Below are 115,343 nucleotides of genomic sequence, written 5' to 3'. Positions count from 1 at the left end.
GGAGGCCGAGCGCGACGAGGACGTCGAGCCGTGGCCGACGTACCCCAAGATCTACCGGCTCTCGGCCGCGCACGAGGAGGCCCGCGACCTGGAGACGGCGCCCGCCGCGGACGCGGACGCGCGCCTCTTCGCGGCGTCCACGCTCCACTTCACCGGGGACGCGGACGGGCATGTGCGCTCCCTGCACCTGGTCGAGGTCGACGAGCGGCGCCGCCCGGTCCCCGGCTCCGGGCGGAGCCTCCCCGCCGACCTCGTGCTGCTCGCCCTCGGCTTCTCGGGGCCCGACCGGCACGACGGGCTGATCGACCAGCTCGGCCTGGTCCTCGACGCGCGCGGCACGATCACCCGCGACACCGACTTCGCGACCAACGTGCCCAAGGTGTACGTCGCCGGGGACGCGGCCCGCGGGCAGTCGCTCATCGTGTGGGCCATCGCCGAGGGGCGGTCGGTGGCGGCCGCCGTGGACCGCGCGCTGGCCGGGACATCGCAGTTGCCGGCGCCGATCGGACCGTACGACCGCCCCATGACCGCGTAGGGCTCCGCCGGTCGGTGCGGGAGCCCCCCGGGCCCGCGAAGCCGTGCGGGTCAGCGGCGTTCGTCCGTGCCCGCCACCTTCGCCGTGGACAGCGCGACCCGGTTCCAGGTGTTGATCGTGAGGATGAGAGCCAGGACGTGAGCCAGTTCCTGGTCGTCGAAGTGGGCGGCGGCCTCCGCGTAGACGTCGTCGGGCACACCCGCGTCGGCGACGCGCGTGACCGCCTCCGTCAGGGCCAGGGCCGCGCGCTCCCTCTCGGTGAAGAAGTGCCGGGCCTCGCGCCACACCGCGACCATGTGCAGCCGGTCCTCGCTCTCGCCGGCCTTGCGGGCGTCGTTGGTGTGCATGTGGAGGCAGTACGCGCAGTGGTTGAGGTGGGAGGCGCGGATCTGGATCAGTTCGACGAGGGCCGGGTCGAGCCCGTCGCGGGCCGCCGCGTCGAAGCCGACGAGGGCGCGGAAGACCTTCGGGGCGGACTTCGCGAAGTCGAGGCGAGCGGGAACGGGGGTCGTCGTGTTCATCGTGTTCGTCGTCATGACCATGAATCTACGGACCGGAAAGACCGGCTGTAGGGTGCATTTCCATGGCGGAATCATGGGTCAATTCTGCGGAGCGGATCGGCGCCGACCTGCATCTGGAGCTGTCCGGGCCGGGCGGACGGCGGGCCGCGCTGATCCGGGCGCTGCGCGAGGCCGTACGCGGTGGCAGGCTCGCCCCGGGCACCCGGCTGCCGCCGTACCGCTCGCTCGCCGCCGACCTGGGCGTGGCCCGCAACACGGTCGCCGACGCGTACGCCGAACTCGTCGCCGAGGGCTGGCTGACCGCCCGGCAGGGGTCGGGCACCCGCGTCGCCGAGCGCGCCGAACCCCTGGGGGCCCCGGAGCGCGTACCGAAAAAGGCGCCTTCACGCGCGCGTGGGCCCCGACACGATCTGCGGCAGGGGACACCTGACGCCTCGTCGTTCCCGCGCGCCGCCTGGCTCGCCTCGTACCGGCGGGCGCTCCAGCAGGCGCCCAACTCGGCCTTCGGGCCCGGCGATCCCGCGGGCCGCGTCGAACTGCGCGAGGCCCTCGCCGAGTACCTGGCACGCGCGCGTGGCGTGCGCACCGAGCCGGGTCGGATCGTGATCTGCTCGGGCTTCGCGCACGCCCTGCGGCTGCTCTTCCCGGGCGTGTTGCGCGGGCCGCTGGCGGTCGAGTCGTACGGCCTCGGCTTCCACCGCGAGCTGCTGGCCGCCGCGTCGGTTCGGACCGTGCCGCTGCCGCTGGACGAGGACGGCGCCCGGGTGGGCGAGTTGGGACGGGAGCGGGCGGTCCTGCTCACGCCCGCGCACCAGTTCCCGACCGGTGGCCCGTTGCACCCGGAGCGCCGGGCCGCCGTCGTGGACTGGGCACGCGCGCGTGGCGGCCTGATTCTGGAGGACGACTACGACGGCGAGTTCCGCTACGACCGCAAGCCCGTCGGCGCCGTGCAGGGACTGGACCCCGAGCGGGTCGTCCACATCGGCTCGGTGAGCAAGAGTCTGTCGCCCGCGCTGCGGCTCGGCTGGATGGTCCTGCCGCGGCGGTACGTCGACGCCGTCCTCGCCGTCAAGGGCGAGCGGGAGGCGTGGGCGAGCGTCCTGGAGCAGCTGACGCTCGCGGACTTCCTCGCCTCCGGGTCGTACGACCGTCATGTCCGCCGGATGCGGCAGCGGTACCGCGGGCGGCGTGACCGGCTCGTCGCGGCCCTCGCGGAGCGGGCGCCGCACATCGAGGTGACGGGGATCGCGGCCGGGCTGCACGCGGTGCTGCGGCTGCCGCCCGGGACCGAGAGGTCGGCCGTCAAGGCCGCGACCTGGCAGGGTGTCGCGCTCGACGGGCTCGCCGAGTTCCGGCATCCGGAGGCGACGATGTCCGCGCCGGACGGGCTGGTGGTGGGGTACGCGACGCCCTCGGAGCATGCGTACGGGGCGGCGTTGGAGGCGTTGTGCGGGGCGCTGCCGCCGGGTCCTTAGAAACCCTCTTGGCCGACGCCCCGCCAGGTAAAGCGCGTGTTGCCTAAAGTGTGTCTTACCTAAAGCGCGTATTGCGTAAAGCGTTTGCTGTCGTGGCCCTAAGGTCTCGGTCTTCTACCGCTGCAAGTAATCAATTCAGCACCAATTTTAAGAGAGTTCAGGAAAGAAGGAAGTCCGCCACCCCTTCCTTGGCACCTTGGATGAACGCGGTCATCTCGCCGGGTGTGTAGATCAGCGCGGGCCCGTCCGGGTCCGCCGACTGGCGGACGGCGATACGCCCGTCCGCGAGCTTCATCGCCTCCAGGCAGTTGCCGCCGTTGCCGCCGCTCCACGGCTTGTGCCAGCCCTCGCTGCCCAGTTCACGGGCGGGCATCCCGTTGTAGATCCGCTCATCGCAGATCCGCTCATTGCGTATCCGCTGTTTGATGTTGTCCATTCACAGCTCCTTGCGGAAATCCCGGAGGATCTCCTTCGTGCGATGTGCCGTGGCGGCCTGAGCCGCCATGCGGTCCATGACCTCGAGATGGGTCGCCACCTCGGAACGCTCGTCCAGATAGACGGCGCCGGTCAGGTACTCGCTGTAGACCATGTCCGGGAGTTCCGGCATGGCAAAGCGAAACAGCACGAAGGGCCCGTACGTACCGGGGTGCGGCCCCGTGGAGAACGGGACGACCTGGAGCGTCACGTTGGGCAGCTTCGTGGCCTCGATCAGCTTGTCGATCTGGGCGCGCATCACCTCGGGACCGCCGACGGGCCGGCGCAGGGCCGTCTCGTCCATCACGGCCCAGATCCGGGGTGCGCCTTCACGAGTGAGCAGACTCTGGCGTTGCATGCGCAGCGCCACATGGCGCTCGATGTCCTCGGGTCTGGTCTGGCCGACGGCGCCCGACTTCAGGACACCACGGGCGTACTCCTCGGTCTGCAGGATTCCGGGCACGAAGTGGGGTTCGTACGAACGGATGAGGGTGGCCGCACCCTCCAGGCTGACGTACATCGAGAACCAGCCCGGCAGGATGTCGTGGAAGCGCTGCCACCAGCCGGGCCGGTTGGCCTCCTCGGCCAGTTGGACGAAGGCCTCGGCCTCCTCGTCCGACACCCCGTACGACTTCAGCAGGAGCTGGAGGTAGGGGATTTTGAGGGCGACTTCGGCCATCTCCATCCGGCGGACCGTGGCGGGCGCGACACGCAGGATGCGCGCCGCCTCCTCACGCTTGAGACCCGCGCGTTCCCGTAGGTCCAGCAGGCGCCGGCCGAGGACGACCTGGCCGACCGTCGGCGCGGACCGCGGTTCGCTCACGTCCCACCTCCACTGAGTCCCGAACTGAGTCCCGAACAGACGCCGTTCCGACGGTCGGATGCCGTTGTGAACGGTCGGACGCCGTTCTGAACGCCTCTGAACAGGTACTGCGTCCTGACAGACCGGACGGCGCCGTTCGGGGTCCGCTTCGTCTTCTTCGACTTCTTCGACGATCCCAACTGGCGCCGCTCGGCGTGCTGTTGCCAGCAGTGTGCCACGGCCCTTCTCAGAGTCACACGGCACTCTGCAATTTTCAGAGTGACACTTGCCAAGTGTTCACGGCGGGGAGATAGTGGCAAGCGTGATTCCGTCCGCGCCCTTAGGAACAGACGCCGCCGAGGACCGCTCCGGTCTGCGTGCCGCCGCAGGGGTGCGCCCTGGCGCCGCCGCCGCGCGCCGGTTCCGCTTCGAGCTGGCCGCACACCCGGGTTCCGTGGCTCAGGCCCGGCACCTGACGCGCGCCCGGCTCTCCGGCTGGGCCGTGTCCGACGACACCTGTGACACGGCGGTCCTCGTCGTCTCCGAGCTGGTCACCAACGCCATCGTGCACAGCGCGAGCGCGCGTGTGGTGTGCGAGCTGCACGACGGGGACGACCTGGTGCGGATAGCCGTACGTGACGAGGGATGCGCTCCTGATGAGCCGCACCCCTCGCCGCAGCGTCCCGAGGAGGAGCAGGGCAGGGGGCTGCTGCTCGTCGCGGCCGTGTGCCGGTCCTGGGGCGCCCAGGACACCGCGCCGGGACTGCTGGTCTGGGCGGATCTCCCGCGCTCCCCGGCGGCCGACGCCACGGGGGCCGCAGCGGCCCGCTCCGACCTCGGATGGGGCGCGAGGAAGCCCCCGGCCGACGGCCGGGGCACCGGGACGGAAGCATCCCGGGGAACGGAAGCCTCCTGGAGGACAGAAGGGTCCTGGCGGAGGGAGACGTCCTGGCGGAGGGAAACCTCCTGGGGGACGCGGACCACGGGGATCCCCCCGATCGGGCGAGGCCGGGATCGGGGAAAGCTGTGAGGGGTACGTCGGCGACAGGACCCGGTGCTCAGGTCCTGAGCCTGGACACGCTGGTCCGCCTGAGGCGCGAGCAGACGGCGTCCAGGGTGCTGCGACGTCTCCCCGTGCCCGAGGGCATGACGGTACCGCTGGGCTGCGACGCGGTCGCGGTGCCCGCCCGGTTCGGACCCCTGCTGCTGACCCGGCTGCCCCGGGTGGGCTGTGTGTACGCCGACGGGGCGCACTGGTGGTGGCTCGTGCCCTCCGAGTCCGATGTGGCCCTGGACTGGCCCGCGCCCGCCCACTACGCCGCCGGGGCGGTCGTAGCGGACACCCCGCACGCCCCCGGCCTCATCCACAAGCCGGCCGGCACCCTGCCCTACACCCCGCCGATCCCCCTCTATCTGGCCCTGTGCCGGGTCACCGGTACGACACCCGTCTGGTCGCGTCCGATCAGCGCGTGACCCCCCGATCGGCGCGCGGCGCGTGACCCCCCGGTCGGCGCGCGGCGCGTAGTCCTCCGGTTCGGGGGCTGGCGGGCGTGTCCGAAGTGCGCCGGTCGCCACCCGTACTCCGCCATCACCACGAGTGGAGTGCCGTGTTCCTGGGGAAGGCACCGTTCATCCGTTCCCGGGGAGGCCGATGGTGGGGAAATCCACAGGGAAAGCGCGCGACAAGAACCGCGACGACGACAAACCGGCGCCGTCCGCCTCCGAACACCTGCTCTTCGGCGGTCCCCTGCGCTACGACATGGGCTGGTCGCAGCACTCCGAAGCGTTCCTCGAGTTGAACTTCCGCGCGATGGTGACGCGGCTGCCGTCCCTGCTCGCGTCCAGTTTCCGGCTCGCCTGGACCGCGGACCGCCGCGCCGCCCGGATCGTGGTCTCCGCCGAACTGGCCCGGGGCGCGGCGCAGGCGGTGAGCCTGCTGGCCGTCAACATCGTGCTGGGCCGGCTGATGACGAGCGGCTCGGTCGGGGACCGGCTGCACGGCGCGGTCCCGGCGCTGGTCACGGTCGCCGCCGTCATGCTGCTCGGCGCGCTGCTGCGGGCGGCCTCGACGTATGCCACCGGGCGCCTGGAACCCAAGGTGGAGCGCGTCGCCACCGAGCTGTACCTGGAGCGCGCGGCGGCCGTCGAACTGTCCGCCATCGAGGACGACGCCTTCCACAAGCTGCTGGACACCGCGCAGTACGGTGCTTCCTCGGCCCGCCGCATGATCGCGATCGCCACCCGTGTGGTGAACGCGATGATCTCGCTCATCGCGGCCGCGGGCGTGCTGACCGTCCTGCACCCCGCCCTGCTGCCGCTGCTCGTGACGATGACCCTGCCGAGTGCCTGGAGTTCCCTGACGATCGCCCGGCGCCGCTACGAGTCCTTCCACACCTGGGTGCAGCACGCCCGTGCCGGGCATCTGATCAGCAGTCTGCTCACCGAGCCCGCCGCGGCCCCGGAGATCCGCGTGCACGGCGTCGGCCCGTTCCTGCTGCGTCACTTCCGCTCGATGTCGGAGACCGCCGAGGCGGAACAGGCCCGCCTGGCCCGTCTCTCCGCCCGCACCGGCCTGGTCGCGGCGGGCTGGACGGGCATCGCCACCGTGGCGACATACGCGACGCTCGGCGGACTGCTGCTCGCCGGTGCGATGGCACTCTCCGTCGCCGGTACGGCCGTGATCGCGATCCGCACCGGCTCCGCGAGCCTCGACACGCTCGTCCTGGAGGTCAACTCCCTCCATGAGGAGGCCCTGTTCGTGGGCGATCTGCAGCGCCTGTACGTGGAGGCGGCCGAGCGCGCGATCCCGGTGGGCGGCGAGCCGCTCCCCGACGATCCGAGCGAGATCCGCTTCGAGAACGTCACGTTCACCTATCCGGGTGCCTCGACCCGGCCGGCGCTCGCGGACGTCACCCTCCATCTGCCGCTCGGCAAGATCGTGGCGCTCGTCGGTGAGAACGGCTCGGGCAAGACGACCCTGGTGAAGCTGCTCGCGGGCCTGTACGCGCCCGAGCGGGGCCGGATCCTGTGGGACGGCGTCGACGCGGCGACCGCGGACCGGCAGCAACTCGCCGAACGCATCGCGATGGTGGCGCAGGACTTCAAACGCTGGCCGTTCACGGCCCGCGTCAACGTGGCGGTCGGCCGCTCCTCGGCGCCGCTGACGGACGAGCGCGTCACCTCGTCGGTGATGGAGGCGGGGGCCGAGGACGTGGTCGCCGATCTGCCCCGCGGCCTGGACACGCTGCTGGCCCGCGGGTTCAGCGGCGGGCACGAGCTGTCGGGCGGGCAGTGGCAGCGGCTGGGCATCGCACGGGCCGCGTACCGCCGTGGTCGCATCCTGATCGTGGACGAGCCGACCGCGGCGCTGGACGCCCGGGCCGAGCTGGAGGTCTTCGACAAGATCAGGGCCCTGGCGGGCAGCGGCCAGACGGTCGTCCTCATCACCCACCGGCTGGCCTCGGTCCGCCACGCCGATCTGGTGCATGTCCTCGAACAGGGGCGTCTGGTGGAGTCCGGCAGTCCGGACGAACTGCTGGCGAAGGGCGGTGTCTACGCCGAGTTGTACGCCTTGCAGGCCGAACAGTTCACGACGAAGGTGCCCGCGAAGATTCCCACGAAAGTGCCCACGAAAGCGCCCGCTCCGAAAGCGCCGGCTCCGAAAGTTCCGGCTCCGAAGGTGGGCTGACCTCGGGCGGCCTCACTCGACGAGTTCCCCGGCACGCACGATCACCAGGAACGCGTCCGAGGCGAGGTCCATGACGACCTCGGCGGCCTGCCCCTGAAGGCGGCACGCCTGCGCGAACTCCTCGGCGGGCCACGAACCGCGCGGCCCACCCGCGGGAAAGCGCTCCAGCACCATTCGCCCGTTCACCCTGCACCTCCATGTAGCGCCGTACTCATGACGCGTACTCATAGAGTTAAACGCCAAAGGCGGGGTGAACGGCTCGGTCAGTGACGGTACTGAGACATAGTCAACACTCGTTCACTACTGTGCTGTGAGGGAACTCTCTGCCTGTGCGCGTTTCATTTCGCGAGTTTTCCCTTCTCGTACTTTCTTGTCATTCCTCGTACTCGTCGTGGTACCGGATCCGCTCGCTGCCCGCCGGTGCCCCGAGTGCCGAGGCGCGTCCCCTGGGCACCTCCCACTCCTCCTGCCTGCCGAGTGCCGTGAGATCCAGCAGGGTGGTCGTCGAGCCGAGCCCGTCGAGGCCGCGCTCGTACGTCGAGTAGGTGTGGAAGACCCGGTCACGGTCCCGCAGGAAGCAGCTCACGCCCGGCCGCTCGTAGGGATCGTCGTCGACCTCGACGGACACCCGGAAGTCGTCGTTGAAGTCGCTGTCGTACGACGAGTACCAGGGCACCGTCCAGCCCATACGGGCCTTGAAGGGCAGGATCTTCGTGTACGGCGCCCGGGACACGGCGGCGAACTCCGTACCCCGGGCCCGCAGATGGGCGAGGTGGCCGATCTGGTCGAGGAAGGCCGAGCAGCTGCGGCAGCCCGCGTCCCACTCCGGCGCGAACATGAAGTGGTAGACGACGAGTTGGTGGCGCCCCTGGAAGAGGTCGAGCAGGGCCGCTTTGCCGTCGCCGCCCTCGAACACGTACTCCTTGTCGATCTCGACCATCGGCAGCCCGCGCCGCTCCGCGTTGAGCGCGTCCCGTGCGCGGGTCGCCGCCTTCTCCTTGACCAGCAGTTTCTCGCGCGCGGCGCGCCACTCATCGCTCGAGACGATCTGCGGAAGCGTCATGTGTCCCTCCTAGGGAACGGTGCCTTCGCAGTGGTGACCGGGCATGGGAGCGGAACTCATCGGCGCCGGCGGAGAATTTCTGGATTCAGTACGTCACCGGGAGTGCGAGCGGGCCGCGGGCACGGTGTCGCGCAGGCGGTCGTGGACGGCGTACGGGTGGTCGATGAGGCCTTCTGCGGGGTCCCTGCCCTCCAGCCGGGGGAGAGTGGATCAGGTGTCGTACTCCTGAATCCGCCTCCCGTGGCCCCGCTCGACGAGCGCGGGCAGCCGCTCCACCAACTCCCCGACCGTGGCGGGCAGATCGAGTGTCAGCAGCACACGGTCGCGCATCAGGACACGTCCGTCGACGATCGTCGTCGTCACGTCCCCGGAGCGGGCGCTGTGGACGAGGGTGGCGGCGAGATCGTGCACGGGCTGGGTGTGCGGGCCGCTGAGGTCGACGAGGACGATGTCGGCCCGCCGCCCCGGTGCGAGGCTGCCGATCCGCTCGCCCAGGCCGACGGCCCGCGCGCTCTGAAGTGTCGCGTGGTGCAGGGCTTGACGGGACGTCAGCCATCGTGGGTCGCCTTCGGCGGACTTCTGCACGAGTGAGGTGAGCGCCATCGACTCCCACACGTCCAGGGAGTTGTTCGACGCGGCTCCGTCCGTGGCGAGTCCGACGGGGACGCCGATCTCGCGCAGGGCCCGTACCGGGGTCGGCCCCCAGGCGAACTTGAGATAGCCGCGGGGTGCGGTCGCGACGGCCACGGGTCCGCTCGCGCCCGCCAGCACCGGCAGGTCGCGCTCGACGATGCCGGTGCCGTGCGCGATGAGCAGACCGGGTTCGTTGTCGAGGAGCCCGGCGCGCTGGAGGATCTCGATGGGCGTCCGGCCGTACCGGGCCAGGCTGGTGTCGGTCTGGCCGCGGCTCTCGGCCGCGTGCAGGTGCACGGGAAGGCCGTGCTCGCGGGCGAGGGCCGCGGTCGCGGCGAGATCGGCGTCGTCCACGGTGTACGGGGCGTGCGGGGCGAGGGCGGTGGTGATGCGCCCGCCCGCGGCTCCGCGCTGTCGCAGCGCGAACTCCAGCGACTTCTCGCGGCCTTCGGCTCCCTGTGAGGAGAAGAAGGCCTCGCCGAGGTGCGCGCGCAGCCCGCTCTCGGTCACCACGGCGGCGACCGCGTCCATCGAGAAGTAGTGGTCGGCGAAGCAGGTTACGCCCCCGCGGATCATCTCGGCGCAGGCGAGCCTCGCCCCCAACTCCACGTCCTGGTCCGTGAGGTTGGACTCGATGGGCCAGATGAAGTCGTTGAACCACTCCTCGGCGGGCAGGTCCTCGGCGATCCCGCGCAGGGCGACCATCGGGGTGTGCGTATGGCAGTTGATCAGGCCGGGCATCGCCACCTGGCCGCGCGCGTCGATACGCAGGGCGGCGTCCGGAAGACGCGCCTCGCGCGTGACCGCCTCGATGACCCCGGCCCGTACGACGATCGAGGCGTCCTCGACGAACGCGACCTCCTCGTGCTCGTCGTGCACGAGCGCGGTGCACCCGGTGATGAGGAGGTCGGCGGGGCCCGCGGCGGACGGGGTGGTGGTGGACGGAGTCGGGACGGACGGCGTCATGGCGTCACCGTACGACGGGCCGGGCTCCCGGTGCTCAGCCCGCGAGTGAAGCAGGGGGCGCCTGCCCCTCCTTCACCGCCAGCCCCGCGCGTTCCCGTCCCTCGGCCAGTTCGTCGAGGAGTTCGGCGATGCGTTCGGTGTGCTGGGGGGTGAGCCGTCCGGTGTCGTCGAGCTGAACGGCGCACGCGGTCGTGGTGTCGACGAGGCGTTCGAGGGTGGCCGCGACCTCGTCCGTTCCCTCCGCGTGCCGGGCCAGGGCGGGGAGTTCGGCGGCGGCGAGGTCGATCGAGACGCGGGCCTCGGCGAGCGCGCGGTAGGCCTCGCGGCGCAGGGCCCACCGGCCGGCCCGGTCTTCGGTCATGCCGTGGTCCAGTACGTGGGCGAGGTACATGTGCGCGGCCTCGGCGGCGCGGGTGAGCCGTGCCCGTACCCCTCCCCCGCGCTGCCCGAGCGCGGGCAGATGACCGACGAGCAGCACGATCGCGCAGGCCAGCAGCGTCTCGCCGAGCCGGCTCCAGGAGGCCCCCGGCTCCCCGCCCACCATGACGAGGGAGAGCACGAGCACGGTGACGACGGCGGTCTGCGCCGCGAAGTGCCGGGTGGCGACGGGGATCAGGGCGCCGCACAGCGCCACCAGGGCGACCAGCCCGGCGGGGCGCGGGAGCAGCGCCGCGAACCCGGCGAAGAGGACGGCGCCGAGCACGGTCCCCGCCGCCCGGCAGATCACGCGTGAGGCGAGCGGTCCGAGGTCGGGCTTGACCAGGAAGACGGCGGTCGCGGGGAGCCAGTACCAGTGGGAGTGGCTGCCGTACCAGCGGGCGTGGTGCAGGGCCTGCGCCACGGCCACGCTGGCGCCGAAGCAGAGGGCGACCCGGAGTCCGTACTCGCGTCCTCCGGAACCGAGGGCCGTGCGGGCGAGGGACGTGGCGGTACGGCGCCGCGTGTGCAGCGCGTTGTCGTCGCCACCCCTGTCGAAGGCGTCGGCGGCGTGCAGGAGTGCGTCGTCGAGGGCGCGCAGGGCGGGCGCGGAGCGGGCGGGCGCGGGCAGCGGTCCGGTGTGCGTACTGGTCCGTACGGCGACGGCGAGCCGCCGCGGCCCGTCGACGGCCCTCGCGGGCACCGCCTCGCCCGCCCAGGCGAGCGCGGTGGCGGCCTCGGCGAGCGGGAGCGCGGCGGCGTACTGCGCGTGCAGCCGCCGCTCGGCCGCGGAACTGGCGTACCGCCGCAGCCGGGGGCCGCCGAGCGCGTCCTGGGCGTGGTCGAGCGCGGCGGTGAGGGCGACCCTGCGACCGGGCGCGTCCGGTCCCCCGACCGCTTCGAGCAGCGCGGCGACGGCGTCGTACACACCCCCGACGGCGTCCCGCTCCCCGTCGAACCGATAGTCGCCGGCGGTGGCCCCGGGCGTGGGCAGCGCGAGCCGCAGGACGAGCAGCCACCCGGCCCCGCCGACGAAGAGGAGCGCACGCTGCCAGCCGGGCTCGGGCAGCGGCATCCCGGCCCCGATGGCGGCGGCGACGAGCAGCTGCGTACCCGCTCCGCTGGCGACGGGTCCGACGGCGCTGACGGCTCCGGCGAGCAGCCCTAGCACGGTGAGAAGAAGGGTGAGCGTCACCGCGCCGACGTGCGCTCCCGCGTACGACCCCACGAGGAGCCCACCGGCACCCGCGAGCGCCGGCATCCCGAGCCGCCTGACCGCGGCCCTACGACTGCCCGGCCGGTCGTTGATCCCGGCGAGCATGGCGCCCAGAGCGGCGACGACACCGATGGACGTACGCCCGCTCAGCACGGCCACGAGCAGCAGCGGTCCGGCGGCCAGAGCGCCCCGCACGACCGCGCTCCAGGGCACGGGGCCGCGCTGTGCGCGCAGGGCATGGGCGAGCCAGAGCGGTACGGCGGCACTGAGGCGGGACACGGGACTCCTGTCGGGCGAGGGCGGGGGCGCCTTCGGGCGACGTCGGCCGGGCGGTGTGCTGCCTACGGTAGAGCGCGTTGCTGGAGGAAATGGAACGTAGGTATTTCCGGAAGGTGACGCATCGCGGGGATGCCGCGTTCTTTATGAACGCAATCGGGGGCGGGCCCGGTTTGTCACTGAACGGGGAGCGGGTCCGAGGGCGTAGCCGGCCCCCGGACCCTTGTGATGCCGCCCATGTCGCACGCCGGCACGCTTGAGAACCCAGGTCAGTCGTTATGTCGCCGCGTCCTGCCTTTGGACCACCACGCATCGAGCTGCGCGGACCGGACTTGAACCGGCATTTCGGCGTCCCGGGGCCTGGGCCCGGTTGATCCGGCGATCGGCGGCGAATGCTGAGTCTGGAGCAAGAGTCTGAGATTGATCACGGTCTGCCTCTGCCGAGTTGGGCTACCGCGGCGCGTGGGCACTCCGTGGAGTGCCGTTTGGTGCCGCGGGGAGGATTCGAACCTCCACTGGAACCGTGCATTCACGACAAGCTTCAGGTTCAGCTTGCGCTCCTCGCGCACCCCGGCCGTGGTGCGTTGTGGCCGGGGAGTTCCAGAGGCTACCCGAACAGGTAGCCGAACACGGAGTCCCCGACGCGCTGGTCGAGGACGTCCACGCCGTTCGCCTCTTCCCGGGCGAACTTGACGGCCTGCTGCAACTTCTCGACCCGGTCGAGGAGTTCGTTCACGCGCCGCGCGGGCAGGGCGCCGGAGAACTTCACGGTCGTCCAGTACCCGACGGGAATGTCCTCGTAGTACACCTCGACCTGGGCGGGATGCTTCTCGGTGGCCTCGGCCTTGACGTGGTTGCGCGGCACCTTCTTGGTCCGCAGCGTCCTGACGGGCTCGGTCTTCCACGCGTCCGTCGACGGGTCCTGCACCCACGACTCGGAAGCGTCGAGAACGGGCAGCTTCCGCACAAAGGTGTTGAGATCGGTGAGCTGCTTCTCAAGGAAAAGCAGATACGACACGGGCACGTCGGCGACGAGGACCCGCCCGTCCACCTTCACATCCGCCCGGGCGGTGCAGTTCGCCCAGTCCTTGGTGGCGGTCACGTCGAACAGCCGGGTGAGCGTCCCCGCGGTCTCCCGCAACACGTCCTCGGCCTGCACCTGCACCCGCGTCGACTCGGGCGGCAGCTGCTCACCCTCCTCGTCCTTCGGCTGATAGGTCCGCGAGATGCCGGCCAGCAATGCGGGCTTCTGCAGCCCGTGATGAGCGGCCGTCAGGTCCTGATGGGACTTGGACTTGATGCCCTTCTCCACTGCGATGATCTGATTGAGTTTCGCCACGTCGGTGACGGTAGCAGGGGCGGCGGGGCCTTTTCGAAGGGTTATTCGACGCCGGATTCCCGGGCCCGGACGACCATCGCGTCCAGGACCTCCTCGGCCCGGGCGACCTCGGCGTCCAGGACCTCCTCGGCCCGGAAGACCGCCGCGTCCAGGACCGCCTCCGCCCGCCCGAGCATGTGCACCAGCCCTTCGGGCTCGTTCACCCCGCCGCGCACGATCTCGTCGATCCCTCTCAACCCGGCCCGCTCCAGCAGCCGCTTCTCGTTCGTCACCCACTCCCCACGCGCACCGGTGCTCGGACTGGCGGCCGCCCACCTCATGAACTCCACCTCGCTCGCCGTCAGCCTCCCCTCGGCCCCGTCCTGGGACGCCTCCTGGCTCAAGGTGGACTACGAACTCGTCGACGAGGACCACTACGCCGAGGGCAGCGCGGATGTCAGGCATGCCTCGTCCCACGCCCACGTCACCGAACACGAGCAGTGGATCCGCGACACCGGCGCGGCATCCGCAACGACGGGCACGGACCTCTGGGACAAGCGGGCAGAGCTCTTCCCCTACCTCCAGTTCGTGCCAGGAGTGGAGCAGAACCTCAAGGATCTGGCCGATGTGGCCGCGCCTTCCGTACGTGACGAACTGCTACGCCTCAACACCGCGGCGGAGACATGGCGCCCCGGCGAGTCGGAGCCGGCCTGGGCCGTCAAGGTCGTACCCGAGAGCGAGTCCCGCATCAAGCTGGGACTCGTCAACTTCACCGATCTCGACGGAGTCAAGTGGCCCTTCAGCCTCCACGTACGCTTCCAGCCCAGCCCTGGACGCATCCACTTCCGCCTGATCGGCGAAGAAGGCAGGATCCGTGTCGGCTACATCGGCCGCAAGCGCCTGACGGACGACGTACCACGCAGGGCTCGCTGAGCGACACGGTTGTCCCTTCCACGTAGGGACTCCATGTGGCCGTCGGCGTCGGCTACACGGCCCCCGCCGTCACCAGGTGGCTGCGCAGTACGGCCTCCACCTCGGCCGCACCGCCGACGGCAGGCAGCGGTTCCGGGGTCTCGTCGCCGTTCTCCATCGCCGCGCTGCTGATGAAGCGCACGCTGGTCGGCGAGGGGACGTATGAGTCGCGCAGCCACACGGCGAAGAGAGCCGCCTCGTCGGCGGTCACGCTACCGAGGGTGATGTAGGCGTAGTCGGGGGAAGGCATCGCCGCGCTGCCCGTGACCCAGACCTCCGGTGCTACCTCGATGTCGAAGTCCACCACGCTCATTCCGCGCAGGGGATCAACACGAGTCTCCAGGACCGCGTCGGGGAAGCCGCGCTCAAGCGCTGCCATGAAGGTGTCCAGGCTGGACTGCCAGGCGGCTTCGTTGTTCTCCGGCGGGTAGAAGCCGAAGGTGGTCCTGACGTTGCGCTGCGCTGTCACTGGATTCCTCGATCTCAAGGTACGTACCGTGCGGAGCCGGTGACGCCGTTCATGGCGATCATCGACTCCCAGTAGACCGCGTTGTCCTTGCCGTTGGTCACGATCTCAAGCCCGCGGATCTCGGAGTTCGCCGGGTTGGACATGGCCTTCTGATAGCGGGCGAGCTCGCGGCTGTCGTCGCCGTACATGGAATCGATGACCGGGTCCCACTTGGGGTTGCCGTTGGCGTCGACCTTCACCGGCTTGGCGAGCGTCTCGTTGACCCGTTCGATGCTGCGGAAGCTCCGCTTCTTGCAGTCCGGGTCGCGTACGTGCTTGGCCTCGACCAGATAGCCGTCCGCGGGGCGTATGCCGTCGACCATCAGACCGCGCTTGCGGCCTTCGAGGGGCACTTCACGCTCCGGGTAGCCGGCCACGCGCAGCTGGTAGGCGTTGTCCGGGTTGGTGGGGCCGCCGCCGCCCGCGAAGCCGCCGGTGTTGAGGGAGTTGAGCCAGGTCCGGAACTGCGGCTGTTCGGCCGGCCCGAGGAGGTGGGTGGTGCCCGGCTGGGGCGGGATGGGGTCCTGAGCGGGGATCGACGGGTCGACCTTGTTGCCCATCGGCAGGATGCCGGGGGCCTGGCCGCGGTACGAGGCGAGCACGATCGGTACAGGTATGGGAACGGGTATCGGGAGCAGCGGCAGCCCGGGAAGGCCCGGCGGGCTGTCCGACCCGTTCGGAAGCTTGACGCGCTTCTCGGCCTCGTCCAGGGCGTGGGCAACGTCCCCGAGGCGGTGTATCCAGGGATCGTTCAGCACCGCGTTCTTGAGCCCGCCGTCGTCCCCGTTCCCGCCGAACATGGGCGAGTCCCACGGCGCGTCGATGTGGAACGGGTCCATGTCATGCTGCTGGATCTGCCGCTTCGCCGCCTCGACGTGATCGGCGTACTGGTCGCACGCCTTGGCCAGCTGGTTGCAGGCCGCCACGAGGTTCGCCACGAGGGTCTCGTCCTGCTGGGCCTGGTCCGGTGGGGCCGCGAAGCCGACGAACCCGGCGAAGTAGCGGCGGAACGCGTCGGCGGCCTCACCGGAGTGGGCCTTGTCGGCCGTGTGCGCGTAGGCCTGGGCGTCCTCCAGGAAACGCAGCATCATCTTCCCGCCGGCACGCCAGGAGCCGGCGACATCGCGCAGCTTCTCGGGGGAGCCTCGGAAGCGGTCGCTCATGCCTCCGGGCGCGTACCGGTCGTACCAGGCGGTGTCGCCGACCACCTCGGGAAGCTCCTGTCCCAGGCCGAGGAAGCTCTCCGTACAGTCCGTCCCCGGGTCGCCCATTCCCGGTGTGAGGTCGACCTGCTTCTTGAGGATCTCGGAGGCGATGTGACTCTCGCGCGCCATGAACTCACGCGCGTTGCGCATCAGGCCCTTGCCGGTCTCGCCCATGACGTAGGCGCTGAAGCCCATCTTGTCGAGGGTCGTGGCCGCGGCCGACTTGTACACCTTCGCGAACGCGTGACCCGCGTCGTCGTCCCCGGCCATGCCGTGCTGCCGGTCCAGCTCGTGAAAGAGCGCGATGGCGGTGTCCCGGGCACCGGGCATCACCGTGGTGACCATTCCCATGGACGCCTTGACCATGCCCTCGGCTATGACCCTGAGGTCCGGCGCCCACACCACACGCATCCACTCCCCGTGAACAGGCCCCGCGGCCCGGGGCGTTGAGTATCCGTTCTACCGCATCGAGATCCTGCGTCACAGGCGGCGCCTCGCGCGCCTCCGTCCCGTCCCGGGACTCGCGCCGGCTCAGGAAACAGGCGCCCCGGCCTCCCACCTCCGGGCCGGAAACCCACAGGTCGCGCGGCCGTCCCGCGCGGGGAGCAGCCGTACCTGTCCGGCGGGCAGCTTGAGGGGATCGTCGGTGACGGCATTCCACAGGAGGACCGTGTCTCCAGTCAGCCCGAAAAAGAGATAGGGATGCGCTGGGTGGACTTCACCGCCCTGCACATTCAATGTTGCTCTGCTCACCGTCGGTTCCACGCAGGTCCACTCGGGTTGGACCCCGAAATAGGGTGGTGGCTCCTTCCTCTCGCGTGCCGCGTGCTTCACGGCATCCACCGCGTCCTGAGCGGAGTTGATTGCCAGGACGGCGACCAGACCGATCACAGATACCTGCATCACCACGTACAACGGGACATTGAGAAGTTCGCCGGGGCGAAGGAACGCGACATGGATGTGTTTGGCGATGCCCCAACCGGCCGGCACGAACAGCGCCGGACTCAGGAAGCTCAACAGCTTCGCGGCAGCCAGCACTTGCCACATACCTGGTACGTCCAACTCGTCCGGAGTGAATCCGAGCGCGTCCGCGTACAAGGCATGGAGCACTGATCCGGACGCCACGACGAGGGACACCACAACCGTGAACACCAGTGGGGCCACCCAGGCCAGCCACTCCCCCAGGCTCCACTGTCGTATCAGAAGCCAAACTCCGATCACGGTGAACACCGTCGCGGCCACCACCGCCATCTGAGTCGGGGTCCACGGCTCGGCTTCGGAGGACGCCAGGCCGAGGGCTCCAGCGAGAAGCAAGGCTGCGGCTACGGACGCCACGAAGACACTGAGCCCTCGCCCCCCGGACAAGAACAATCTGCTGCCCACCCGCATGGCACCGAGGAAGAAGAGCGCCGCGAGCACGCCCCACACCCAGCCCCTGTAACCGCCGCCCTGGCGATGTGCCACAACCGCGCAGAAGGTCATGCCCAACAGCCAGGCGAGCAGCCGGTACACGTGACGGTTCCGGTCGTCCTCACGGCGGGGGACGATATGCCTGCGCTCCTTCCCCTGGTGGGCGCGCACATCGATGTCGGTGTTGTTCGGCGCCGTCCCCGCCGGCAGGCTCATCCGAGCCAGTCGGTTATCGCTCCGTGCTGAGCGGCCCACTCCCTGAGCTCCACCCGAGCACGGACTGGGAGACCGAGCGCGGGGCCATCGCCGAGCTGGTCTCCGAATGGAACGACATCCCCTTGGAACAGATCGCGATCTGCGTCCCCACCAACGCCATGGCGCAGGAGGTAGCGGTCGCCCTGGCCCAATCCGGCATCAGGGCCGTGGAGATCGGCCCCGACGGGCCTCGCGGTGATGAGGGCGCGCATCGGAACAATGTTCCGCTTCAAAGGTCTCGAGTATCAGCGCATGATCATCGCAGGCGTGAGCGAAGGATTGGTGCCTCGCAGCGCAGTGATCCAGATGCGGCACACCGACGTGTTGCGTTACCGACGCGAACTCCAGCGCGCCCGCTCCCTTCTGTTCGTCGCCGCCACGCGTTCGCGCGACTCACTCGCGATCTTCTGGCACGGGACCCACAGCCGTTTCCTCAATCCCTTGATCTCCCAGTGACGATCCCACTCTCAACCAACCCGCCGACCGGAGTTCCCGTGCCCGCTCGCGTCACCGTCCCCAGTCTCTTCCCGCCTCCCGGCTACGCTCACGCGTCGGTCGTCGAGGCGGGTGCGCGGCTCGCCTTTCTCGCCGGGGCCGTGCCGCTGGACGCGGCGGGGAAGATCGTCGGTGTGGGGGATCCCGTGCGGCAGGCCGAGCAGGTGATCGCCAATCTCGGCGAGCAACTCCGCGCGGTGGGCAGTGACTTCGCGCATGTGGTGGCGACCGATGTGTATGTCGTCAGCAGTGAGCCGAGGGTGCTGTCCGACGTGTGGAGTGTCGTCGAGGCGTCCGGACTCAGTACGGGACCCCACTCGTCGACGCTGCTCGGCGTGGCCTGCCTCGGGTACACGGGGCAGTTGGTGGAGATCACGGCAACGGCGGTCGTGCCCGAGTCCGAGTCCTAGGCCATATTCACCCTCAGCCGGCACCCCACACCCTCCGCTTCGGGAGCGGTCGCGCGTAGCCGCCCACTCGGCTCGTCGTGAGGCGCAGGGAGACCAGGGACTCCGCGAGTTTGACCGCGGCGGCGACGCCGTCGACGACCGGGAGGTCCAGCTTCTCCCCGATCGCCCGTTGCAGGCCGGTCATGCCGGCGCAGCCGAGGACGAGGACCTCGGCGCCGGCCTCCCGGGCCCGCTCCGCGGCGGTCACGAACGCCTCCTGCGTGCGCTGGACGTCGCCGAGGTCGAGGACGCCGAGGCCGGTGCCGACGACCGCGGCGCAGTTCTGGGCGACTCCGGCGGCGTACAGGCTGTCCTCGATCTGGCCGCGTGAGCGCTCCAGGGTGGTGACGACCCCGTAGCGGCGGCCGAGCAGGCAGGCGAGGTGGGCGGCGGCCTCGGTGATGTCGACGACGGGCACGTCGACGAGTTCGCGCGCGCCCTCGCGTCCGTGTTCGCCGAAGCCCGCCATGACCACGGCGTCGCAGGGGCCCTCGTATGTGCGCAGGGTGTCGAGGACGGCCGCGGCGGAGAGGTAGGTGTCGAGCCAGCCCTCGGCGGACTCGGGTCCCCAGGCGGGGGTGAGGCCGGTCACGGTGGTGCCCGGGCCTGCGGCGGCCCGGGCACCTCGCACGATCTCCTCGGTCATCCCCTGCGTGGTGTTGCAGTTGGTGACGACGATGTGCACGCCGCTCAGACCTCCACGGGCTCGGGGACGGCTGTCTCCTCGGCAGCGCGTTCGGTGCGGCAGAGGGTCATGTACAGGCCCGCGGCCAGCGCGGTTCCGATGAACCAGGAGTACGGGGCCACGTCGCTGAACGCCTTCACCAGGGCCAGTACCGCGGCGACCGCCGCCGAGGGCAGGAACGCCCACAGGGCCTTGGGGTTGACGCCCTTGCGGTAGTAGTACGGCGATCCGGGCCGGGCGTCGAAGAGCTGGTCGACGTCGATCCTGCCGCGCTTCACCCAGTAGTAGTCGATCATGATGACGCCGAACAGCGGCCCCAGGAAGGCGCCGAGGCCGCCGAGGAAGTAGTTGACGACCGTGGGGTTGGAGAAGAGGTTCCAGGGGGTCACGACCAGTGCGGCGACCGTGCTGATCATGCCGCCGATCCTGAAGGTGATCTTCTGCGGCCAGACGTTCGCCAGGTCGTACGCCGGGGAGACGAAGTTGGCGACGATGTTGACGCCCATGGTGGCGATGGCGAAGGTCAGGGCGCCGAGGACCAGGACCCAGGTGTTGCCGACCTTGGCGACCAGCAGCGCGGGGTCGGTGATGGCCTCGCCGAACGCCTCGATGGAACCGGCCGTGACGATGACCGACACGATGACGAAGGCCGTGGAGTTGATCGGCAGGCCCCAGAAGTTGCCGCGCCTGACCGTCTTGTAGCTGGGCGCGAAGCGCGAGAAGTCGCAGAAGTTGAGCATCAGCGTGCCGTAGGTCGCGAGGATCAGCCCGACCGCGCCGAACCACTGCCGCCACTGTTCGCCGACCGACACCGGGTGCGGGGTCGAGGTGAGCGAGATGCTCCAGCCGGCCTTCGCCAGGACCCATATCGCGAGCGCGATCATCACGAGCCAGATCGCGGGGCCGCAGAAGTCCTGGAACTTGCGGACCGACTCCATGCCCTGGCTGATGATCATCGCCTGGATCAGCCAGAGGGAGACGAAGGACGTCCAGCCGAGCGCGTCCAGGCCGAGGAAGGAGTGGTGGGTCCACGACTCCAGGCCGGGCCAGGCGGCGAGCAGCATGACGTTCACGGCGACGGAGGCCAGGTAGGTCTGGATCCCGTACCACATGATGGCGATGACGGCCCTGATCAGCGCCGGGATGTTGGCGCCCCAGACGCCGAAGCTGATGCGGCTGACGACGGGGAACGGCACGCCGGTGCGCTGGCCGATGCGGCCCATCAGGTTCATGCCGGCGTAGATGATCACGAAGCCGACGAGCAGCGAGGTGAAGATCTGCCAGACGTTCATACCGAGGACCAGCAGGCCCGCGGCGAAGGTGTAGTTGCCGAGGTTGTGGACGTCGGACATCCACATGGCGAAGAGGTCGAAGACCTTCCAGTTGCGCTTCTGCGCGGGTACGAGGTCTTCGTTGGTGAGCCGGGGGTCGGGGACGAACGCTGGGGCGCCGGTGGCTTCGGCACTGTCGGCGAGGGACACGGGGCCTCCATGGGCGAGGGGACGGAGCAGCGGTTCGCATGGGGGGCGGCGGCTGTGGCGCGTGCGGGGCGACCTTGCGGAGCGTGTTTGGTATACCAAACTGCCGCCATGGTCTCGCCGTCAAGCGTTCTGACCGATGTCCGAGCGGTTACGGCTCCGTAAAACACCCCCGGAGTCGGCGAAGATGGCCCCATGACGAAGATCGAACCCCTGGGCGCGCAGCGGGAACCCCTGGGCGCGGTCCGCGAACGCGTCCTGGCCGCGCTGCGGCAGGAGATCATCGCGGGGCGGCTGCGCCCCGGGGACCGTCTCGTCGAGCGCGAGCTGGCGGAGCGGTTCGGGGTCTCTCGGGTTCCCGTGCGCGAGGCGATCCGCGCGCTCGTGGCGGAGGGGTTCGTGCACTTCGAGACACCGCGCCGCACGGTCGTACGCCGGCTCACCCCGACGGACGTGGCTGAACTCTTCGAGCTGCGCGAGGCGCTGGAGGTCTACGCGGCCGGGCTCGCGGCGGCACGGGCGACACCGCGGGACCTGGCCGAGCTGGCGGACCTGCTGGACCGTGCGGCGACGGCGACCCGGGCGGACGACGCGGAGGCGATCACCGACATCAACACCCGCTTCCACGACCGCATCCTCGCCATGGCGGGCAACAGTCTGCTGATCTCCGTCATGGAGCCGGTCGACGGCCGACTGCGCTGGCTCACCCGTCAGAACGAGGAGTGGCCCCAACTCCTCACCGAACACCACGAGTTGTACGAATCCATCGCCTCCGGCGACCCGGAGCGCGCCCGCGCGCACGCCCTCGCCCACGTCCAGGCCAACTACCGCTCGACGGTGCGGCACCTCTTCGGAGAAGCCTGAGACCCCTGACGCGGGGCGTACTTGTCCGTCGCCGCCACCAACGCGTCCACCACACCCCTCGCCCCCATGGTGTGCCCCACGTCGTCCACGACGATCAACTCGCTGTCGGGCCAGGCGTGATGGAGGCGCCACACCGTGCCCAGCAGGTTCCCGAAGTCGAGGCTGCCCTGGACGAGCGTGCCGGGGATGCCCTTCAGCAGGGGCGCGTCGCGGATCACGACGCCTTCGTCGTTGCCTTCCCCCAGGAAGTGGTCGTTGCCGAAGTAGTGGGTGACGGTCCGCGCGAAAGCCATGCGGAACTCCGGGTCCTCATAGCGCCTCTCGGACCGCGGCGGCGCGGGAACGATCGCCGTCTCCCAGTCGGTCCAGGCCCGCGCCGCCCGCGCCCGCACCCCGGGGTCGGGCGATTCGAGCAGCCGGCTGTACGCGGCGGCGAGGTTACCGTCCCGCTCCCCCTCGGGCAGTTCAGCGAGGAACCGCTCGAAGGCCTCGGGGAAGAACCGCCCAAGTCCCCTGGTCAGCAGGGCCACTTCGGCGTTCGCGCCGGTGCCCACCGCGGTCAGCACCAGCTCGGAGACGACGTCCGGATGCGTCTGCGCGTACCGCAGCCCCAGCACCGACCCCCACGACACACCCCACACCAGCCACCGCCGGATGCCCAAGTGCCCTCGCAGCAGCTCCAGGTCGCCGATCACATGCGCCGTCGTGTTGACGGCCATGTCCGTCCCGTACGCGGCGGCGTGCGGCGTGGAGCGTCCGCAGCCGCGCTGGTCGAGCAGCACGATCCGGTACTTGGCGGGGTCGCAGTAGCGCCGGAACCAAGGACCGCAGCCGGACCCCGGACCACCGTGCAGCATGACGACGGGCTTGCCGTCGGGGTTCCCGCAGACCTCCCAGTACACGCGGTTGCCGTCGCCGACGTCGAGCATGCCGTGGTCGTACGGTTCGATCTCCGGATACAGGCCCATCGGGCGAGGTTAACCGTCGTACGGTCGCGTCGTCAGCCCCGCCGCCCCGGCCGCCGTACGCAGCACGTCACGCAGCATGGCGGGCGTCAGCCGTCCGGTGAACGTGTTCCGCTGGCTGACGTGGAAGCACCCGAAGAACTCGACGGACCCCGCCGCCGGACCGTCCCGCGCTTCCAGGGAAACCCTCGCCCCGTGCGCGAACACCGGCCTGGGCCGGGGCACCGTCCAGCCCGCCGCGGCGAAGGCGGGCAGCGCGGCCTGCCAGCCGAAGGCTCCCAGCACGAGCACCGACCGGAGCGTGGGCCGCAGCAGCTCCAACTCCCGTACGAGCCAGGGGCGGCAGGTGTCCCGTTCGCCCGGTGTCGGCTTGTTGGCGGGCGGCGCGCAGTGCACGGGCGAGGTGACGCGTACGCCGTACAGCTCCAGTCCGTCGTCCGCGCTCACCGAGGTCCCTCGCGAGGCGAGCCCCACGTCGTGCAGCGCCGCGTAGAGCACGTCCCCGGAGCGGTCCCCCGTGAACATCCGTCCGGTCCGGTTCCCGCCGTGGGCGGCGGGTGCGAGCCCGACGATGAGCAGCGAGGCGTCGGCCGGTCCGTAGCCGGGGACCGGGCGGCCCCAGTACGTCTGGTCGGCGAAGGCGGCACGTCTGGTGCGGGCGACCTCCTCGCGCCACGCGACCAGCCGCGGACACGCCCGACACCCGGTGATCCGGGCGTCCAGGTCGGTCAGTGCGTCCAGGTCGTCCAGGTCGGTCAGTGCGTCCAGGTCGCTCAAGGTGCCCCGGTCGCCCAGATCGCCCACGTCGTCCAGGTCGCCGACGATGCCGGTATCGCTCCTGTCGGCCGGGCTGCTGTCCATGCCCCCACCGTACGACCGGGCGCCCCGCCCCTCCCCCACCCGGCCCCGGTGGGCCGGTCGGTGGGCCGGTCGGTGGGTCAGTCGGTGGGCTGTTCGGCGGGGCGCAGCCCGGCGGTCCACTTCTCCTCGATCCGGCCGAACTTCCACACCGCCATGGCGACGATCCAGGTCACGAAGAACAGTCCGACGATGACGAAGCCGAGGACGTTCAGGTCCAGACCCGCGACCCAGTCCCAGAAGACTCCGTGCAGAGCGAGCTTCTCGGCGAGCAGCCCCAGCAGTTCCACAGTACCGATGATCAGGGCGACGGCGACGGACAGACCCGTGATGGTGAGGTTGTAGAAGACCTTGCGGACCGGCTTGGAGAACGCCCAGCCGTAGGCGAAGTTCATGAAGGACCCGTCGATGGTGTCCAGCAGCGACATACCCGCGGCGAACAGCACCGGCAGACACAGGATCGCGTACCAGGGCAGGCCGGAGGCGGCGCCGGAACCGGCGAGGACCAGCAGGGCGATCTCCGTGGCGGTGTCGAACCCCAGGCCGAAGAGCATGCCGAGCGGGTACATCTGCCACGGCTTGCTGATCGACTTCATCAGCCGGCCCAGGAGGCGGTTCATCAGCCCTCGGTTGTCGAGCTGCTCCTCCAGCGCCGCCTCGTCGAAATGCCCGGTGCGCATCTGGCGGAACACCTTCCAGATCCCGACGAGGATGAGGAGGTTGATCCCGGCGATGAGATAGAGGAAGACCCCGGACACGGTCGTACCGATCATGCCGGTGACGCTGTGCAGCTGGGAGTTGTCGTCCTGGACGGGTCCGGCCAGCGCCTTGACGCCCAGCGACAGCAGGAGGGCCAGCGCGAAGACGATGCTGGAGTGCCCGAGCGAGAACCAGAAGCCGACGGAGAGCGGGCGCTTGCCCTCGCCCATCAGCTTGCGGGTGGTGTTGTCGATGGCGGCGATGTGGTCGGCGTCGAAGGCGTGCCGCATACCGAGGGTGTAGGCGGTGACGCCGATCCCGATGCCGAAGCTCTTGGTGCCGAGGCTGTAGTGCTCCGGCGCCACGATCACCACCAGGATGAACCAGCCGATGACGTGCAGCGCGAGGACGAAGGCCGCCATGCCGCCGAGCCGGGCCCACTCCCTGCGCGTCATCGAGGTACGGATCCGCTGCCGGCGCGAACCCGCCGAGGCGGCGGGCTGCGGGGAGGCGGGAGCGGGGACGGTGACCATGCGTGCCTGTCCTTACTTCCTGCTGCGACACTTCCGGCCGCGAGACTTCCGGCCGCGAGCTTCCTGCTAACGGCGCAAGCGCCTGAGCCACTCTCTGGCACAGTTGTCGCAGCTGCAACCATCTCGCAGTAAAGCCATCGGGACATGCCGGGCCAGGACTCTTCTAGAGTCGAGGCATGGCTTCTGAGGGTGCGGACGTCGAGCGGAACGACGAGAAGGTCGACGAGAAGGTCGACGAGGAGAAGGCGGTGGCCGCCGCCGAGGCCGCCCGTCCGGCGACCGGCGAGAGCGTGCGGGTCGACAGCTGGATCTGGTCCGTACGTCTGGTCAAGACCCGCTCGGCGGGTGCGACCGCGTGCCGGGGCGGACATGTCCGGGTGAACGGCGACCGCGTCAAGCCCGCGTACGCCCTGCGGGTTGGTGACGAGGTCCGCCTGCGGCAGGGAATCCGGGAACGGGTCGTCGTCGTGAAGCGGGTGATCCGCAAGCGGGTCGGCGCGCCCGTCGCCGTCGAGTGCTACGTCGACAACAGCCCGCCGCCCCCGCCGCGCGAGGCGGTCGCCCCGGCCGGCGTCCGCGACCGCGGAGCGGGCCGCCCGACCAAGCGGGACCGCCGCGAGATGGAACGCCTCCGGGGCCTCGGCGGCCCCGAGTCGCCCTGACCCGAGGGCGTCGCCGGGTCATACCCGTCGCCGCACCCACCGGACCAGCTCGGTGGTGTGGCCCCTCCTGGCCCACGCGATCAGTGCGAGCGGCAGGATCAGGATGAGCGGAGTCGCCACGTACGGCCCGTGGATGACGGTGACGTTCACGACGAAGGCGCCCACCATCAGCGCGCCGAGCGCCACGGCCGCCACCGAGGACAGGAGCGGGACCAGCAGGGCGAGGCCTCCGGCGAGTTCGAGCGCGCCGATGAGGTACATCCCCGTGCTGCCCCAGCCGAGCTTGTCGAACGCCTCGGCGGCCGACGGGTGCGCGATCAGCTTGGGCAGCGCGCTGGCGAGCGCGTAGAAGAGACCGAGCACGATCTGCAGCGCGCCCAGGGAGATCCGGGCAGCGCCTCGGGCCTTCGGCGAAGAGGCGGAAGAGGACACGGAGGCGGAAGAGGACGCGGGGGTGGAGGTGGAGGCGAGCGTGGCGACGGGAACGGTGGTCTCGGGCATGAGGGTCTCCTGTGCGAAGCGGTACGCGTTGCTGTCGCAGGAGTAGACCGGGAGCGCGTCCGGAACTCATCGCCGTGGAGCGGAAACGGGCTACAGCGTGAACCAGCCGTGCCCGACGTACCAGTGCCCGCCCGCGCGCAGATGGTCCCCCACCGCACGCTCCACCGTGCTCCGGCGTGGCAACGCGCGCGTGGGCAGCTCCGGATCGCCGAAGACGAAGCCGACCGGCACCCCGTCGTCCGGGGTCGTCTCCTGGTACGTGATCCGGAAGCGCTCCTGGAAGCGGATGATGTTCGAGTCCGCCGGGAGATACCGCCCGAGCTGTGGATCGAGCAGCCAGGAGTGGCACACGGCGACTTCATGGCGCTCGTCGGGATAGTGCCGGGCGAAGAACTCCCGTGCCAGCGCGAGCGACCGCTCGCAGGCGGCGGGGGACAGCGGCCCGTGGAAGTCGGGTATGTGCAGGCTCAGACACGCGTCGCCGGGGCCGGCGTCGAGCCCCGCCGCCGCGACGGCCCGCCCCGTGCGCCGGCCGAGCCGCGACCGCTGGAACTGGAGCCGGCCCAGCTGGAACAGCTCACCGTGGAAGTGCAGGGCGAGCCACCAGGGGAACAGCAGCCCCGGCGTCCCGAGCCGTCTGTGGTGCACGGACACATGCCGGCCGAGGTCGGCCAGGGTGCGCCGGGACACGTCGTCGGGGATGCCGAGCCCGCGGTGGTAGGCCCGGACGTACGGGAGCGCCGCGACGAAGACGTACAGGTGGAAGCAGCGCCCGAGCGGCCCCGCCGACTCGGGGAACGCGGGCGGCTCCCACCCCTTGCCGATCTCCCCCATGTCCCGTACGAAGCGGCCGACGCACCGGGCGAGAAGCGTCATCGCCTCCGGGTCGGCCGCCAGCCGGCCGCGCAGCGCGACGAGTTCGTTGATGTGCTCGTGGGCCACGGCCAGGTCGAGCAGGAGGTCCGGCAGCTCGTCCGCGTCCGGGAGCACCGCCTCCCGCCGGGGAGCGCCCTCGCTCTCCAGGTCCCTCAGCCACTCGGCGAGCCTCGCGTCCGCCCGCAGCGCCTCCAGCAGCACCCGCGCCTCCCGTCGGTCCGGCCGCCGCTCGCTCTCCGCGGCCCCTTGGTCAACGTGCACGACGAAGAGTACGTTTCCAGTAGGAGCGATGGTCACGGATCAGCGTCACGGAGTAGTGATCCGTATGCGTACAGGCAGTGAACCGACGAAAGCGCGCAGCGCGCTGCGCATGCGCTTCTGGCTGAGTGTCTGGGGTCTGGTCTGGACGATCTTCGGTACGGCCGCGTTCGCGCTGGTCGGACGCCCTGGGTGGGCGGCCGCGTGCGGGGTGCTGTGGCTGATCGTCACCGTCGACATGGCCAGGATCCTGCGCCATATCCGACAGGGGCCGCACTACCAGCCGGGCCGCGACGTCCCGCCGTACCGGCCTCCGGAGCACCGTCACCCGTAGCGGATCGGCAACGGCTACGTCTACTTACGGCTACGGCGAGTCACGAATCATGAATCGAAGCGCGCCGCTTCCAGGTACTGGGGCTTCGGGTCGAGCGCCGCCGCCAGCCGGAAGTGCCGCTTCGCCTGGTCGGGGCGGAGCTGGCGCTCATAGGTGCGGGCGAGCGCGAAGTGCGCGAACGCGTTGTCCGGCTCGCGCTCCAGGACGATCGTGAACTCCAGCTCGGCGGGCCGCAGTTGCGCGGCGGCGAAGAAGGCACGCGCGCGCAGCAGTCGGGCGGCGGTGTTCTCCGGGTGCGCGGCGATCACTGGGTCGAGCAGCTTCACCGCGCCCCGCGGGTCCCGCGCGGCGAGCAGTTGCTCGGCGGCACGGAAGTCGATGACATGCGTCTCCGGAGTACGTCCGGTCGATCCGCTGGTCTCGGGCACGGCAGAGTCCTTCCCTCGCTGAACGGGTTCAACGCCCCCGTCGAGGACGGCTATTCCCTGCGGGCGTTCGCCCGGCGGACGAGATCCGCCCAAACCTCCCGTACACGCCCCTCCAGCTCGTCCAGCGGGACGTCGTTGTCGATGACGACGTCCGCGATCCCCAGCCGCTTCTCACGGGTGGCCTGGGCGGCCATGCGGGCGCGGGCGTCCGCCTCGGTCATACCCCGCAGCCGCACGAGTCGGTCGAGCTGGGTCTCGGGGCTGGCGTCGACGACGACCACGAGGTCGTACAGCGGTCCGAGGGCGTTCTCGGCGAGCAGCGGGACGTCGTGGATCACGACGGCGTCCTCGGCCGCGGCGCTCTCCAACTCGCGGGAGCGGGCGCCCACCAGGGGGTGCACGATCGAGTTCAGGACGGCGAGCTTCTCGGGGTCGGCGAAGACGACCGCGCCCAGCTTGGGGCGGTCCAGACCGCCGTCGGGTGCGAGCACGTCCTGCCCGAAGGCGTCGACGACGGCCGCGAGCCCGGGAGTTCCGGGCGCGACGACCTCCCGCGCGATCAGGTCCGCGTCGATCAGCACCGCGCCGAGCCGCACGAGCAGCCTCGACACCTCGCTCTTGCCGGCGCCGATACCGCCGGTCAGGCCAACCTTCAGCATGACCGAGAGCTTAGGGCCTGCCGGTGACGAGCCCTCCACAGCCCCCAAAGGGGCCTATACGCAGGCACGAAGGGGCTTACGCGCGCCCCGGCAAAGGGGCTTTCATGCGCCCCGCACGAAGCGGTCTACGTGCGCCCCCGTCCTACGCATCGCCCCCGCCCCTACGCGTCACCCTCGCGCTCCGCCAGGAAGCGCTCGAACTCCAACCCGATCTCGTCCGCCGAGGGGATGTCCACCGGCTCCGCGAGCATGTTGCCCCGCGTCTCGGCGCCCGCGGCGGCGTCGTACTGGTGCTCGAGGCCCTGGACGAGGGCCACGAGCTCCTCGTCGCCCTCCTGGATCTGCCGGTCGATCTCCGTCTGGGTGCGGTGCGCCTCCGTGCGCAGGGAGTGCGCCGTGGCGGGGAGCACCAGGCCCGTGGCGCCCGTGATGGACTCCAGGACGGTCAGCGCCGCGTCCGGGTACGGGGAGCGGGCGATGTAGTGCGGGACGTGCGCGGCGACGCCCAGCACGTCGTGTCCTGCCTCCATGAGGCGGTACTCGACGAGGGACTCGGCGCTGCCGGGGACCTGCGCCTCGTCGAAGGGGCTGCGGTGGCCCGGCACCAGGTCCGTGCGGTTGCCGTGCGGGGTGAGACCCACGGGGCGGGTGTGGGGCACGCCCATGGGGATGCCGTGGAAGTTCACGGACAGCCGGACGCCGAGCCGCTCCACGATCTGCTGGACGGCGGCGGCGAAGCGCTCCCACTCGACGTCCGGCTCGGGCCCCGACAGCAGCAGGAAGGGCGCGCCCGTGGCGTCCTGGACGAGCCGCACGTCGAGCGTGGGCTCCTCGTAGTCCGACCAGCGGTCGCGCTTGAACGTCAGCAACGGGCGGCGTGCCCGGTAGTCCACGAGCCGGTCGTGGTCGAAACGGGCCACGACCTGGTGGGGCAGCGAGTCGAGCAGACGGTCGACGATCTGGTCGCCCGTTTCGCCCGCGTCGATGTATCCGTCGAAGTGGTAGAGCATGACCAGACCGGCCGACTCCTGGGCAAGTGCCATGTCCACCACGGCCAGGCCCTTCGGCTCCCATGCGTACAAACCCTGCGGATCAAGCACTGTGACCGCTCCTCCTCGTGTTCGTACTTCACAACGTGGTGAGGATCGCGAGCATTCCCCGGACCGCTCTTTTTAGGGCCCGGTTCGCCTCCGGGGCGCGGAAGCGCGCCCCTTCGGCTCACTTGCCGGTTCGTCGCCCCAAGTACCTACGCCGACAGCACGCGTGTGTGGAGCGCGGTGACCGCCTTGCGGGCGGAGGTGAACGCGCCGTGCTGCCAGGCGTCGGTGTGACTGAGCCAGTCGCCCGCGAAGTAGACGCGCCCCGTGGGCTCGTTCAGCGGTTTGTAGCGGACGTCGTCGGGGCCGCCCGGGGTGCTGTGCCAGGCGGCCTCCAGATGCGGTGTCTGGCGCCAGTGGTGCGAGAAGGAGGACGCGAGTTCGGTGCGGTACTTCTCGCCGTAGATCTTCACTCCGGCCGCGACGGCGCGCTTCTCGCGCTCCTTGGGGGTGAGCTCGGCGTACGAGTCGGCGTCGCCGTCGTAGTTGTAGTAGCCGATCATCACGCCGCGCGCACCGTGGAAGCCGTACGAGGGGTGCCAGATGTGTGTGACGTCCTGGTCGGTCTCGGTGATACCGCCGTAGATGCGGTGATCGAGCTCCCACCAGCGGGAACGGTATTCGAGCCCGATCTTCGCCGCCGACGAGGGAGCGATCGCCTCCAGGGCGCTCTGCACTCCGGAGCCGAGGTTGTGCGGGATCTTGGCGAGGATGTTGGGCGGGAGGGCGCCGACGCAGTAGTCGGCGTCGATCACCTTCGTACGGCCTCCCTGGGTGTAGGTGACCGAAACGCCGTTCCCCTTGTCGGTGATTTTGGAGACCACGGCCCCTGTACGGATGCGGTTGGCGCCTATCGCTCCGGTGAGCGCGCGCGGTATCCGGTCCATGCCGCCCACCGGCTGGAACATCAGCATCGCCTGGTCGAAGCCGAACTCGAAGGAGAAGTAGCGGCCGACACCGGACGCGAGGACGTCGGAGGCCGACGGGACGTCACCGAGGAGCACTCCGGGGGTGCCCGCGGCGGCCGGAACGGTCGTGTATCCGCGGCGCTCGCCGCCCTCGTACGTCAGCTTGTCGCCCAGTTCCCCCCAGTCCTTGAGGAACTCGACGAGCTTCTCCTGGTCGGTGGCGGTCATCTCCTTGTCCAGGGCTCCCTTGCCGGTGGCCTTGGCGAGCAACTCGGAGACATAGCCGTACACGTCGGCCTTCGCGGTGCGGTACCGGACGGGCTTCTTCATCCCGGCGGACTCGTTGAAGAGGTAGGCGTCCGCGTTGACGTTGGTGAACACCTCGATGGGGACGCCGAGTTCGCGGCAGTAGTCGAGGGTGATCATCCACTGGGGGATGCGGGCGGGGCCGCAGTTCATGTACTGGCCGTCGCTGAAGCGGGCCGTCTGCGTGTTGCCGAAGAGGTCGGTGGTGGTATCGCCGCCGCGGACCGTGAAGTTGCGGCCGCCGGTGCGGCCTCTGGCCTCCAGGACCGTACAGTCGTAGCCCGCCTTGCCGAGTTCGTACGCGGAGGCCAGGCCGGCGATGCCGCCGCCGACGACGACCACCTTGGCGGCGCCGCGGCCGGTGAGGGTGAAGTCGCCGGGCTGCGGGGCGCGGAAGGGCTGTTCGCGCTGGGCGGCTTCGGCCGTGGGCGCGAGGCCGAGGGCACCCATGGTGGCGAGCATGGTGCCCGCGCCGCCCGTGAGACCCACGTTGCGCAGGAAGGAACGCCGGCTCGTGCCAGGACCGCTCTGAGGTTGTGCCATGACGGGGGCTCCCCTTTCGATCTTGAACGACCGGGGAAGCCTCCCAACGACTGGTTACGGCCCATCAGTTACTCGTGTATCCCGCACGTTTCTGCAACCGCACACGTGCGGCCCGCTGGACGGCCGGGGGACGAGTGGGGAGCAAACGCACTGCGGGCCCACACCCCGAAGGGTGCGGGCCCGCAGTCACGTGCTACTGGCTAGCGGTGAGCTTTCAGCTCTGGCCGCCGGCGAGCTTCTCGCGGAGGGCAGCCAGGGCCTCGTCCGACGCCAGGGCGCCGGAGGTGTCGTCCGACTCCGAGGAGTACGAACCACCCGAGACACCCGCGCCGGAACCGGCGGCGGGGGCGGCAGCGCCCTCGGCCTCGGCCTGGGCGTCGGCCTCGCGGGACTTGATGACCTGAGCCTGGTGCTGCTCGAAGCGCGACTGCGCCTCGGCGTACTGGTGCTCCCACGCCTCGCGCTGGGTCTCGTAGCCCTCGAGCCAGTCGTTGGTCTCGGGGTCGAAGCCCTCGGGGTAGATGTAGTTGCCCTGGTCGTCGTAGGACGCGGCCATGCCGTACAGGGTCGGGTCGAACTCGACCGAGGCCGGGTCGGCACCGAAGGACTCGTTGGCCTGCTTCAGCGAGAGGCTGATGCGGCGGCGCTCGAGGTCGATGTCGATGACCTTGACGAAGATCTCGTCGTTGACCTGGACGACCTGCTCCGGGATCTCCACGTGGCGCTCGGCCAGCTCGGAGATGTGGACCAGACCCTCGATGCCCTCGTCCACGCGGACGAACGCACCGAACGGAACGAGCTTGGTGACCTTACCCGGGACGACCTGACCGATCTGGTGCGTACGGGCGAACTGCTGCCACGGGTCTTCCTGCGTCGCCTTGAGCGACAGGGAGACGCGCTCGCGGTCCATGTCGACGTCGAGGACCTCGACGGTGACTTCCTGGCCGACCTCGACAACCTCGGAGGGGTGGTCGATGTGCTTCCAGGAGAGCTCGGAGACGTGCACGAGACCGTCGACGCCACCCAGGTCCACGAAGGCACCGAAGTTGACGATCGAGGAGACGACGCCGGAGCGGACCTGACCCTTCTGGAGGGTGGTGAGGAACGTCTGGCGAACCTCGGACTGGGTCTGCTCCAGCCAGGCACGGCGGGACAGGACCACGTTGTTGCGGTTCTTGTCCAGCTCGATGATCTTGGCCTCGAGCTCCTTGCCCACGTAGGGCTGGAGGTCGCGGACACGGCGCATCTCGACGAGCGAAGCCGGCAGGAAGCCACGGAGGCCGATGTCGAGGATGAGACCACCCTTGACGACCTCGATGACGGTACCGGTGACGATGCCGTCCTCTTCCTTGATCTTCTCGATGGTGCCCCAGGCGCGCTCGTACTGGGCGCGCTTCTTCGAGAGGATCAGGCGGCCTTCCTTGTCCTCCTTCTGGAGAACAAGGGCTTCGATCTCGTCACCGACGGCGACGACCTCGTTCGGGTCGACGTCGTGCTTGATCGAGAGCTCGCGGCTCGGGATGACACCTTCGGTCTTGTAACCGATGTCGAGCAGGACCTCGTCCCGGTCGACCTTCACGATGACGCCGTCGACGATGTCGCCGTCGTTGAAGTACTTGATCGTCTCGTCGATCGCGGCGAGGAAGGCTTCCTCGTTACCGATGTCGTTGACCGCAACCTGCGGAGTGGTGGCGGTGGTCTCGGTGCTGCTCGTCATGTGGGAAAGGGCTCCGGTACGGACAGTGAGTCGTAGGTACTGCTTACGCCGGGAGCCCGTTTCGCCCTGTAGAAGCCGGACAGCCAAGGAAGCGCCAACCCGGTTGCCCGGTGGCGCCTCGAAAACCGAGGGGACATACATACAGATGCGAGCGCAGCCTGCTACGTCTGAGGAGCGCAGGCCCGCAGCGCAACTTGTAGCATACGGGGGCAGCCGGGCAGGGTCAATGCGCGAAGGCGCACACCCGGGGCGGATCGCCGCATACCCGGCACAAAACCTGTCCCACGAGGCCACGCGGGCCGTAGGCAGCCCCTGCCGTGACACGCCCGAGACCGGTTGGACGAGCCCGCAGACTAATACGAGGGAGCCGATCATCCAAGAGCCCCACATCCAAGAACCGGAACACTCCGAGGTCCGGGAGCCCGAACCCGCCGAGCCGGAGGCGACCCGGCGCGACGCGGGCGTCACGGAGAGCTCCCGCGCCAACCGCGGCTGGTGGGACCGGAACGCGGACGACTACCAGACAGAACACGGCACGTTCCTCGGGGACGACCGTTTCGTATGGGGCCCCGAGGGCCTCGACGAGGTGGAGGCCGAGCTGCTCGGCCCGCCGGAGGACCTCAAGGGCAAGGACATCCTGGAGATCGGCGCCGGCGCGGCCCAGTGCTCGCGCTGGCTGGCCGCCCAGGGGGCCCGTCCGGTCGCCCTGGACCTCTCCCACCGCCAGCTCCAGCACGCGCTGCGCATAGGCGGCCGGGTGCCGCTCGTGGAAGCCGACGCGGGCGCGCTGCCCTTCGCGGACGGCTCCTTCGACCTCGCGTGCTCGGCGTACGGCGCGTTGCCGTTCGTCGCCGACCCGGTGCGCGTCCTGAAGGAGGTCCACCGGGTGCTGCGCCCCGGCGGCCGCTTCGTCTTCTCCGTGACGCACCCGATCCGCTGGGCCTTCCCGGACGAGCCCGGCCCCGAGGGCCTGTCCGTCTCCTCCTCCTATTTCGACCGCACTCCCTATGTCGAGCAGGACGACGAGGGCCGCGCGGTGTACGTCGAGCACCACAGGACGGTCGGCGACCGGGTGCGGGACGTGGTGGCCGGGGGCTTCCGGCTGCTCGACCTGGTCGAGCCGCAGTGGCCCGCCTGGAACACCCAGGAGTGGGGCGGCTGGTCCCCGCTGCGCGGGAACCTCATCCCCGGTACCGCGATCTTCGTGTGCGTACGAGACTGAACGGGTGATCCGTTACGACGCCCTGGACGCGCTGCCCGTACGCGGCGCCCTGCCCGCCCTGGACGACGCCCTGGAGGGCGGCGGCAGCGCCGTGCTCGTGGCGCCGCCCGGGACAGGCAAGACGACCCTCGTGCCGCTGGCGCTCGCCGGACTCCTCGGCCGCCCGGGTGACGGGCGGCCGGCGCGCCGGGTCGTGGTCGCCGAGCCGCGGCGGATCGCCGCCCGGGCCGCCGCACGGCGGATGGCGTGGCTGCTCGGCGAGAAGGTCGGCGAGAGTGTCGGGTTCACCGTGCGCGGGGAGCGGGTCGTGGGGCCACGCGCGCGTGTGGAGGTCGTCACGACGGGCGTCCTCCTCCAACGGCTCCAGCGGGACCAGGAGCTCGCGGGCGTCGACGTGGTGGTGCTCGACGAGTGCCACGAACGCCATCTGGACGCCGACACGGTCGCCGCGTTCCTCCTGGACGTACGGGCCGCGCTCCGTCCCGAGCTACGGCTCGTGGCCGCGTCGGCGACCACGGACGCGGCGGGGTGGGCGCGGCTGCTCGGCGACGCGCCCGTCGTCGCGGCGGAGGGCGTCTCGTATCCGGTGGAGGTGGAGTGGGCGCCTCCGGTACGTCCGGTACGGCCGCCGCACGGGATGCGTGTCGACCCGGCGCTGCTGACGCATGTCGCGTCGGTGGTGCGGCGGGCACTGGCGGAGTGCGAGGGGGACGTCCTCTGCTTCCTCCCCGGGGTCGGGGAGATCGCGCGGGTGGCGGGTGGGCTGGGAGATCTGGGCGGCCGGGTCGACGTGCTCCAGGTGCACGGGCGGGCGCCCGCCGCCGTGCAGGACGCGGTGCTGTCACCGGGGACCGGGGACCGGCGCCGGGTGGTCCTGGCGACCTCCGTGGCGGAGTCGTCGCTGACGGTTCCGGGGGTACGGGTGGTCGTCGACTCCGGGCTGGCGCGGGAGCCGCGGGTGGACCACGCGCGCGGGCTGAGCGCGCTGACGACGGTACGGGCCTCGCGAGCGGCCGGGCGGCAGCGGGCGGGGCGGGCCGGGCGTGAGGCGCCGGGGCGGGTGTACCGCTGCTGGACGGAGGCCGAGGACGCCCGTCTGCCGCGTTTCCCCGCCCCCGAGATCAAGGTGGCCGACCTGACGGCGTTCGCCCTGCAGACGGCCTGCTGGGGCGATCCCGGCGCGACGGGGCTGGCGCTGCTGGACCCGCCGCCGGGCGGGGCGATGGCGGCGGCGCGATCCGTCCTGTCGGCGGTGGGTGCCGTGGACGCGGCCGGCCGGGCCACGGAACGGGGTGTCCGCATGTCCCGGCTGGGCCTGCACCCCCGGCTCGCCCGGGCGCTGCTGGACGCGGCCCCCCTGGTGGGCGCCGACCGCGCCGCCGAAGTGGTCGCCCTCCTGAGCGAGGAGCCGCCCCGCGAGTACGGCGACGATCTGGCCGGGGCCTGGAGACTGGCCCGACGCGGCGGCGACCCCTACGCGTCCCGCTGGCGCACCGAATCCCGACGCCTGCGCTCCGGGTCGACGGGCCTCTCCCGTCCACCCGCCCGGGACGGCGCCGGCGGTGGCGGGCTCGAAGGTGGTCCGTGGCCGGCCGGCGGCGGCGACGATCGCGTCGTCGGGCTTGTGGCCGCCCTGGCGTTCCCCGAGCGGCTCGCGCAGGCCCAGGGCGGCTCCTACCTCATGCTGAACGGCACCCGTGCCGACATCGGTGGCGGCTCGGCCCTGCGCGGCGCGCCCTGGCTGGCGGTAGCCGTGGCCGATCGGCCCGTCGGAGCCGGGCACGCGCGTGTGCGGCTCGCCGCGGTGGTCGACGAGGAATCGGCACGGCGGGCCGCGGCGCCCCTGCACAGTGAGGGGGACGAGGTCCACTGGGCCGACGGCGACGTCGTCGCGCGGCGGGTCGAGCGGCTCGGCGCCGTGGAGCTGGCGGTGCGTCCGCTGAAGAACGCCGACCCCGGGTTCGTACGGGAGGCGTTGCTCGAAGGTCTGCGGGAGGACGGGTTCGGGCTGCTGCGGTGGTCCCCGGATGCCGAGGGGCTGCGGCGGCGGCTCGGGTTCCTGCGGCTGCACCTGGGCGACCCCTGGCCCGACGTGTCCGAGGACGCGCTGCACGCGCGCGTGGACGAGTGGCTGGAGCCGGAGCTCGGCCGTGCCCGGCGGCGGGCCGATCTGGCGCGGATCGACGCCGGGCAGGCGCTGAACCGGCTGCTGCCCTGGGCCACGGGGGACGCGGCCCGGCTGGACGAACTCGCGCCCGAGCGGATCGAGGTGCCCAGCGGGTCCAGGATCCGGATCGACTACGCCAACCCCGAGCAGCCGGTGCTCGCCGTCAAGCTGCAGGAGATGTTCGGGCTGCACGAGTCACCGGCCGTCGCCGGGGTGCCCGTGCTCGTCCATCTGCTCTCGCCCGCCGGGCGCCCCGCCGCCGTCACCGCCGACCTCGCCTCCTTCTGGAAGGACGGCTACAAGGCGGTGCGGGCGGAGCTGCGGGGCCGCTACCCCAAGCATCCGTGGCCCGAGGACCCTCCCCCAGCCTCCGGCCGGGGGGACCCCCATCTCGCTTCGCCCGCCGCCGAGCCGACCCGGCACACGAACGCGCGGCTCAGGCGTTGACCGGTTCCGGCTCCACCGCCTCCGTGGGGGCCGGATCGCCCGGGCGGCGGCTGCGCGCCTCCAGGTAGAGGGAGAGGGACAGCAGAGCCGCCCCCAGGAACAGGAAGCCCCACGGCAGGTACGACGTCAGCAGCAGGATCAGGGTGCGGTTGGACTTGACCAGGGCGACCGTGTGCCTGATGTAGTCCTCGCGCATCTTCACGTGTCCGGCGAAGGCGGTCACCTTGTCGCGGTCCCCGAGGAGCGTGCCGCCCCGCAGCTCCTCCTTGTGGATCTCCTCGCCGTAGACCGGCGCCCCGGTGACCGGTTCCACCCAGAACTTGCGGACGGTCGTGTACCAGCGTGTCGTGCCCGTCTTGGCGACCGACTCCGCGGTGACGCCCTGGACCGGCATGACCTTGGGGAACTTGACCTTCGTCCAGGGGATGGTCTGCTCGAAGTAGTAGACCTTGACCCCGCGGAAGCTCTGGGTGCCCTTGTAGTGGATGGGGGCGGAGGTACGGGTCTGCGCGTCGAAGTACTCGTAGTCCCGTTTCTCCGTGTGGAAGGGCCACTTGAACTCGATGCCCTCGCGCGTGACCGGGTCGCCGTCCACGGACTCCCCGGTGGCATGGACGGGGTCCTGGCTGTGCGCGTCGAAGATGTAGCGCTCGGGGAGCTTGGAGACCATCTTCCCGTCGGGGCCCTGCACATAGGAGAGGCTGTCCCAGACGACGACATCGCGGCCCGCCGTCCTCTCGATGCGGTCGGAGGCCTCGACGTTGCCCTTCAGGGTCTGCACGATGGTGACCTTGGGGACCTTCTTGGCCTGCATGGTGCCGTAGTCGAGCAGGGTCGCGTCCTTCGCCTCCAGGACCATGTCCTGGTACTGGTCGGCGGGGATCTTCGCCAGCCGCGGGAAGGCGTACCAGCGCAGCAGCGGGGACAGCGCCGCGAAGAACACGGCGAAGGCGAGCAGGATCAGGCTGGCCTTACGACGCATCTCGGCGCCCCTCCCTGAGAGTTGCGGATGCCCTGGGCGCTACGGGTGCGCGGGCACGGTCGTCAGCAGCGGCTTGGGCGAGGTCCTGCCCGCCGGTGAGCCCATGGCCGTGATCGTGAGCACCAGGGCGAACGCCACGGCGAGACCGGTCGCGGCGGCGATGAGGGCGCGCATGCGGGGCCTCCCGGGGGACGGCGGAACGAGAACTGATACCTCGTCAGATCCGGCACCGTAGCAACGGCGGGGCGAGATGAGAACACCTTGCGCACACGAACGAGGGCGCCCCTCCGCCGACAAGCGGAGGGGCGCCCTGGACGCGCGTACGGCCTACGAGGCGGCCGCGGCGACCTTCAGCTCGACCGTCAGCACCGCGCCGCCCGTGGTGTTGACGCGGAGCAGGAACGTGCCGGTCGCGTCGTCCGCGTACAGCTTGGGGAGCTTGAGCACGCCGTCGGCGTCCGTCGTGAGGTCCGTGAGGGTGCGGATCGTCTTGCCGTCCGCGTCCTTGAAGTACGGGCCCTTGTCGTTCTCGGTCGCGTCGTCCGCCGACTTGATGAGCGTCGCGGTGGCCGCGACCTTGCCCGCGACGGCACCCTTGTAGGTGGCCTTCACCTCGACCTGGTCGGCGAACTCGCCGCCCGGCACGCAGGTCAGCTCGGTGTCGCTGGTGCGGGTGAGGGTGTCGGCCTGGCGCGGGGTGACGGTGGCCGTGTAGTCGAGGCCGCCAAGGACGCGGCCCACGACGGTGGCGCGGACGGTGAAGTCGCCGGTCTTCTCCCCCGCCACGAGTGCGGGCGCGGTGGCCGTGCCCGTGCTGCCGGTGACGACCGTGGCGACGCTCTCGCCGCCGGTGAAGGCGGCGTCCGTGTCGCCGATGATCGTGAACCGCACCCGGACCTTCGCCACGCCCTTGCTCGCCTTGGACTCGGCCCGCACGGCGACCTTGGCATCGAAGGCGCTGCCCGCCGTCGCCGTGAGCTTCCCGGTGTTCGCGTCCTGCAGATGGTCCACCGTCTGGGTGGGCGTGGGAGGCGTCGGGCTCGGCGGGGGCGAACTGGGCGCGGGCGGCTTCGGGGTGGGGCTTGTCGAGCCGCCGCTGCCCGGCTTGGGGGTGCCCGGCTTGGAGGTACCCGGTGCACTCGGCGTGCTCGGCGTGCTCGGCGTCGAGGTCGCGGGCGTGGACGGGCTGGGGCTCGCCCCGGGGTCGCTGTTGCTGCTGTGCGAGGGCAGGGTGCCCGTGCCGTCCGGGACCTGGTAGGTGCCCTTGCGGTAGTACTCCAGCCACGACAGAACCGTGTTGAGGTACGCCGTCGAGTTGTTGTAGTTCAGGATCGCGGCGTTCATCTGCGACTGCACCGACAGGTCCCGGTCGAACCGGCACAGGTAGTGGCCGGCCGCGAGCGCCGCGTCGTAGACGTTGTTGGGGTCCTTCTTGCCGTCGCCGTTGCCGTCGCGGCCCGCCCACTCCCAGGTGGAGGGGATGAACTGCATGGGGCCCACGGCCCGGTCGTAGGCGGGGTCGCCGTCGTACGCGCCGTTGTCGGTGTCGGCGATCAGCGCGAAGCCGTTGCCGTCGAGCTTGGGGCCGAGGATCGGCGAGTACGTCGTGCCGCTCGCGTCGACCCGGCCGCCGCGGGCCTGGCCGGACTCGACCTTGCCGATGGCGGCGAGGAGTTGCCAGGGCAGGTTGCAGCCCGGCTTGGAGGCGCGCAGCTCGGCCTCGGCCTTCTTGTAGGCGTCGAGGACGGTCGCGGGTATGCCGGCCTCGGCCTCGCCGACGGAGACGGGCGTGCCTGTGGTCGGGCTCGCCGACGGGCTCGGGTTGGGGCTCTTCAGCGGCGGAAGGTCGGTGTAGTACGGCGAGTCGCCGGTCGCGCCGCCGCCTTCGCCGCCGGTGTTCGCGTTCGCCGAGGGCTGGGCGCCGGTGGCCTGTCTGCCGAGGTCGTCGGTGGTCACTCCGGGTGCCTGGGAAGCGGACAGGGCCGCGACCGCGACCGCGGCCACGGCGGTGGTCGTCGCTCCCTTGCGCAGTCTGCCGAAATGCGCCGCCATTGAGTGAACCCCTCCCGTGGACGACCGCCCGCGCACCGCGCGTTCGCTGGCTCAGTGACCCAGGCGACCCTACGACAACTTCCGTCGCCCGGGCACCCGTTCGTGCCCGGTTTTCACCGGTTGGCCATATGGGATTGTCCGGGAGAAGACGCGCCCAGGGGTGGAGCCCGCGGTCATTTTCCTACGTCCCTCATACTGGGCGTCGGAGATCACCGGGGCCGACATATCAGACCAACGTCTGCCACAGGGGGACGCTTTGCCCTTCACCCTCAGCCACGCGGCGGCCGTACTGCCCGCCGTGCGCGGCGACGGAAGCGGCCGCGGCCGCCTCGCGCCCGCGGCACTCGTGGCCGGTTCCTTCGCCCCCGACATGACCTACTACGCGGCGAGCGTGGTCCCCGGAGCGATGGAGTTCGGCGACTTCACGCACTCCTTCACGGGTGTTCTCACCTTCGACGTGCTCGTCGCCTGGGCGTTGGTGGGTGCCTGGCTGGTACTGCGCGAACCGTTGGTGGCGCTGCTGCCACGGGCCCGTCAGGGACGCCCCGCGGCTCTGCTGCGCTGCGGGGCACCGCACGGGCAGGTGCGCTCCTCGGCGGCACTGTGGTGGTACGCCTCCGCGGTGCTCGGCGCGCTGACACACGTCGTGTGGGACGCCTTCACGCACCACGACCGGTGGGGGGTACGGCTGGTCCCCGTCCTGTCGCAGAACGTCGACGGCACGCCGGTGTTCACCTACGCGCAGTACGGCAGTTCGCTGGTGGGGGCCGTCGTGATCGTGGCCTTCGTGACCGTCGCGCTGCGCCGGGCGCCCTCGGCCGAACCGGTGGGGGTGCCGGTGCTGTCGCGTTCCGACCGGTGGCTGGCGGCCGCCGTCATCGGCGGCTGCGGGCTGGTGGGCGCCGTGCAGCGGGCTTCACGCTGGTGGGCCTACTGGGGCACCCGCGCGAAGCCCTGGGAGTTGATCCCCGCGCTCTGTTTCGGCGCGGGCGCGGGTCTTGTGCTCGGTCTCGCGCTGTACGCCGTCGGGGTCAGGGTGTGGCGTCCCGCTCCGGCTCGTCCCAGCCCGGCACCGGCCCCTGCGGCGCCGAACCGTCCGGCACCTCGCTGATCCTGTACTCCGGCGTGGAGCCCTGGACGGCGCCGCGCCGGCGGTTGAAGCCGCGGTGGACGGCCTGGGCGATCCGCTCGATGGTGCGGACCCCGTACGCCATCGTCGGGTTGTCGTGCGACAGGACGACGATGCGGTACATGCGGCCGGAGCCGGTGAACACGCCGACGCTGTGGACGCGCCAGCCGTGGGTGGACCGGGGCAGCCAGCCGTTCTTGATGTGCGCCCGCAGGCCGCGCGGCATGCCGGCGGGGACGCCCCAGCGCTGGTCCCCGCGGACCTGGCTGAGCAGTTTCAGCCCGTAGGCGCGGCTCTTCAGGAAGGAACGGGGGCCTGTGAGCACGCCCAGCAGCCGCATCTGGTCGGAGGCCGTGGTGCGGGTCAGGCCCCAGTAGCCGGCCGGGCCGAGCTCGGTGCGGTGCGTTCCGACACGGCCCAGGAAACGTCCTAGGTAGGTGTGGCCCAGGTCGTTCCACAGATGCTGGGCCGCGGTGTTGTCCGAGATGGTGATCATGGGGCGTACGTTGGCGAACTCCCAGTTCGTGAGGGTGCGCCGCAGCTCGTCCGCGCGGCGCAGGGTGGCCTCCATGATCGTGAGCTTGGCGACGCTCGCCGAGTCGTACTGACGCTCGCTCGCGAGGGCGCAGGTCAGGTCGCTGTTGTCGTCGCGCACCGCCACGGCGACGGTGCCCCGGCGTGACGACAGCGCCGCCCCGATGTCGCGGGACATCCGGGCGGCGAGCTCGGGGTTGCGGGTGGAACGGCAGGCCGCGGGCACCTGGGCGGTGCTCGCGCTCGCGGCCACCGCGGGTACCGGCGCGAGCAGCGCCGAGACGACGGCTGTGGCCATGGCCGTGCGACGGTTGCGCATGCTTGTACCCATGCCCGCATCCTTACGGTCCCCTTGGACGGGGGGCGTCTTTGCGGGGGCCACGCGAGTGACGGTTCCCTCCGGGGGCTGACCGGAGCTCACGTCCCCCCGGACCTCCGGCCCACCGGAGAGAACCCATGCCCTACGGGCACCCAACGCAACAGCTCCGCCCTACGGGCACCCACGAGGCAAGGCGGCTTTCCCCCAAGCGACACGCAAGGTTGAGCCGACCTTCCCTGCGGGCGGCACGCGAGGCGGCGCCGACCTTCCCTGCGGGCGGCATGCGAGGTGGGGCGGGGGCGGGGGGTGACTTTCCCGCGGGCGCCACGCACGGCCGAGCGCGGCGGGCTTCCCGTGCGGACGGCGCAGGGCGGGTTTCCCCTGCGGGCGGCACGCGAGATGGGGCCCTCCTTCCTTGCGGCGGCACGCAACGCGGGGCGAGGCCGGGGGGTGACTTTCCCCGCGGGCGCCACGCACGGCCGAGCGGGGCGGGCTCTCCCTGCGGACGGCGCGCACAGCAGGGCGGCTTTGCCCGCGGGCAGCGCGCGAGGGCGGGGCCGACCTTCCCTGCGGGCGGCATGCAAGGCGGGGCGAGGCCGGGAGGTGGCTTTCCTGCGGGCGCCACGCACGGTCGAGCACGGCGGGCCTCCCCTGCGGGCAGCGCGCAAGGCGGGGCCCGCCTTCCCTGCGGTCGGCACGCAACGCGGGGCGGGGCCGGGGGGTGACTTTCCCCGCAGGCGGCACGCTCGGCCGAGCGGGGGCGACTCTCCCGGGCAGCGCGTGAGGCGGAGCAGGGGACGGCTCTCCCCGCGGGCGGCTGCGAGGCGGGTGCCCTGCGGGCGGGCTTCCCCGAGCGGGGTAAGACGTCTGTCCACGCCGTGGCACCGCCGCACGAGCGGCCCGCAGGGCACCCGGCGCCGGGCAGAGCCGGCGGCAGCTCTGCCCGCGGCCGAACCAGCCTGGGGGCCAGGGCCAGGGCCAGGGCCAGGGCCAGGGCCCGAGCCCGAGGCCCGAACCCGAGACTGGAGCCCGGGGCCGAGGCCAGAGCCGAGGCCCGAGGTCAGAGCCGGAGCCCGAGGCCAGAGCCGGAGCCCGAGGCCAGAGCCGGAGCCCGAGGCCAGAGCCGGAGCCCGAGGTCAGAGCCGGAGCCCGAGGCCAGAGCCGGAGCCCGCGACCGGGGCCGGGGGCCGAGGCCAGAGCCGGAGCCCGCGACCGGGGCCGGGGGCCGAAGCCCGCGACCGGAGACCGAGGCCAGAGGCCGGGGCCGAGACCGCAAGGCCAAGCCCGGGGCCGAGGCCAGAGGCCGGGGCCGAGACCGCAAGGCCAAGCCCGGGGCCGAGACCGGGGCCCGAAACCGGGGCCTGAGACCGAGGCCGAGGCCGGGGCCGAGGCCAGAGGCCGCAAGGCCAAGCCCGGGACCCGAAACCGGGGCCGGGGCCCGAAACCGGGCCCGGGGTCCGGGACGCTCGTTTGCCGGAGGCTAGTGCGCTGCTGATTCCCAGTCGGGGCCCGCGCCGACGGAGACGTCGAGGGGCGCACGCAGATCAACGGCGGACGCCATCTCACGGCGGACGAGTTCCTCGGTCTTCGCGCGCTCTCCGGGGGCGATCTCCAGGACGATTTCGTCGTGGACCTGGAGGAGCATGCGGGACTTGAGCCCGGCCTCGCGCAGCGCCCGGTCCACGTTCAGCATCGCGATCTTGACGATGTCCGCGGCCGTGCCCTGGATGGGGGCGTTGAGCGCCATGCGCTCGGCGGCCTCACGACGCTGCCGGTTGTCGCTGTTGAGGTCGGGCAGATAGCGGCGGCGCCCGAAGAGCGTCGCCGTGTAGCCCGTGGCGCGAGCCTCGTCGACCGCCCGGCGCAGATAGTCCCGTACGCCTCCGAAACGCTCGAAGTACGTGTCCATCAACGCACGCGCCTCACCCGCGTCGATGTTCAGCTGCTGGGAGAGACCGAACGCCGACAACCCGTAGGCAAGGCCGTACGACATCGCCTTGATCTTGCGGCGCATCTCCGCGTCGACCGCCGAACGCTCGACCGAGAACACCTGCGACGCCACCGTCGTATGCAGGTCCTCGCCCGACGTGAACGCCTCCAACAGACCCTCGTCCTCGGACAGATGAGCCATCACGCGCAGTTCGATCTGGCTGTAGTCGGCCGTCATGAGGGACTCGAAGCCCTCGCCGACCACGAAGCCGCGGCGGATCGCGCGGCCCTCCTCCGTACGCACCGGGATGTTCTGGAGGTTCGGATCCACCGACGAGAGCCGGCCCGTCGCGGCCACCGTCTGGTTGAACGTGGTGTGGATGCGGCCGTCCGCGGCGATCGTCTTGATCAGGCCCTCGACCGTCACCCGCAGCCTGGCCTGCTCACGGTGGCGCAGCATGATGACCGGCAGCTCGTGGTCGGTCTGCGTGGCCAGCCAGGCCAGCGCGTCCGCGTCCGTCGTGTAACCGGTCTTCGTCTTCTTCGTCTTGGGCAGGTCCAGCTCGCCGAAGAAGACCTCCTGGAGCTGCTTGGGCGAGCCGAGGTTGAACTCGTGCCCGACGGAGGCGTGGGCCTCCTTCACCGCCTGCTGCACGGCGCCGGCGAACATCTGCTCCATGGCTTCCAGGTGCGCCCGGTCCGCCGCGATACCGTGCCGCTCCAGCCGGGCCAGCAGCGCCGACGTGGGCAGCTCCATGTCGCGCAGCAGCTCGGCCGCGCCGACCTCCGCCAGCTTCTCGCCGAACGCCTCGCCCAGGTCGAGGATCGTGCGGGCCTGCACCATCAGCGCCTCGGCCTCGGCCTGGTCGTCCGCGCCGAAGGCCAGCTGACCGTCGGCTGCGGCGGCGGGCCCCAGCTCCCGGCCCAGGTACTCCAGGGACAGCGCGTCCAGCGCGAAGGAGCGGCGGCCCGGCTTCACCAGATACGCGGCGAGCGCGGTGTCCATGGACACGCCCTCGATCGTCCACCCGTGCTCGGCGAAGACCCGCATCGCACCCTTGGCGTTGTGCAGCACCTTGGGCTTCTTGGGGTCGGCGAGCCACTTCGCGAACGCGTTCTCGTCGGCCGCGTCCAGCCGCGAGGGGTCGAACCACGCCGCCGCCCCGTCCGCCGCGGCCAGCGCGACCTCGGCCACCGAGCCCGAACCCAGGGCCCAGGTGTCGACGGTGGCCAGACCCAGGACCGCCTTGCCGTCGTGCTCGGCGAGCCACGGCTTCAGCTCGCCCGCACCCAGCACGGCCCCGTCCAGCTCGACACCCTCGATGACCGGAGCGGCCGCCTCGGCCTCCTGCGTCCCGGGGTCGACGGCGAAGAGCCGCTCACGCAGGGAGGGGTTGCGGATCTCCAGGGTGTCCAGGACCATCACGACCGCCGTACGGTCGTACGCCGCGCGCTCCAGGTCGGTGACCGTCTTCGGGAGCTCCACGTCCTTCACCATCTCCGTGAGACGGCGGTTGAGCTTCACCGCCTCCAGATGGTCGCGGAGGTTCTGCCCGGCCTTGCCCTTGACCTCGTCGACACGCTCGACGAGGTCCGCGAACGAACCGAACTGGTTGATCCACTTCGCGGCCGTCTTCTCCCCGACGCCGGGGATGCCCGGCAGGTTGTCCGACGGGTCACCGCGCAGCGCCGCGAAGTCGGGGTACTGCGCCGGTGTCAACCCGTACTTCTCGACGACCTTCTCCGGAGTGAAGCGGGTCAGCTCGGAGACGCCCTTCGTCGGGTACAAGACCGTCGTGTGCTCGGACACCAGCTGGAAGGAGTCGCGGTCACCGGTGACGATCAGGACCTCGAAGCCCTCGGCCTCGGCCTGCGTCGCGAGCGTCGCGATGACGTCGTCGGCCTCGAAGCCGTCGACCGCGAACCGCTGCGCGTGCATCGCGTCCAGCAGCTCCCCGATCAGCTCGACCTGCCCCTTGAACTCGTCCGGGGTCTTCGAACGGTTCGCCTTGTACTCCGTGAACTCCTCGGAGCGCCACGTCTTGCGTGAGACGTCGAACGCCACCGCGAAATGCGTGGGCGCCTCGTCGCGCAGCGTGTTCGCCAGCATCGACGCGAAACCATAGATCGCGTTCGTCGGCTGACCCGTCGCGGTCGTGAAATTCTCCGCGGGCAGCGCGAAGAACGCGCGGTACGCCAGCGAGTGCCCATCCATGAGCATCAGCCGCGGACGGCCCGCACCTGCGGTTTTCTCGGTCTTCTTCGATGCTGTTTCTGCCACGCCCCCGATCCTCGCACGCCCCACTGACAGTGCGGACCTCCCGGGACCGGCCACCGTCCCTGTCACCGGCGCGTGCGAGTATCGGCGAGGTACTTCATACGTGCATGCGAAGGGGTCTCCCTATGGCCAGCAAGCCGCCCAAGAGCGATCCGGTCCAGGACGCACCACAGGTCGCCGAGCCGAAGCGCGCCGCGGCCGGGCTGCCCGCCATCGGGCACACCCTGCGCATCGCCCAGCAGCAGATGGGGGTGAAGCGCACCGCGCTGACCCTCCTGCGCGTCAATCAGAAGGACGGCTTCGACTGCCCGGGCTGCGCCTGGCCCGAGCCGGAGCACCGGCACACGGCGGAGTTCTGCGAGAACGGCGCGAAGGCGGTCGCCGAGGAGGCCACCCTGCGCCGGGTCACCCCGGACTTCTTCGCCACGCACCCGGTCACCGACCTGCACGGCCGCAGCGGCTACTGGCTCGGCCAGCAGGGCCGCCTCACCCACCCCATGTACCTGCCCGAGGGCGCCGACCACTACGAGCCGGTCTCCTGGGAGCGCGCCTTCGACATCGTCGCCGAGGAGCTCGCCGCCCTCGACTCCCCCGACGAGGCCCTCTTCTACACCTCGGGGCGTACGAGCAACGAGGCCGCGTTCCTCTACCAGCTCTTCGCCCGCGAGCTCGGCACGAACAACCTGCCGGACTGTTCGAACATGTGCCACGAGTCCTCGGGCTCCGCGCTCTCCGAGACCATCGGCATCGGCAAGGGCAGCGTCCTGCTCGAGGACCTCTACCAGGCCGACCTGATCATCGTCGCCGGGCAGAACCCCGGCACCAACCACCCGCGCATGCTCTCCGCCCTGGAGAAGGCCAAGGCCAACGGCGCGAAGATCATAAGCGTCAACCCGCTGCCCGAAGCGGGCCTGGGGCGCTTCAAGAACCCGCAGACCCCCCAGGGCATGCTCAAGGGCGCCGCCCTCACCGACCTGTTCCTGCAAATCCGCCTCGGCGGCGACCAGGCCCTCTTCCGCCTCCTGAACAAGCTCGTCCTGGAGACCGAGGGCGCGGTCGACGAGGACTTCATCGCCGAACACACCCACGGCTACGAGGAGTTCGCGGCCACCGCCCGCGCCGCCGACTGGGACGAGACCCTCACCGCGACGGGCCTCACCCGCGAGGAGATCGACGAGACCCTCCGCCTCGTCCTCTCCTCCCGGCGCACCATCGTCTGCTGGGCCATGGGCCTCACCCAGCACAAGCACTCCGTGCCCACGATCCGCGAAGTGGTCAACTTCCTGCTGCTGCGCGGCAACATCGGCCGTCCCGGCGCGGGCGTCTGCCCGGTCCGCGGCCACTCGAACGTGCAGGGCGACCGCACCATGGGCATCTTCGAACGCCCCGCTCCGGCCTTCCTGGACGCCCTGGAGAAGGAGTTCGGCTTCGCCCCGCCCCGCGAGCACGGCTACGACGTCGTACGGGCCATCCGCGCCCTGCGCGACGGCGACGCGAAGGTCTTCTTCGCCATGGGCGGCAACTTCGTCTCCGCCTCCCCCGACACCGAGGTCACCGAGGCCGCCATGCGCCGCGCCCGCCTCACCGTGCACGTCTCGACCAAGCTCAACCGCTCCCACGTCGTCACCGGCGCCCGCGCCCTGATCCTGCCCACCCTCGGACGGACCGAGCGCGACCTCCAGGGCAGCGGCGAACAGTTCGTGACCGTCGAGGACTCCATGGGCATGGTCCACGCCTCACGCGGCCGTCTGCAGCCCGCGAGCGAGCACCTCCTGTCCGAGCCCGCCATCGTCTGCCGCCTCGCCCGCCGCGCACTCGGCGACGCCTCCCGCACCCCCTGGGAGGAGTTCGAGAAGGACTACGCGACGATCCGCGACCGCATCGCACGCGTGATCCCCGGCTTCGACGACTTCAACGCACGCGTCGCCGACCCTGCCGGCTTCGCCCTCCCCCACGCCCCCCGCGACGAACGCCGCTTCCCCACCGCCACCGGCAAGGCCAACTTCACCGCCGCGCCCGTCGAGTACCCGAAGCTCCCCGAAGGCCGCCTGCTCCTCCAGACCCTGCGCTCGCACGACCAGTACAACACCACCATCTACGGCCTCGACGACCGCTACAGGGGCATCAAGAACGGCCGCCGAGTGGTCCTCGTCAACCCCGAGGACGCCCGCGCGCTGAACGTCACCGACGGCTCGTACGTCGACCTCGTCAGCGAATGGCAGGACGGCATCGAACGGCGCGCCGCGGGCTTCCGCGTCGTGCACTACCCGACCGCCCGCGGCTGCGCCGCCGCGTACTACCCGGAGACCAACGTCCTCGTCCCGCTCGACGCCACCGCGGACACCAGCAACACCCCGGCCAGCAAGTCCGTCGTGGTCCGTCTGGAACAATCGACCACCGACTGAGCGTTCGCTCAGCCAGTCAGAGAGACCGACGACGATCGGAGCCGGGCCCCATGGGCGAGCAGAGCCAAGTGAAGTTCCCGCAAGAGGTCATCGACGAGTACGCCGCACTCGGCGTCGACCTGCCCGCCCTCTTCTCGGCAGGCCACCTCGGCACCCGCATGGGCGTGCAGATCATCGAGGCCTCCGCGGACCGCGTCGTCGGCACCATGCCGGTGGAGGGCAACACCCAGCCGTACGGCCTTCTGCACGGCGGCGCCTCCGCCGTCCTCGCGGAGACCCTCGGCTCGGTCGGCTCCATGCTCCACGGCGGCAGCTCCAAGATCGCCGTCGGCGTCGACCTGAACTGCACCCACCACCGCGGCGCCCGCTCCGGCCTCGTCACCGGCGTGGCCACCCCCGTGCACCGCGGGCGCACGACAGCGACGTACGAGATCGTCATCACCGACGAGAACGACAAGCGCGTCTGCACCGCCCGCCTCACCTGCCTCCTGCGCGACGTCAACCCCACCGACGCCGCCCACGTACGCCAGGCCTGACCCCCACCTCCAGAACGAGCCCCACTCACCGGCACCGGCGTACGGCGAGCAAGGGGGCAGGAGACAACTGCCCCCTACTCACCGGCAGTCGGGTACAGCGGGCAGGGGACGGGGCGGAGGTGTCCGCCCGCAGCGGCTGGCGCGTCAACACCGGCCCCTTCCGGGACCGACCGATTCCGCGCCTGGCCGAGGACGGATACCTCCACCCCGGCCCCGACCCCCCACACACAACTTCCGCACGCCCCCGGCCCCCGCACGCCCTCGCCCGCCGCAACCGCACTCCAATACGCCGGAGTTATCGGAAATCAGCGGCAACTCACGACCTTTTCAGGCGACTTCACGCGCCTTCACAAGACCGCACGCCCGGACCGCACCTCATGCGTCCTAATACCGTGCACGCCGGCCGAACTCCGAGTTCCCTTTTCTCGACGTAACGCTGCGTAACACGCACGCAATACGGCATCAGAGTTCCAACTTCGACGGCCCGCACTCCCGCGACCTCTCCCGACTCCGCCACGCGACCTGCGACGGCGCCTGACCGCGATCTCCGTCCACGCACAACCGGAGGTGCGGATTCTCAACATGTGGAACAGGAAGAATTTCCGCCAAATCGGCTGAGAATACCCGTCCCTGAAGCCCATCAACCGGCACGTCATAACAAGAAAGTCACAAGCCAGCCCACGGCGATGCCCGGGCCCACAGACAGGCTTAGAGTCACGGCCAGTCACCGCGCCGCCGGGCGCGTCTGCAGCACGGCTCGGTATCACCCAGTACGGCCCGGCGAGACACACGGCAGCTCAGCAGGGCTGCTGCGCCAGGGAGAGGATTCAACGTGCGACAGCGTTCTTTGGTCATACTCACCTCCGTGCTCACCACCGGAGCACTCACGCTGACCGCCTGCGGTTCGCGTGACAACAGCGGGGACAAGAGCAGCAGCAGCAAGACCGAGATCATCATCGGCGTTGACGCTCCGCTGACCGGTCAGAACTCCGCAACCGGCCTTGGCATCCAGGGCGGCGTACAGATCGCCGTCGACGACGCCAACAAGAACAACACCGTCCCCGGCGTGACCTTCAAGGTCCAGGCGCTCGACGACAAGGCGATCCCGGCCAGCGGCCAGCAGAACGCCACCGCCCTCGTCAACAACGAGAAGGTCCTCGGCGTCGTCGGCCCGCTCAACTCCGGTGTCGCCACGCAGATGCAGCAGGTCTTCGCGACCGCCAACCTGGTCGAGATCTCGCCCTCCAACACGGCGCCCGAGCTCACCCAGGGCAAGAACTGGCAGACCTCGAAGTCGCGCCCGTTCAAGACGTACTTCCGCACGGCCACCACCGACGCCCTCCAGGGCGGCTTCGCGGCCGAGTACGCGTCCAGCACGCTCAAGAAGAAGAACGTCTTCGTCGTCGACGACAAGCAGACCTACGGCGCGGGCCTGGCCAAGCTGTTCAAGGCCGGCTTCACCAAGAACGGCGGCAAGGTCGCCGGCGAGGACCACGTCAACACCGGCGACACCGACTTCTCCGCCCTCGTCACCAAGATCAAGAACTCCAAGGCCGACCTGGTCTACTACGGCGGCCAGTACGACGAGTCGGAGAAGCTCACCAAGCAGCTCAAGGACGGCGGCGTCAAGATCCCGCTGTTCGGTGGTGACGGCATGTTCAGCGACACCTACATCTCGACCGCCGGCAAGACCTCCGAGGGTGACCTGGCCACCTCCGTCGGCCAGCCCGTCGACTCCCTGCCCTCCGCCGCGGACTTCATCAAGAAGTACAAGGCCTCCGGCCTCAAGGGCGACTACGGCACCTACGGTGGCTACTCCTACGACGCCGCGACCGCCATCATCAAGGCGATCGCCAACGTCGTGAAGGACGGCAAGATCCCCGACGGCGCCCGCGCCAAGATCGTGGACGAGGTCCAGAAGACGAAGTTCGAGGGCATCGCCGGCCCCGTCTCCTTCGACGAGTACGGCGACACCACCAACAAGCAGCTCACCGTCTACCAGGTCGTCAACGGCAAGTGGAAGGCCGTCAAGAGCGGCACGTTCAACGGCTGATCCGATCCGATCCCAGCTGATTCCAGCTAACTCCAGCTGATCCCAGCTGATCCGAGATCCGCCGCTAGCTACACCCCAGGGCCGCGCGGCCAAGACCACACGTCACCGCGCGGCCCGTCCCATATACCCCCGTTCACTCTCCCCACCCACATGGAGGCCATGCGGTGAACACCCTGCCGCAGCAGCTGGCCAACGGGCTGTTCCTCGGCTCGATGTACGGGCTGATCGCCATCGGCTACACGATGGTGTACGGCATCGTCCAGCTCATCAACTTCGCCCACGGCGAGATCTTCATGACCGGAGGCTTCGGCGCACTCACGGTCTACCTCTACGTCCTGCCCGACGGCACATCCATGTGGATAGCCCTCCCGGCGATGCTCATCGGCGGCGGACTCGTCGCCGTCCTCATCGCCGTCGGGGCGGAACGGTTCGCCTACCGACCACTGCGCGGCGCGCCACGCCTGGCACCCCTCATCACCGCCATCGGCCTCTCCCTCGCGCTCCAGCAGGCCGTCTTCAACTGGTACCCGAACGCCAAGACCGACCGCAACTTCCCCCAGATCGACGCCGGCCCCTGGCACATCGGGTCCATCAGCATCAGCAGCGGCTCGCTCTTCGTCATCGTCGCCGCCCCCCTCTGCATGGCGGCCCTCGCCCTCTTCGTCAGCATGTCCCGCACCGGACGCGCCATGCAGGCCACCGCCCAGGACCCGGACACCGCCCAGCTCATGGGCATCGACACCAACAAGATCATCGTGATCGCCTTCGCCATCGGCGGCTTCTTCGCCGCCGTCGCCGCCGTCTCCTACGGTCTGCGCTATGGCTCGATCCAATACAACATGGGCTTCCAGATGGGCCTCAAGGCCTTCACCGCCGCAGTCCTCGGCGGCATCGGCAACATCTACGGCGCCATGATCGGCGGCCTCGTCCTCGGCCTCGCCGAGACCATGGCCACCTCCTACATCGACGGCATCCCCGGCATGCAGCAGCTCGGCGGCGGCGGCTGGTCCTCCGTCTGGGCCTTCGTCCTCCTCATCCTCGTACTGCTGTTCAGGCCACAGGGCCTGGTCGGCGAACGCGTCGCGGACAGGGCGTGAACACCATGGCAACCACCGAGAACACCGCCGAGATCACCGCCCCCGCACGCGGTCTGATCGCACTCCCCCAGACCGCCGCGCGGGCCCTCATCGCCGTCGGCGCCGTCGCCACCATCGCCAGCACCTTCATGTCGTGGACCTACACGGCCGACTTCCCCGGGGACCTCACCTACTACGGCTCCCCGGCCGGCCTCCAGATCCTCGACCTCGTCGCCGGCGCGATCACCCTGCTCTTCGCGCTCACCCTCTTCGGTGTCCGCGGCCTGCGCTGGCTCAACCCGGCAGGCGCCACCGCGCCCGTCGTCCTCGCCGCCGCCTCCGCGTTCGCCGTCAGCTGGTTCAGCGCCATCGCCATCGCGGTCGACCTCAAGGGCCTCGTCGCCCTCGACCCCGGCGCCTACGTCACCGCCATCGGCTCCCTGATCGCCCTCGCCGGCGCCCTCGCTCTCCCGAGCCCCGGCGGCACCTTCAAGGACTGGGTCAGCAAGCCCGACCGCATCCCCGCGGCCGAGAAGCTCCCCGGCTGGGCCGAGCGCCTCGTCATCACCGGCGCCACCGCCGTCGCCCTGATCGTCTTCACGTACGGCATCGGCGTCGACCCCGACGCCAGCGAGACCTTCATCGGCTACCTGCTGCTCGTCGTCCTCGGCACCTGGGCACTCCAGGCCGCCGGACTCTTCGACCGGTTCGCCACGCTCAACGCCCGCCACAAGGGATTCGCCACCTCCATGGCGTTCCTCGCCGCCGCGGTCTTCCCCTTCGTCGAGAACAACGAGCACAACGCCAACCTCGGCGTGAACATCCTCGTCGTCGCCACCGTCGCCCTCGGCCTGAACATCGTCGTCGGCCTCACCGGACTCCTCGACCTCGGATACGTCGCCTTCCTCGGCGTCGGCGCCTACGCGGCGGCCCTCGTCTCCGGATCCGAGTTCTCCCGCTTCTCCGGCGTCCAATTCCCCTTCTGGGCCGCCATGCTCACCGGCATGGCCGCGTCGCTCGTCTTCGGCGTCCTCATCGGCGCCCCCACCCTGCGACTGCGCGGCGACTATCTCGCCATCGTCACCCTCGGCTTCGGAGAGATCTTCCGCATCTCCGTCAACAACCTCGACGGCTCCTCCGGACCGAACCTGACCAACGGCCCCAACGGCATCTCGATGATCCCGGACCTCGACATCTTCGGGTTCAACCTCGGGAACTCGCACGACATCGGCTCGATCACCCTCGGCCGCTTCGCGAACTACTTCCTGCTGATGCTGATCATCACCGGCATCGTCGTGATCGTATTCAACCGCGCCGCCGACTCCCGTATCGGCCGCTCCTGGATCGCCATCCGCGAGGACGAGACCGCCGCGACCGCCATGGGCATCAACGGCTTCCGCGTCAAGCTCATCGCCTTCGCCCTCGGCGCCTCCCTCGCCGGCCTCGCCGGCACGGTCAGCGCCCACGTCGGCTACAGCGTCAACCCGGCCCCGTACCAGTTCGCCGGCTCCGTACCGCCCAACTCCGCCTTCCTGCTGGCCGCGGTCGTCCTCGGCGGCATGGGAACGGTCAACGGCCCCATCCTCGGCGCCACCCTGCTCTACCTCCTCCCCGAGAAGCTCGGCTTCCTGAAGGAGTACCAGCTCTTCGCCTTCGGCATCGCGCTCGTGATCCTCATGCGCTTCCGCCCCGAAGGCATCATCGCCAACCGCCGCCGCCAGCTCGAATTCCACGAGTCCGACGACAGCGTCGACATCCCCGAACAAGGCCTGCCCGACTCCACTGTCGGCGTCACCAAGGCAGGGGCGTGACCCACATGACCACCACCACGGCCACCAGCCCCGTACTCGAGGCCAGCGGCGTCACCATGCGCTTCGGCGGCCTCACCGCCGTCCGCAGCGTCGACCTCACCGTCAACTCCGGCGAGATCGTCGGCCTCATCGGCCCCAACGGCGCCGGCAAGACCACCTTCTTCAACTGCCTCACCGGCCTGTACGTGCCGACCGAGGGCAAGGTCTCCTACAAGGGCACCGTCCTCCCGCCCAAGCCCCACCTCGTCACCAGCGCCGGCATCGCCCGCACCTTCCAGAACATCCGGCTCTTCGCCAACATGACCGTCCTGGAAAACGTGCTCGTCGGCCGCCACACCAGGACCAAGGAAGGCCTCTGGTCGGCCCTCCTGCGCGGCCCCGGCTTCCGCAAGGCGGAAGCCGCCTCCCGCGAACGCGCCATGGAGCTGCTGGAGTTCATCGGCCTCGACCACAAGGCCGACCACCTCTCCCGCAACCTCCCCTACGGCGAACAGCGCAAGCTCGAAATCGCCCGCGCCATGGCGAGCGAACCGGGACTTCTGCTCCTGGACGAGCCCACGGCCGGCATGAACCCCCAGGAGACACGCGCTACCGAAGACCTCGTCTTCGCCATCCGCGACAGGGGCATCGCCGTCCTCGTCATCGAGCACGACATGCGCTTCATCTTCAACCTGTCCGACCGCGTCGCGTGCCTCGTCCAGGGCGAGAAGCTCGTGGAGGGCACCTCGGAGGTCGTCCAGGGCGACGAACGCGTCATCGCCGCCTACCTCGGTACCCCCTTCGAGGGCGCCCCCGGCGCGGAAGAGCTCGCCGAGGTCGAAGCCGCCGAGGCGGCGGAGGCCACGCAGACTCCCGAGGCCGCGGAAGCCCCCGAGGTCACCGAGACTCCCGAGGCCACTGAGGCTCCCGAGGCCGCCGAGACTCCTGAGGCCGCCGAGAGCGACGCCGCCACGGAGGGCACCACCAGCAAGGAAGGAAACGCCCAGTGACCGCACTGCTCGAGGTCGAAGACCTCAAGGTCGCCTACGGCAAGATCGAAGCCGTCAAGGGCATCTCCTTCTCCGTCGAAGCCGGCCAGATCGTCACCCTCATCGGCACCAACGGCGCCGGCAAGACGACCACCCTGCGCACCCTCTCCGGGCTCCTCAAGCCCACCGCGGGCCGCATCACCTTCGACGGCAAACCCCTCAGCAACATCCCCGCCCACAAGATCGTCTCCCTGGGCCTCGCCCACTCCCCCGAGGGACGCCACATCTTCCCCCGGCTGACGATCACCGAGAACCTCCAGCTCGGCGCGTTCCTGCGCACCGACAAGGCGGGCATCGAGAAGGACATCCAGCGCGCCTACGACCTCTTCCCCATCCTGGGTGAACGCCGCAAGCAGGCCGCGGGAACCCTCTCCGGCGGCGAGCAGCAGATGCTGGCCATGGGCCGCGCGCTCATGTCCCAGCCCAAGCTGCTCATGCTCGACGAACCCTCCATGGGCCTCTCGCCGATCATGATGCAGAAGATCATGGCCACCATCGCCGAACTCAAGGCCGACGGCACGACCATCCTCCTCGTCGAGCAGAACGCCCAGGCGGCGCTCTCCCTCGCCGATCAGGGACACGTCATGGAGGTCGGCAACATCGTCCTCTCCGGCACCGGACAGGACCTGCTGCACGACGAGTCGGTACGCAAGGCCTACCTGGGCGAGGACTGAGACCAGGCTCCGGCCGTACGACCGTACAGCCGCCGCACGAAGAGGCCCGCGCCCCCAGTCGGGGGGCGCGGGCCTCTTCGTCACTCACACCTGCCACTCGCCCATACCGCTCGCCGGGGAATCAGCCCGCGAAATTCTCGATCGGCCTGGTGAAGTCGGCACCGAGTTGCGACATCGCGTGGCCGAACTCCTTCTCACTGATCGCCTCACGGAGCGTGACCAGCATGGCACGGACGCCGCTGTCTGCCTCGTCCGGCTTGAGCACGTTGCGCTCCGCCACACGCCGCACGAGCTCGTCGTAGTCGAAGCGCTCGATCTCCGCGGTGGCACCCCGCCGAACGGACTCCGCCAGACCCTCCGGGAGCTCCAGCGCCAGGTTCCGCGCCTCACCCGAGCTCAGCCGATGGGCGAGCGTCTCCAGCGTGGCACGCGTGAGATCGGCCGACTCCTGCCGAGACAGGCCCGTACGTTCCGACACCGCTTGGACGAACGCCTTCTCTTCCACGCGCTGTCTCCTTTGCTGCCTTGCCGACCCGAAGGCCACACGGCCCCGGAACCAGCCTGACACGCGGTCGCCGGCCTCGCGCGGGCACCAGCGCGCGGGCCTGTCCGCTAGCCCTTGGAGGACTTCTTCTCCTCGGCGTCCGCGATGACCGCCTCGGCGACCTGCTGCATGGACATACGGCGGTCCATGGAGGTCTTCTGGATCCACCGGAACGCGGCGGGCTCGGTCAGTCCGTACTGCGTCTGCAGCACGGACTTGGCCCGGTCGACCAGCTTGCGGGTCTCCAGGCGCTGACTGAGGTCCGCGACCTCCTTCTCCAGCTGCTTCAGCTCCGTGAACCGCGAGACGGCCATCTCGATCGCCGGTACCACGTCGCTCTTGCTGAAGGGCTTCACGAGGTACGCCATCGCGCCCGCGTCACGGGCCCGCTCGACGAGGTCGCGCTGCGAGAACGCGGTGAGCATCAGCACGGGGGCGATGCTCTCCTCGGCGATCTTCTCGGCCGCCGAGATCCCGTCCAGCTTGGGCATCTTGACGTCGAGGATCACGAGGTCGGGCCGGTGCTCACGAGCCAGCTCGACGGCCTGCTCCCCGTCCCCCGCCTCGCCCACGACGGCGTAGCCCTCTTCCTCGAGCATCTCTTTGAGGTCGAGGCGGATCAGCGCCTCGTCCTCGGCGATGACGACACGGGTCGTCAGCGGAGGCACGTGCGACTTGTCGTCGTCGGCGACGGGCTGGGGCGACTCGGGGGCGGTCACGGGGGCTCCTCGTTCAGGGGCGGGTACTGCTCCCAAGAGCCTACCTAGCTGCGGTATGGTGGACGGGCAGCGGGTCGAGGTAAACCTTCGATTCAACGGGCCCCGGTAGCCCAATTGGCAGCAGGCAATGGATTCAAAACCCATACAGTGTCGGTTCGAGTCCGACTCGGGGCACTTTTCCTTGGATTCCAAGGTCGCCACAGAAAAGCGGATGTTCCCGTTCTGGTGAACATCCGCTTTTTGCTGCGCACGGTCGCGATCACTCGTGCAGAGTAACCGCATGTACGACATGGGCACACGCGAGCGAGCTCTGGCACTTGTCACTCAGGGACGCAGCCTGAACTCCGTGAGCAGGGAGACCGGGGTATCCAGGTCAGCGATCCGTTGCTGGCAATCCCGCGTCGACCCGTTACCCCACATGCAGCGCACACCATGCTCAAGATGCGGCCCGGCAACTGAGCCACCCTCCAACACGGCGGCCTACAGCTACCTCTTGGGGCTCTACCTCGGTGACGGCTGTATCAGCCCCGGCATGCGAGCGGGCCACGTTCTCCGCATCGCATGCGCCAACACTTGGCCAGGCCTCATCGAAGCTTGCGCTGTCGCCATCGAAGCCATCAACCCCAGCCAGAAGTCGAACCGGGTCCAAGCAGTCGGATACGTCTCGGTCGTCGGATACAGCCGGCACTGGCCCTGCCTCTTCCCCCAGCACGGCCCCGGCAAGAAGCACGAGCGCCCGATCGTCCTCGAACCCTGGCAACAGGAAATCGTCGACGCTCACCCGTGGGAATTCATCCGCGGGCTCATCCACTCCGACGGCTGTCGCATCACGAACTGGACGAGCCGCCTCGTCGCTGGAGAGCGCAAGCGCTATGAATACCCCCGGTATTTCCTCACCAACAAGTCCGACGACATCCGGAAGCTCTTTACCGACACCCTCGACCGGGTGGGCGTCGAGTGGACGACGCTGGCGCGCGGCAGCGACCCGTTCAACATCTCCGTCGCCCGCAAAGCCTCCGTCGCTCTCATGGACGCCCACGTCGGGCCCAAGTACTGACAGCCGGAACTATTTGGGGCTGTCGTCCTCTCCGATGTGGTGGACGCGTACGAGGTTCGTGGTGCCCGAGACGCCGGGCGGGGAGCCGGCGGTGATGACGACGATGTCGCCCTTTTCGCAGCGGCCGTACTTCAGGAGGAGTTCGTCCACCTGGTCGACCATCGCGTCGGTGGAGCCGACGTGCGGCCCCAGGAACGTTTCCACGCCCCAGGTCAGGTTCAGCTGGGAGCGGGTGGCCGGGTCGGGGGTGAAGGCCAGCAGGGGGATCGGGGAGCGGTAGCGGGAGAGGCGGCGGACCGTGTCGCCGGACTGGGTGAAGGCGACGAGGAACTTGGCGCCGAGGAAGTCGCCCATCTCCGCCGCCGCGCGGGCGACCGCACCGCCATGGGTGCGGGGCTTGTTCCGGTCGGTCAGGGGCGGCAGCCCCTTGGCGAGGATGTCCTCCTCGGCGGCCTCGACGATGCGGGACATCGTCCGGACGGTTTCCACGGGGTACTTGCCGACGCTCGTCTCGCCGGAGAGCATCACGGCGTCCGTGCCGTCGATGACGGCGTTGGCGACGTCGGACGCCTCGGCTCGCGTGGGGCGGGAGTTGTCGATCATCGAGTCGAGCATCTGGGTGGCGACGATGACCGGCTTGGCGTTGCGCTTGGCCAGCTTGATGGCGCGCTTCTGGACGATCGGGACCTGTTCGAGGGGCATTTCGACGCCCAGGTCGCCGCGGGCGACCATGATCCCGTCGAAGGCGGCGACGATGTCGTCGATCGCGTCCACCGCCTGGGGCTTCTCGACCTTGGCGATGACGGGAAGGCGGCGGCCTTCCTCGTCCATGATGCGGTGGACGTCGTCGATGTCGCGGCCGCTGCGGACGAAGGAGAGGGCGATGACGTCGAAGCCGGTGCGCAGGGCCCAGCGGAGGTCCGCTTCGTCCTTGTCGGAGAGGGCGGGGACGGAGACTGCGACGCCGGGGAGGTTGAGGCCCTTGTGGTCGGAGACCATGCCGCCTTCGACGACGGTGGTGTGGACGTGGGGGCCGTCGACGGCGGTGACTTCGAGGCAGACCTTGCCGTCGTCGACGAGGATGCGTTCGCCGGGGGTGACGTCGGTCGCGAGGCCCGGGTACGTCGTGCCGCAGGTGAGGCGGTCGCCCTCGGCGCCTTCTTCGACGGTGATGGTGAAGGTGTCTCCGCGTTCAAGGAGTACGGGGCCTTCGGTGAAGCGGCCGAGTCGGATCTTCGGGCCTTGAAGGTCGGCGAGCAGTCCGACGCTGCGGCCGGTCTCGTCGGAGGCCTTTCGCACGCGCTGGTAGCGCTCCTCGTGTTCGGCGTAGGTGCCGTGGCTGAGGTTGAAGCGGGCTACGTCCATTCCGGCGTCGACCAGGGCTTTGAGCTGGTCGTACGAGTCGGTGGCGGGGCCCAATGTACAGACGATTTTTGCTCGGCGCATGGTTTGAGCCTAGGCCTTACCGGTCGGTAGAGAATTGGTCCAGCATGACTACTCAACAACCTTTGCATGAAGCCTTATTGACAACAGTTGAATTGTGCGCGGGGGTGCTCTGATGAGCGGGTCGGTACTTTATGGCGACCGGTCCGCGCATTACAGTTCCGGCGGCGCCATGGTGAATCGGGCGTTGACCTGGGCGTAGACGTGTTGGCGTTGGGGTTCGAGGTCGAGGGGGGCGGCTTCTTCGGGGGCGCCGCCGGCGAAGGACATGGAGCGCATGGCGCGGCCGGGGGCCGCGGAGTAGGGCTGGGTGTTCTCGGCGCCGATGTCGGCGAGTTCGACGAGGGCGGCGAGGGTGGTGCCGAGGGCGTCGGCGTATTCGCGGGCGCGTTGGACGGCTTCGCGGACCGCGTGCTGGCGGGCCTGGCGGTGGGAGGGCGAGTCGGGGCGCAGGGCCCACCAGGGGCCGTCGACCCGGGTGAGGTCGAGGTCTGCGAGGCGTGTCGTCAGCTCGCCGAGTGCGGTGAAGTCGGTGAGTTCGGCGGTGAGGTGGACGCGGCCGTGGTAGGCGCGGATTCGTTCGCCGCGGCCGTGTTTCGTGAGTTCCGGGCTGATGGAGAAGGCGCCGGTTTCGAGGCGTTCCACGGCGTCTCCGTAGGACTTCACGAGGTCCATCGCTGTCGCGTTGCGGCGGGTGAGGTCGGCGAGGGCCTCGCGTCGGTCGGTGCCGCGGGCACTGACGGTGATGCCGATGCGGGCGATCTCGGGGTCGACTTCGAGGTGGGCTTCGCCGCGGACGGCGATGCGGGGTGATTCGGGGGTTCCGTAGGGGACTGCGGGTTGGGGTTCCTCTGCGGTGGGGGCCATACGCCCCACTCTGTCACCGGAAGGGTGGTCGTGGTGCCCGGTGGTCACCAGATGGAAACCTCCAGGGCCTGTTCTGGAGTGTCATGCGTGGGTCAGAATCTACGCGCGTCGTTGACCATTTCCCAAGGAGCCATAGACATGCCGTTGAACCGCCGGAAGTTCCTGAAGAAGTCCGCCGTGACGGGTGCGGGGGTGGCGTTGACCGGTGCGGTCGCGGCTCCGTCCGCGCGGGCGGCGACCTCGGTGGCGGCAGGGGGTGGGAAGAAGCCTGTGAAGCGGTACGCCCTCACCGTCATGGGCACGACGGACCTGCACGGACATGTCTTCAACTGGGACTACTTCAAGGACGCGGAGTACAAGGACACGGCGGGCAACGCGCAGGGTCTGGCGCGGATCTCGACGCTGGTGAACGAGATCCGCAAGGAGAAGGGGCGTTGCAACACCCTCCTTCTGGACGCGGGCGACACGATCCAGGGCACCCCGCTGACGTACTACTACGCGAAGGTGGACCCGATCACCGCCAAGGGCGGTCCGGTACACCCGATGGCGCAGGCGATGAACGCGATCGGCTATGACGCGGTGGCGCTGGGCAACCACGAGTTCAACTACGGCATCGAGACGCTGCGGAAGTTCGAGTCGCAGTGCCGCTTCCCGCTGCTGGGTGCGAACGCGCTGGACGCGAAGACGCTGAAGCCGGCTTTCCCCCCGTACTTCATGAAGACGTTCCACGTGCCGGGTGCCCCGTCGGTGAAGGTGGCGGTGCTCGGTCTGACGAACCCGGGTATCGCGATCTGGGACAAGGCGTACGTCCAGGGGAAGTTGACGTTCCCGGGGCTGGAGGAGCAGGCGGCGAAGTGGGTGCCGAAGCTGCGGTCGATGGGTGCGGACGTGGTCGTCGTGTCGGCGCACTCCGGTGCGTCCGGCACGTCGTCCTACGGTGATCAGCTGCCCTACGTGGAGAACTCGGCGGCGCTCGTCGCCCAGCAGGTGCCGGGGATCGACGCGATTCTCGTCGGGCACGCGCATGTGGAGATCCCGGAGCTGAAGGTCACCAACACCAAGACCGGCAGGACGGTGGTGCTGTCGGAGCCGCTGGCGTATGCGGAGCGGCTGTCGGTGTTCGACTTCGAGCTGGTCTTCGAGAAGGGCAAGTGGCAGGTCGAGTCGGTGGCGGCGTCCGTCCGCAACTCGAACTCGGTCGCCGACGACCCGAAGATCACCCGGCTGCTGAAGGACGAGCACGACGTGGTGGTGGCGTACGTCAACCAGGTCGTCGGCAAGGCCACGGACACGCTGACGACGGTCGAGGCGCGTTACAAGGACGCCCCGATCATCGACCTGATCACCAAGGTGCAGGAGGACGTGGTCAAGGCGGCGCTGGTGGGCACGGAGTACGCGTCGCTGCCCGTGATCGCGCAGGCCTCGCCGTTCTCGCGCACCTCCGAGATCCCGGCCGGCAATGTGACGATCCGGGATCTGTCGAGCCTGTACGTGTACGACAACACGCTGGTCGCGAAGGTGCTGACGGGGGCGCAGGTGCGGGCGTACCTGGAGTACTCGGCGAACTACTTCGTGCGGACGGCGGCCGGTGCGGTGATCGACACGGAGAAGCTGACCAACGCGAACAACCGTCCGGACTACAACTACGACTATGTGTCGGGGCTCCGGTACGACATCGACATCGCGCAGGCGGAGGGTTCACGGATCAAGAACCTGACGTACGACGGTGCGGCGCTGGACGACGCGCAGCAGTTCGTGTTCGCGGTGAACAACTACCGGGCGAACGGTGGCGGTGCCTTCCCGCATGTGGCGTCCGCGAAGGAGGTCTGGTCGGAGTCGACGGAGATCCGTACGCGGATCGCCGAGTGGGTGACCGCGAAGGGTGTGCTCGACCCGAAGGAGTTCGCTTCGGTGGACTGGAAGCTCACGCGGGACGGCGCGCCTGTCTTCTAGCACGCCTGTTTTCCAGCACTCCCGGGCTCGCACGCTTGTTCTAGCGCGCTTGTTCTCTGGACCCCGGGCATGTGCCCGGGGTCTTCTTCTTACCGTCCGTCGACCAGCGGGGTGAGGGTCTGGGCGGTGTGGCGGGCGGGCGGGACCTGGGACTGTGGTTCGAGTCCGAAGGTGGTGAAGGCCGTGCGGCGCGGGAGCGGGTAGGGGTCCTTGCCCGTCAGCGAGTTGAGGATGGTGGCGCTGCGCCAGGCCGCGAGTCCGAGGTCGGGGGCGCCGACGCCGTGGGTGTGGAGTTCGGCGTTCTGGACGTAGACGCGGCCGGTGACGGAGGGGTCGAGGACCAGGCGGAACTGGTCGTCGATGCTGGTGCGTTCGGCGCTGTCGCGGCACAGGTAGGGGTCGAGTCCGGCGAGGATCTGGCCGAGCGGGCGTTCGCGGTACCCGGTGGCGAGGACCACGGCGTCGGTGGTGAGGCGGGTGCGGGCGCCCTGCTGGCCGTGTTCGAGGTGGAGTTCGACCTTGGTGGTGGCAACGCGGCCCGCGGTGCGGACGGTGACGGCGGGGGTGAGGACGGCGTCGGGCCAGCCGCCGTGGAGGGTGCGGCGGTAGAGCTCGTCGTGGATGGCGGCGATGGTGTCGGCGTCGATGCCCTTGTGGAGTTGCCATTGGGCGGCGACGAGCCGGTCGCGTACGGGCTCGGTGAGGGCGTGGAAGTAGCGGGTGTAGTCGGGGGTGAAGTGTTCGAGGCCGAGCTTGGAGTACTCCATCGGGGCGAAGGCCTCGGTGCGGGCGAGCCAGTGGATCTTCTCGCGGCCGGCGGGCCGGTTGCGCAGGAGGTCGAGGAAGACCTCGGCGCCGGACTGCCCCGCGCCGATCACGGTGATGTGTTCGGCGGTGAGGAAGCGTTCGCGGTGGGCGAGGTAGTCCGCGGCGTGGATGACGGGCACGCCGGGGGCTTCGACGAGGGGTTTGAGGGGCTCGGGGATGTGGGGTGCGGTGCCGACGCCGAGGACGATGTTGCGGGTGTAGGTCCGGCCGAGGGCCTCGGCTTCGCCCTCGCTGTCGAGCTGGGTGAAGTCGACTTCGAAGAGGGTGCGTTCGGGGTTCCAGCGGACGGCGTCGACCTGGTGTCCGAAGTGGAGTCCGGGGAGGCGGCCCGCGACCCAGCGGCAGTAGGCGTCGTACTCGGCGCGCTGCATGTGGAAGCGCTCGGCGAAGTAGAAGGGGAAGAGGCGGTCGCGGTCCTTGAGGTAGTTGAGGAAGGACCAGGGGCTGGCGGGGTCGGCGAGGGTGACCAGGTCGGCCAGGAAGGGGACTTGGAGGGTGGCGCCGTCGATGAGCAGGCCCGGGTGCCAGTCGAAGCCGGGGCGTTGTTCGTAGAAGACGCTGTCGAGTTCGGGGAGGGAGTGGGCGAGGGCGGCGAGGGAGAGGTTGAACGGGCCGATGCCGATGCCCACGAGGTCGCGGGGCGCGTCGGGCTCGTGGGGTGGGGGGAGGGGCGTCGGGCTCATCGGGGTGTGTGTCCTTCCACCAGTTTCAGGAGCGCGGCCAGGTCGCCCGGCCGGGTGTGGGGGTTGAGGAGGGTGGCTTTGAGCCAGAGCCGGTCGTCGAGCAGGGCTCGGCCGAGGACGGCGCGTCCTTCGTGGAGCAGGGTGCGGCGTACGGCGGCGACGGCTTCGTCGGAGGCCTCGGCGGGGCGGAACAGGACGGTGCTGAGGGTGGGCGGGTCGTAGAGCTCGAAGCCGGGGTGTGCTTCGACGAGATCCGCCAGTTCGACGGCGTGGGCGCAGACCTGGTCGACGAGCGCGCCGAGTCCCGCTCGTCCCAGGGTTTTGAGGGTGACGGCGACTTTGAGGATGTCGGGGCGTCGGGTGGTGCGCAGGGAGCGGCCCAGGAGGTCGGGGAGGCCCGCTTCGGTGTCGTCGTCGGCGTTGAGGTAGTCGGCGCGGTGGCTCAGGGCGTCGAGGTCGTGGGGGTCCTTGACGACGAGGAGGCCTGCGGCGACGGGCTGCCAGCCGAGTTTGTGCAGGTCGAGGGTGACGGTGTGGGCGCGGTCGAGTCCGTCGAGTTTGCCGCGGTGGTGGTCGCTGAAGAGGAGGCCTCCGCCGTAGGCGGCGTCGATGTGGAGGCGGGTGCCGTGGGCTTCGCAGAGGTCGGCGATGTCGGGCAGGGGGTCGATGAGTCCGGCGTCGGTGGTGCCCGCGGTGGCGGCTACGAGGAGGGAGCCACGGAGGCCTTGGAGTTCGGTGAGGGCTTCGTCGAGGGCGGCGAGGTCCATGGTGCCGGCGGGGGCGGGGACGACGACGGGGTCGGGCAGGCCGAGGAGCCAGGCGGCGCGGGGCAGGGAGTGGTGGGCGTTGGCGCCGTGGATGAGCCGCACGCCGGCGTGTGCCTCTCGGGCGAGGAGGAGGGCGAGTTGGTTGGACTCGGTGCCGCCGGTGGTGACCAGGGCGTCGCCGGCGCCGATCTCCTGGGCCAGGGCCCGGGTGACGAGTGCCTCCAGTTCCGAGGCGGCCGGGGCCTGGTCCCAGGAGTCCATGGAGGGGTTGAGGGCGGAGGCGGCGAGGTCGGCGGCGGTGGCGACGGCGAGGGGTGGGCAGTGCAGGTGGGCGGCGCACAGGGGGTCGGCGGGGTCGGCTGCGCCCTCGGCGAGAGCCCGTACGACGACGCGTAGGGCGTCTTCGGTTCCCTGCTCGGGCAGTACGTCGCCGACGGCGTCCCGTACGCGCCGGGCCACGCTCTCCGGTCCGCCGGCGGGCAGCGGTCCCCCGCGGGCCTCGCCGCCCTCGCGCAGTGCGTCGAGGACGGTGTCGAGCAGCGGCCGCAGCGTGCCGGGACCTTCGGGGCCTGAGGCGAGGGGCGGCGTGCTCATGAGGTGTCCTCCGGTGGGCGCGCGGCAGGGGGAGTACCAGCCTGTACGGGGATGGGCCTGCGCGCCCTGAAAGGTCAACGATCCGACCCGAATGGGGGTACTGGTGGGCGGAGGAAATGTGGGTGGGGGGTGTAGGTGCTAGACGCCACGCCGGGCCCCGGAGCCGCCTTTCCTCGCCCCCGCCGCCCCTACCCGTCCCCTCCTCAACCTGGGGGCTCCGCCCCCAGACCCCCCATCGGCCTGAACGGCCTCGTCCTCAAACGCCGGACAGGCTGAAAGACGCGCGCCAGCGCCCTTGAGGGACGCGGGGAACTGCGCGCCCAGCGCGGGACGCGGGGCGAAGCCCCGGCCTCAGGGGCGCGGGGAACTGCGCGCTCAACCCCCACCGGCCCGCAGCCAAACAATCCGGGCAGCCGGGAAATGCGGGGCGCAGCCCCCGCCTCAGGGCGCGGGGAACCGCGCGAACAACCCCCACCCGCCCACAGCCGAACGACCCGGGTGGGCGGGGACGCGGGGCGCAGCCCCCGCCTCAGGGGCGCGGGGAACCGCGCGAACAACCCCCACCCGCCCGCAGCGAAGGCCGTGGTTATGCGGTTCGTACCTTCAACGCTCGTGCCAGGTCGTCGAGTTGGTCGACGATTTTGCGGCGGAGGGCGGGGATGAGGTCGGCGTCGCGAAGGCACGCTTCGCCGAGGGCGAGGGTTTCGGGGGTGACGGCGTGGACGGGGAACGCGTAGCGCCCGGCGGCATCGGCGATGGCGGGGCCGCGACGCGCGGCGACGGCGACGGCGTCGGTCCAGTAGCGCTCGACGTACTCCCGGACGAGGTGGGTCTGTTCGGGCTGCCAGAAGCCCTGGGCGGTGGCGATGAAGAGGTAGTTGGAGAGGTGGTCGGAGGTGAACATCTCCTCCCAGGCGCGGCGCTTGGCCTCGGGGTCGGGCAGCGCGGCGCGGCAGCGGGCGGCGCCTTCCTGGCCGGTGGCGCTGGGGTCCTGGACGAGTTCGGCCTCGATGACGGCGTCGTCGATGGTGCCGAGGACGGCGAGCCGGCCGAGGATGCGCCAGCGCAGTTCGGGGTCGAGTTCGGGTCCGCCGGGGACGGTGCCTTCGGAGAACCAGGCGCTGATGGTGTCGGGGTGGGCGGCGACGTCGATGTAGTGGCGTACGGCGGTGAGGCGCAGGCCGGGGTGGGAGCCGTCCTCGGTGCGGCGGATGAGGTCGCGGCAGAGGTCGGTGAGGGTGGCGAGGGCGGTGGGGCGATCCTCGGCGGGGAGGTAGCGGTCGGCGACCTGGGCGGCGGCGAACGACAGGACGCCCTGGACGAGGGCGAGGTCGCTCTCGTGCGGGAGGTGGGCGCGGGCGGCGTCGATGTAGGCCATGGCGGGCAGTTCGCCGTCGCGGACGGCGTCGCGCAGGGCGTTCCAGACGACCGCGCGGGTGAGGGGTTCGGGCAGTCCGGCGAGGGTGGTGCGCACGGCCTGGAAGGACTCGGGGTCGAAGCGGACCTTGGCGTAGGAGAGGTCGCCGTCGTTGAGGAGGAGCAGGGCGGGGCGCTTGCCGATCACGGTCGGCTCGGTTCCCGGAATGTCGGCTTCGAGGCGGTCGCGCAGGGTGAGGCGGCCTTCGCCGCCGAGGTCGTTGTCGTAGAGGCCGACGGCGATGCGGTGCGGGCGGCTGCCGTGGTGTTCGACGGTGAGGGTGTGGGTGCCGTCGGGCCCGGCGGTGAGGGTGGGGGTGAGGGTGTCGACGCCGGTGGTGCGCAGCCAGGAGTCGGCCCAGGCGTGGACGTCGCGTTCGGTGGCGGAGGCGAGGTTGTCGATGAAGTCGGCGAGGGTGGCGTTGGCGAACTTGTGGCGGGCGAAGTGGGTGTTGATGCCGGCCAGGAAGTCCTTCTCGCCGAGCCAGGTGACGAGTTGGCGCAGGGCGGAGGCGCCCTTGGCGTAGGAGATGCCGTCGAAGTTGAGCATGGCGGACGCGGTGTCGGGGACGGCGTCCGGGTCGGGGGCGACGGGGTGGGTGGAGGGGCGCTGGTCGGCGTCGTAGCCCCAGGGTTTGCGGGTGACGCCGAAGTCGGTCCAGGTGTCGGTGAAGCGGGTGGCTTCGGTGAGGGTCTGGTAGCCCATGTACTCGGCGAAGGACTCGTTCAGCCAGATGTCGTCCCACCAGCGCAGGGTGACGAGGTCGCCGAACCACATGTGGGCCATTTCGTGGGCGATGACCATGGCGCGGGTCTGGCGTTCGTTGTCGGTGACGGCGGAGCGGTAGACGTACTCGTCGCGGAAGGTGACGAGGCCGGGGTTCTCCATGGCGCCGGCGTTGAATTCGGGGACGAACGCCTGGTCGTAGGAGTCGAAGGGGTAGGGCTCGTCGAACTTCTCGTGGTAGCGGTCGAAGCAGGCGCGGGTGATTTCGAGGATCTCGTCGGCGTCGGCGTCGAGGTAGGGGGCGAGCGAGCGGCGGCAGTGGAGGCCGAAGGGCAGGCCGCGGTGCTCGGTGCGGACGGAGTGCCAGGGGCCGGCGGCGACGGCGACGAGGTAGGTGGAGATCAGCGGGGTGGGGGCGACCTGCCAGCGGCCCTCCCCCAGGTGTTCGGTGACGCCGTTGGCGAGGACGGTCCAGCTGTCGGGGGCGGTCACCGAGAGTTCGAAGACGGCCTTCAGGTCGGGCTGGTCGAAGGCGGCGAAGACGCGCTGGACGTCCTCCATGAACAGCTGGGTGTAGAGGTAGGTCTCGCCGTCGGTGGGGTCGGTGAAGCGGTGCATGCCCTCGCCGGTGCGGGAGTAGCGCATCCGTGCGTCGACGCGCAGTTCGTGCTCGCCCGCGGTGAGGCCCTTGAGGGGCAGCCGGTTCTCGTCGAGGGTCTCGGGGTCGAGGGGCTGTCCGTCGAGGGTGGCGGAGCGCAGCTCGGCGGGCTTCAGCTCGACGAAGGTGTCCGCGTCGGCGCGGGCGGTGAACCGGATGACGGTCAGGGAGTCGAAGGTCTCGTCCCCGCGGGTCACGTCGAGTGCGATCCCGTAGTGGTGGACGTCGAGGAGCTGGGCACGGGTCTGCGCTTCGTCGCGCGTCAGTACGGACATGGGGGACATGCTGCCTGATGGCTCGGACAGGACACAGGGGTGGCCCGGTATACGGCGTTTATCCGGCATGGGCGCGGCGGGATCGGCGTATTCAGGCGGTGCGGTCCTGCTCCCGTGCCTCTCGTGCGCCCCACGCGTCCCGTGCGCCCCGTGCCTCCCGTGCTTCCCGTGCGTCGGCGTGGCCGTCGCGTTGCGGGGGGACGCGGGTGTCGGTGTGGGGGCGGCCCGGCGCGGGCGGTGTGGGGCGTTCCTTGGTCCGGGCGCGTAACTCGCGCACCTCCGCCTCCAGGGCCCGGCGGCGCTGGTGGGTGTCGTACAGGTAGCGGACCTTGGTGCGCAGGGTCCAGGGGTCGACGGGTTTCATGACGAGGTCGGCGACGCCGAGGGCGAACGCGGTGGCGGACAGTTCGGTGTCCGGTCCGAAGCCGGTGAGCAGGATGACGGGGATGTGCTGGGTCTGTTCCACGCGGCGCATGTACCGCACGACGTCGAGGCCGCCGACGCCGGGCATGCGCACGTCGAGGAGGAGCAGTCCGACCTGGCCGCGCAGCACTTCCTTGAGGGCGTCGTCGCCGCTGGTCGCGCGGGTCACGAGGTGGCCCAGCGGGGCGAGGGCGCTTTCGAGCGCGTACAGCGTGTCCTCGTGGTCGTCGACGACGAGGATCTTGGCATCCGACGGCATGGCCCGACGTCCCCTCGATCGGCCACATGCCGGGCCGGTACGGGCGGGGGCGGGTGCCACGGGTGGCGGGTGCCCTGGAGCCCGTACGGACAGTCGGCCGGCATGTGCCATTGGCCTGACACCTGACAGGGAGTGCTCACGCAGGATGCACGCTGGGGGCGCCCGGTGTCACTCCCCCGTGGCCGACGCGCCGCGCCCGGCGCCGTCCGCGATGCTCTCGTGGTGGCGGATGACCTCGGCAATGATGAAATTCAGCAACTTTTCCGCGAAGGCCGGATCCAGCTTGGCGCTCTCGGCGAGGCGGCGCAGCCGGGCGATCTGGTGGGCCTCGCGGGACGGGTCGGCGGGCGGCAGCTGGTGGGCGGCCTTGAGATGGCCGACCTGTTGGGTGCATTTGAAGCGTTCGGCGAGCATGTGGACGACGGCGGCGTCGATGTTGTCGATGCTGTCGCGCAGCCGGGCGAGTTCCGCGCGCACGGCGGGGTCGACCTCGCCGCCCGTTCCGTCGTTGCCGTTGCTGGTGTTGCTGGTGGTCATGAGGAGCAACTTTACGTGGCGTGCCGGGGCTCGATCATGGGCGGATCGTCGGGGTCGGGTATGCGGTCGCTCCAGCCGCCGGGGAGGGTGCGGCCCTGTTGTTCGCGGAAGCGGACGGGGGCCATGCCGACACGGCGGGTGAACAGGCGGGAGAAGTAGGCGGGGTCGTCATAGCCGACGCGTCGGGCGACGGCGGCGACGGGGAGTTCGGTGGCGGCGAGGAGTTCCTTGGCGCGGCCCAGGCGGATGCCGAGGAGGTAGTCCTTGGGGCTGCGGCCGGCGCCGCGGCGGACGGCGGCGCGCAGTTCGGCGGGGGTCATGCCGTGCCGGGCCGCGTGCTCGGCGACGGACAGTGGCTGGAACGCGTCACGGGCGAGGGCGTGCAGGACGGGGTCGCCGTCGGGAGCGAGGTCGGCGCGGGCGCGGCGCAGTGCGACGAGGAGTTCGTGGACGGTGGCGCCGGTCTCGACTTCGAGGAGGGGGTTGCCGCGGCGGGCGGCGCGGGCGATGCGGCCGACGGTGGCGCGGGCGCCGGTGGCGTCGGAGAGCGGCACGACGGGGCGGTCGGGTTCGATGTAGCCGAGTTCGGTGTACGTGGCGGTGGCGGGCCCGGTGAAGTCGACGAAGCACTCGTCCCAGCTGGGGTCGGGCCCGTAGTGGTGGGGTACGCCGGGGGTGAGCCAGAGCAGGGCGGGCGCGGTGACGGTGTGGTGGTGTCCGTCGGGGCCCCGGAACCAGCCGCCGCCCGCGCTGACGACGACGGCCACGTGGTGGTCGAGGGTGCGGGGCCCGACGGTGGGCAGTTCGCCGTGCTGCAGGCCCACGCCGAGGCAGGCGAGGCCGAGCCGGTGGTGGACGGGAGCGGGGGAGAAATAGCGCATCCAGGTGTGGTGCATCCGCGCGCCTCCCCTCCTCCGCGCCCTCGTGCCGGCGTCACTCTTTGGTCCAACCAGAGCTGATCTTTGTCCATGGACGCGGCCGCCGCCAGAGGTGAGGGTGAGCGCATGAGCGAGTTCACGGTGGGGGACACGGATTTTCTGCTGGACGGGCGCCCGGTGCGGCTGCTGTCGGGCGCGTTGCACTACTTCCGGGTGCACGAGGAGCAGTGGGGGCATCGGCTGAGGATGCTGCGGGCGATGGGGCTCAACTGTGTGGAGACGTACGTCCCGTGGAATCTGCACGAGCCGCGCCCGGGCGAGTACCGGGACGTCCAGGCGCTGGGCCGGTTCCTGGAGGCCGTACGGGAGGCGGGCCTGTGGGCGATCGTGCGCCCCGGCCCGTACATCTGCGCGGAGTGGGAGAACGGGGGGCTGCCGCACTGGCTGACGGGGAAGCTCCGCACCAGGGACGAGGAGTACGTGGGGCACGTGGAGCACTGGTTCCACCAGGTGCTGCACGAGATCGTGCCGCGGCAGATCGACCGCGGCGGTCCGGTGCTGATGGTGCAGGTGGAGAACGAGTACGGAAGCTACGGCTCCGACCAGGTGTATCTGCGGCGCCTGGTGGACGTGCTGCGGGCCAAGGGCGTGAGCGTCCCGCTGGTCACCTCGGACGGTCCCGAGGACCACATGCTGGGCGGCGGTTCGATCCCCGGTGTCCTCGCGACCGTCAACTTCGGCTCCCGCGCACGCGCGGCCTTCGAGGTGCTGCGCCGGCACCGGTCCGAGGGGCCGCTGATGTGCATGGAGTTCTGGTGCGGCTGGTTCGACCACTGGGGCGGCGAGCACGTCGTACGGGATGCGGGGGACGCGGCGCAGGCGTTGCGCGAGATCCTGGAGTGCGGGGCTTCGGTCAACCTGTACATGGCGCACGGGGGTACCAGCTTCGCGGGCTGGGCGGGGGCGAACCGGGGCGGGGGCGCGTTGCACGAGGGCCCCTTGGAGCCGGACGTCACCTCCTACGACTACGACGCGCCCATCGACGAACTGGGGCGCCCCACCGAGAAGTTCTGGCGCTTCAGGGAGATCCTGGCCGCGTACGCCGAGGGGCCGCTGCCGGAGCTGCCGGCCGCGCCCGCGCCGCTCGGTGCGGGCGCGGCCGTGGACCTTCGGGAGTGGGCCGCGCTGGACGCCGTACTGGAGACACTGGGCGGCCGGGACGCCGAGTACCCCGTCCCGCCCACCTTCGAGGAACTGGACGTCGACCGGGGGCTGGTGAAGTACGAGGTGACCGTCCCCGGCCCGCGGCAGCCGTACCCCCTCCGGCTGCGCGGGCTGCGGGACCTGGCGGTGGTGTACGTCGACGGCGCGGCGGCCGGGGTGCTCACTGAGGACGATCCGGTGCTCAAGGAGCCTGTCGCGGGGCACGCGCGCGTGGAGGCGTGGGTGGAGTCCCTGGGGAGGGTCAACTATGGTCCGCGTTCGGGTGAGCCGAAGGGCATCACCGGGGGGATGTTGCACGAGCGGCAGTATCTGCACGGGGTGCGGGCGCGGGGGCTGCGTCTCGACGCGTTCGACGGTGGGGGTGTGGGGCGGGTGCCGTTCGGGGGGTTGCCGGCGGAGGGCGGTCGCGGGCTGTACCGGGGGACCGTGGAGGTGCGTGGCGCCGGGGACGCCTTCCTCGAACTTCCGGGCTGGACGCGGGGGTTCGTGTGGGTCAACGGGTTCGGTCTCGGGCGGTACTGGTCGGTGGGGCCGCAGCGGTCGTTGTACGTTCCCGGGCCGGTGCTGCGTGAGGGTGCCAACGAGGTGTGGATCCTGGAGCTCCAGGAGGCGTCGCCGAGGGCGCCGGTCCTCGGCGCACCGGACGCGGTGTCGCCTGCGGCGGGCCGGTGACGGTCGGCTGAGCGGCGGGCGGAAGCAACCCCCTTCTCTCGCCCCCGCCGCCCCTACCCGTCCCATCCTCCTGGGGCTGCGCCCCAGCCCCGCCAGGGGCGCTGCGCCCCCTGGACCCCCGCATCGGCCTGAACGGCCTCGTCCTCAAACGCCGGACGGGCTGAAGGGCGCGCGCAGCGCCCCTTCGGCGGCGCGGGGAACTGCGCGCTCTCCCCTCCCCCACCCGCCCGCGGCCGAAGTACACACCCGGGATCGTGGGGGCGCAGGTCCTACAGGGTGGACGCTGCTCTGGCTATGTCGGCGGCGAAGGTCGAGACCTCGGAGTACACCCCGGGATACCCCGGCTCCGCACAGCCCTGTCCCCAACTGACGATCCCGACCTGGATGTACGCCCCCGAGTCGTCCTTGCGGAACATCGGGCCGCCGGAGTCGCCCTGGCACGTGTCGACCCCACCCTGCTGTACGAACCCGGCGCAGATCTCGTCACCGGGCACGAGATCGCTGCCGTACGCCTGCTGACAGGTGGCGTCGCTGACGAAGGGGACGGTGGCCTTGAGGAGGTAGCGCTGTTGGGCGCCGCCCTCGCGCGCGGCGCCCCATCCGGCGATGGTGAAGTTGCCGTTGTTGTACGCGGTGGTGGTGGCGATCTTCAGCGTGGGCTGGTTGACGGGCGAGGCGAGTTTGATCAGCGCCCAGTCCTTGCCCTTGCCGTTGTAGCCGGGCGCCTGGAGCACCTTGGTCGACTTGACCTTGATCGCGCTGCTGCTCTGCAGGTCGACGACGCCTGCGGTGGCGGTGATGGAGGTGTTGTTGCCGGAGCCGTTCACACAGTGCGCGGCAGTGAGGACGATCTGCTGGGTGTAGAGCGCACCGCCGCAGCCCATGGAGAGCCGGACCATGAACGGGAACTCTCCCTGCGCCGCGCGGGTGCCACCGACGACGGGCGTGGGCGCGGCCTGCGCGGAGACGGGCTGGAGCGAGACGGTGGCGAGGGTGACGGCACCGAGGGCGAGGACTCTCTTGATGCCCGTGAACTTCTTCGGAGACTTCAACGTGCTTCCTCTCGTGGGGGGTTGGAAGCCCGACGGGGTCACACCGAGGCCGCACGACACGACAGTCGTCGCACCTATCGAGTGACATGCACCCGCCAAGCCTTTGCGAATTATTTAGACACCAGAGCGCTCCGACAAGGACCGCATTTCGGCCAGCCGCACCCCGCTGCCCACCGGAACCGCGCTTAGAGTGGAGTGCAGGAGGCCCGGCGTCTTCAGGGGGTACGGACGTGGCGAACGGCGGACCCGTCGAGCACGGCTTCCCGCATCTGGAGACGGTGCGGGCATCGATCACCGCGCTCTACAAGCGGCTCTCGTACGACACCATCCACACCTTCGCGACCAGCGTGGCCCCCGCCGACGTGGCCTTCAGCGACATCGACGACCTGCATCTGGGCGCGCAGCGCGTGGCCCGCGAGATGGTGCGCCACTACCACCTCCCGGACGCCCGGCTGATCATCGGCTTCCGCGAGATGACCCAGGCGGCCAACGTCGAACTCACGGCGGGCCCCGAGTACTTCGTCGAACTGAACGACCGCTTCCGCTCCCACCGCCAGGACATCGGCGCCGCTCTCGCCCACGAGGTGATGCACGTCTATCTGCACCGACTCGACCTCTACTTCCCCGGCACACGTGACAACGAGATCCTCACGGACACCGCGGCGACCTACCTCGGGGCGGGCTGGCTGCTTCTCGACGCCTACCGGGAGGACTCGGCCTCCTCGCAGAAACTCGGCTACCTCACCCCGGAGGAGTTCGGCTACGTCCTCGCCAAACGCGCCCTGGTCTTCGGCGAGGACCCCTCGATCTGGTTCACCAGCCCGCAGGCGTACACGGCGTACACGCGGGGCATGGCACAGGCCCGCCGTGACGCGCAGCAGCCCCCGCTGACCGCGGCCGGCTGGGCGGGCCGCCGCCGCTACGCGAAGGACCGACGGCACGCCCAGGACCAGCACACCCCGGGCCCGCACCCCGGCGTCCCCTACGCGTTCAGCCCCGACAGCCGCGGCCCCCTGCGCGTCTCCTTCCCCTGCCCGACCTGCCACCAGCGGATCCGGGTACCGGTCCGGGGCCGGGTACGGGCGCGCTGCGCACTGTGCAGGACGGTGCTGGAGTGCGACACATAGGGTGAGACACAACACCCCAAAAGGCTTTGCCTCTCGCGTCCTTGGCGAGCGAGGGTCGAAGGATGAGCACGAACGACCCCGCGGCACACCTCTTCACGGCCGTGCACGAGGGCGACGAGGACGCGGTGGTACGGCTGCTGCGCTCCGGTGTGAGCCCGGACGCGGTGGACGAGGACGGCCGGACGGCGCTGTATCTCGCGGCGGTGAGCGACCGGCCCGGCGTCGTACGACTGCTGCTGGCGACCGGGGCCGCGCCCGACCGGCTCAGCCAGGGCGCGGACGCGCCGCTGTGCGGGGCGGCGTGCGGTGGGCACACGGAGGTCGTACGCGCCCTGCTGGCGGCCGGGGCCGCGCCGGACACGGTGGAGGAGTTCGGGTTCACGGCGCTGACGTGGGCGGTGCGGCTGGGGCGGGTCGCGGTGGTGACGGAACTCCTCGCGGCGGGCGCCGACCCCGACCGCCCGGGCCCGACCGGTGAGCCCCCGCTCGTCGCGGCCGCCCGCCGTGGCTCGCCCGGCTGTGTGCGCGCCCTCCTGCGGCGCGGAGCGCGGGCGCGCTCGGCAGCGCTCGCCGAGGCCCACCGCCGGCTCGCCGTCGATGTGGAGACCGAAGTGCGCGCGGGCCTGGAAGAGACCTGGGGCCCGGGCCACCCCTCCGTCACCCACCGCTACCCGGAGGACGGCGGCATCACCGTGGAGGTCCAACTCCTCGGCCCGGCCGGGGATCCGGTCGCGAGCAACGACCAGCAGACGGGCCACGCCGCGATAGCGACCCTCCTCGAATCCGCCCTCGGCATCGCCGCGCCCGCCGCCGAACTGGCCGCCCGCGCGCTGCGCCCCGCCGACCCCGACAACGACGACTGGACCGAGGCGGCGACGGCACTCGGCCTGCGCGGCGACGAGGAGACGTTCCGGGCGGCGGTCCAGTGGTGCGCCGTCCCCGACCCTCTCCGCCAGGCCTTCGGCGCGGACGTACTGGGCCGCCTGGGCAACCCCCAGGGCCTGCCGATCCTGCACACCCTCACGCGCGCGGCCGACCCCGTGGTCCGCGACCGGGCGACGAGCGCGCTGGCGCGGCTGGACTCCGCAGGCCCGTAGCCGTCCGGCCCTTGAACGACGTGTCCTCAGGGCGGGACGCTCCCTTACCCCGCCCCGAACACCGCCCCTGGAACCTCCGCCTCCGCCAACAGCTTCAGGGCCGTGTCGCCGGCTTCGGACGGGGTCCAGCGGGCGCCCTTGTCCGCGGTGGGGCCCGGGCGCCAGCCCTCCATGACGGTGATGCGGCCGCCCTCGGTCTCGAAGACGCGGCCGGTGACTCCGGTGCTCGCGCTCGCGCCGAGCCAGACGACGAGGGGGGAGACGTTCTCGGGGGCCATCGCGTCGAAGGAGCCGGCGTCGGGGGCCGCCATGGTGTCCGCGAAGGCGCGCTCGGTCATCCGGGTGCGGGCCGCGGGGGCGATCGCGTTGACCTGGACGCCGTAGCGGCCCAGTTCGGCCGCGGCGACCAGGGTCAGCCCGATGATCCCGGCCTTGGCGGCGCTGTAGTTTCCCTGTCCGACCGAACCCAGCAGGCCCGCCCCGCTGCTGGTGTTGACGACCCTCGCCCGGGGCGTTCGGCCTTCCTTCGCCTGCGACCGCCAGTGCGCCGCCGCGTGCCTCAGCGGCAGGAAGTGGCCCCTGAGGTGAACGCGCAGCACGGCGTCCCAGTCGTCCTCGTCGAGGTTGACGAGCATCCGGTCGCGAAGAAAACCCGCGTTGTTGACGAGGGTGTCCAAACGTCCGTACGTCTCCAGGGCGGTGCGTACGAGGTCGGCGGCGCCGTCGGTGGTGGCGATGTCACCGCCGTGCGCCACCGCTTGTCCGCCCGCCGCCCGGATCTCCGCCACGACCCGCGCGGCCGGGCTGTCCGGGCCGGGTGTGCCGTCGAGGCCCACCCCGAGGTCGTTCACGACGACCCGCGCCCCCTCGGCGGCATACGCGAGCGCGTGCGCGCGGCCGAGTCCGCGCCCGGCGCCCGTGACGATCACGACCCGCCCCTCGCACAGCAGCGGTCCACTCATCTCAGTCCTCCTTGCCCGACGTGCCGAATGAGTCGGACGTGCCGGCCTTGTTGGCGGTCGCCGCGTCCAGGAAGGCGGGCCGCTCGCCGCCGCCGTGGACGAGCAGCGAGGCCCCGCTGATGTACCTCGCCGCGTCCGAGGCGAGGAAGACCGCTGCCCCGCCGATGTCGGACGGGTCGGCGAGACGGCCCAGCGGGACGGTGCGGGAGACGGCGGCGATGCCGTCCTCGCCGCCGTAGTGCAGATGGGAGAGTTCGGTGCGGACCATGCCGACGACGAGGGTGTTGACCCGGACGTCGGGAGCCCACTCGACGGCCATCGAACGGGCCAGGTTCTCAAGGCCCGCCTTGGCCGCCCCGTACGCCGCCGACCCGGGCGACGGCCGCGCCCCGCTCACGCTGCCGACCATCACGATCGATCCCCGGGCCCGTCTGAGGTGCTCGTAGGCGGCGAGCGAGGCGGTCAGCGGCACGACGAGGTTCAGCTCGATCACGCGCGCGTGGCGCTCGCCGTCCGCCTCCGTCAGTGGACGGTAGGGCGCGCCGCCCGCGTTGTTCACCAGCACGTCGAGCCGGGGCAGCGCGGCGAAGAAGGCGTGCACGGCCGCCGGGTCGCGCAGGTCCACGGACACGAACTCCGCGCCCTCCAGCGGTACGTCGGGGGGTCTGCGGGCACAGACCACCACGTCCGCGCCCGCCTCGGCGAACGCCCGTGCGATCCCGGCCCCCACCCCACGGGTGCCGCCCGTGACGACGACGGTCCTGCCTCCGAGATCCAGGTTGTCCACAGGGCCTCCCGCCCGGATGCGTTCACTGCTAGCTTCGAGAGTGCGCCTAACAAACGTTTGGTGGAATGGTCCTGAGGTGGAAAGGTAGCTGATGCGTCCATGGGTGTCTCCACCTCGTCCCCGGAAAAGGGGATTTCCGTCGTCACGGTCGACTTCCCGCCGGTCAACGCGCTGCCGGTGCGCGGCTGGTTCGACCTGGCCGACGCCCTGCGCGCGGCGGGCCGCGATCCCGGCGTCCGGTGCGTCGTGCTGACGGCCGAGGGGCGCGGTTTCAACGCGGGCGTGGACATCAAGGAGATGCAGCGCGAGACCAGGGACAGCGGGGGCCATCGCGCGCTCATAGGGGCCAACCGCGGCTGTTTCGAGGCCTTCGCCGCGGTCTACGAGTGCGAGGTCCCCGTCGTCGCGGCGGTGCACGGCTTCTGTCTGGGCGGCGGGATCGGGCTGGTGGGGAACGCGGACGCGATCGTGGCGAGCGAGGACGCCACCTTCGGTCTGCCCGAGCTGGACCGCGGCGCCCTCGGCGCGGCCACGCATCTGGCCCGTCTGCTCCCGGGCCACCTGGTGCGCGCGCTGTACTACACCTCACGCACGGCGACCGCCGCCGAGCTGCTCGCGCACGGCTCGGTGTGGCGGGTCGTGCCGCGCGGGGAACTCCTGGGCGCCGCGCTGGAGCTGGCGCGTGAGATCGCCGCCAAGGACGGCGAGCTGATCCGGCTCGCGAAGGCCGCGCTCAACGGCATCGACCCCGTGGACGTGCGCCGCAGCTACCGATTCGAGCAGGGCTTCACCTTCGAGGCGAACCTCAGCGGGGTCGCCGACCGTGTCCGCGACACCTTCGGGAAGGAGGGGGTCGACAGGTGAGCGACAAGACGATGACCACCGACGAGGTGGTCTCCCGGCTCCACAGCGGGATGACTCTCGGCATCGGCGGCTGGGGCTCGCGCCGCAAGCCGATGGCCCTGGTGAGAGCACTGCTCCGCACCAAGATCACCGATCTCACCGTGGTGTCGTACGGCGGCCCGGACGTCGGCCTGCTCGCCGCCGCGGGCCGGATCCGGAGGCTCGTCACCGCCTTCACCACCCTCGACTCGATCCCGCTCGAACCGCACTACCGGGCGGCGCGCGAGCGCGGCGCGTTCGAGCTGACGGAGGTCGACGAGGCGATGTTCATGTGGGGGCTGCACGCCGCCGCGAACCGCCTGCCCTTCCTCCCCGTCCGGGCCGGGCTCGGCTCGGACGTGATGCGGGTCAACCCCGGCCTGCGCACGGTCACTTCACCGTACGCCGACGCCTCCTCGGGGGTACGGGAGGAGCTCGTCGCCATGCCCGCCCTGCGCCTGGACGCGGCCCTGGTCCACATGAACCGCGCCGACCGCCTGGGCAACGGTCAGTATCTGGGCCCGGATCCGTACTTCGACGACCTGTTCTGCGAGGCGGCCGACGCCGCGTACGTCTCGTGCGAGCGCGTGGTCGACACGGCGGAGCTCACCAAGGCGGCCGCCCCGCAGACCCTGCTGCTCAGGCGGTCGAGCGTGACGGGCGTCGTCGAGACTCCGAACGGCGCGCACTTCACGTCCTGCGCCCCCGACCACGGACGCGACGAGCCCTTCCAGAAGCTGTACGCCACCACGCCGTACGCCGAGTTCGCCGCGCGCTTCCTCGCCGGCGACGAACATGCCTACCAGTCCGCCGTACGGGCCTGGCACAAGGAGCGGCGATGAGCCCCGCGTCCACTCCCGCCCCCGACGCCCCCGCCTCTGGCGCCCCCGCACCCGTGGTCACCCGCGCCGAGTACTGCGTGATCGCCTGCGCCGAGGCCTGGCGGGACAACGGCGAGGTGCTTGCCAGCCCCATGGGCCCCGTCCCCTCCATCGGCGCCCGTCTCGCCAAGCGCACCTTCTCCCCCGATCTGCTGCTGACCGACGGCGAGGCGATGCTCGTCGGCCTCGACGGCACCCCGGAGGGCTGGCTGCCGTACCGGCAGCACCTGACCATGGTCACCGGCGGACGTCGGCACGTGATGATGGGCGCGAGCCAGCTCGACCGCTTCGGCAACCAGAACATCTCCTGCATCGGCGACTGGTCCAGGCCCACGCGTCAGCTGCTCGGCGTGCGCGGCGCGCCGGTCAACACCCTGAACAACCCCACCAGTTACTGGGTCCCCAGGCACTCGCGGCGCGTCTTCGTGGAGCGGGTCGACATGGTGTGCGGGGTGGGGTACGACCGTGCCGCCGCCGCGGGCCCGAGCGCCACCCGCTTCCACCGCGTGCCGCGCGTGGTCAGCGACCTCGGCGTCTTCGACTTCGCCACCCCCGACCACTCGATGCGCCTCGCCTCGCTGCACCCGGGCGTCACCGTGGAGCAGGTGCGGGAGGCGACGGGCTTTCGGCTGGCGGTCCCCGACGAGGTGCCCCGCACCCGTGAACCGACGCCCGAGGAGCTGAGACTGATCCGCGAAGTCATCGATCCGGGCGGCGCCCGGGACCGAGAGGTCAGGAGCTGATGGAGACCGCGCTCACCCGCCTCGTGGGTGTCCGTCACCCCGTCGTGCAGACCGGTATGGGGTGGGTGGCCGGACCACGCCTGGTCTCCGCCACGGCGAACGCGGGGGCGCTGGGCATCCTGGCCTCCGCGACGATGACCCTCGACCACCTGAGAGAGGCCATACGCGAGGTGAAGTCCCGTACGGACGCGCCGTTCGGCGTGAATCTGCGCGCCGACGCCGGGGACGCGGGCGAGCGGGTACGGATCATCGTCGACGAGGGGGTACGGGTGGCGTCCTTCGCCCTCGCGCCCTCCCGCGAGCTGATCGCCGAGCTGAAGGAGGCGGGCGTGGTCGTCGTCCCCTCCGTCGGGGCGCGCCGGCACGCCGAGAAGGTGGCAGCCTGGGGTGCCGACGCGGTGATCGTGCAGGGCGGCGAGGGCGGCGGCCACACCGGCGAGGTCGCGACGACGGTGCTGCTGCCGCAGGTGGTGGACGCGGTGGACATCCCCGTGGTCGCGGCGGGCGGTTTCCACGACGGGCGGGGTCTGGTCGCGGCGCTGGCGTACGGGGCGGCCGGGATCGCGATGGGCACCCGTTTCCTGCTCACTTCGGACTCGACGGTCCCGGCCGCGGTGAAGGCGAAGTACCTGGCGGCGACGGTCGGCGACATCACGGTCACCACGGCCGTGGACGGCCTGCCCCATCGCATGCTGCGTACGGACTTCGTCGGCTCCCTGGAGAGGTCCGGCCGTGCGAGGGCCTTCGTCCAGGCCGTCCGTCGGGCCGCCGGGTTCCGGAGGATCTCCGGGCTCTCCTGGTCGCGGATGGTCCGCGACGGTCTCGCCATGAAGCACGGCAAGGAGCTGACCTGGAGCCAGGTGCTGCTCGCCGCGAACACGCCGATGCTCCTGAAGTCGTCGATGGTGGACGGGCGTACGGACCTGGGGGTGATGGCCTCGGGGCAGGTCGCGGGGGTGATCGAGGATCTGCCGTCGTGCGAGGAGCTGGTCGACCGGGTGATGGCGGAAGCCCGGGAAACCCTCGGCGCCCTGGCGGTCGTGGGTGCTTCAATGCCCGGATGACTCAGACCATAGCCGAGCCGTGGGGCCGGGGCACGACCCCATTACCGAGGTCGCAATGTCCGACAACAAACTCGTCGGACCTACCGCCGGGCAGGCGGAAAGTAACGCTTGTGGAGGCCTTGTAAGACCAGCTCTCGCAGGAGAGGGGCAAGGGCCTGTGAAGCAGGAACCCGTGGTGGCACTGTGTAGCGGTGCGGACCAAAATCGCCAGTGTTCGCGCAGGTGAGGGCGCCAACGCTGCCAGGTTCGTACGCTACCTGGCACCGGGGCGGGCGGAGGCCCACCGTCGCCTCCCCGCCGCCCTACGCGTCAGAGCCGTTCGATGATCGTCACGTTCGCCTGGCCGCCGCCCTCGCACATCGTCTGGAGGCCGAACCGGCCGCCGGTGCGCTCCAGTTCGTGCAGGAGCGTCGTCATCAGTTTCACGCCCGTCGCCCCCAACGGATGCCCCAGAGCGATGGCGCCGCCGTTGACGTTGACCTTCCGCGGGTCGGCGCCGGTCTCCTTGAGCCAGGCGAGGACGACCGGGGCGAAGGCCTCGTTGATCTCGACGAGGTCGATGGCGTCGAGGGACATGCCGGATTTCTTCAGGGCGTACGCGGTGGCCGGGATGGGCGCGGACAGCATACGGATGGGGTCCTCGCCGCGTACGGAGAGGTGGTGGACGCGGGCGCGCGGGGTCAGCCCGTGCTCCCGTACCGCCCGCTCGGAGGCGAGCAGCATCGCGGCGGCGCCGTCGGAGACCTGGGAGGAGCAGGCGGCGGTGATGGTGCCGCCCTCGACGACCGGCTTCAGGGCCGCCATCCTCTCCAGTGAGGTGTCCCGGCGCGGGCCCTCGTCGACGGTGACCTCGCCGTAGGCCACGGTCTCGCGGGCGAAACGGCCCTCGTCGACGGCGCGGATCGCCCGCCGGTGCGAGCGGAGGGCGAACTCCTCCTGGTCGCGGCGGCTGATGCCCCACTTGGCGGCGATCATCTCGGCCCCGGCGAACTGGTTGACGGGCCGGTCGCCGTAGCGCGCCCGCCAGCCCTCGCTGCCCGCGAAGGGGCCTTCGGTGAGGCCGAGGGGTTCGGCGGCCTGGCGAGAGGCGAAGGCGATGGGGATCTGGCTCATGTTCTGGACTCCGCCCGCGACCACTAGGTCCTGGGTGCCGGACAGGACGCCCTGGGCGGCGAAGTGCACGGCCTGCTGGGAGGAGCCGCACTGCCGGTCGACGGTGACGCCCGGCACCTCCTCGGGGAGCCCGGCCGCCAGCCAGCAGGTGCGGGCGATGTCCCCGGCCTGCGGCCCCACGGTGTCCAGACAGCCGAAGACGACGTCCTCGACGGCGGCCGGGTCGACTCCGGAGCGCTCGACCAGCGCCTTGAGGACATGCGCGCCGAGGTCGGCCGGGTGGACACCGCTCAGGCCTCCCCCGCGCCGCCCGACGGGCGTACGGACCGCTTCGACGATGTAGGCCTCGGCCATGACAACTCCCTCACAGACATGGGCTATCGCGGACATGGGCTATGCGCGTACGGAGATGCCGTCCAGCACCATCGACAGGTACTGCCGGGCGATCTCCTCGGGGCTGTGCTGTCCGCCGGGCCGGTACCAGGACGCGGCGACCCACACGGTGTCGCGCACGAAGCGGTAGGTGAGCCGGATGTCGAGGTCGGCCCGGAAGACCTCGGCGGCCACGCCGCGCTCCAGCGTGCTCAGCCACGCCTTCTCGAAGTTGCGCTGCGACTCGGCGAGGAAGGCGAATCGCTGCTGGACGGCGAGGTGCCGCGACTCCTTCTGGTAGATGGCGACGGCGGCACGGTGCCGGTCGATCTCCCGGAAGGACTCCGTGACCAGGGCCTCCAGCGTCCGGCGCGGGTCGAGTTCGGCGTCCAGGACTGCGTCGTAGCCCTCCCAGAGCTCGTCGAGGAAGGTCCGCAGGATCTCCTCCAGCATCGATTCCTTGGAGTCGAAGTGGTAGTAGAGGCTGCCCGCGAGCATCCCGGCCTCGTCCGCGATCTTGCGTACGGTGGTGGCGTTGTAGCCCTGCTCGGCGAAGACCTCCGCGGCGGTGTCGAGGAGTTCGCGGCGCCGCTCGGGAGTGGCGGTCACCTGGGGCTTCTTCTTGGTAGGCACGGTTCCATTGTGGTCCCAGGGGTGCCGGCCGACGGCGCCCTACGCATGTTGGCTGCTGACGGAGACGACTTCGCCTGTCATGTACGAGGAGTAGCCGGACGCCAGGAACACGATCACGTTGGCCACCTCCCAGGGCTCGGCGTAGCGGCCGAAGGCCTCGCGGCCCGTCAGTTCCTCCAGCAGCTCGGGCGTGGTCACCTTCACCAGGTGCGGGTGCATGGCGAGACTCGGTGACACCGCGTTGACGCGCACCCCGTAGTCGGCGGCCTCGACGGCCGCGCACCGGGTGAGCGCCATGACGCCCGCCTTGGCCGCGGCGTAGTGCGCCTGACCGGCCTGGGCGCGCCAGCCGACGACGGAGGCGTTGTTGACGACGACTCCGCCGCCGTCCTGGTCCCTGAAACGGCGCAGGGCGGCCCGGGTGCACCGGAACGTGCCGTTCAGTGTCACGTCCAGCACTCTCGACCACTGCTCGTCGGTCATGTCGACCAGGGCACAAGTGCCGCCGAGGCCCGCGTTGTTGATGACGATGTCCAGGCCGTCGTGGAGGTCTCCCGCCAGCGCGAACAGGGCTTCCACCTGCTGCTCGTCCGTCACGTCGCACGGCAGCGAGGTGACGTTCGCCGCGCCGAACTCCGCGGCGAGGGCCTCTTCGCTCTCCTTGAGGCGGCGGACATGGGCGTCACCGATGAGCACCCGCGCCCCCTCCTCCAGGAACCTGCGCGCCGTCGCGCTGCCGATGCCCGCGCCCGCGGCGGCGGTGATGACGGCGGTACGCCCGGTCAGCAGCCCGTGCCCGGTGACGTAGGCCGGACTCTCGACGTCGCTCATACCTCCACGCTAACCTACCAAACACTTGTTAGGGAAGGTGCTGCCGATGGATCTGACCCTCTCCCCCGCCGACGAGGCCTTCCGCGCCGAGGCCCGGACCTGGCTCGCTGCCCATGTGCCACGGACGCCCCTTCCGTCCCTGGAGACCGAGGAGGGCTTCGCGGCGCACCGCGTGTGGGAGGCCGAACTCGCCGCGGACCGCTGGTCGGTGGTGTCCTGGCCGGAGGTGTACGGCGGCCGGGGCGCGGACATCGTGCGCTGGCTGGTGTTCGAGGAGGAGTACTACGCGGCGGCCGCGCCGGGCCGGGTCGGCCAGAACGGCATCAACCTCCTGGCGCCCACCCTCTTCGACCACGGCACGCAGGAACAGCGCGCCCGGATCCTGCCCTCCATGGCCACCGGGGAGATCGTCTGGGCGCAGGCGTGGTCCGAGCCGGAAGCGGGGTCCGACCTGGCCTCGCTCACCTCGCGCGCGGTGCGCGCGGAGGGGGGCTGGCTGCTGAGCGGGCAGAAGACGTGGTCGTCGCGGGCCGCCTTCGCCGACCGCGCGTTCGGCCTCTTCCGCAGTGAGCCGGACACGCCGAGGCCTCATCAGGGCCTGACCTATCTGATGTTCGACCTGCGCGCGCCCGGGGTCACCGTGCGCCCCATCGGCCGCCTGGACGGCAGACCGGCCTTCGCCGAGGTCTTCCTCGACGAGGCGTTCGTCCCGGACGAGGACGTGATCGGCGAGCCGGGCGGGGGCTGGCGGGTCGCCATGTCGACGGCGGGCAACGAGCGAGGACTGACGCTGCGTTCACCGGGCCGCTTCCTCGCCGCCGCGGACCGCCTGGTGGCCCTGTGGCGCGGCCACGCCGACCCTTCGGACACGGCGCTGCGCGACCGGGTGGCCGACGCGGTGATCGGCGCCCGCGCCTACCAGCTCTTCACCTACGCCCATGCCTCCCGCTTCCTCGACGGCGCGGCCATGGGCCCGGAGTCCAGCCTGAACAAGGTCTTCTGGTCCGAGTACGACATCGCGCTGCACGAGACGGCCCTCGATCTCCTCGGCCCGGAGGGCGAGTCGGCGGACACGGACTGGTCCGAGGGGTACGTCTTCTCGCTCGCCGGTCCGATCTACGCCGGCACCAACGAGATCCAGCGCGACATCATCGCCGAGCGTCTGCTCGGCCTCCCGAAGGGCCGCCGCTGATGCGCTTCCTCCTCGACGCCGAGCAGCGGGCGTTCGCCGACTCGCTGGACGCGATGCTGACGGCCGCGGACACCCCGTCGGTCGTACGGGACTGGAGCCGCGGCGACCTCGGCGGCGGGCGCGCGCTGTGGTCCCGTATCGCGAAGGCGGGCGTGTTCGCGCTCGCGGTGCCGGAGGCGTACGAGGGGATGGGTCCGCGTCCGGTGGAACTGGCCGTGGGTTTCGTCGAGTTGGGACGGCACGCGGTGCCCGGCCCGCTGGTGGAGACGGTCGCGGCGGCCGCCCTGCTGGCCGAGCTGGCGGACCCCCTCCCCGCCGGGCGGCTGCTCCCGTCGCTGGCCTCGGGCGAGGCGTCGGCGACGCTGGCCCTCGACGGGGCGTACGCGCTGGACGGCGACGCGGCGAGCATCCGCCTCGCCCTGGCCGCCAACGCACTGCGTCTGGCACCCGGCCACGGCCCGGTACGCGCCTGCCTGGACCCCGCCCGCCGCCTCACACCCCTGTCACCGGGCGGTGAACTCCTCGCCACCGCCCCGCCCGTCGCCCGTGCCCTTGTCTGGGCCCGGCTCGCCACCGCCGCCCAGGCGCTCGGCGTCGGTCTCGCGCTCCTTGACCGGACCGTCGCGTACGTCAGGCAGCGCACCCAGTTCGGTGTCCCCGTCGGCTCGTTCCAGGCGGTGAAGCATCGCCTCGCCGACGCGAAGATCGGCCTGGAGTTCGCGCGGCCGCTGCTGTTCGGCGCGGCCCTGACGATGTCGCCCGCCGATGTGGCCGCGGCCAAGGTCACGGCCTGCGAGGCCGCGTACGCCACCGCGCGCACGGCGCTCCAGCTGCACGGCGCCATCGGCTACACCGCGGAGTACGACCTGTCGCTGTGGCTGGCCAAGGCCCGTGCCCTGCGCACCGCGTGGGGCACCGCGGCCGAGTGCCGGGCCGCGGTGCTCAGTGGTGGTGATCGCCGCTGGTGAGTTCCCGGTACTCCTCCGGTGTCGGCTTCGGGATCTGGGTGTCGGGCCCGTACATGGCGCGGGCGAGCCGGGCGCGCAGCCTGCGGCCGGGGCCGACCCGGCGGGCGACGCCGTTCGCGTCCACGAGCGGTCCCACCTCGTACGGCGGGGGCTGCTCGTGCTGGGTGAGCGTGAACCGCTGCGCCGGTGTGAGCGGTTCGTGCACCTCGACGTACTCGCCGTGCGGAAGCATCCGGATGATCCCGGACTCCCTTCCGTGCAGCACCTTGTCGCGGTCCCGTCGCTGGAGTCCCATGCAGATCCGGCGTGTGACGACGAAGGCGAGGGCCGGGGCGACGAAGAAGGAGACCCGTACGAACCAGGTGATGGCGTTGATGGAGAGGTGGAAGTGGGTGGCCCACAGGTCGTTGCCACCGCCGACCAGCAGCACTCCGTACAGCGTCAGCCAGGCGACGCCGAGCCCGGTGCGGGTGGGGACGTTGCGCGGCCGGTCCAGGATGTGGTGTTCTCGTCTGTCCCCGGTGATCCACGCCTCGATGAACGGGTAGACGGCGATGGCGGTCATGATCAGCGGGAAGAGGGAGAAGGGGATGAACACACCCAGTTGGAGGGTGTGGCCCCAGGCGTTGATCTCCCATCCCGGCATCACCCGGATGAGCCCCTCGGAGAAGCCGAGGTACCAGTCGGGCTGTGCGCCGGTCGTCACCAGGTCCGGCCGGTAGGGGCCGAAGGCCCAGACGGGGTTGATGGTCGCGATCGCCCCCATCAGCGACAGCACCCCGAAGACGAGGAAGAAGAACCCGCCCGCCTTGGCCATGTAGACCGGCATGAACGGCATCCCGACGACGGACTTCTGGTCGCGTCCGGGCCCCGGGTACTGCGTGTGCTTGTGGTAGAAGACCAGGATCAGATGGGCGACCACCAGGCCCAGCATGATGCCCGGCAGCAGGAGGACGTGGATCGGGAAGAAGCGCGGAATGATGTCGTGGCCCGGGAACTCGCCTCCGAAGAGGAAGAAGGAGAGGTACGTTCCCACGATCGGGACCGACAGGATCGCGCCCTGGGCGAAGCGGACGCCGGTGCCGGAGAGCAGGTCGTCGGGGAGCGAGTAGCCGGTCAGGCCGGTGATCAGGCCGAGCATCAACAAGGTCCAGCCGAAGAGCCAGTTGACCTCGCGGGGCTTGCGGAACGCGCCGGTGAAGAAGACGCGCATCATGTGCACGAGCATGCCGGCGAGGAAGACGATCGCCGCCCAGTGGTGGATCTGCCGGACCAGGAGTCCGCCGCGGACCTCGAAGCTGATGTGGAGGGTGGACTCGTAGGCGCGGGTCATGAGGATGCCGTTGAGCGGCTCGTACGGGCCGTGGTAGACGACCTCGGAGGCGCTCGGTTCGAAGAAGAGCGTGAGGTAGACGCCGGTCAGGATCAGGATCAGGAAGCTGTAGAGGCAGACCTCGCCGAGCATGAAGGACCAGTGGTCCGGGAAGACCTTGCGCATGTTGGCCTTGGCCAGTGCGTAGAGGCCCAGCCGGCCGTCGGCCCAGTCTGCGAGGCGTTCGCCTCGCGGCGTCTCGCCCCTTCGCTCCGTACGTGAAGTCCCTTGCCCCCGACCGGAGTTGATCTCTCCCGCGTCCATGGGCCACCCCCTCGGCCCACCAGGGTGGCACGACACCTCCCCGAAGCCAACGGCGCGTCACCCCCGACCTGTCTCTCGCCCCCGCCGCCCCTACCCGTCCCATCCCTGGGTGCTCCGCCCCCAGCCCCCCGGGTGGGCTCTCGACCTGCGGCCGGGTGGCGACCGATCGCGCAGTTCCCCGCGCCCCCAAAACACCCCAGGCCGCCCGCAGGCGCTCGGCCGACAGCCGGCGGGGGCTGAGCGCGCAGTTCCCCGCGCCCCCAAAACACCCAGCCCACCCGCAGTCGCTCGACCGACGGCCGGCGGGGGCTGAGCGCGCAGTTCCCCGCGCCCCCAAAACACCCAGCCCACCCGCAGTCGCTCGACCGACGGCCGGCGGGGGCCGAGCGCGCAGTTCCCCGCGCCCCCAAAACACCCAGCCCGCCCGCAGTCGCTCGGCCGACGGCCGGTGGGGGCCGAGCGCGCAGTTCCCCGCGCCCCCAAAGGCCTCGGGCGGTCGGGGTTTGAGGGTCGCGTCCCGCCCAGCCCGGCCCTCATCCTTCAGCCCGTCCGGCGATTGAGGACGAGGCCGGAGGCCGATGACCCGAGCACCCCGGCCGGCCCTCGTCTTCAGCCCGTCCGGCGTTTGAGGACGAGGCCGCTTGGGGCGGTTGGGGGTTTGGGGGCGGAGCCCCCGGGTGGGGATGGGACGGGTAGGGGCGGCGGGGGCGAGGACTCGGTTCGGTGCTCAGCCGCTCGGCGTGAGGGTGACCACGGCGGTGTGGGCGGTTGCGTGGAGTGTTGATCTCTCGTTGGCCAGGAGCACCGCGTCGTGGCGCCCGAGGGCCACCCCGGCCACCTCGGCGGTGCCGTCAAGGGCGACGATCAGGACGGCCGGCCCCGCCGGAAGGGCGAGGGACCGCCGGGGAGCGGTGACCATGACGGTGGGGGTCACGGCGGCGCCCCTGTGCCACATGACGTTGAGGTTGACGACCGGCCCCCCGAGGAGGCGGCAGCCGGTCGGCAGATCACCGGGGAAGCGCTGTGGGACGAACCGCGTGTCGACCCGGCGGTGTTCGCCGCCGACGGTCAGGTCCATCCCCTCCCCCGCGACCATGGTGAGGATCCGGTCCACGTCGGCGAACGCCGAGAAGGGCCCGTCGCCGCCCACGTCGGCCAGGCTCACCCGCCACTCGAAGTCCCCCGTGTCCGCGCCCTCGGGCCGGGCGACGATCTCGCGCGTCACCCCGCCACCGTTCTTCCAGGGCACGGCGACCCGCCCGGCGGCCGGCAGGACACGCACGGTCACCGGACGATCCCCCGCTCGCGCGCGGCCGTCAGCCACTGGGGGAAGTCGCCCACGATCCGGTCGTACAGCTCGGCGTCGGAGAGCTTCCCAGGCTGCGAACCGGCGTGGAAGAAGCCGGCGTTGTCGACGACCCGCCGCTGCGGCACCGGCAGCTCGTCGAGTTTGCGCAAGAACTCGAACTGCTTGCTGTCCGGGTCACCGAACCCTATGAACTGCCAGAACAGCGGAAGCTTCGCCGCCTTGCACAAGTACCGTTCGGCGGCGAGCTTGTTGATGGGACCGCCGTCGGTCTGGAAGACGACCAGGGCCGGGGCCTCGGAGCCGCCCTCGAGGTAGTGGTCGATGACCGCGTCCATGGCCAGGTGATAACTGGTCTTCCCCATGTGGCCGAGCCCGGCCACGATCTTCTCCACCCGGCCCTGGTGGTTGTCGAGCGCGATGTCCGTGACCGCGTCGATGTCCGTGGAGAAGAAGACGACAGGGACGGTGCCGTCGTCGTCGAGGTGCGCCGACAGGCCGAGCACCCGGTCCGCCAGCGCCTGCACGCTGCCGTCCTTGTAGTACGGCTTCATCGACCCGGAGTAGTCGACGACCAGGTACACCGCGGCCCGCTGTCCGCTCAGCCCGTGCTTGGCGAGGGAGACACCGGCGCTCTTGTACAGGCTGACCAGTGCGGGCGCGGTCTCCTCCACCTTGGTGAGGCTGATTCCGGCCATGCGGGGCTCCCATCGCGCGAGGGTTGCGGAAACGCCGAGATTACGGCACCGGCAGCCCCTGCCGTCCCCCTCCCACATGGGCGTTCGCTATTTTGTTCGCCGCCGACCCCACCGGCTCATCGTCCCCCTGATCTCCGTACCCGCGAGGAGCCGGTCGTGGAATCCGAATCCACTGAATCCACCGAGTCAACCCAATCCGCTGAATCCGCCGAGTCCACCGATTCCGCCGTCACCACCTGCTATCGCCATCCCAAGGTGGAGTCCCATGTGCGCTGCACACGGTGCGACCGCTACATCTGCCCGCACTGCATGCGCGAGGCGGCCGTCGGTCACCAGTGCGTGGAGTGCGTGAAGGAGGGCGCCCGTTCCGTCCGGCAGGCCCGCACGGCGTTCGGCGGCCGTATCTCGACCGTGCCCGTGGTGACGTACCTCCTGATCGCGCTCAACGTGCTGGCCTATGTGGGCGAGGTGGTGCGCCCGGCGATCGTGGACCGGTTCGAGATGCTGGGCGCGGGGCTGGCGGGGCCCGACGGCGGGCACTACGTCTGGCAGGCCCAGCACCCCTACGACTTCCACCCGGAGGGCGTGGTCGACGGGGAGTGGTACCGGATGCTGACCGGCGCGTTCCTCCATCTGCCGCCCACCGAGGGCACATTCGGGATTCTGCACATCGTGATGAACATGGTCTCGCTGTGGAACCTGGGCCGGGTGGTGGAGGCCCAGCTCGGCCGGATCCGCTTCGTCACCCTCTATCTGCTCTCAGCGCTCGGCGGCTCGGTCCTCGTGCTGGTGATCGCGCCGGACACGCCCACGCTCGGTGCGTCGGGTGCCATCTTCGGGCTGGGGGCCGCCTACTACGTCATGGCCCGCCGGTTGGGCGCCGACATGAGCGCCGTCAACCGTTTCGTGGCGGGCCTGCTGCTGTGGCTGCTCATCTCGGCGGGACTCACCTCCTGGCAGGGCCACCTCGGCGGACTCCTGGCGGGCGGCGTGGTCACGCTCGCCTACGCGTACGCGCCCCGGGACCGCCGCCGTGCGCTCGTCCAAGCGGCCGCGTGCGTCGCGCTGCTGGCGCTGCTGGTGATCACGACCGTCGGAAAGGTGTCCGAGCTGACGAGCGGAGCGTCCTGAGCGCTCCCTAGGCTGAGCCCATGAAACGTGCTCGGCTCCTCCTGCTCGCGGTCCTCCCCCTGGTCGCGGCGGCGGTCTACTTCCTCGTCCCGGGGCTCACGGACGCGAGCGGGGCCGCCGGGCGCGCGGGGGCGCGCCACGACGCCGGGCGACCGGCGGGCGCGGGCCTCGCCGCCCCGGACAAGAAGGAGCTGGCGCAGAAGCTCGTGGCGAGCGCGGAGAACTCCACGCTCGACTGGCGCAGCGCGTACGCCTACATCGAGGACATCGGCGACGGCCAGGGCTACACGGCGGGCCTCATCGGCTTCTGCACCGGCACCCACGATCTGCTCGTCCTGGTCGAGGGCTACACGAAGGACCACCCGGGCAACGGCCTCGCCCGCTACCTCCCCGCCCTGCGCAAGGTCGACGGGACGGACTCGCACAAGGGTCTCGGCCCGGGCTTTGTCGCGGCCTGGCGCAAGGAGTCCACGGTGGCCGCCTTCCGCAGGGCGCAGGACGCCGAGCGGGACCGCGTCTACTTCGACCCCGCGGTGCGCCGCGCCAAACTCGACGGCCTCGGCACGCTGGGCCAGTTCATCTACTACGACGCCATGGTCATGCACGGGCCCGGCACCGGCGCGGGCGGCTTCTACGACCTGCGCACCCGGGCCATGGCCCAGGCCGACACCCCGGCCGAGGGCGGCTCCGAGAAGGCCTACCTCGACATCTTCCTCGACGTCCGTCGCGCGGCGATGAAGGCCACGAGCGCCCACCGTGACACGACCCGCATCGACACGGCCCAGCGGATGTTCCTGTACGACGGGAACCTGGACCTGCGCACGCCGCTGGAGTGGAAGGTGTACGGGGAGACGTACAAGGTGCCGTAGCCCCTCCCCCTCCGCCGAGATGCCGCGGGCCCCGCGTCCGGCCGGTCGGGCGCCGTCAGTGCTCGACGACCTCGCCGTCGCTCAGTTCCAGCACGCGGTCCGCCAGGCCCAGGAGTTGGGGGTCGTGCGTGGCGACCAGGGCCGTGACGCCCTCGCTGGCGACCACCGCCCGCAGCAGTTCCATCACCGCCAGGCCGGTCTGCGCGTCCAGCTGTCCGGTCGGCTCGTCGGCGAGCAGCAGGGCCGGGTGGTTGGCGAGGGCGCGGGCGATGGACACCCGCTGCTGCTGCCCGCCGGAGAGCTCCGCCGGGCGCTGGGCCCCGTGGTCGGCGAGCCCCACGAGAGCGAGCAGCAGGGCCACGCGCTCCTCACGTTCGCGGGGGTCGGCTCTGCGCAGCCGCAGCGGCACTCCCACGTTCTCGGCCGCGGTGAGGATGGGGATGAGTCCGAAGGACTGGAAGATGTAGCCGATGCGTTCGCGGCGCAGTTCCAGCAGCTCGTTCTCGCCGAGTGCGGACAGGTCGGTGCCGTCGATGACGACGCGGCCGCGGTCCGGGCGGTCGAGGCCGCCGATCAGATGGAGCAGTGTCGTCTTGCCGGAGCCCGACCGGCCCTTGAGGGCGACGAGTTCACCGCGCCGGAGCTCGAAGGAGGCCCCCCGCAGCGCGTGCACGGCCACGGCACCCGTGCCGTACGAGTGGTACAGGTTCTCCACCCGCACCATCGGCTCGTCGGCGGATTCGCCCACGAGGGCGGCACCGGACCGCGTGCCGGTGTTCTCCGTCATCGACGCACCCCCTACGGAATGGAACTCATGTGCCCAGAGCGGGAACCCCATGATATTCATGTCGGGTTGGCGAGGGGGTGGCTCGGCAATCGGGTGGGGGACGAGTGACGGGCTTCTTGTTGCTGCGCGTTCGGGCGCATCGGCTGCTGCTCGGCGCTGCCCTGCTCGCGGTGCTGCTGACCACCTCGGTGCTCGCCGCCCTCGCCGCGTTCTCCGCCTCGGTCGGGGACGCGGCGCTCCGACAGAACCTGAGCGGCCCGGCCGCGACCTCCGCCTCGCTCGTCATCAGCGCCGACGTGCCCCGCGGCCGGGAGGCGGCGGCCCAGGAGGCTGCGGTCCGCGGCGCGCGACGGACCTTCGCCGGGCTTCCGGTGACCGTACGAGCGTTGCGCGGCTCGGGGCCGTACGCGCTGCCCCGCTCCCTCCAGGGCACCGATGCCCGCGCGGGGCAGCCGGACCTCACCCACTTCGCCGCCCTTGACCGGTCACGGATCAGGCTGGTCTCGGGCACACTGCCCGGGCTGGCCCCGGCCGCGCGCACCGCTCCCGTGCCCGTCGCGCTGCCCGAAGTCGCCGCCGACCGGCTGAAGGTGCGGACCGGAGCGCGGATCGCGCTCACCGACCGGCTGGGCGGCGCGCCCCTGACAGTCCGGGTCACCGGCGTGTACCGGGCCGCCGACAGCGCGGATCCGTACTGGCAGCTGGACACCCTCGGCGGTCACGGGGTGCGCACCGTCGACTTCACCACCTACGGCCCGCTGCTCGCCGACTCGTCCGTCCTCGCCTCGCGCACCTCCGCGGGCACCACCGGGTGGGTGGCGACGGCCGACTACCGGAGCCTGACCACCGACGGGATCGACGCGCTGCGCGAGGCCTCGGCGCGCGAGCCCGAAGTGCTGCGCGAGAACGCGGCGTTCGGAGCCGGCGCGACCGTGCGGACGGCGCTGCCCGCCGTGCTCGACCGGACCGGGCGCGCGCTGCTCGTGTCCCGGTCCACGCTGATGATCGTCTCCGTCCAGCTGGTGCTGCTCGCCGGGTACGCGCTGCTGCTGGTGGCCCGGCTGCTCGACACCGAGCGGGCGGGCGAGACCGATCTGCTGAAGGCGCGGGGTGCCTCGCGCCGCCGGATCACGGGCCTCGCCGCGCTGGAGGCGCTGCTGCTGGCGCTGCCGGCGGCGGTGGGTGCCGCGCTGTTGTCCGGTCCGCTGGTGCGGCTGCTCGCCCGGTGGTCGTCCCTCGACCGGACCGGGGTGCGGCTCGGGGACGCTCCGGTGCTCCAGGTGTGGCTGGTCGCGGCCGGGGTCGCGGTGTGCTGCGCGGCGGCGGTCGTGGCGCCCGCGCTGGCCGCTACGGCGGGTGCGCCGCCGCGGCTGCGGCGGGTGCGGGCCGCGGCGGGCGCGGCGTCGGTGCGGGCGGGGGCAGACGTGGGGCTGCTGTTGATCGCGGCGGTGGCGTACTGGCAACTCGACCGGCAGACCGGCTCGTTCGGTGGCGGCGCGCTCAGCCGTGACCGGGCGGGCGATCTGGGCATCGATCCGCTGCTGGTCGCGGCGCCCGCACTGGCACTGCTGGCGGGCACGGTGCTGACGCTGCGGCTGCTGCCGCTGGGGGCGAGGCTCGCGGAGCGGCGCGCCGCGAGCGGGCGGGGCCTGCCGGCGGCGCTGGCGGGCTGGCAGTTCAGCCGGCGTCCGCTGCGCGGGGCGGGGCCGGTGCTGCTGCTGGTCCTGGCTGTGACGACCGGGATGCTGGCGATCGGGCAGAGCGCGTCGTGGCAGCGGTCGCAGGGCGACCAGGCGGACTTCGGGACGGGCGCTTCCGTACGGGTGCTGGACGGCAGGCCGGGCAGCCCCGGGCAGACCGGTCTGTACGCCGCGCTGCCCGGGGTACGGGACGCCGCTCCCGCCTGCCGCGCCACCACGGACCTCTCCGGCGGCCGTAGGGCGACGGTGCTCGCTCTGGACACGGCGCACGCCGAGGGGATGCTGATGCGCGGCGATCTGGCCGGCGAGCCCGTGGAGCGGCTGCTGCGGGATCTCGCGCCTCGGGAGAAGGCGGCCGGGCCCTCGGTGTCGCTGCCCGACGGCACCCGGCGGCTCGCGCTCGACCTGCGGATCACCGACGAGACGACGGCGGCAACGGGCGAGGGGGCGAAGGCGGGGCGTTCCCCTTCCGGAGTCGCGCCCCTGGTCACCGTCGTCGTCGAGGACGGCTACGGCATCGCGTACCGGCTGAGCGCAGGGAAGACACCCGTCGACGGCCGGATCCACCGGGTCACCCTCGACCTGGACCTGTCGGCTTCGGGCGCCCGCGCCACGCCGGCCGGGCCGCTGCGGCTGACCGGGCTGCAGCTCGACGGCACGGTTCCCGCGGGCGGGCCCGAACAGCACCGGCTCACCGTCGTACGGATGCTGTCCACGGGCCCCGACGGGACCGCCCGCGCGGTCGCGGTGCCCGCCGGGGTGCGCTGGCGGGGCAGCAGGACCGAGACGGCGGACGCGACGGCGTACCCGTCGACGGCCCTGCGTCCGGCCGCGTCGAAGACGGCGCCGCTGACGGTCTCGTACGGGACGGGCGCCGCGCCCGGGAGCGACGCGTCGTCCTCCGGTCCGCCGGAGTTCACCGTCCGCCTCGACGCCGCGCGGGCCGCGCCCCCGGCGCGGATCGCGGCCGTCGCCACCCGGGCCTTTCTGCGCGCGGCCGGCACCGAGCCGGGCGAGAGCATCGACGTGACGCTGGACGGGGAGCGGCTGCGGGTGACGATCGTGCGGTCGGTGAGCGAGCTGCCGACGACCGGAACGGGCATGGCCTGGGCCGGGGACACCTCGGACGGAACGGCGGACGGGGGCGGGGCGCAAGCAGCGGACGGAGCGACGGACGGGGGCGCGTTGTTGCTGGATCTGCGCGCCGTGAACGCCGTGTTCGCGCAGCGCGCACGCGCTCCGCTCGCACCCGCGGAATGGTGGCTGAGCACCGCCCCCGGCGGGGCCGCGAAGGTCGCGGCCGCGCTGCGGGCCCGCCCCGACGTCGAGCCGGACCAGGTGCTCGTACGGGACGAGGCCGCAAACCGGCTGCTGGGCGACCCGCTCGGCGCCGGGCCCCGTGCGGCGCTGATGGCGGTGGCGGTGGCTGCCGCGGCCCTCGCCGCGGGCGGCTTCGCGGTTTCCACCGCGGGCTCCCGGCGCGAGCGGTCCGCGGAGTTCGCCGTGCTCCGGGCCCTGGGCGCGGGCCGCCGGGAACTGGCCCGGCTGGTCGCCGTGGAGCAGGGCCTGCTGATCGGGGCCGGTCTGCTCGCCGGTCTCGGCCTCGGCACCGTCCTGGCCCGCGCCGTCGTCCCCCTGATCGTGCTGACCCCGGGAGCCGCGCGACCGGTCCCCCGTGTCCTCGTCGAACTCCCGGTGTCCCAGGTGGCGCTGCTCCTCGTGGGCGTCGCGGCCCTGCCCCTGCTGATCAGCGCAGCGACGGCAGTGCGCCGCGCCGAACCGGCGGTCGCGCTCCGCCACCAGGGGGACAGCTGAGATGGCCCGGTGGAGGCAGCGCACGGAGCGCGGTGTGGCGCCGTGGGTGCGTACGCGGCTGCGGACCGCCCCCGGGGTGGCCGTCGCGTTCGGAGTGCTCGTGCTGGTCACGGCGTTCCTCGCGGCGGTGCTGCCGCGGGCCCTTGACGCGTACGAGACGAAAGGGCTGCGGCAGGAGATCGCCGGGGCGCCCCCGGCCGCCACCTCGGTGGAACTGAGCGCACCGCAGCCGGGGTTGGAGATCGCGCAGTCCACCCGGGAGAAGGCGGTGCGGCCCCCGGCGCTCGCGGCCGTCCGACGCGCGGCGCTGGCCAGGCTGCCCGCGCCACTGCGGGCGGACACCACGGAGTCGTCATACGGGGTGCGGACCTCCAAGAGCCTCGTCGCACTGAACCCCTGGCTGCCGGTGATCGACGCGCCGCCCCGTTTCACACTGGTCGCGCAGTCGGGACTCGCCGCCCACGCCACCGTGCGCGGCGGACGGCTGCCCACCGCCGCCGGGGACGTGACGGCGGACACCAGGAAGGTCGAGGCCGCCGTGACCGAGGCGACCGCCCGGACGCTGCGGCTGCGGGTCGGTTCCGTCATCGACGTGGACGGCTTCGGGGGCGCGCCACTGGCCGTGCGGATCACCGGGATCGTGGAGCCCCGGCGTCCGCAGGGCGGTTACTGGTCCGCGGAGCCGGTCCTGCGCACCCCGGGCGTGGCCGCGGACGCCCCGGTCCCGCCGCAGTTCTACTGGGACGCGGGCCTGCTGCTGGCGCCCGGCGCCGCCCCGGTGCTCCTCGGCAGCCAGGGACAGCCGGAGCTGTACTGGCGGTTCGCCCCCGCCACCGAACGGCTCACCGCGCAGGACGTCCCGGGGCTCGTCTCCCGGATCGCCTCCCTCGAAGGGGGGCCCGAGCTGCTGCGGATGCGCGAGATCGCCGGGAGCACCGCGACCGTCGCCACCGATCTGGAGACGGTCGTCGGCTCCTACACGACGACCCGCGCGGCGATCACACCCGTCGTGGCGGTCGGGGCGTTCGGGATCGGCGCGGTCGCCGCCGTCGTCCTGGTCATGGCCGGCGGGCTGGTCGCCGTCCGGCGGGCCACCGAACTCGCGCTGCTGCGCGCGCGGGGCGGCTCGCTGCGCGGGATCGCCGGACGGCTCCTCGCCGAGACCGCGGTCGTGGCGGTGCCCGCGGCCGCCGCCGGTCTGCTGCTCGCCGTGCTCACCGTGGACGAGGCCCGGCTCCTGCCCGCCGTGCTCGGGGCGTGCGCCGTCGCGCTCCTCGCCTGTGCCGTACTGCCGGTGCGCGCGGTCGTGGCACACCGCAGGCCGCGGGCGCACGCGGAGCGCGACGATCTCGCCCACGCCAGGCCTGGCAGGCGCCGCACGGTCGCCGAACTCACCGTGCTGGTGCTGGCCGTCGGCTCGGTCGTGGCGCTGCGGCGGCGCGGCGCGTCCAGCGCGGGCGACCTGCTGGTGAGCGCCGCTCCGGTCCTGGTCGGGCTGATCGCGGCGCTGGTGCTCGTACGGCTGTATCCGCTGCCCCTGCGGTGGGCCGCCCGCCCGGCCGCGCGAGGGCGCGGGGTGGTCGGCTTCCTGTCGCTGGCCCGCGCGGGCCGCTCCTCGACGGTGGGCGTCGCGCTGCCGCTGCTGGCGCTGCTGCTGGCCCTGACGACGGCGGCGTTCGGGGGTTCCGTGCTCGCCGGGGTGTCCGACGCCCGGGACCGGGCCGCGCTGCTGGCGACCGGCGCGGACGCGCGGATCGCGGGGCCTGGCGAGGTGGCGCCGCTGCCGGGGGGCGTGGCAGGGGCGGTACGGAAGGTCGCGGGCGTACGTGAGGTGACGGCCGTGCGGATCGAGCGCACGGCGGAGCTCGCCTCCGGCGGGGCCGGGGCGAAGGAGGGCCTGACGCTGATCGGGGTCGAGCCGGCGTCGTACGCCCGGCTGGCCCGGCAGACGGGTCTCGGGGCCTTCCCCGCGGATGTGCTGAAGCCGAAGGGGACACAGGGGGTGCGGACGGGGGGTGTGCTGAACGCCGTCGCCTCTCCCGGTCTCGCGGAGCGCCTGGGCCGCGCACCGCGTCGGATCACGTCCCTCGCCGGTGACATCACCGTCCGGATCGCCGCCGTACGCTCCCGCACCCCCGCCGCCCCCGGCGCCGACTTCCTGCTGGTCGACGCCGCGGGCCTCAAGCACTCCGACCCGACGACGCTGCTGGCGACCGGTGCCACACTCGACGCGCCGGCACTGCGGACGGCCGTGCGCGGCGCCGGGAAGGGACTCTCCGTGACGTCGCGTGGCGAGGAACGGGCGGCGCTCTCCGATGCGCCGTTGCAGGCGGGCGCCGAGCGGATCTACACCACGGCCGCCCTGGCCGGTGCGGGCTACGCCGTACTCGCCCTGCTGCTCGCCCTCCTTCAGTCCGCGCCGGAACGGGCCGCGCTGCTGGCCCGGCTGCGCACCATGGGCCTCACGCCCCGCCAGGGCCGTCGGCTGCTCGGCCTGGACGCGCTGCCCCAGGCGCTGCTCGCGGCCTTCGGCGGGACGCTCGCCGGCTGGGCCACGGTCCGGCTGCTCGCTCCCGGCATCGACCTGGAACGTCTCGCGCTGGCCACCGCGGCGGGCCGAGCGCCGGTGGTCGGCGCGTCGCTGCGTACCGACGTGTGGTCGCTGCTCCTGCCCGCGGCGGGCACGGTGCTGCTGGCGTGGGCGGTGGCCGTCGCGCAGGCCTGGTGGGCGGGGCGCCGTACGTCGATCACCGAACTCAGGACAGGAGGCATGCGATGACCCGTGCGACGACCTCGCGGACGAGCCTGGCGGAGCTGGAGCATCGGGCGGCGGCGCGCCGCGACCGGCCCGCGTACGGGCGGGACGCCCTGATCGCCTGCGACCGGCTGGTCCGCATCTTCTCCGGCCGGTCGGCCGGGGGCGGCCCCCCTGGACGCGGCGGCTCCGCCGGGGTGGAGGTGCAGGCGCTCCAGGGGCTCGATCTGCTGGTCCAGGAGGGCGAGTTGACGGCTCTGGTCGGCGCCTCCGGCAGCGGCAAGTCGACCTTGATGAACATCCTGGCCGGCCTCGACGTGCCCACCGCGGGCGCCGCGCGGGTCGCGGGCCGCGATCTGCTCACGATGAACGCGAAGGACCGGCTGCGCTACCGCCGTGAGGTGGTCGGTTTCGTCTGGCAGCAGACGGCCCGCAATCTCCTCCCCTATCTGACGGCGGCCCAGAACGTGGCGCTGCCGATGCAGTTGAAGGGCGGGCGGGGCCACGGGAAGCGGCGGGCCGAGCGGGCGCGAGAACTGCTCGCGATGCTCGGCGTCGCCGACTGCCACGGCCGCCGTCCGCCGCAGATGTCCGGCGGGCAGCAGCAGCGGGTCGCGATCGCCGTGGCCCTCGCCAACTCGCCGTCCGTGCTGCTCGCCGACGAGCCGACCGGCGAGCTGGACTCGGCGACCGGCGCGGAGGTCTTCGCGGCGTTCCGCCGGGCCAACGAGGAGCTGGGCACGACGATCGTGATCGTCACGCACGACCAGGCGGTCGCCGGGGAGGTCCGGCGTACGGTCGCGATCCGTGACGGCCGTACCTCGACGGAGGTGCTGCGCCGCACGGAGGTCGACGCGGAGGGCCAGGAGTCCCTGGTGGCACGGGAGTTCGCGACGCTGGACCGGGCCGGCTGGCTCCAGCTGCCCGCCGAGTACACCGCGGCCCTCGGCATGGAGGACCGGGTGATGCTGGAACTGGAACAGGACCACATCGGGGTGTGGCCGGACGACAGCGGGCACCTGGCCGACTGAGACCGCCACCACGACGCACCACCGCCGGCCCGGCCTGCTGAGACCGCCGCCGGCCCGGCCGGCTGAGGCCGCCCCCACGCGCCCCACCACCCGCCCGGCCTGCTGAGGACGCACCACGGCGCCCACCACCGTCCGGTCGGGGACAAGGCAGGCGCCGCGTTCAGTTCCGTACGCCGTTGTACGGGACGTTTGTCGGGGTGGAGCGTCAGACCATCAGCGAGCGGTCCGTCGGGCGGATCGGGGCCGGCAGATCGCTGGCGCCGGTCAGGAAGCGGTCGACCCCGCGGGCGGCCGAGCGGCCCTCCGCGATGGCCCAGACGATCAACGACTGGCCTCGGCCGGCGTCACCGGCGACGTACACGCCCGGCACGTTGGTCGCGAACTCGGCGTCGCGGGCGATGTTGCCGCGCGCGTCGAGTTCCAGGCCGAACTGCGAGACCACGCCGTTCTCGACATCGGTGCCGGTGAAGCCCATGGCCAGCGTCACCAGCTGGGCGGGGATCTTGCGCTCCGTGCCCGGCTTCTGGTTCAGCTTGCCGTCGACGAACTCGACCTCGGCGAGGTGCAGCCACTGGACGTTGCCGTCCTCGTCGCCCTCGAAGTGGGTGGTGGAGACCGAGTAGACGCGGTCGCCGCCCTCCTCGTGCGCGGAGGTGACCTTGTAGAGCATCGGGAACGTCGGCCAGGGCTGGCCCGGGTTCCGCTCCTCGCCCGGTCGCGGCATGATCTCCAGCTGCGTGACCGAGGCCGCGCCCTGGCGGTGGGCGGTGCCCACGCAGTCCGCGCCGGTGTCGCCGCCGCCGATGACCACGACGTGCTTGCCCTCGGCCGTGATCGGGGGCGCCACGTAGTCGCCCTCCTGCACCTTGTTGGCCAGCGGCAGGTACTCCATGGCCTGGTGGATGCCCTGGAGCTCGCGGCCGGGGACCGGGAGGTCACGCGCGGTCGTCGCACCGGCGGCGATGACCACGGCGTCGTACCGCTTGCGCAGGTCCGTCGCCTTGAGGTCGCGGCCGATCTCGATGCCGGTGCGGAAGCGGGTGCCCTCCGCGCGCATCTGCTCGATGCGGCGGTTGATGTGCCGCTTCTCCATCTTGAACTCGGGGATGCCGTAGCGCAGCAGGCCGCCGACGCGGTCGGCACGCTCGTACACGGCGACCGTGTGGCCCGCCCGGGTGAGCTGCTGGGCGGCGGCCAGGCCCGCCGGGCCCGAGCCGATGACCGCGACGGTCTTGCCCGACAGGCGCTCGGGGATCCGCGGGGCGACGTCGCCCGTGTCCCACGCCTTGTCGATGATCGAGACCTCGACGTTCTTGATGGTCACGGCGGGCTGGTTGATGCCGAGGACACACGCCGACTCGCAGGGAGCGGGGCACAGGCGGCCCGTGAACTCCGGGAAGTTGTTCGTGGCGTGCAGACGCTCGGACGCGGCCTGCCAGTCCTCGCGGTAGGCGTAGTCGTTCCACTCGGGGATCAGGTTCCCCAGCGGACAGCCGTTGTGACAGAACGGGATCCCGCAGTCCATGCAACGGCTGGCCTGCTTGGAGATGATCGGGAGCAGCGAGCCCGGAACGTAGACCTCGTTCCAGTCCTTGACGCGCTCCTCGACGGGGCGGGTCCTGGCGACCTCGCGGCCGTGGTTCAGGAAGCCCTTGGGATCAGCCATTGGTCGCCGCCTCCATCATCTTCTCGGTGATCTCGGACTCGGGGAGTCCGGCTCGCTCGGCGGCGTCCTTGGCGGCGAGCACTGCCTTGTACGTGCTGGGGATGATCTTGCTGAAGCGGTCCACCGCAGTGTCCCACTCCGCCAGGAGCTTCTCGGCGACGGTCGAGCCGGTCTCCTCCTGGTGGCGGCGCACCACGTCGTGCAGCCACTGCTTGTCGGTGTCGTCGAGCGCCTCGACGGCGCCCACGTTGCCGGCGTTGACGTTGTCGCGGTCCAGGTCGACGACGTACGCGATGCCGCCGGACATGCCGGCCGCGAAGTTGCGGCCCGTCTCGCCGAGGACGACCGCGCGGCCGCCGGTCATGTACTCGCAGCCGTGGTCGCCCACGCCCTCGGAGACCACCGTCGCGCCGGAGTTGCGGACGCAGAAGCGCTCGCCGGTGCGGCCGCGCAGGAAGAGCTCGCCGCCCGTCGCGCCGTACGCGATGGTGTTGCCCGCGATGGTCGAGTACTCGGCGAGGTGGTCGGCGCCCCGGTCGGGACGGACGATCACCCGGCCGCCGGAGAGACCCTTGCCGACGTAGTCGTTGGCGTCGCCCTCCAGGCGCAGCGTGACACCGCGCGGCAGGAAGGCGCCGAAGGACTGGCCCGCGGAGCCGGTGAAGGTGATGTCGATGGTGTCGTCGGGCAGGCCCCCGCCCCCGAACTTCTTCGTCACCTCGTTGCCGAGCATGGTGCCGACCGTGCGGTTGATGTTGCGGATCGCGACCTGGGCGCGCACCGGCTGGGCGTCGACCTGGGTGTTCGCGGCCAGCGCGTCGGCGGCGAGCTTGATCAGCTCGTTGTCGAGCGCCTTCTCCAGACCGTGGTCCTGCGCGACGACCTGGTGGCGCACCGCGCCCTCGGGCAGCTCGGGCACGTGGAAGAGCGGAGACAGGTCCAGGCCCTGCGCCTTCCAGTGGGTGATCGCCCGCTCCACGTCGAGGTTCTCGGCGTGGCCGACGGCCTCCTCGATCGTGCGGAAGCCCAGCTCGGCGAGGATCTCGCGGACCTCTTCGGCGATGAACTTGAAGAAGTTCACGACGTACTCGGCCTTGCCGGCGAAGCGGTCGCGCAGCACCGGGTTCTGGGTGGCGATGCCGACCGGGCAGGTGTCCAGGTGGCAGACGCGCATCATGACGCAGCCGGAGACGACGAGCGGCGCGGTCGCGAAACCGAACTCCTCGGCACCGAGCAGCGCGGCGATGACGACGTCACGGCCGGTCTTCAGCTGGCCGTCGGTCTGCACGACGATACGGTCACGCAGCCCGTTGAGCAGCAGCGTCTGCTGGGTCTCGGCGAGGCCGAGCTCCCAGGGACCGCCCGCGTGCTTCAGGGAGGTCAGCGGGGAGGCGCCCGTACCGCCGTCGTGGCCGGAGATGAGCACTACGTCCGCGTGCGCCTTGGAGACACCCGCGGCGACCGTGCCGACACCGACCTCGGAGACCAGCTTCACGTGAATCCGCGCCTGCGGGTTCGCGTTCTTGAGGTCGTGGATCAGCTGGGCCAGGTCCTCGATGGAGTAGATGTCGTGGTGCGGGGGCGGGGAGATCAGGCCCACGCCCGGAGTGCTGTGCCGGGTCTTGGCGACCCAGGGGTAGACCTTGTGGCCGGGCAGCTGGCCGCCCTCGCCGGGCTTGGCACCCTGCGCCATCTTGATCTGGATGTCGTCCGCGTTGACCAGGTACTCCGACGTGACGCCGAAGCGGCCGGAGGCGACCTGCTTGATCGACGAGCGGCGCGCCGGGTCGTAGAGCCGGTCCGCGTCCTCGCCGCCCTCACCGGTGTTGGACTTGCCGCCCAGCTGGTTCATGGCGATGGCGAGGGTCTCGTGCGCCTCCTTGGAGATGGAGCCGTACGACATGGCGCCGGTGGAGAAGCGCTTGACGATCTCGCTCACCGGCTCGACCTCGTCGATCGAGATCGGCTGCCGGTCGGACTTGAAGCCGAACAGGCCGCGGAGCGTCATCAGGCGCTCGGACTGCTCGTTCACCCTGCCGGTGTACTTCTTGAAGATGTCGTAGCTGCCGGAGCGCGTCGAGTGCTGGAGGCGGAAGACCGTCTCCGGGTCGAAGAGGTGCGGCTCGCCCTCGCGGCGCCACTGGTACTCGCCGCCTATGTCGAGGGCCCGGTGCGCCGGGGCGATGCCGGAGGCCGGGTAGGCCTTGGCGTGCCGCGCCGCGACCTCCTTGGCGATGACGTCGAGACCGGCGCCGCCGATCTTGGTGGCGGTGCCGTTGAAGTACTTCTCGACGAAGGCCCGGTCGAGGCCGACGGCCTCGAAGACCTGGGCGCCGCGGTAGGAGGCGACGGTGGAGATGCCCATCTTGGACATGACCTTGAGGACGCCCTTGCCGAGCGCGTAGATCAGGTTGCGGATGGCCTGCTCGGCCTCGATGCCGGTCAGGAAGGTGCCGGCGCGGACCAGGTCCTCGACCGACTCCATCGCCAGGTACGGGTTGACCGCGGCGGCGCCGAAGCCGATGAGGAGGGCCACGTGGTGGACCTCGCGGACGTCGCCCGCCTCGACCAGCAGGCCCACCTGGGTGCGCTGCTTGGTGCGGATGAGGTGGTGGTGGACGGCCGCGGTGAGCAGCAGCGAGGGAATCGGCGCGTGCTCGGCGTCGGAGTGGCGGTCCGACAGGACGATCAGACGGGCGCCGTTCTCAATGGCGGCGTCGGCCTCCGTGCAGATCTCCTCGATCCGCGCGGCGAGGGAGTCGCCACCGCCGCCGACCCGGTAGAGACCGGACAGGGTCGCGGCCTTCATGCCCGGCATGTCGCCGTCGGCGTTGATGTGGATGAGCTTGGCCAGCTCGTCGTTGTCGATCACCGGGAAGGGCAGGGTGACGCTACGGCAGGACGCGGCCGTGGGCTCCAGCAGGTTGCCCTGCGGGCCCAGCGAGGAGCGCAGCGACGTGACGAGCTCCTCGCGGATCGCGTCCAGCGGCGGGTTGGTGACCTGCGCGAACAGCTGGGTGAAGTAGTCGAAGAGCAGGCGCGGGCGGGCGGAGAGGGCCGCGATCGGCGAGTCCGTGCCCATGGAGCCCAGCGGCTCACCGCCGGTGTTGGCCATCGGCGCGAGGATGATGCGCAGCTCTTCCTCGGTGTAGCCGAAGGTCTGCTGGCGGCGGGTGACCGAGGCGTGGGTGTGCACGATGTGCTCGCGCTCGGGGAGGTCGGAGAGCTCGATCTCGCCGGCTTCCAGCCACTCCGCGTACGGCTTGTCGGCGACGAGGGTGGCCTTGATCTCGTCGTCCTCGATGATGCGGTGCTCGGCGGTGTCGACGAGGAACATCTTGCCGGGCTGGAGGCGGCCCTTGCGGACGACCTTCGCGGGGTCGATGTCGAGGACGCCGACCTCGGAGCCGAGGACGACGAGACCCTCGTCGGTGACCCAGTAGCGACCGGGGCGCAGACCGTTGCGGTCGAGGACCGCGCCGACCTGGGTGCCGTCGGTGAAGGTGACACAGGCCGGGCCGTCCCAGGGCTCCATCATCGTGGAGTGGAACTGGTAGAAGGCGCGGCGGGCCGGATCCATGGAGTCGTGGTTCTCCCACGCCTCCGGGATCATCATCAGCACGGAGTGCGGGAGGGAGCGGCCGCCGAGGTGGAGGAGCTCGAGCACCTCGTCGAAGGAGGCGGAGTCGGACGCGTCGGGCGTACAGATCGGGAAGACCCGCTCCAGACCCTTGTCTCCGAAGAGGTCGGAGACCAGCTGGGACTCACGCGCCTGCATCCAGTTGCGGTTGCCCTTGACCGTGTTGATCTCGCCGTTGTGCGCGACGAAGCGGTACGGGTGGGCGAGCGGCCAGCTCGGGAAGGTGTTGGTGGAGAACCGGGAGTGCACGAGCGCGATCGCGGAGGCGAAGCGGCGGTCGGACAGGTCCGGGAAGAAGGGCTCCAGCTGGCCGGTGGTCAGCATGCCCTTGTAGACGATGGTGCGCGCGGAGAGCGACGGGAAGTACACGCCGGCCTCGCGCTCGGCGCGCTTGCGCAGCACGAACGCCTTGCGGTCCAGCTCGATGCCGGTCGAGACGCCGTCCGAGACGAAGATCTGGCGGAAGGCGGGCATCGTGGAGCGGGCGGTGGCGCCGAGCAGTTCGGGGGCGACCGGGACCTCGCGCCAGCCGAGGACGGTCAGGTCCTCGTCGGCGGCGATCGTCTCGATCCGTGAGACGACATCCTCGATGCCGTCCTCGGGCAGGAAGGCGATGCCGACCGCGTACGCGCCGGCCGCGGGCAGCTCGAATCCGGCCACCTCACGGAGGAACGCGTCGGGGACCTGGGACAGGATGCCCGCGCCGTCGCCCGAGTCGGGCTCGGCGCCGGTGGCACCCCGGTGCTCCAGGTTGCGCAGCACGGTGAGCGCCTGCTCGACCAGCGCGTAGCTCGCCTCACCGGTGAGGGTGGCCACGAAGCCGACGCCACAGGCGTCGTGCTCGTTGCGGGGGTCGTACATACCCTGCGCAGCAGGGCGAGCATCCATGAAGGACCAGTTCTGGCCATTCGTGGAGTGCTGGGACGGCTGGCGCGGCGAACGCATCGGCTCTCCCGTCGTCGTCGTGGCTGGGGGCACCTCCCAGGCCTACAAGGCGTCTGGGGGAGCATGTGCCGAGGGACGACGTTGGCCCTCTGCTGGGGGTGCAAAATTTCGTGCAGGTTACATGATGGAGCGGTTCTCGCGAACCGGATACTACGTTCCAACATGCGGACACCCAGGGGTGGCGTGGGGGTACCTCGCACGACGGTGGAGTTAAGGGGGCCTAAGCGGACAGATCGATGTCCGTGGGCCCGAGGTGCGGCGGGCAACGTCACCCACCGCACTGACGCGGCGCAGGCCTCATTGCCCGCAGCGCTTACGGCTCATTCCCAGTGGTTAAGCGATCGAAACCAGGGAGTAACGGCTACTTATACAGTCCCTTGCATAAGTGCGCGAGTCATCATCCTACGGCGGTACCGAACAGGCTGCCCAGGGCGTACGTCACACCCGCCGCGGCACCCCCGAGCGCGAGCTGCCGGATTCCGCTGTACCACCAGGTCCGGGCCGTCACCCGGGCCACGAGCGCGCCGCACGCGAAGAGCCCGATCAGCGCGAGCAGCAGCGCGGGCCACAGGACGGTCGCGCCGAGCAGGTACGGCAGTACGGGGAGCAGGGCGCCCAGGGCGAAGGACCCGAAGCTCGACACGGCGGCGACGACCGGGGAGGGCAGGTCGCCCGGGTCGATGCCGAGCTCTTCGCGGGCGTGTATCTCCAGGGCCTGCTCGGGGTCGCGCGAGAGCTGCTTGGCCACTTCGCGGGCGAGTGCGGAATCGACGCCGCGCGACTCGTACAGCGCGGCGAGCTCGCGCTCCTCGTCCTGCGGATGCTTTCTCAGCTCACGGCGCTCGACGTCGAGCTCGGCCTGGACGAGTTCGCGCTGCGAGGCGACGGAGGTGTACTCGCCCGCCGCCATGGAGAAGGCGCCGGCGGCCAGGCCCGCGAGTCCGGTGATGACGATCGTCTGGTGGGAGACGGACCCGCCGGCGACACCGGTCATCAGGGCGAGGTTGGACACGAGCCCGTCCATCGCGCCGAACACGGCCGGGCGCAGCCATCCGCCGTTCACGTCCCGGTGGGTGTGGTTGTCGCGGTGCGCCTCGTGCAGGGTCGCTTCGGTCTCGATGATGGACATACCGGTCCCCCAGGAATCCTTCGGTTGGACTGTTTCTACTTTTCGACAACCATGAAAGTACGCCTGGAATTTCTTCTCCGCCAGCAAGGAAAGGCTGGGCTAACCTGCGGCTTTACCCTCAAGCGCTCATCCGTGATGGATCATGCACAGATGTCGACCGGGTGAATGAGGAGCCCCGGACGGCTCTCCCCGCCCCCTCCCGTGGGACACATCCCCAAAGGGCTCTGCGCCCTGAGAGGAGAGGCACCGTATGGCTTCCATCGCCTGCATTCCCTCCGTCCCGGCCCCCGGGGACTCGGCCGCTCTGCGCGAGCGGGCCCGCGGCGCGCTGCTGGGTCTCGCCGTCGGGGACGCGCTGGGCGCGCCCGCCGAGAACATGAGGCCGTCGCAGATCCGCGCGAAATGGGGACGGATCACGGGGTACGTCGCCGAGCACCCGGCCGGGACGGACGACACGGAGTACGCGATCTTCTCGGGGCTGCTGCTGGCCCGGCACGGTTCGGCGCTCACCGTGACGCATGTCGAGGCGGCCTGGCACCAGTGGATCGCCGACCGCGACGAGGGACCGTTCCGGGGCGCCGGCTTCAGCGAGCGCGGCACCCTGGAGAACCTGCGCCGGGGACTCGTGGCCCCCATCTCGGCCCAGCACCGGCACGCCTGGAGCGACGGTCTGGCGATGCGCGCGGCGCCCTTCGGCGTCTTCGCCGCGGGCCGCCCCGCGGAGGCGGCCCGGCTGGTGGCGATCGACGGCTCGGTGAGCCACGAGGGCGAGGGCATCTACGGCGGCCAGGCGGTCGCGGCGGGGGTCGCGGCGGCGATGGCGGGCGCGGCCACGATCGCGGTGGTCGCCTCCGCGCTCGCCGTGATCCCGGACGACTCCTGGACGGCCCGCTCCCTGCGCCGGGCGGTGGCCGTCGCCCACCGCGGGGAGCGGGCGGTGCGCTCGGCGGTCGTCATCGGCGGCTATCCCTGGACGGACCTGGCCCCGGAGGCCGTCGCCCTCGCCTTCGGCGCGTACGCCGCCGCCGACGGCGACTTCACCGAGTCCGTCCTCACCGCCGTCAACATGGGCCGCGACGCCGACACCACGGCCGCGGTGGCGGGCGCGCTGGCCGGGGCGACCCGGGGCGCGGCCGCGATCCCGGCGGACTGGGCGGCGGCGATCGGCCCGGCACGCGGCAGCTGCCTGCCCTCCATGGCGGGACACCACGTACTGGACGTGGCGGAACTGCTCACAGCAGGGGACGACGGGAAGTGGGGGACCGGGAGCACGGAACCTCCACCCCCCGACCCGTACGCGCTCACCAGCGATTACATCCTTGCCTACGACGATGACGAGGTGCAGCCATGAGACCCGGCCTGGTGGGCGACGATCCCGGCACGGGATCGGCCTCGGCACCGGAAGCCGGGGGATCGCTCTCGATCTCCGACATCGAGGACTCACCCTCGACGTCCGACACCGGGGACTCCCTCTCGAGGGATGCGGATCCCCGTACGGAGCGGGGCGCCGCCCCCGTACGCGCCCCGCACCCCCGCCGGATCGAGGGCCTCCTGCTCGGGCTGGCCGCGGGCGACGCCGCCGGCTGGCCCGCCGGCCGGCACCGCGCGGCCCGGATGCCCGAGTGGACCCGGCGCCTGACCCGCGAGCTGGACACCTTCGCGGAGCAGAACGCGACGACGACCCTGCCCGTACCCATCGCGCTGAACCAGCCGCCGGAACCCCTGCGGCTCGGCCCGTCGGACGACGCGGAATGGGCGGCGTTCGCGGCGGAGGCCGTGCTGCGCGCCGGAGACCGCAGCGCGCTCGGCGACCTGAGCCGGGAACGCCGGATGCGGGCGTCCATCGACCTGTCCTGGAACGCCGTCGCCAGCGAGGTCGCCGCCGCCGCCGAGCGCGCCCCCGAGGTCGAGTCCGCGCTGCTCCCCCTGCGCGCCCGGATCTCCGTACGGGCGGGCCTGGGCAACCTCGCCACCGGGCTGCGCCCGCCCGCCACCGGCCACGACAACCCGCACTACTTCGACGACGCGGCCTGCGTACGGGCCTGTGTGCTCGCCGTGGCGCACCCGGGCGACCCCCGACTCGCCGCGGAACTCGCCGAGTTCGACGCCCGCTACACCCAGGACGGCGACGGGGTGCACGGCGCCCGCGCGATGGCCGCGGCCCTCGCGCTCGCCCTCGCCGGGGCCGGCGTCGACGCCTGCGCGGACGCCGCCCTCGCCGAACTCCCCGAGTCGACGGAGATCGGCCGCAACGCCCGGCACGCACTGCGGCTCGCCCGCGCCAGCGAGGACACCTTCGCCCTGGTCCCCCTCCTGGAGCACCAGATCGTCGACCACGTCTACAGCTACGGCATCGCGGCGGCGGAGACCGTGCCGGTCGCCCTCGCCCTGGCCACCGCCGCACGGGGCCGGATCGCGGAGGCGGTGCCCGCCGCCGCCTGTCTGTCCCGGGTCGCGGACTCGGCCCCGGCCCTCGCGGGCGCGCTCACCGGCGCGCTGGGCGGCGGCGTCGCGATCCCGGCCTCCTGGCGCGACGCCTGCCGCATCCTGTCCGGCTGCGCGCTGCCCCGGCTCACGGGCACGGACCTGATCGGACTCGCCGACCTCCTGGAAGCGACGGAACTGGCCACCCCAGAGGGATGATTCGGGCATGACGCCCAAAGGAGAAGGAACGGGAACCCTCGACGAACGCATCACCGGAGCCCTCGTCGGAGCCGCCGTCGGCGACGCGCTCGGCGGCCCCGTCGAGGGCTACACCCCCGAGCAGATCGTCGACCGGCACGGCGGCCGGATCCACGGCATCGTCGGCCCCTGGAACGGCGACGCCTGGCGCACCGCCCGCCCCATCGCCCCGTACCACAAGGGCGACGGACACGTCACCGACGACACCCTGATGACCCACGCGCTGGTGCGCGTGTACGCCACCGTCCGCGACCACCTCGACGCGTACGCCGTCGCCGAGCATCTGGTCCCCGACCTCATGACGGGTCCGCGCTGGATCCCGGAACTGGAGGCCGAGGCCATTCCCCTCCAGCGGATCTTCCTCGCGGAGAAGTGGCTGGTGGCCCGCCTCCACTACGGCCATGTGGACCCCCGGGAGGCCGGCACCGGCAACATCGTCAACTGCGGCGCCGCGATGTACATGGCGCCGGTCGGCCTGGTCAACGCGGCCAACCCGGCGGGCGCGTACGCCGAGGCGCTCGACGTCGCGGGCGCCCACCAGTCGTCGTACGGGCGGGAGGCGGCGGGTGTCTTCGCGGCGGGGGTGGCGGCGGCGTGCGCGCCCGGGGCGAGCCCGGACTCGGTCGTCGCGGCCTGCCTGTCCCTGGCGAAGGACGGCACCCGGGCGGCGATCGAGGCGGTCTGCGAAGTCGCCGCCCGGCACACGGACTTCGAGTCGGCGCTGACCCCGCTCCGCGAGGCGGTGACCCCCTACGACACGGTCGGCCCCGACTACCGCTCCCCCTCCCTCGCCGCCCGCCGCCCCTCCCGCCTCCACGCGATCGAGGAACTCCCCGTCGCCCTGGGCATGTTGGTGGTGTCCGGCGGCGACTACCGGCACGCGGTCCTCGGCTCGGTGAACTACGGCCGCGACTGCGACTCCATCGCCACCATGTCCGGCGCCCTCGCCGGTGCCCTCGGCTCCGAGGTCCCCCACGACTGGGCCAAGACGGTCGCCGAGTCCAGCCGCCTCGACCTGCACGCCCCGGCGGCCACCTTCACCGGGGTGACCCGCGAGATCTTCGCTCGTGACGTGGGCCGTCGCCGCGCCCACGAGTCCGCGTACGCCGAGCTGACGGGGACCCAGCGATGCTCCGACTGACCTGGGTCCAACCGGAGGACCTCCTCGGCCACGAACTCGCCCAGGCGTATCAGGACGGCCGCGCGCCGGAGACGATCGCCGCCCGCTGGCACGCGGCGGGCGGTCCGGAGGCCCCACCGCGCGCGGGCGCGTCCCCGGCTCCGGCCTCGCGGCACCTGCGCGCGCTGGCGGAAGACCTCCTGGACGAACTGGCGGAGCTGCCAGCCGAGTTGGCGGACACAGAGCCGACAGACCTGGGGCAGATCAAGGCCCACTGCCCGAACTGGCCCGCCCGACCCGCGCCCACCCCAGCCCCCACCCAGGCCCACCTGGAAGCCGCCTGGCTCGGTAGAGCGGTCGGTTGTCTGCTCGGCAAACCGGTGGAGAAGCTCCCCCTGGCCGGCATCCGCCAGTTGGCTCGGGCCGCCGGAAACTGGCCCCTGCACACCTGGTTCACCGCCCGGGACGTACCCGACGGCCTCCTCCGGGCCCACCCCTGGAACAGACGCTCCGCCCCCACCTCCCTCGCCGAGAACATCGACGGCATGCCCGAGGACGACGACCTCAACTACCCCCTCCTGAACCTCCTGTTGCTCCAGCGGTACGGCAGGGACTTCACGACCGCCGACGTGGCCCGCCTCTGGCTGGACGAACTCCCCGCGGGCCGCACGTTCACCGCCGAGCGCGTCGCCTACCGCAACCTCCTCACCGGCATCGAACCCCCGCACACCGCCCACCACCGCAACCCCTTCCGTGAATGGATCGGCGCCCTGATCCGCGCCGACGTCCACGGCTGGACCAACCCGGGCGATCCGGCCGCCGCCGCGGAAGCGGCCCACCGGGACGCCACCCTCACCCACACCGCGAACGGCGTGTACGCCGCGATGTTCACGGCGGCCACCATCGCCGAGGCGGCCACCGGCCACGGCGACATCCACGCCTGCCTGCGCACCGGCCTCACCGTCGTGCCCCCCGCCTCCCGGCTGGCCGAGGCGATCCGCCACGCCGTGCACCTCGCCCGCACCACCGAGGACTTCGACACGGTCGTCGACGCACTGCACACCACCCACCGCGCCTACCACTGGGTCCACGCCCTCCCCAACACCGCCCTGATCGCCGCCGCCCTCACCCACGCGGACGGCGACTTCTCCGGCTCCATCTGCCGCGCGGTGTCCGGTGGCTGGGACACCGACTCCAACGGCGCCACGGCGGGCAGCGTCGCGGGCCTGCTCACCGGCGCCCCCGCAGCCCTCCCCGACCGCTGGACCACCCCTCTCAAGAACCGCCTCGCCACCTCCGTCGCCGACTTCGACGGCATTGGCTTCGACGCCCTCGCCCAGCTGACCCACCGGCTGACCCACCAGCTCACACACCGGGAGACCCGTCACCCATGACCCATATCGCCGTGCTCGGCAGCACGAACATGGACCTCGTCGCCTACGTCGCGAAGGCCCCGCAGCGCGGAGAGACCGTGACGGGACGGGAGTTCCGTACGATCCCCGGCGGCAAGGGCGCGGGCCAGGCGGTGGCCGCTGCCCACGCGGGCTCCGACGTCTCGATGATCGGCGCGGTGGGCGCCGACGCCTTCGGCTCCCAGCTCCGTACGACCCTGGAGCACTCGGGCGTGGACACCGACCACCTGCGCACCACCGAGGGCCCGTCCGGCACCGCGCACATCGTCGTGGACGACGAGGGCGGCAACGCGATCGTCGTCGTCCCCGGCGCCAACGCCACCGTCGACCACCTCGCCCCCGGCGACGAGGTCCTCATCGCGGGCGCCGACGCGCTGCTGCTCCAGCTGGAGATCCCGCTGGCCGCCGTCCTCGCGGGCGCCGAGGCCGCGCGCCGCCACGGCGTCCGGACCATCCTGACCCCCTCCCCCGTACAGTCCCTGCCGCCCGAACTCCTCGCCCTGATCGACCTGTTGGTGCCCAACGAGCACGAGGCCGCCGCACTCACCGGCGTCACCGACCCCCGCGACGCGGCCACCGCCCTGCTGGACCAGGTACCGGAAGTCGTGGTCACCCTGGGCGCGGCGGGCAGTCTGTACGCGGCCCGCGGCGCCGAACCCCTCACCGTGCCCGCGCCCCGGGTCACCGCCGTGGACTCGACCGGCGCGGGCGACACCTTCGTCGGCACACTCGCGGTCGCACTCGCCGAGGGCCGGCCGATGCGCGCCGCCCTCGCGTGGGCGTCGACGGCCGCGTCCCTGTCGGTGCAGCGCGCCGGCGCCTCGTCCTCGATGCCGTACCGCTCCGAGATCGACGCCCAGGCCTCCTCGAACACCGGGCACACCTCATGAGCGGGCATCCGGGATCGGAGGCGGGGACGGAACACGGCCCGCTCACCGGGCTGCGCGTCCTCGACCTCGCCACCCTGTTCGCCGGACCGCTCGCCGCCACCATGCTCGGCGACTTCGGCGCGGAGGTCGTCAAGGTCGAGCACCCGGCCAAGCCCGACCCGTCCCGGGGCCACGGCCCGTCGAAGGACGGCGTCGGCCTGTGGTGGAAACTCCTCGGCCGCAACAAACGCACCATCACCCTCGACCTGTCCCGGGCCGGCGGCCGCGCCACCCTCCTGCGCCTCGCCGCCACCGCCGACGTGATCATCGAGAACTTCCGGCCCGGCACCCTGGAGAAGTGGGACCTGGGCTGGGCGGAGCTGTCGGCCGCCAACCCCCGCCTCGTCCTCGCCCGCGTGACCGCCTTCGGCCAGTTCGGCCCGTACGCGCACCGCCCCGGCTTCGGCACCCTCGCCGAGGCGATGAGCGGCTTCGCGGCGATCACCGGCGAACCGGACTCCCCGCCGACCCTCCCGCCCTTCGGCCTGGCCGACTCGATCGCGGGCCTGGCGACGGCGTACGCCGTCATGGCCGCGCTCCGCGCCCGCGACGCCTCGGACCGCGGCCAGGTGGTCGACATGGCGATCATCGAGCCGATCCTCACCGTGCTCGGCCCCCAGCCGGTCTGGTACGACCAGTTGGGTTACGTCCAGCCCCGCACCGGCAACCGCTCCGCGAACAACGCGCCCCGCAACACCTACCGCACCGCGGACGGCTCCTGGGTCGCCGTCTCGACCTCCGCCCAGTCGATCGCCGAGCGGCTGATGCGGCTGGTCGGACGCCCGGAGCTGATCGAGGAACCGTGGTTCGCGACGGGCGCCGACCGGGCCCGCCACGCGGACGTCCTGGACGAGGCGGTGGGCACCTGGATCGCCCGCCACCGCCGCGCCGAGGTCCTGGACGCCTTCGAGAAGGCGGAGGCGGCGGTGGCCCCGGTCCAGGACGTACGGGATGTGATGGAGGACCCGCAGTACGCGGCCCTGGACACGATCACCACCGTCACCGACCCCGAACTCGGCCCCCTGCGCATGCAGAACGTGCTCTTCCGGCTCTCCGCCACCCCCGGCGCGATCCGCTGGACGGGCCGCCCCCACGGCGCCGACACGAACGCCGTCCTCACCGAACTCGGCCTGTCCGAGGCCGAGATCACCACCCTCAGATCGGAAGGCGCCCTATGAGGATCCCGGCCCTCCCGCTCACCTGGCTCTACGCCCCCGGAGACCACCCGGAGGTGGTGGCCAAGGCCCTCGTCTCCGGCGCGGACGTCGTCCTGATCGACCTGGAGGACGCGGTCGCCCCGCACCGCAAGAAGTACGCCCGCGCCGCCACCGCCGAGTTGCTCTCGGACCCTTCCCCGGTCCCGGTCCACGTCCGCGTGAACGCGCTGGGCGGTCCCCTCGCCGAGGCCGACCTGAGGACGCTCGCCCCGCTCCCGGGCCTCTCCGGCCTCCGGCTGCCCAAGGTGACCTCCCCGGCCGATGTCATCCGGGTCGCGGAACGCTCGGCCCCCTCCGAGGGGGGCGCGATCCCCCTGTACGCCCTCCTGGAAACCGCCCTCGGTGTCGAACACGCCTTCGCCATCGCCGCGGCCCACCCGGCGGTGCGCGGCATCGGGCTGGGGGAGGCGGATCTACGGGCCGACCTGGGCGTACGGGAGGACGCGGGCCTGGACTGGGCCCGCGCCCGGATCGTGGTCGCCGCCCGGGCCGCCGGCCTCGCGCCGCCCACGCAGTCGATCTACCCGGACATCCGGGACCTCGAAGGCCTGGCCGCCTCCTGCGCCCACGGGCGCACCCTGGGCTTCCTCGGCCGCGCGGCCATCCACCCCCGCCAGCTCCCGGTGATCGAACACGCCTATCTCCCGACCCCTGCCGAGGTCGAGACCGCCGAGCTCATCGTCAAGGCCGCGGCCACCGAGCCGGGCGCCCAGGCCCTGCCCGACGGCCGCTTCGTGGACGCGGCGGTCGTGGCGGGCGCCCGCCGCACGCTGGCGCTGTCCCGCCGGAAGTGAGCGAAGGGGGGTGGGGGGGGGGGGGGGGGGGGGGGCCCCCCCCCCCGCCCCGGCCCCCCCCCGGGGGGGGGGGGGGGGGCCGGGGCCCCCCCCCCCCCCCCCCCCCCCCCCCCCCCCCCCCCCGCCCCCCCCCCCCCCCCGAGGCCGTTCAGGCCGGTCGGG

General features: G+C 71.4%; 95 protein-coding genes, 1 tRNA gene and 1 pseudogene (1 of these 97 running past the window's edge). 45 read left to right on the top strand and 52 right to left on the bottom strand.

The features are described 5' to 3' along the window. Positions 1–535 carry the 3' end of a glutamate synthase subunit beta gene (locus tag ACIQTP_RS22655; RefSeq protein ID WP_403402226.1) on the top strand. 953 nt of this gene lie to the left of the window's left edge, so the window shows 535 of its 1,488 coding nt (coding positions 954–1,488); the start codon falls outside the window, past its left edge; its stop codon occupies positions 533–535. Positions 536–585: 50 nt separating this feature from the next. On the opposite strand, the gene ACIQTP_RS22650 is transcribed toward ACIQTP_RS22655, so the two are convergent. Further along, positions 586–1,077, bottom strand: coding sequence for a carboxymuconolactone decarboxylase family protein (locus ACIQTP_RS22650; RefSeq protein WP_403402224.1), 492 nt, complete (start codon positions 1,075–1,077; stop codon positions 586–588). A 41-nt stretch (positions 1,078–1,118) separates the two neighbouring features. Between ACIQTP_RS22650 and ACIQTP_RS22645 the strand changes: the two genes are divergently transcribed. Then, on the top strand, positions 1,119–2,531 hold the full coding sequence (locus tag ACIQTP_RS22645; protein ID WP_403402221.1) for a PLP-dependent aminotransferase family protein: 1,413 nt from the start codon (positions 1,119–1,121) through the stop codon (positions 2,529–2,531). A 157-nt stretch (positions 2,532–2,688) separates the two neighbouring features. Here ACIQTP_RS22645 and ACIQTP_RS22640 read toward each other — a convergent pair whose 3' ends face one another. Beyond that, the gene (locus ACIQTP_RS22640) at positions 2,689–2,967 is read right to left on the bottom strand and encodes a DUF397 domain-containing protein (protein WP_402043369.1); all 279 of its coding nucleotides are present in this window, start codon (positions 2,965–2,967) and stop codon (positions 2,689–2,691) included. Continuing rightward, complete coding sequence (locus ACIQTP_RS22635; protein WP_403402218.1) at positions 2,968–3,828, bottom strand: helix-turn-helix transcriptional regulator; 861 nt, start codon at positions 3,826–3,828, stop codon at positions 2,968–2,970. 301 nt (positions 3,829–4,129) lie between these two features. On the opposite strand from ACIQTP_RS22635, the gene ACIQTP_RS22630 reads away from it, so the two are divergent. From ACIQTP_RS22630 to ACIQTP_RS22620, 3 genes are all read left to right on the top strand, one after another. After that, complete coding sequence (locus ACIQTP_RS22630; protein WP_403402215.1) at positions 4,130–4,837, top strand: ATP-binding protein; 708 nt, start codon at positions 4,130–4,132, stop codon at positions 4,835–4,837. Further along, a complete protein-coding gene (locus ACIQTP_RS22625) occupies positions 4,834–5,280 on the top strand; it encodes a hypothetical protein (RefSeq protein ID WP_403402212.1) in 447 nt (148 codons plus the stop codon). The genes ACIQTP_RS22630 and ACIQTP_RS22625 overlap by 4 nt, the downstream gene beginning before the upstream one ends. Positions 5,281–5,458: 178 nt before the next feature. Further along, entirely contained in the window at positions 5,459–7,495 is a 2,037-nt protein-coding gene (locus tag ACIQTP_RS22620; protein ID WP_403402209.1) for an ABC transporter ATP-binding protein, read from the top strand. Positions 7,496–7,507: 12 nt separating this feature from the next. On the opposite strand, the gene ACIQTP_RS22615 is transcribed toward ACIQTP_RS22620, so the two are convergent. The 6 genes from ACIQTP_RS22615 to ACIQTP_RS22590 form a co-directional block, all read right to left on the bottom strand. Continuing rightward, on the bottom strand, positions 7,508–7,681 hold the full coding sequence (locus tag ACIQTP_RS22615; RefSeq protein ID WP_095855250.1) for a hypothetical protein: 174 nt from the start codon (positions 7,679–7,681) through the stop codon (positions 7,508–7,510). 187 nt (positions 7,682–7,868) lie between these two features. After that, positions 7,869–8,558: a DUF899 domain-containing protein gene (locus tag ACIQTP_RS22610; protein ID WP_403402206.1), complete on the bottom strand. Its 690-nt coding sequence runs from the start codon at positions 8,556–8,558 to the stop codon at positions 7,869–7,871. 210 nt (positions 8,559–8,768) lie between these two features. Next, positions 8,769–10,157, bottom strand: a complete 1,389-nt coding sequence (locus ACIQTP_RS22605) for an amidohydrolase (RefSeq protein ID WP_403402203.1) — start codon at positions 10,155–10,157, stop codon at positions 8,769–8,771. 34 nt (positions 10,158–10,191) lie between these two features. Continuing rightward, complete coding sequence (locus ACIQTP_RS22600; RefSeq protein WP_403402201.1) at positions 10,192–12,069, bottom strand: FUSC family protein; 1,878 nt, start codon at positions 12,067–12,069, stop codon at positions 10,192–10,194. Positions 12,070–12,673: 604 nt separating this feature from the next. Continuing rightward, complete coding sequence (locus tag ACIQTP_RS22595; protein ID WP_403402198.1) at positions 12,674–13,405, bottom strand: hypothetical protein; 732 nt, start codon at positions 13,403–13,405, stop codon at positions 12,674–12,676. A 41-nt stretch (positions 13,406–13,446) separates the two neighbouring features. Beyond that, the gene (locus ACIQTP_RS22590; RefSeq protein WP_403402195.1) at positions 13,447–13,677 is read right to left on the bottom strand and encodes a hypothetical protein; all 231 of its coding nucleotides are present in this window, start codon (positions 13,675–13,677) and stop codon (positions 13,447–13,449) included. Between the two features lie 19 nt (positions 13,678–13,696). Here ACIQTP_RS22590 and ACIQTP_RS22585 point away from each other — a divergent pair, with 19 nt between their 5' ends. Continuing rightward, positions 13,697–14,317 (top strand): hypothetical protein, encoded by a 621-nt coding sequence (locus tag ACIQTP_RS22585; protein WP_403402192.1) that lies wholly within the window; start codon positions 13,697–13,699, stop codon positions 14,315–14,317. Between the two features lie 52 nt (positions 14,318–14,369). On the opposite strand, the gene ACIQTP_RS22580 is transcribed toward ACIQTP_RS22585, so the two are convergent. From ACIQTP_RS22580 to ACIQTP_RS22570, 3 genes are all read right to left on the bottom strand, one after another. Next, a complete protein-coding gene (locus ACIQTP_RS22580) occupies positions 14,370–14,825 on the bottom strand; it encodes a hypothetical protein (RefSeq protein WP_403402189.1) in 456 nt (151 codons plus the stop codon). Positions 14,826–14,839: 14 nt separating this feature from the next. After that, complete coding sequence (locus ACIQTP_RS22575) at positions 14,840–16,480, bottom strand: restriction endonuclease fold toxin-2 domain-containing protein (RefSeq protein ID WP_403402186.1); 1,641 nt, start codon at positions 16,478–16,480, stop codon at positions 14,840–14,842. Between the two features lie 120 nt (positions 16,481–16,600). After that, complete coding sequence (locus tag ACIQTP_RS22570) at positions 16,601–17,695, bottom strand: NnrS multi-domain protein (RefSeq protein ID WP_403402767.1); 1,095 nt, start codon at positions 17,693–17,695, stop codon at positions 16,601–16,603. On the opposite strand from ACIQTP_RS22570, the pseudogene ACIQTP_RS22565 reads away from it, so the two are divergent. Both ACIQTP_RS22565 and ACIQTP_RS22560 read left to right on the top strand, forming a co-directional pair. Next, positions 17,689–18,190 (top strand): annotated as a pseudogene (locus tag ACIQTP_RS22565) (3'-5' exonuclease); the annotation flags it as partial. The gene ACIQTP_RS22570 and the pseudogene ACIQTP_RS22565 overlap by 7 nt on opposite strands. 38 nt (positions 18,191–18,228) lie before the next feature. Beyond that, positions 18,229–18,639, top strand: coding sequence for a RidA family protein (locus tag ACIQTP_RS22560; protein WP_403402183.1), 411 nt, complete (start codon positions 18,229–18,231; stop codon positions 18,637–18,639). Positions 18,640–18,652: 13 nt separating this feature from the next. Here the strand turns inward: ACIQTP_RS22560 and ACIQTP_RS22555 are convergent, their stop codons facing one another. Beyond that, entirely contained in the window at positions 18,653–19,363 is a 711-nt protein-coding gene (locus tag ACIQTP_RS22555; RefSeq protein WP_403402181.1) for an aspartate/glutamate racemase family protein, read from the bottom strand. 5 nt (positions 19,364–19,368) lie between these two features. Beyond that, on the bottom strand, positions 19,369–20,844 hold the full coding sequence (locus tag ACIQTP_RS22550; RefSeq protein WP_403402178.1) for an NCS1 family nucleobase:cation symporter-1: 1,476 nt from the start codon (positions 20,842–20,844) through the stop codon (positions 19,369–19,371). A 192-nt stretch (positions 20,845–21,036) separates the two neighbouring features. On the opposite strand from ACIQTP_RS22550, the gene ACIQTP_RS22545 reads away from it, so the two are divergent. Next, positions 21,037–21,705: a GntR family transcriptional regulator gene (locus tag ACIQTP_RS22545; protein WP_402043426.1), complete on the top strand. Its 669-nt coding sequence runs from the start codon at positions 21,037–21,039 to the stop codon at positions 21,703–21,705. On the opposite strand, the gene pip is transcribed toward ACIQTP_RS22545, so the two are convergent. From pip to ACIQTP_RS22530, 3 genes are all read right to left on the bottom strand, one after another. Next, a complete protein-coding gene (gene pip / locus ACIQTP_RS22540) occupies positions 21,666–22,673 on the bottom strand; it encodes a prolyl aminopeptidase (RefSeq protein WP_403402175.1) in 1,008 nt (335 codons plus the stop codon). The genes ACIQTP_RS22545 and pip overlap by 40 nt on opposite strands. 9 nt (positions 22,674–22,682) lie before the next feature. After that, positions 22,683–23,411 carry a uracil-DNA glycosylase gene (locus ACIQTP_RS22535; protein ID WP_403402743.1) on the bottom strand — a complete coding sequence of 243 codons (729 nt, stop codon included), beginning with the start codon at positions 23,409–23,411 and terminating at the stop codon, positions 22,683–22,685. A gap of 197 nt (positions 23,412–23,608) precedes the next feature. Continuing rightward, entirely contained in the window at positions 23,609–24,682 is a 1,074-nt protein-coding gene (locus ACIQTP_RS22530) for a HoxN/HupN/NixA family nickel/cobalt transporter (RefSeq protein WP_403402740.1), read from the bottom strand. Positions 24,683–24,936: 254 nt separating this feature from the next. On the opposite strand from ACIQTP_RS22530, the gene ACIQTP_RS22525 reads away from it, so the two are divergent. After that, on the top strand, positions 24,937–25,422 hold the full coding sequence (locus ACIQTP_RS22525; RefSeq protein WP_402043435.1) for an RNA-binding S4 domain-containing protein: 486 nt from the start codon (positions 24,937–24,939) through the stop codon (positions 25,420–25,422). A gap of 18 nt (positions 25,423–25,440) precedes the next feature. Here ACIQTP_RS22525 and ACIQTP_RS22520 read toward each other — a convergent pair whose 3' ends face one another. Both ACIQTP_RS22520 and ACIQTP_RS22515 read right to left on the bottom strand, forming a co-directional pair. After that, a complete protein-coding gene (locus tag ACIQTP_RS22520; RefSeq protein WP_403402172.1) occupies positions 25,441–25,923 on the bottom strand; it encodes a DoxX family protein in 483 nt (160 codons plus the stop codon). A 90-nt stretch (positions 25,924–26,013) separates the two neighbouring features. Further along, complete coding sequence (locus tag ACIQTP_RS22515) at positions 26,014–27,000, bottom strand: acyltransferase domain-containing protein (RefSeq protein WP_403402737.1); 987 nt, start codon at positions 26,998–27,000, stop codon at positions 26,014–26,016. A gap of 124 nt (positions 27,001–27,124) precedes the next feature. On the opposite strand from ACIQTP_RS22515, the gene ACIQTP_RS22510 reads away from it, so the two are divergent. Continuing rightward, positions 27,125–27,391, top strand: coding sequence for a DUF6343 family protein (locus tag ACIQTP_RS22510; RefSeq protein WP_403402170.1), 267 nt, complete (start codon positions 27,125–27,127; stop codon positions 27,389–27,391). Positions 27,392–27,438: 47 nt separating this feature from the next. Here the strand turns inward: ACIQTP_RS22510 and ACIQTP_RS22505 are convergent, their stop codons facing one another. The 5 genes from ACIQTP_RS22505 to rpsA form a co-directional block, all read right to left on the bottom strand. Next, positions 27,439–27,819 (bottom strand): tetratricopeptide repeat protein, encoded by a 381-nt coding sequence (locus ACIQTP_RS22505; RefSeq protein WP_054235974.1) that lies wholly within the window; start codon positions 27,817–27,819, stop codon positions 27,439–27,441. Positions 27,820–27,869: 50 nt separating this feature from the next. Further along, positions 27,870–28,478 (bottom strand): dephospho-CoA kinase, encoded by a 609-nt coding sequence (coaE, locus tag ACIQTP_RS22500; protein WP_403402167.1) that lies wholly within the window; start codon positions 28,476–28,478, stop codon positions 27,870–27,872. 161 nt (positions 28,479–28,639) lie between these two features. Next, positions 28,640–29,578 (bottom strand): PAC2 family protein, encoded by a 939-nt coding sequence (locus ACIQTP_RS22495; RefSeq protein WP_402043448.1) that lies wholly within the window; start codon positions 29,576–29,578, stop codon positions 28,640–28,642. A 146-nt stretch (positions 29,579–29,724) separates the two neighbouring features. Continuing rightward, positions 29,725–31,251 (bottom strand): flavin monoamine oxidase family protein, encoded by a 1,527-nt coding sequence (locus ACIQTP_RS22490; protein ID WP_403402734.1) that lies wholly within the window; start codon positions 31,249–31,251, stop codon positions 29,725–29,727. Positions 31,252–31,546: 295 nt separating this feature from the next. Continuing rightward, positions 31,547–33,049, bottom strand: coding sequence for a 30S ribosomal protein S1 (rpsA, locus tag ACIQTP_RS22485; RefSeq protein WP_402043451.1), 1,503 nt, complete (start codon positions 33,047–33,049; stop codon positions 31,547–31,549). Between the two features lie 226 nt (positions 33,050–33,275). On the opposite strand from rpsA, the gene ACIQTP_RS22480 reads away from it, so the two are divergent. Next, positions 33,276–34,271, top strand: a complete 996-nt coding sequence (locus ACIQTP_RS22480; protein WP_403402164.1) for a class I SAM-dependent methyltransferase — start codon at positions 33,276–33,278, stop codon at positions 34,269–34,271. A 4-nt stretch (positions 34,272–34,275) separates the two neighbouring features. Beyond that, entirely contained in the window at positions 34,276–36,885 is a 2,610-nt protein-coding gene (gene hrpB / locus ACIQTP_RS22475) for an ATP-dependent helicase HrpB (protein WP_403402162.1), read from the top strand. Here hrpB and ACIQTP_RS22470 read toward each other — a convergent pair. The 3 genes from ACIQTP_RS22470 to ACIQTP_RS22460 all read right to left on the bottom strand — a co-directional run bounded on the left by ACIQTP_RS22470 (position 36,875) and on the right by ACIQTP_RS22460 (position 39,919). Beyond that, entirely contained in the window at positions 36,875–37,867 is a 993-nt protein-coding gene (locus ACIQTP_RS22470; RefSeq protein WP_403402159.1) for a DUF3068 domain-containing protein, read from the bottom strand. The two genes, hrpB and ACIQTP_RS22470, sit on opposite strands and share 11 nt — an antisense overlap. A 39-nt stretch (positions 37,868–37,906) precedes the next feature. Then, positions 37,907–38,041: an SPW_0924 family protein gene (locus ACIQTP_RS22465; protein WP_107469484.1), complete on the bottom strand. Its 135-nt coding sequence runs from the start codon at positions 38,039–38,041 to the stop codon at positions 37,907–37,909. 153 nt (positions 38,042–38,194) lie between these two features. Then, on the bottom strand, positions 38,195–39,919 hold the full coding sequence (locus ACIQTP_RS22460; RefSeq protein WP_403402156.1) for a lytic transglycosylase domain-containing protein: 1,725 nt from the start codon (positions 39,917–39,919) through the stop codon (positions 38,195–38,197). A 256-nt stretch (positions 39,920–40,175) separates the two neighbouring features. Between ACIQTP_RS22460 and ACIQTP_RS22455 the strand changes: the two genes are divergently transcribed. Beyond that, positions 40,176–41,030 (top strand): DUF4184 family protein, encoded by an 855-nt coding sequence (locus ACIQTP_RS22455; RefSeq protein WP_403402153.1) that lies wholly within the window; start codon positions 40,176–40,178, stop codon positions 41,028–41,030. Here the strand turns inward: ACIQTP_RS22455 and ACIQTP_RS22450 are convergent. Continuing rightward, positions 40,951–41,913, bottom strand: coding sequence for a serine hydrolase (locus ACIQTP_RS22450; RefSeq protein ID WP_403402149.1), 963 nt, complete (start codon positions 41,911–41,913; stop codon positions 40,951–40,953). The genes ACIQTP_RS22455 and ACIQTP_RS22450 overlap by 80 nt on opposite strands. Before the next feature lie 1,468 nt (positions 41,914–43,381). Then, a complete protein-coding gene (gene polA, locus ACIQTP_RS22445) occupies positions 43,382–46,111 on the bottom strand; it encodes a DNA polymerase I (RefSeq protein ID WP_403402146.1) in 2,730 nt (909 codons plus the stop codon). Positions 46,112–46,233: 122 nt separating this feature from the next. Between polA and ACIQTP_RS22440 the strand changes: the two genes are divergently transcribed. The 7 genes from ACIQTP_RS22440 to ACIQTP_RS22410 all read left to right on the top strand — a co-directional run bounded on the left by ACIQTP_RS22440 (position 46,234) and on the right by ACIQTP_RS22410 (position 55,691). After that, complete coding sequence (locus ACIQTP_RS22440) at positions 46,234–48,513, top strand: FdhF/YdeP family oxidoreductase (protein WP_403402143.1); 2,280 nt, start codon at positions 46,234–46,236, stop codon at positions 48,511–48,513. Positions 48,514–48,563: 50 nt separating this feature from the next. After that, complete coding sequence (locus tag ACIQTP_RS22435) at positions 48,564–49,049, top strand: PaaI family thioesterase (protein ID WP_168490524.1); 486 nt, start codon at positions 48,564–48,566, stop codon at positions 49,047–49,049. An 832-nt stretch (positions 49,050–49,881) separates the two neighbouring features. Continuing rightward, positions 49,882–51,102: a branched-chain amino acid ABC transporter substrate-binding protein gene (locus ACIQTP_RS22430; protein ID WP_403402140.1), complete on the top strand. Its 1,221-nt coding sequence runs from the start codon at positions 49,882–49,884 to the stop codon at positions 51,100–51,102. A gap of 164 nt (positions 51,103–51,266) precedes the next feature. Next, a complete protein-coding gene (locus ACIQTP_RS22425; protein WP_075026312.1) occupies positions 51,267–52,199 on the top strand; it encodes a branched-chain amino acid ABC transporter permease in 933 nt (310 codons plus the stop codon). 5 nt (positions 52,200–52,204) lie between these two features. After that, positions 52,205–53,989: a branched-chain amino acid ABC transporter permease gene (locus ACIQTP_RS22420; RefSeq protein WP_403402138.1), complete on the top strand. Its 1,785-nt coding sequence runs from the start codon at positions 52,205–52,207 to the stop codon at positions 53,987–53,989. A 5-nt stretch (positions 53,990–53,994) separates the two neighbouring features. Continuing rightward, complete coding sequence (locus ACIQTP_RS22415) at positions 53,995–54,978, top strand: ABC transporter ATP-binding protein (RefSeq protein ID WP_403402136.1); 984 nt, start codon at positions 53,995–53,997, stop codon at positions 54,976–54,978. Next, positions 54,975–55,691, top strand: a complete 717-nt coding sequence (locus ACIQTP_RS22410) for an ABC transporter ATP-binding protein (RefSeq protein WP_067363973.1) — start codon at positions 54,975–54,977, stop codon at positions 55,689–55,691. The genes ACIQTP_RS22415 and ACIQTP_RS22410 overlap by 4 nt, the downstream gene beginning before the upstream one ends. 121 nt (positions 55,692–55,812) lie before the next feature. Here the strand turns inward: ACIQTP_RS22410 and ACIQTP_RS22405 are convergent, their stop codons facing one another. Next, positions 55,813–56,196, bottom strand: coding sequence for a DUF2267 domain-containing protein (locus tag ACIQTP_RS22405; RefSeq protein ID WP_402043488.1), 384 nt, complete (start codon positions 56,194–56,196; stop codon positions 55,813–55,815). Positions 56,197–56,303: 107 nt separating this feature from the next. Further along, positions 56,304–56,954, bottom strand: a complete 651-nt coding sequence (locus ACIQTP_RS22400) for an ANTAR domain-containing response regulator (protein ID WP_075026314.1) — start codon at positions 56,952–56,954, stop codon at positions 56,304–56,306. 99 nt (positions 56,955–57,053) lie between these two features. Between ACIQTP_RS22400 and ACIQTP_RS22395 the strand changes: the two genes are divergently transcribed. Both ACIQTP_RS22395 and ACIQTP_RS22390 read left to right on the top strand, forming a co-directional pair. Beyond that, a tRNA-Leu gene (locus ACIQTP_RS22395) sits at positions 57,054–57,128 on the top strand. A gap of 106 nt (positions 57,129–57,234) precedes the next feature. Continuing rightward, complete coding sequence (locus ACIQTP_RS22390) at positions 57,235–58,011, top strand: transcriptional regulator (RefSeq protein WP_403402132.1); 777 nt, start codon at positions 57,235–57,237, stop codon at positions 58,009–58,011. 9 nt (positions 58,012–58,020) lie between these two features. Here ACIQTP_RS22390 and pyk read toward each other — a convergent pair whose 3' ends face one another. Then, positions 58,021–59,457, bottom strand: a complete 1,437-nt coding sequence (gene pyk, locus ACIQTP_RS22385; RefSeq protein ID WP_403402129.1) for a pyruvate kinase — start codon at positions 59,455–59,457, stop codon at positions 58,021–58,023. Between the two features lie 150 nt (positions 59,458–59,607). Next, positions 59,608–60,321: an SIMPL domain-containing protein gene (locus ACIQTP_RS22380; RefSeq protein ID WP_403402126.1), complete on the bottom strand. Its 714-nt coding sequence runs from the start codon at positions 60,319–60,321 to the stop codon at positions 59,608–59,610. Between the two features lie 138 nt (positions 60,322–60,459). Here ACIQTP_RS22380 and ACIQTP_RS22375 point away from each other — a divergent pair, with 138 nt between their 5' ends. Beyond that, positions 60,460–62,274 (top strand): bifunctional metallophosphatase/5'-nucleotidase, encoded by a 1,815-nt coding sequence (locus tag ACIQTP_RS22375; protein ID WP_403402123.1) that lies wholly within the window; start codon positions 60,460–60,462, stop codon positions 62,272–62,274. Between the two features lie 89 nt (positions 62,275–62,363). On the opposite strand, the gene ACIQTP_RS22370 is transcribed toward ACIQTP_RS22375, so the two are convergent. From ACIQTP_RS22370 to ACIQTP_RS22345, 6 genes are all read right to left on the bottom strand, one after another. Beyond that, a complete protein-coding gene (locus tag ACIQTP_RS22370; protein WP_403402120.1) occupies positions 62,364–63,785 on the bottom strand; it encodes a lysine N(6)-hydroxylase/L-ornithine N(5)-oxygenase family protein in 1,422 nt (473 codons plus the stop codon). After that, positions 63,782–65,146, bottom strand: a complete 1,365-nt coding sequence (locus ACIQTP_RS22365; protein WP_403402118.1) for a pyridoxal phosphate-dependent decarboxylase family protein — start codon at positions 65,144–65,146, stop codon at positions 63,782–63,784. The genes ACIQTP_RS22370 and ACIQTP_RS22365 overlap by 4 nt, the downstream gene beginning before the upstream one ends. A gap of 586 nt (positions 65,147–65,732) precedes the next feature. Next, positions 65,733–68,222 (bottom strand): aminopeptidase N, encoded by a 2,490-nt coding sequence (pepN, locus tag ACIQTP_RS22360; RefSeq protein ID WP_403402115.1) that lies wholly within the window; start codon positions 68,220–68,222, stop codon positions 65,733–65,735. 91 nt (positions 68,223–68,313) lie between these two features. Continuing rightward, entirely contained in the window at positions 68,314–68,904 is a 591-nt protein-coding gene (locus ACIQTP_RS22355) for a two-component system response regulator (protein WP_403402112.1), read from the bottom strand. Positions 68,905–69,072: 168 nt separating this feature from the next. Next, the gene (locus ACIQTP_RS22350) at positions 69,073–69,441 is read right to left on the bottom strand and encodes a chorismate mutase (RefSeq protein ID WP_402043512.1); all 369 of its coding nucleotides are present in this window, start codon (positions 69,439–69,441) and stop codon (positions 69,073–69,075) included. 11 nt (positions 69,442–69,452) lie between these two features. Beyond that, positions 69,453–70,337: an AraC family transcriptional regulator gene (locus ACIQTP_RS22345; protein WP_403402109.1), complete on the bottom strand. Its 885-nt coding sequence runs from the start codon at positions 70,335–70,337 to the stop codon at positions 69,453–69,455. A gap of 108 nt (positions 70,338–70,445) precedes the next feature. Between ACIQTP_RS22345 and ACIQTP_RS22340 the strand changes: the two genes are divergently transcribed. Beyond that, a complete protein-coding gene (locus tag ACIQTP_RS22340; protein WP_403402106.1) occupies positions 70,446–72,215 on the top strand; it encodes a beta-galactosidase family protein in 1,770 nt (589 codons plus the stop codon). Positions 72,216–72,484: 269 nt separating this feature from the next. Here ACIQTP_RS22340 and ACIQTP_RS22335 read toward each other — a convergent pair whose 3' ends face one another. Beyond that, positions 72,485–73,267 carry a S1 family peptidase gene (locus ACIQTP_RS22335; RefSeq protein ID WP_403402103.1) on the bottom strand — a complete coding sequence of 261 codons (783 nt, stop codon included), beginning with the start codon at positions 73,265–73,267 and terminating at the stop codon, positions 72,485–72,487. Between the two features lie 230 nt (positions 73,268–73,497). Between ACIQTP_RS22335 and ACIQTP_RS22330 the strand changes: the two genes are divergently transcribed. Continuing rightward, the gene (locus tag ACIQTP_RS22330) at positions 73,498–74,394 is read left to right on the top strand and encodes a hypothetical protein (protein ID WP_403402100.1); all 897 of its coding nucleotides are present in this window, start codon (positions 73,498–73,500) and stop codon (positions 74,392–74,394) included. A gap of 62 nt (positions 74,395–74,456) precedes the next feature. Beyond that, positions 74,457–75,491 carry an ankyrin repeat domain-containing protein gene (locus ACIQTP_RS22325; RefSeq protein WP_403402097.1) on the top strand — a complete coding sequence of 345 codons (1,035 nt, stop codon included), beginning with the start codon at positions 74,457–74,459 and terminating at the stop codon, positions 75,489–75,491. Positions 75,492–75,535: 44 nt separating this feature from the next. Here the strand turns inward: ACIQTP_RS22325 and ACIQTP_RS22320 are convergent, their stop codons facing one another. After that, positions 75,536–76,453, bottom strand: coding sequence for an SDR family oxidoreductase (locus ACIQTP_RS22320; protein WP_403402095.1), 918 nt, complete (start codon positions 76,451–76,453; stop codon positions 75,536–75,538). 1 nt (position 76,454) lies between these two features. Continuing rightward, positions 76,455–77,231, bottom strand: a complete 777-nt coding sequence (locus ACIQTP_RS22315; RefSeq protein ID WP_403402731.1) for an SDR family oxidoreductase — start codon at positions 77,229–77,231, stop codon at positions 76,455–76,457. A 108-nt stretch (positions 77,232–77,339) separates the two neighbouring features. Here ACIQTP_RS22315 and ACIQTP_RS22310 point away from each other — a divergent pair, with 108 nt between their 5' ends. Genes ACIQTP_RS22310 through ACIQTP_RS22295 form a run of 4 tightly spaced genes read left to right on the top strand, consistent with a single transcriptional unit; the run spans position 77,340 to position 80,810 of the window. Next, a complete protein-coding gene (locus ACIQTP_RS22310; protein ID WP_403402092.1) occupies positions 77,340–78,104 on the top strand; it encodes an enoyl-CoA hydratase family protein in 765 nt (254 codons plus the stop codon). Beyond that, the gene (locus ACIQTP_RS22305) at positions 78,101–78,964 is read left to right on the top strand and encodes a CoA transferase subunit A (protein ID WP_403402089.1); all 864 of its coding nucleotides are present in this window, start codon (positions 78,101–78,103) and stop codon (positions 78,962–78,964) included. Before ACIQTP_RS22310 ends, ACIQTP_RS22305 begins: the two co-directional genes overlap by 4 nt. Then, positions 78,961–79,746 (top strand): CoA-transferase subunit beta, encoded by a 786-nt coding sequence (locus ACIQTP_RS22300; RefSeq protein WP_403402086.1) that lies wholly within the window; start codon positions 78,961–78,963, stop codon positions 79,744–79,746. Before ACIQTP_RS22305 ends, ACIQTP_RS22300 begins: the two co-directional genes overlap by 4 nt. After that, positions 79,746–80,810: an NAD(P)H-dependent flavin oxidoreductase gene (locus ACIQTP_RS22295; protein ID WP_403402083.1), complete on the top strand. Its 1,065-nt coding sequence runs from the start codon at positions 79,746–79,748 to the stop codon at positions 80,808–80,810. The genes ACIQTP_RS22300 and ACIQTP_RS22295 overlap by 1 nt, the downstream gene beginning before the upstream one ends. Positions 80,811–81,119: 309 nt before the next feature. Here ACIQTP_RS22295 and ACIQTP_RS22290 read toward each other — a convergent pair whose 3' ends face one another. From ACIQTP_RS22290 to ACIQTP_RS22280, 3 genes are read right to left on the bottom strand one after another with little or no spacing between them, the layout of a single operon-like run. After that, positions 81,120–82,277, bottom strand: a complete 1,158-nt coding sequence (locus tag ACIQTP_RS22290; RefSeq protein ID WP_403402080.1) for an acetyl-CoA C-acetyltransferase — start codon at positions 82,275–82,277, stop codon at positions 81,120–81,122. Positions 82,278–82,316: 39 nt separating this feature from the next. Beyond that, positions 82,317–82,928 (bottom strand): TetR/AcrR family transcriptional regulator, encoded by a 612-nt coding sequence (locus ACIQTP_RS22285; protein ID WP_403402078.1) that lies wholly within the window; start codon positions 82,926–82,928, stop codon positions 82,317–82,319. A 39-nt stretch (positions 82,929–82,967) separates the two neighbouring features. After that, complete coding sequence (locus ACIQTP_RS22280; RefSeq protein ID WP_403402075.1) at positions 82,968–83,759, bottom strand: SDR family oxidoreductase; 792 nt, start codon at positions 83,757–83,759, stop codon at positions 82,968–82,970. A gap of 46 nt (positions 83,760–83,805) precedes the next feature. Between ACIQTP_RS22280 and ACIQTP_RS22275 the strand changes: the two genes are divergently transcribed. Both ACIQTP_RS22275 and ACIQTP_RS22270 read left to right on the top strand, forming a co-directional pair. Next, positions 83,806–84,951: an acyl-CoA dehydrogenase family protein gene (locus ACIQTP_RS22275; RefSeq protein WP_403402073.1), complete on the top strand. Its 1,146-nt coding sequence runs from the start codon at positions 83,806–83,808 to the stop codon at positions 84,949–84,951. Beyond that, complete coding sequence (locus tag ACIQTP_RS22270) at positions 84,951–85,919, top strand: acyl-CoA dehydrogenase family protein (RefSeq protein WP_403402071.1); 969 nt, start codon at positions 84,951–84,953, stop codon at positions 85,917–85,919. The genes ACIQTP_RS22275 and ACIQTP_RS22270 overlap by 1 nt, the downstream gene beginning before the upstream one ends. Here the strand turns inward: ACIQTP_RS22270 and ACIQTP_RS22265 are convergent. The 3 genes from ACIQTP_RS22265 to ACIQTP_RS22255 form a co-directional block, all read right to left on the bottom strand. Further along, a complete protein-coding gene (locus ACIQTP_RS22265; RefSeq protein WP_403402069.1) occupies positions 85,894–87,555 on the bottom strand; it encodes a cytochrome bc complex cytochrome b subunit in 1,662 nt (553 codons plus the stop codon). The genes ACIQTP_RS22270 and ACIQTP_RS22265 overlap by 26 nt on opposite strands. A gap of 727 nt (positions 87,556–88,282) precedes the next feature. Then, the gene (locus tag ACIQTP_RS22260) at positions 88,283–88,843 is read right to left on the bottom strand and encodes a HutD family protein (protein ID WP_403402067.1); all 561 of its coding nucleotides are present in this window, start codon (positions 88,841–88,843) and stop codon (positions 88,283–88,285) included. Then, positions 88,840–89,559: a vWA domain-containing protein gene (locus tag ACIQTP_RS22255; RefSeq protein ID WP_403402066.1), complete on the bottom strand. Its 720-nt coding sequence runs from the start codon at positions 89,557–89,559 to the stop codon at positions 88,840–88,842. Before ACIQTP_RS22255 ends, ACIQTP_RS22260 begins: the two co-directional genes overlap by 4 nt. A gap of 255 nt (positions 89,560–89,814) precedes the next feature. Between ACIQTP_RS22255 and ACIQTP_RS22250 the strand changes: the two genes are divergently transcribed. Further along, positions 89,815–90,690 carry a rhomboid family intramembrane serine protease gene (locus ACIQTP_RS22250; RefSeq protein ID WP_403402728.1) on the top strand — a complete coding sequence of 292 codons (876 nt, stop codon included), beginning with the start codon at positions 89,815–89,817 and terminating at the stop codon, positions 90,688–90,690. A 20-nt stretch (positions 90,691–90,710) separates the two neighbouring features. Then, on the top strand, positions 90,711–91,559 hold the full coding sequence (locus ACIQTP_RS22245) for a chitosanase (RefSeq protein ID WP_403402064.1): 849 nt from the start codon (positions 90,711–90,713) through the stop codon (positions 91,557–91,559). A 55-nt stretch (positions 91,560–91,614) separates the two neighbouring features. Here ACIQTP_RS22245 and ACIQTP_RS22240 read toward each other — a convergent pair whose 3' ends face one another. Beyond that, positions 91,615–92,346 carry an ABC transporter ATP-binding protein gene (locus tag ACIQTP_RS22240; RefSeq protein ID WP_403402062.1) on the bottom strand — a complete coding sequence of 244 codons (732 nt, stop codon included), beginning with the start codon at positions 92,344–92,346 and terminating at the stop codon, positions 91,615–91,617. Between the two features lie 104 nt (positions 92,347–92,450). Between ACIQTP_RS22240 and ACIQTP_RS22235 the strand changes: the two genes are divergently transcribed. The 3 genes from ACIQTP_RS22235 to ACIQTP_RS22225 are packed head-to-tail and all read left to right on the top strand — an operon-like array spanning position 92,451 to position 99,647. Further along, positions 92,451–95,861, top strand: a complete 3,411-nt coding sequence (locus tag ACIQTP_RS22235; protein WP_403402060.1) for an FtsX-like permease family protein — start codon at positions 92,451–92,453, stop codon at positions 95,859–95,861. A 1-nt stretch (position 95,862) separates the two neighbouring features. After that, on the top strand, positions 95,863–98,640 hold the full coding sequence (locus tag ACIQTP_RS22230) for an ABC transporter permease (protein ID WP_403402059.1): 2,778 nt from the start codon (positions 95,863–95,865) through the stop codon (positions 98,638–98,640). After that, positions 98,637–99,647, top strand: a complete 1,011-nt coding sequence (locus ACIQTP_RS22225) for an ABC transporter ATP-binding protein (RefSeq protein WP_403402057.1) — start codon at positions 98,637–98,639, stop codon at positions 99,645–99,647. Before ACIQTP_RS22230 ends, ACIQTP_RS22225 begins: the two co-directional genes overlap by 4 nt. Positions 99,648–99,852: 205 nt before the next feature. Here the strand turns inward: ACIQTP_RS22225 and ACIQTP_RS22220 are convergent, their stop codons facing one another. The 3 genes from ACIQTP_RS22220 to ACIQTP_RS22210 form a co-directional block, all read right to left on the bottom strand. Beyond that, positions 99,853–101,313, bottom strand: a complete 1,461-nt coding sequence (locus tag ACIQTP_RS22220; RefSeq protein WP_403402055.1) for a glutamate synthase subunit beta — start codon at positions 101,311–101,313, stop codon at positions 99,853–99,855. Then, entirely contained in the window at positions 101,306–105,898 is a 4,593-nt protein-coding gene (gene gltB, locus ACIQTP_RS22215) for a glutamate synthase large subunit (protein ID WP_403402053.1), read from the bottom strand. Before gltB ends, ACIQTP_RS22220 begins: the two co-directional genes overlap by 8 nt. A 397-nt stretch (positions 105,899–106,295) precedes the next feature. After that, positions 106,296–107,027 (bottom strand): VIT1/CCC1 transporter family protein, encoded by a 732-nt coding sequence (locus ACIQTP_RS22210; RefSeq protein ID WP_403402051.1) that lies wholly within the window; start codon positions 107,025–107,027, stop codon positions 106,296–106,298. Positions 107,028–107,277: 250 nt separating this feature from the next. Here ACIQTP_RS22210 and ACIQTP_RS22205 point away from each other — a divergent pair, with 250 nt between their 5' ends. From ACIQTP_RS22205 to ACIQTP_RS22175, 7 genes are read left to right on the top strand one after another with little or no spacing between them, the layout of a single operon-like run. Continuing rightward, entirely contained in the window at positions 107,278–108,378 is a 1,101-nt protein-coding gene (locus tag ACIQTP_RS22205) for an ADP-ribosylglycohydrolase family protein (RefSeq protein ID WP_403402049.1), read from the top strand. Continuing rightward, on the top strand, positions 108,375–109,670 hold the full coding sequence (locus ACIQTP_RS22200) for an ADP-ribosylglycohydrolase family protein (RefSeq protein WP_403402047.1): 1,296 nt from the start codon (positions 108,375–108,377) through the stop codon (positions 109,668–109,670). The genes ACIQTP_RS22205 and ACIQTP_RS22200 overlap by 4 nt, the downstream gene beginning before the upstream one ends. A 7-nt stretch (positions 109,671–109,677) precedes the next feature. Beyond that, complete coding sequence (locus tag ACIQTP_RS22195) at positions 109,678–110,850, top strand: ADP-ribosylglycohydrolase family protein (protein ID WP_403402045.1); 1,173 nt, start codon at positions 109,678–109,680, stop codon at positions 110,848–110,850. Then, complete coding sequence (locus ACIQTP_RS22190) at positions 110,838–112,223, top strand: ADP-ribosylglycohydrolase family protein (RefSeq protein WP_403402043.1); 1,386 nt, start codon at positions 110,838–110,840, stop codon at positions 112,221–112,223. The genes ACIQTP_RS22195 and ACIQTP_RS22190 overlap by 13 nt, the downstream gene beginning before the upstream one ends. Next, on the top strand, positions 112,220–113,131 hold the full coding sequence (rbsK, locus tag ACIQTP_RS22185) for a ribokinase (protein ID WP_403402042.1): 912 nt from the start codon (positions 112,220–112,222) through the stop codon (positions 113,129–113,131). Before ACIQTP_RS22190 ends, rbsK begins: the two co-directional genes overlap by 4 nt. Then, positions 113,128–114,348, top strand: coding sequence for a CaiB/BaiF CoA transferase family protein (locus tag ACIQTP_RS22180; RefSeq protein ID WP_403402040.1), 1,221 nt, complete (start codon positions 113,128–113,130; stop codon positions 114,346–114,348). The genes rbsK and ACIQTP_RS22180 overlap by 4 nt, the downstream gene beginning before the upstream one ends. Continuing rightward, positions 114,345–115,181: an HpcH/HpaI aldolase/citrate lyase family protein gene (locus tag ACIQTP_RS22175; protein WP_403402038.1), complete on the top strand. Its 837-nt coding sequence runs from the start codon at positions 114,345–114,347 to the stop codon at positions 115,179–115,181. The genes ACIQTP_RS22180 and ACIQTP_RS22175 overlap by 4 nt, the downstream gene beginning before the upstream one ends. Positions 115,182–115,343 lie beyond the last annotated feature (162 nt).

It is taken from the genome of Streptomyces sp. NPDC090798 (assembly GCF_044768965.1).
GTDB lineage: Bacteria > Actinomycetota > Actinomycetes > Streptomycetales > Streptomycetaceae > Streptomyces.
Note: the sequence above shows the minus strand (reverse complement) of the source record. Positions and strands in the feature narration are given on the sequence as shown.

Coding starts and splice junctions, on each gene's coding strand:
- ACIQTP_RS22650 (WP_403402224.1), bottom strand. CDS start 1,077: ATGGTCATGACGACGAACACGATGAACACGACGACCCCCGTTCCCGCT.
- ACIQTP_RS22645 (WP_403402221.1), top strand. CDS start 1,119: ATGGCGGAATCATGGGTCAATTCTGCGGAGCGGATCGGCGCCGACCTG.
- ACIQTP_RS22640 (WP_402043369.1), bottom strand. CDS start 2,967: ATGGACAACATCAAACAGCGGATACGCAATGAGCGGATCTGCGATGAG.
- ACIQTP_RS22620 (WP_403402209.1), top strand. CDS start 5,459: ATGGTGGGGAAATCCACAGGGAAAGCGCGCGACAAGAACCGCGACGAC.
- ACIQTP_RS22610 (WP_403402206.1), bottom strand. CDS start 8,558: ATGACGCTTCCGCAGATCGTCTCGAGCGATGAGTGGCGCGCCGCGCGC.
- ACIQTP_RS22605 (WP_403402203.1), bottom strand. CDS start 10,157: ATGACGCCGTCCGTCCCGACTCCGTCCACCACCACCCCGTCCGCCGCG.
- ACIQTP_RS22575 (WP_403402186.1), bottom strand. CDS start 16,480: ATGCGTGTGGTGTGGGCGCCGGACCTCAGGGTCATAGCCGAGGGCATG.
- ACIQTP_RS22570 (WP_403402767.1), bottom strand. CDS start 17,695: ATGAGCCTGCCGGCGGGGACGGCGCCGAACAACACCGACATCGATGTG.
- ACIQTP_RS22545 (WP_402043426.1), top strand. CDS start 21,037: ATGACGAAGATCGAACCCCTGGGCGCGCAGCGGGAACCCCTGGGCGCG.
- pip (WP_403402175.1), bottom strand. CDS start 22,673: ATGGGCCTGTATCCGGAGATCGAACCGTACGACCACGGCATGCTCGAC.
- ACIQTP_RS22530 (WP_403402740.1), bottom strand. CDS start 24,682: ATGACGCGCAGGGAGTGGGCCCGGCTCGGCGGCATGGCGGCCTTCGTC.
- ACIQTP_RS22525 (WP_402043435.1), top strand. CDS start 24,937: ATGGCTTCTGAGGGTGCGGACGTCGAGCGGAACGACGAGAAGGTCGAC.
- ACIQTP_RS22520 (WP_403402172.1), bottom strand. CDS start 25,923: ATGCCCGAGACCACCGTTCCCGTCGCCACGCTCGCCTCCACCTCCACC.
- ACIQTP_RS22510 (WP_403402170.1), top strand. CDS start 27,125: ATGCGTACAGGCAGTGAACCGACGAAAGCGCGCAGCGCGCTGCGCATG.
- coaE (WP_403402167.1), bottom strand. CDS start 28,478: ATGCTGAAGGTTGGCCTGACCGGCGGTATCGGCGCCGGCAAGAGCGAG.
- ACIQTP_RS22490 (WP_403402734.1), bottom strand. CDS start 31,251: ATGCTCGCCACCATGGGTGCCCTCGGCCTCGCGCCCACGGCCGAAGCC.
- rpsA (WP_402043451.1), bottom strand. CDS start 33,049: ATGACGAGCAGCACCGAGACCACCGCCACCACTCCGCAGGTTGCGGTC.
- ACIQTP_RS22480 (WP_403402164.1), top strand. CDS start 33,276: ATGCGCGAAGGCGCACACCCGGGGCGGATCGCCGCATACCCGGCACAA.
- ACIQTP_RS22470 (WP_403402159.1), bottom strand. CDS start 37,867: ATGCGTCGTAAGGCCAGCCTGATCCTGCTCGCCTTCGCCGTGTTCTTC.
- ACIQTP_RS22465 (WP_107469484.1), bottom strand. CDS start 38,041: ATGCGCGCCCTCATCGCCGCCGCGACCGGTCTCGCCGTGGCGTTCGCC.
- ACIQTP_RS22460 (WP_403402156.1), bottom strand. CDS start 39,919: ATGGCGGCGCATTTCGGCAGACTGCGCAAGGGAGCGACGACCACCGCC.
- ACIQTP_RS22450 (WP_403402149.1), bottom strand. CDS start 41,913: ATGGGTACAAGCATGCGCAACCGTCGCACGGCCATGGCCACAGCCGTC.
- ACIQTP_RS22440 (WP_403402143.1), top strand. CDS start 46,234: ATGGCCAGCAAGCCGCCCAAGAGCGATCCGGTCCAGGACGCACCACAG.
- ACIQTP_RS22435 (WP_168490524.1), top strand. CDS start 48,564: ATGGGCGAGCAGAGCCAAGTGAAGTTCCCGCAAGAGGTCATCGACGAG.
- ACIQTP_RS22420 (WP_403402138.1), top strand. CDS start 52,205: ATGGCAACCACCGAGAACACCGCCGAGATCACCGCCCCCGCACGCGGT.
- ACIQTP_RS22415 (WP_403402136.1), top strand. CDS start 53,995: ATGACCACCACCACGGCCACCAGCCCCGTACTCGAGGCCAGCGGCGTC.
- ACIQTP_RS22390 (WP_403402132.1), top strand. CDS start 57,235: ATGTACGACATGGGCACACGCGAGCGAGCTCTGGCACTTGTCACTCAG.
- pyk (WP_403402129.1), bottom strand. CDS start 59,457: ATGCGCCGAGCAAAAATCGTCTGTACATTGGGCCCCGCCACCGACTCG.
- ACIQTP_RS22380 (WP_403402126.1), bottom strand. CDS start 60,321: ATGGCCCCCACCGCAGAGGAACCCCAACCCGCAGTCCCCTACGGAACC.
- ACIQTP_RS22375 (WP_403402123.1), top strand. CDS start 60,460: ATGCCGTTGAACCGCCGGAAGTTCCTGAAGAAGTCCGCCGTGACGGGT.
- ACIQTP_RS22370 (WP_403402120.1), bottom strand. CDS start 63,785: ATGAGCCCGACGCCCCTCCCCCCACCCCACGAGCCCGACGCGCCCCGC.
- ACIQTP_RS22365 (WP_403402118.1), bottom strand. CDS start 65,146: ATGAGCACGCCGCCCCTCGCCTCAGGCCCCGAAGGTCCCGGCACGCTG.
- pepN (WP_403402115.1), bottom strand. CDS start 68,222: ATGTCCGTACTGACGCGCGACGAAGCGCAGACCCGTGCCCAGCTCCTC.
- ACIQTP_RS22355 (WP_403402112.1), bottom strand. CDS start 68,904: ATGCCGTCGGATGCCAAGATCCTCGTCGTCGACGACCACGAGGACACG.
- ACIQTP_RS22350 (WP_402043512.1), bottom strand. CDS start 69,441: ATGACCACCAGCAACACCAGCAACGGCAACGACGGAACGGGCGGCGAG.
- ACIQTP_RS22345 (WP_403402109.1), bottom strand. CDS start 70,337: ATGCACCACACCTGGATGCGCTATTTCTCCCCCGCTCCCGTCCACCAC.
- ACIQTP_RS22340 (WP_403402106.1), top strand. CDS start 70,446: ATGAGCGAGTTCACGGTGGGGGACACGGATTTTCTGCTGGACGGGCGC.
- ACIQTP_RS22325 (WP_403402097.1), top strand. CDS start 74,457: ATGAGCACGAACGACCCCGCGGCACACCTCTTCACGGCCGTGCACGAG.
- ACIQTP_RS22320 (WP_403402095.1), bottom strand. CDS start 76,453: ATGAGTGGACCGCTGCTGTGCGAGGGGCGGGTCGTGATCGTCACGGGC.
- ACIQTP_RS22310 (WP_403402092.1), top strand. CDS start 77,340: ATGGGTGTCTCCACCTCGTCCCCGGAAAAGGGGATTTCCGTCGTCACG.
- ACIQTP_RS22300 (WP_403402086.1), top strand. CDS start 78,961: ATGAGCCCCGCGTCCACTCCCGCCCCCGACGCCCCCGCCTCTGGCGCC.
- ACIQTP_RS22295 (WP_403402083.1), top strand. CDS start 79,746: ATGGAGACCGCGCTCACCCGCCTCGTGGGTGTCCGTCACCCCGTCGTG.
- ACIQTP_RS22290 (WP_403402080.1), bottom strand. CDS start 82,277: ATGGCCGAGGCCTACATCGTCGAAGCGGTCCGTACGCCCGTCGGGCGG.
- ACIQTP_RS22280 (WP_403402075.1), bottom strand. CDS start 83,759: ATGAGCGACGTCGAGAGTCCGGCCTACGTCACCGGGCACGGGCTGCTG.
- ACIQTP_RS22275 (WP_403402073.1), top strand. CDS start 83,806: ATGGATCTGACCCTCTCCCCCGCCGACGAGGCCTTCCGCGCCGAGGCC.
- ACIQTP_RS22270 (WP_403402071.1), top strand. CDS start 84,951: ATGCGCTTCCTCCTCGACGCCGAGCAGCGGGCGTTCGCCGACTCGCTG.
- ACIQTP_RS22265 (WP_403402069.1), bottom strand. CDS start 87,555: ATGGACGCGGGAGAGATCAACTCCGGTCGGGGGCAAGGGACTTCACGT.
- ACIQTP_RS22255 (WP_403402066.1), bottom strand. CDS start 89,559: ATGGCCGGAATCAGCCTCACCAAGGTGGAGGAGACCGCGCCCGCACTG.
- ACIQTP_RS22245 (WP_403402064.1), top strand. CDS start 90,711: ATGAAACGTGCTCGGCTCCTCCTGCTCGCGGTCCTCCCCCTGGTCGCG.
- ACIQTP_RS22240 (WP_403402062.1), bottom strand. CDS start 92,346: ATGACGGAGAACACCGGCACGCGGTCCGGTGCCGCCCTCGTGGGCGAA.
- ACIQTP_RS22230 (WP_403402059.1), top strand. CDS start 95,863: ATGGCCCGGTGGAGGCAGCGCACGGAGCGCGGTGTGGCGCCGTGGGTG.
- ACIQTP_RS22225 (WP_403402057.1), top strand. CDS start 98,637: ATGACCCGTGCGACGACCTCGCGGACGAGCCTGGCGGAGCTGGAGCAT.
- ACIQTP_RS22220 (WP_403402055.1), bottom strand. CDS start 101,313: ATGGCTGATCCCAAGGGCTTCCTGAACCACGGCCGCGAGGTCGCCAGG.
- gltB (WP_403402053.1), bottom strand. CDS start 105,898: ATGCGTTCGCCGCGCCAGCCGTCCCAGCACTCCACGAATGGCCAGAAC.
- ACIQTP_RS22210 (WP_403402051.1), bottom strand. CDS start 107,027: ATGTCCATCATCGAGACCGAAGCGACCCTGCACGAGGCGCACCGCGAC.
- ACIQTP_RS22205 (WP_403402049.1), top strand. CDS start 107,278: ATGGCTTCCATCGCCTGCATTCCCTCCGTCCCGGCCCCCGGGGACTCG.
- ACIQTP_RS22200 (WP_403402047.1), top strand. CDS start 108,375: ATGAGACCCGGCCTGGTGGGCGACGATCCCGGCACGGGATCGGCCTCG.
- ACIQTP_RS22195 (WP_403402045.1), top strand. CDS start 109,678: ATGACGCCCAAAGGAGAAGGAACGGGAACCCTCGACGAACGCATCACC.
- ACIQTP_RS22190 (WP_403402043.1), top strand. CDS start 110,838: ATGCTCCGACTGACCTGGGTCCAACCGGAGGACCTCCTCGGCCACGAA.
- rbsK (WP_403402042.1), top strand. CDS start 112,220: ATGACCCATATCGCCGTGCTCGGCAGCACGAACATGGACCTCGTCGCC.
- ACIQTP_RS22180 (WP_403402040.1), top strand. CDS start 113,128: ATGAGCGGGCATCCGGGATCGGAGGCGGGGACGGAACACGGCCCGCTC.
- ACIQTP_RS22175 (WP_403402038.1), top strand. CDS start 114,345: ATGAGGATCCCGGCCCTCCCGCTCACCTGGCTCTACGCCCCCGGAGAC.